Source organism: Mycobacterium sp. URHB0044 (assembly GCF_000620625.1).
In the GTDB taxonomy this organism is placed as follows: domain Bacteria; phylum Actinomycetota; class Actinomycetes; order Mycobacteriales; family Mycobacteriaceae; genus Mycobacterium.
This window is the reverse complement of record NZ_JIAW01000007.1, coordinates 1-115,343: the sequence shown is the minus strand read 5'-3', so window position 1 is coordinate 115,343 and position 115,343 is coordinate 1. Positions and strand designations below refer to the sequence as shown.

101 protein-coding genes, 3 tRNA genes and 1 pseudogene (1 of these 105 running past the window's edge) are annotated in these 115,343 nt (G+C 65.4%); 61 read left to right on the top strand and 44 right to left on the bottom strand.

Going from position 1 to position 115,343, the window contains the following annotated elements:
• The 7 genes from N536_RS40790 to N536_RS0116365 all read left to right on the top strand — a co-directional run.
• A protein-coding gene (locus N536_RS40790) for a DUF6153 family protein (RefSeq protein WP_051574550.1) crosses the window boundary here: on the top strand, window positions 1-281 show its 3' portion. The gene continues 127 nt to the left of window position 1, outside the view; the window shows 281 of its 408 coding nt (coding positions 128-408); the start codon falls outside the window, past its left edge; it ends in the stop codon at window positions 279-281.
• Window positions 282-374: 93 nt separating this feature from the next.
• Window positions 375-1,043, top strand: coding sequence for a DUF305 domain-containing protein (locus tag N536_RS0116390; RefSeq protein WP_029114587.1), 669 nt, complete (start codon window positions 375-377; stop codon window positions 1,041-1,043).
• Between the two features lie 197 nt (window positions 1,044-1,240).
• On the top strand, window positions 1,241-1,534 hold the full coding sequence (locus tag N536_RS0116385) for a metal-sensitive transcriptional regulator (protein ID WP_029114586.1): 294 nt from the start codon (window positions 1,241-1,243) through the stop codon (window positions 1,532-1,534).
• A gap of 51 nt (window positions 1,535-1,585) precedes the next feature.
• Window positions 1,586-1,930 (top strand): heavy-metal-associated domain-containing protein, encoded by a 345-nt coding sequence (locus N536_RS0116380; RefSeq protein ID WP_231514553.1) that lies wholly within the window; start codon window positions 1,586-1,588, stop codon window positions 1,928-1,930.
• Window positions 1,931-1,976: 46 nt separating this feature from the next.
• Window positions 1,977-4,310: a cation-translocating P-type ATPase gene (locus tag N536_RS38660; RefSeq protein WP_081809241.1), complete on the top strand. Its 2,334-nt coding sequence runs from the start codon at window positions 1,977-1,979 to the stop codon at window positions 4,308-4,310.
• Window positions 4,311-4,326: 16 nt separating this feature from the next.
• Window positions 4,327-5,070 carry a helix-turn-helix transcriptional regulator gene (locus N536_RS0116370; protein ID WP_036436629.1) on the top strand — a complete coding sequence of 248 codons (744 nt, stop codon included), beginning with the start codon at window positions 4,327-4,329 and terminating at the stop codon, window positions 5,068-5,070.
• A gap of 47 nt (window positions 5,071-5,117) precedes the next feature.
• Complete coding sequence (locus N536_RS0116365) at window positions 5,118-6,059, top strand: sterol desaturase family protein (RefSeq protein ID WP_029114583.1); 942 nt, start codon at window positions 5,118-5,120, stop codon at window positions 6,057-6,059.
• On the opposite strand, the gene N536_RS0116360 is transcribed toward N536_RS0116365, so the two are convergent.
• Window positions 6,056-7,042 (bottom strand): zinc-dependent alcohol dehydrogenase family protein, encoded by a 987-nt coding sequence (locus N536_RS0116360; RefSeq protein ID WP_029114582.1) that lies wholly within the window; start codon window positions 7,040-7,042, stop codon window positions 6,056-6,058. The two genes, N536_RS0116365 and N536_RS0116360, sit on opposite strands and share 4 nt — an antisense overlap.
• A 69-nt stretch (window positions 7,043-7,111) precedes the next feature.
• Window positions 7,112-8,080: an NADP-dependent oxidoreductase gene (locus N536_RS0116350; RefSeq protein WP_029114581.1), complete on the bottom strand. Its 969-nt coding sequence runs from the start codon at window positions 8,078-8,080 to the stop codon at window positions 7,112-7,114.
• Window positions 8,081-8,177: 97 nt separating this feature from the next.
• On the opposite strand from N536_RS0116350, the gene N536_RS0116345 reads away from it, so the two are divergent.
• Window positions 8,178-8,786 carry a TetR/AcrR family transcriptional regulator gene (locus N536_RS0116345; RefSeq protein ID WP_051574549.1) on the top strand — a complete coding sequence of 203 codons (609 nt, stop codon included), beginning with the start codon at window positions 8,178-8,180 and terminating at the stop codon, window positions 8,784-8,786.
• A gap of 7 nt (window positions 8,787-8,793) precedes the next feature.
• Here N536_RS0116345 and N536_RS0116340 read toward each other — a convergent pair whose 3' ends face one another.
• Entirely contained in the window at window positions 8,794-10,002 is a 1,209-nt protein-coding gene (locus N536_RS0116340) for an enhanced intracellular survival protein Eis (RefSeq protein ID WP_081809239.1), read from the bottom strand.
• Between the two features lie 100 nt (window positions 10,003-10,102).
• Between N536_RS0116340 and N536_RS38655 the strand changes: the two genes are divergently transcribed.
• From N536_RS38655 to N536_RS0116320, 4 genes are all read left to right on the top strand, one after another.
• A complete protein-coding gene (locus N536_RS38655; RefSeq protein WP_051574548.1) occupies window positions 10,103-10,891 on the top strand; it encodes a class I SAM-dependent methyltransferase in 789 nt (262 codons plus the stop codon).
• Window positions 10,892-11,075: 184 nt separating this feature from the next.
• Entirely contained in the window at window positions 11,076-11,765 is a 690-nt protein-coding gene (locus tag N536_RS38650) for an Rv3717 family N-acetylmuramoyl-L-alanine amidase (RefSeq protein ID WP_051574578.1), read from the top strand.
• Window positions 11,766-11,814: 49 nt separating this feature from the next.
• Window positions 11,815-12,282 carry a hypothetical protein gene (locus N536_RS0116325; protein WP_029114578.1) on the top strand — a complete coding sequence of 156 codons (468 nt, stop codon included), beginning with the start codon at window positions 11,815-11,817 and terminating at the stop codon, window positions 12,280-12,282.
• A 38-nt stretch (window positions 12,283-12,320) separates the two neighbouring features.
• The gene (locus N536_RS0116320) at window positions 12,321-12,932 is read left to right on the top strand and encodes a DUF305 domain-containing protein (protein WP_029114577.1); all 612 of its coding nucleotides are present in this window, start codon (window positions 12,321-12,323) and stop codon (window positions 12,930-12,932) included.
• 159 nt (window positions 12,933-13,091) lie between these two features.
• Here the strand turns inward: N536_RS0116320 and N536_RS0116315 are convergent, their stop codons facing one another.
• Complete coding sequence (locus N536_RS0116315; RefSeq protein ID WP_155948622.1) at window positions 13,092-13,406, bottom strand: hypothetical protein; 315 nt, start codon at window positions 13,404-13,406, stop codon at window positions 13,092-13,094.
• A gap of 194 nt (window positions 13,407-13,600) precedes the next feature.
• Here N536_RS0116315 and N536_RS0116310 point away from each other — a divergent pair, with 194 nt between their 5' ends.
• Window positions 13,601-14,341, top strand: a complete 741-nt coding sequence (locus N536_RS0116310; RefSeq protein ID WP_155948621.1) for a hypothetical protein — start codon at window positions 13,601-13,603, stop codon at window positions 14,339-14,341.
• A gap of 84 nt (window positions 14,342-14,425) precedes the next feature.
• Here the strand turns inward: N536_RS0116310 and N536_RS40785 are convergent, their stop codons facing one another.
• Window positions 14,426-15,904, bottom strand: coding sequence for an exonuclease domain-containing protein (locus N536_RS40785; protein WP_081809253.1), 1,479 nt, complete (start codon window positions 15,902-15,904; stop codon window positions 14,426-14,428).
• Window positions 15,905-16,343: 439 nt separating this feature from the next.
• Here N536_RS40785 and N536_RS41545 point away from each other — a divergent pair, with 439 nt between their 5' ends.
• Complete coding sequence (locus N536_RS41545; protein WP_369798433.1) at window positions 16,344-17,012, top strand: excalibur calcium-binding domain-containing protein; 669 nt, start codon at window positions 16,344-16,346, stop codon at window positions 17,010-17,012.
• A gap of 120 nt (window positions 17,013-17,132) precedes the next feature.
• Complete coding sequence (locus N536_RS0116290) at window positions 17,133-17,936, top strand: potassium channel family protein (protein ID WP_231514552.1); 804 nt, start codon at window positions 17,133-17,135, stop codon at window positions 17,934-17,936.
• Between the two features lie 108 nt (window positions 17,937-18,044).
• Here N536_RS0116290 and N536_RS0116285 read toward each other — a convergent pair.
• Window positions 18,045-18,117, bottom strand: a tRNA-Arg gene (locus N536_RS0116285).
• Between the two features lie 63 nt (window positions 18,118-18,180).
• On the opposite strand from N536_RS0116285, the gene N536_RS0116280 reads away from it, so the two are divergent.
• From N536_RS0116280 to N536_RS0116260, 5 genes are all read left to right on the top strand, one after another.
• Window positions 18,181-18,609 (top strand): group I intron-associated PD-(D/E)XK endonuclease, encoded by a 429-nt coding sequence (locus tag N536_RS0116280; RefSeq protein WP_051574546.1) that lies wholly within the window; start codon window positions 18,181-18,183, stop codon window positions 18,607-18,609.
• 171 nt (window positions 18,610-18,780) lie between these two features.
• Window positions 18,781-20,265 (top strand): wax ester/triacylglycerol synthase family O-acyltransferase, encoded by a 1,485-nt coding sequence (locus tag N536_RS0116275; protein ID WP_029114571.1) that lies wholly within the window; start codon window positions 18,781-18,783, stop codon window positions 20,263-20,265.
• A complete protein-coding gene (locus tag N536_RS43030; RefSeq protein ID WP_051574545.1) occupies window positions 20,262-21,998 on the top strand; it encodes an HAD-IB family hydrolase/lysophospholipid acyltransferase family protein in 1,737 nt (578 codons plus the stop codon). Before N536_RS0116275 ends, N536_RS43030 begins: the two co-directional genes overlap by 4 nt.
• A complete protein-coding gene (locus tag N536_RS0116265) occupies window positions 21,995-24,340 on the top strand; it encodes a glycerol-3-phosphate 1-O-acyltransferase (RefSeq protein ID WP_029114570.1) in 2,346 nt (781 codons plus the stop codon). The genes N536_RS43030 and N536_RS0116265 overlap by 4 nt, the downstream gene beginning before the upstream one ends.
• Window positions 24,341-24,397: 57 nt before the next feature.
• The gene (locus N536_RS0116260; RefSeq protein ID WP_029114569.1) at window positions 24,398-26,440 is read left to right on the top strand and encodes a cytochrome c oxidase assembly protein; all 2,043 of its coding nucleotides are present in this window, start codon (window positions 24,398-24,400) and stop codon (window positions 26,438-26,440) included.
• On the opposite strand, the gene atzF is transcribed toward N536_RS0116260, so the two are convergent.
• Complete coding sequence (atzF, locus tag N536_RS0116255) at window positions 26,437-28,059, bottom strand: allophanate hydrolase (protein WP_029114568.1); 1,623 nt, start codon at window positions 28,057-28,059, stop codon at window positions 26,437-26,439. The two genes, N536_RS0116260 and atzF, sit on opposite strands and share 4 nt — an antisense overlap.
• Before the next feature lie 168 nt (window positions 28,060-28,227).
• Between atzF and ssb the strand changes: the two genes are divergently transcribed.
• The 5 genes from ssb (at window position 28,228) to N536_RS0116230 (ending at window position 36,532) form a co-directional block, all read left to right on the top strand.
• Window positions 28,228-28,707 (top strand): single-stranded DNA-binding protein, encoded by a 480-nt coding sequence (ssb, locus tag N536_RS0116250; RefSeq protein ID WP_029114567.1) that lies wholly within the window; start codon window positions 28,228-28,230, stop codon window positions 28,705-28,707.
• 65 nt (window positions 28,708-28,772) lie between these two features.
• The gene (gene ettA / locus N536_RS0116245) at window positions 28,773-30,449 is read left to right on the top strand and encodes an energy-dependent translational throttle protein EttA (RefSeq protein ID WP_029114566.1); all 1,677 of its coding nucleotides are present in this window, start codon (window positions 28,773-28,775) and stop codon (window positions 30,447-30,449) included.
• Window positions 30,450-30,558: 109 nt separating this feature from the next.
• Window positions 30,559-35,442 (top strand): NAD-glutamate dehydrogenase, encoded by a 4,884-nt coding sequence (locus N536_RS0116240; RefSeq protein ID WP_029114565.1) that lies wholly within the window; start codon window positions 30,559-30,561, stop codon window positions 35,440-35,442.
• Window positions 35,439-35,852 (top strand): thioesterase family protein, encoded by a 414-nt coding sequence (locus N536_RS0116235; RefSeq protein WP_029114564.1) that lies wholly within the window; start codon window positions 35,439-35,441, stop codon window positions 35,850-35,852. The genes N536_RS0116240 and N536_RS0116235 overlap by 4 nt, the downstream gene beginning before the upstream one ends.
• Complete coding sequence (locus N536_RS0116230) at window positions 35,849-36,532, top strand: hypothetical protein (protein ID WP_029114563.1); 684 nt, start codon at window positions 35,849-35,851, stop codon at window positions 36,530-36,532. Before N536_RS0116235 ends, N536_RS0116230 begins: the two co-directional genes overlap by 4 nt.
• 4 nt (window positions 36,533-36,536) lie before the next feature.
• Here N536_RS0116230 and N536_RS0116225 read toward each other — a convergent pair whose 3' ends face one another.
• Both N536_RS0116225 and N536_RS0116220 read right to left on the bottom strand, forming a co-directional pair.
• Entirely contained in the window at window positions 36,537-37,424 is an 888-nt protein-coding gene (locus tag N536_RS0116225) for an SDR family oxidoreductase (protein WP_029114562.1), read from the bottom strand.
• A 3-nt stretch (window positions 37,425-37,427) separates the two neighbouring features.
• Entirely contained in the window at window positions 37,428-38,363 is a 936-nt protein-coding gene (locus N536_RS0116220) for an EamA family transporter (protein WP_029114561.1), read from the bottom strand.
• A gap of 91 nt (window positions 38,364-38,454) precedes the next feature.
• Between N536_RS0116220 and N536_RS0116215 the strand changes: the two genes are divergently transcribed.
• The gene (locus N536_RS0116215; protein WP_029114560.1) at window positions 38,455-38,991 is read left to right on the top strand and encodes a MarR family winged helix-turn-helix transcriptional regulator; all 537 of its coding nucleotides are present in this window, start codon (window positions 38,455-38,457) and stop codon (window positions 38,989-38,991) included.
• A gap of 25 nt (window positions 38,992-39,016) precedes the next feature.
• Here the strand turns inward: N536_RS0116215 and N536_RS0116210 are convergent, their stop codons facing one another.
• Window positions 39,017-39,400 carry a VOC family protein gene (locus tag N536_RS0116210; RefSeq protein WP_029114559.1) on the bottom strand — a complete coding sequence of 128 codons (384 nt, stop codon included), beginning with the start codon at window positions 39,398-39,400 and terminating at the stop codon, window positions 39,017-39,019.
• Between the two features lie 74 nt (window positions 39,401-39,474).
• Here N536_RS0116210 and N536_RS0116205 point away from each other — a divergent pair, with 74 nt between their 5' ends.
• The gene (locus N536_RS0116205) at window positions 39,475-39,960 is read left to right on the top strand and encodes a MarR family winged helix-turn-helix transcriptional regulator (RefSeq protein ID WP_051574577.1); all 486 of its coding nucleotides are present in this window, start codon (window positions 39,475-39,477) and stop codon (window positions 39,958-39,960) included.
• A gap of 4 nt (window positions 39,961-39,964) precedes the next feature.
• On the opposite strand, the gene N536_RS0116200 is transcribed toward N536_RS0116205, so the two are convergent.
• Both N536_RS0116200 and N536_RS0116195 read right to left on the bottom strand, forming a co-directional pair.
• Window positions 39,965-41,533 (bottom strand): glycoside hydrolase family 13 protein, encoded by a 1,569-nt coding sequence (locus N536_RS0116200; RefSeq protein ID WP_029114557.1) that lies wholly within the window; start codon window positions 41,531-41,533, stop codon window positions 39,965-39,967.
• A 21-nt stretch (window positions 41,534-41,554) separates the two neighbouring features.
• Entirely contained in the window at window positions 41,555-41,959 is a 405-nt protein-coding gene (locus tag N536_RS0116195; protein WP_197040151.1) for a globin, read from the bottom strand.
• A gap of 168 nt (window positions 41,960-42,127) precedes the next feature.
• Between N536_RS0116195 and N536_RS0116190 the strand changes: the two genes are divergently transcribed.
• Genes N536_RS0116190 through N536_RS0116180 form a run of 3 tightly spaced genes read left to right on the top strand, consistent with a single transcriptional unit; the run spans window position 42,128 to window position 43,483 of the window.
• The gene (locus tag N536_RS0116190) at window positions 42,128-42,769 is read left to right on the top strand and encodes an HNH endonuclease (RefSeq protein WP_029114555.1); all 642 of its coding nucleotides are present in this window, start codon (window positions 42,128-42,130) and stop codon (window positions 42,767-42,769) included.
• 53 nt (window positions 42,770-42,822) lie between these two features.
• Window positions 42,823-43,026: a hypothetical protein gene (locus tag N536_RS0116185; RefSeq protein WP_036436618.1), complete on the top strand. Its 204-nt coding sequence runs from the start codon at window positions 42,823-42,825 to the stop codon at window positions 43,024-43,026.
• On the top strand, window positions 43,013-43,483 hold the full coding sequence (locus tag N536_RS0116180; protein ID WP_029114553.1) for a DUF5130 domain-containing protein: 471 nt from the start codon (window positions 43,013-43,015) through the stop codon (window positions 43,481-43,483). The genes N536_RS0116185 and N536_RS0116180 overlap by 14 nt, the downstream gene beginning before the upstream one ends.
• 66 nt (window positions 43,484-43,549) lie before the next feature.
• On the opposite strand, the gene N536_RS42620 is transcribed toward N536_RS0116180, so the two are convergent.
• Complete coding sequence (locus N536_RS42620; RefSeq protein ID WP_197040150.1) at window positions 43,550-43,690, bottom strand: hypothetical protein; 141 nt, start codon at window positions 43,688-43,690, stop codon at window positions 43,550-43,552.
• A 267-nt stretch (window positions 43,691-43,957) separates the two neighbouring features.
• On the opposite strand from N536_RS42620, the gene N536_RS0116170 reads away from it, so the two are divergent.
• Window positions 43,958-44,614, top strand: a complete 657-nt coding sequence (locus N536_RS0116170) for a maleylpyruvate isomerase family mycothiol-dependent enzyme (RefSeq protein WP_029114552.1) — start codon at window positions 43,958-43,960, stop codon at window positions 44,612-44,614.
• Here the strand turns inward: N536_RS0116170 and pepN are convergent.
• From pepN to N536_RS43440, 5 genes are all read right to left on the bottom strand, one after another.
• On the bottom strand, window positions 44,611-47,181 hold the full coding sequence (gene pepN, locus N536_RS0116165) for an aminopeptidase N (RefSeq protein ID WP_029114551.1): 2,571 nt from the start codon (window positions 47,179-47,181) through the stop codon (window positions 44,611-44,613). The two genes, N536_RS0116170 and pepN, sit on opposite strands and share 4 nt — an antisense overlap.
• A 38-nt stretch (window positions 47,182-47,219) precedes the next feature.
• A complete protein-coding gene (locus N536_RS43555; protein ID WP_369798429.1) occupies window positions 47,220-47,780 on the bottom strand; it encodes a DUF732 domain-containing protein in 561 nt (186 codons plus the stop codon).
• A gap of 1,392 nt (window positions 47,781-49,172) precedes the next feature.
• The gene (locus tag N536_RS0116155) at window positions 49,173-50,270 is read right to left on the bottom strand and encodes a hypothetical protein (RefSeq protein WP_029114550.1); all 1,098 of its coding nucleotides are present in this window, start codon (window positions 50,268-50,270) and stop codon (window positions 49,173-49,175) included.
• A gap of 1,222 nt (window positions 50,271-51,492) precedes the next feature.
• Window positions 51,493-51,747 (bottom strand): hypothetical protein, encoded by a 255-nt coding sequence (locus tag N536_RS0116150; protein WP_029114549.1) that lies wholly within the window; start codon window positions 51,745-51,747, stop codon window positions 51,493-51,495.
• A 174-nt stretch (window positions 51,748-51,921) separates the two neighbouring features.
• Window positions 51,922-52,581, bottom strand: a complete 660-nt coding sequence (locus tag N536_RS43440; protein ID WP_304413325.1) for a DivIVA domain-containing protein — start codon at window positions 52,579-52,581, stop codon at window positions 51,922-51,924.
• A gap of 331 nt (window positions 52,582-52,912) precedes the next feature.
• Between N536_RS43440 and N536_RS41535 the strand changes: the two genes are divergently transcribed.
• From N536_RS41535 to N536_RS40775, 9 genes are all read left to right on the top strand, one after another.
• Window positions 52,913-53,101 (top strand): LuxR C-terminal-related transcriptional regulator, encoded by a 189-nt coding sequence (locus N536_RS41535; protein ID WP_081809234.1) that lies wholly within the window; start codon window positions 52,913-52,915, stop codon window positions 53,099-53,101.
• A 234-nt stretch (window positions 53,102-53,335) separates the two neighbouring features.
• Window positions 53,336-53,680, top strand: coding sequence for a hypothetical protein (locus N536_RS38630; RefSeq protein ID WP_369798428.1), 345 nt, complete (start codon window positions 53,336-53,338; stop codon window positions 53,678-53,680).
• Window positions 53,681-53,765: 85 nt separating this feature from the next.
• Window positions 53,766-54,182 carry a hypothetical protein gene (locus N536_RS40780; protein WP_064751555.1) on the top strand — a complete coding sequence of 139 codons (417 nt, stop codon included), beginning with the start codon at window positions 53,766-53,768 and terminating at the stop codon, window positions 54,180-54,182.
• Window positions 54,183-54,462: 280 nt separating this feature from the next.
• A complete protein-coding gene (locus tag N536_RS0116125) occupies window positions 54,463-55,101 on the top strand; it encodes a hypothetical protein (RefSeq protein WP_029114545.1) in 639 nt (212 codons plus the stop codon).
• A complete protein-coding gene (locus tag N536_RS0116120; protein ID WP_029114544.1) occupies window positions 55,098-55,376 on the top strand; it encodes a hypothetical protein in 279 nt (92 codons plus the stop codon). The genes N536_RS0116125 and N536_RS0116120 overlap by 4 nt, the downstream gene beginning before the upstream one ends.
• On the top strand, window positions 55,373-56,053 hold the full coding sequence (locus tag N536_RS38620; protein ID WP_231514551.1) for a VC0807 family protein: 681 nt from the start codon (window positions 55,373-55,375) through the stop codon (window positions 56,051-56,053). Before N536_RS0116120 ends, N536_RS38620 begins: the two co-directional genes overlap by 4 nt.
• Window positions 56,054-56,343: 290 nt before the next feature.
• Window positions 56,344-58,986, top strand: a complete 2,643-nt coding sequence (locus tag N536_RS0116110) for a LuxR family transcriptional regulator (RefSeq protein WP_051574542.1) — start codon at window positions 56,344-56,346, stop codon at window positions 58,984-58,986.
• Between the two features lie 168 nt (window positions 58,987-59,154).
• Complete coding sequence (locus N536_RS0116105) at window positions 59,155-59,442, top strand: hypothetical protein (RefSeq protein ID WP_029114542.1); 288 nt, start codon at window positions 59,155-59,157, stop codon at window positions 59,440-59,442.
• Between the two features lie 270 nt (window positions 59,443-59,712).
• Window positions 59,713-61,956 carry an NHL repeat-containing protein gene (locus N536_RS40775; RefSeq protein ID WP_051574541.1) on the top strand — a complete coding sequence of 748 codons (2,244 nt, stop codon included), beginning with the start codon at window positions 59,713-59,715 and terminating at the stop codon, window positions 61,954-61,956.
• 410 nt (window positions 61,957-62,366) lie between these two features.
• Here the strand turns inward: N536_RS40775 and N536_RS0116095 are convergent, their stop codons facing one another.
• The 4 genes and pseudogenes from N536_RS0116095 to N536_RS43550 all read right to left on the bottom strand — a co-directional run.
• Window positions 62,367-63,665, bottom strand: a complete 1,299-nt coding sequence (locus tag N536_RS0116095; protein ID WP_029114541.1) for a hypothetical protein — start codon at window positions 63,663-63,665, stop codon at window positions 62,367-62,369.
• 91 nt (window positions 63,666-63,756) lie between these two features.
• Window positions 63,757-63,942, bottom strand: coding sequence for a hypothetical protein (locus N536_RS42230; RefSeq protein ID WP_155948620.1), 186 nt, complete (start codon window positions 63,940-63,942; stop codon window positions 63,757-63,759).
• A 158-nt stretch (window positions 63,943-64,100) separates the two neighbouring features.
• Complete coding sequence (locus tag N536_RS0116090) at window positions 64,101-65,021, bottom strand: hypothetical protein (protein WP_029114540.1); 921 nt, start codon at window positions 65,019-65,021, stop codon at window positions 64,101-64,103.
• Window positions 65,021-65,146 (bottom strand): annotated as a pseudogene (locus tag N536_RS43550) (hypothetical protein); the annotation flags it as partial. The pseudogene N536_RS43550 and the gene N536_RS0116090, both read right to left, overlap by 1 nt.
• 1,881 nt (window positions 65,147-67,027) lie before the next feature.
• Here N536_RS43550 and N536_RS0116080 point away from each other — a divergent pair.
• Window positions 67,028-68,209, top strand: coding sequence for a hypothetical protein (locus N536_RS0116080; protein WP_155948618.1), 1,182 nt, complete (start codon window positions 67,028-67,030; stop codon window positions 68,207-68,209).
• A 59-nt stretch (window positions 68,210-68,268) separates the two neighbouring features.
• Window positions 68,269-69,393, top strand: a complete 1,125-nt coding sequence (locus N536_RS0116075; RefSeq protein WP_155948617.1) for a hypothetical protein — start codon at window positions 68,269-68,271, stop codon at window positions 69,391-69,393.
• A 65-nt stretch (window positions 69,394-69,458) separates the two neighbouring features.
• Here the strand turns inward: N536_RS0116075 and N536_RS0116070 are convergent, their stop codons facing one another.
• The 5 genes from N536_RS0116070 to N536_RS42225 form a co-directional block, all read right to left on the bottom strand.
• Complete coding sequence (locus N536_RS0116070; protein ID WP_155948616.1) at window positions 69,459-70,922, bottom strand: hypothetical protein; 1,464 nt, start codon at window positions 70,920-70,922, stop codon at window positions 69,459-69,461.
• Entirely contained in the window at window positions 70,919-71,305 is a 387-nt protein-coding gene (locus N536_RS41530) for a hypothetical protein (RefSeq protein WP_081809233.1), read from the bottom strand. Before N536_RS41530 ends, N536_RS0116070 begins: the two co-directional genes overlap by 4 nt.
• A 244-nt stretch (window positions 71,306-71,549) precedes the next feature.
• Window positions 71,550-71,978: an SHOCT domain-containing protein gene (locus N536_RS0116065; protein ID WP_155948615.1), complete on the bottom strand. Its 429-nt coding sequence runs from the start codon at window positions 71,976-71,978 to the stop codon at window positions 71,550-71,552.
• A 165-nt stretch (window positions 71,979-72,143) separates the two neighbouring features.
• On the bottom strand, window positions 72,144-73,109 hold the full coding sequence (locus N536_RS0116060; protein ID WP_064751560.1) for an alpha/beta hydrolase family protein: 966 nt from the start codon (window positions 73,107-73,109) through the stop codon (window positions 72,144-72,146).
• A gap of 162 nt (window positions 73,110-73,271) precedes the next feature.
• Window positions 73,272-74,039, bottom strand: a complete 768-nt coding sequence (locus N536_RS42225) for a hypothetical protein (protein WP_155948614.1) — start codon at window positions 74,037-74,039, stop codon at window positions 73,272-73,274.
• 335 nt (window positions 74,040-74,374) lie between these two features.
• Between N536_RS42225 and N536_RS0116045 the strand changes: the two genes are divergently transcribed.
• The 4 genes from N536_RS0116045 (at window position 74,375) to N536_RS0116030 (ending at window position 80,240) form a co-directional block, all read left to right on the top strand.
• Window positions 74,375-77,074 carry an AAA family ATPase gene (locus N536_RS0116045; RefSeq protein ID WP_231514550.1) on the top strand — a complete coding sequence of 900 codons (2,700 nt, stop codon included), beginning with the start codon at window positions 74,375-74,377 and terminating at the stop codon, window positions 77,072-77,074.
• A 708-nt stretch (window positions 77,075-77,782) separates the two neighbouring features.
• Window positions 77,783-78,040, top strand: a complete 258-nt coding sequence (locus tag N536_RS0116040; protein ID WP_029114533.1) for a hypothetical protein — start codon at window positions 77,783-77,785, stop codon at window positions 78,038-78,040.
• A 330-nt stretch (window positions 78,041-78,370) separates the two neighbouring features.
• Window positions 78,371-79,492, top strand: coding sequence for a DUF3060 domain-containing protein (locus tag N536_RS40765; protein WP_051574538.1), 1,122 nt, complete (start codon window positions 78,371-78,373; stop codon window positions 79,490-79,492).
• Window positions 79,493-79,631: 139 nt separating this feature from the next.
• The gene (locus tag N536_RS0116030; protein ID WP_029114532.1) at window positions 79,632-80,240 is read left to right on the top strand and encodes a DsbA family protein; all 609 of its coding nucleotides are present in this window, start codon (window positions 79,632-79,634) and stop codon (window positions 80,238-80,240) included.
• Window positions 80,241-80,402: 162 nt separating this feature from the next.
• Here N536_RS0116030 and N536_RS0116025 read toward each other — a convergent pair whose 3' ends face one another.
• Window positions 80,403-81,044, bottom strand: a complete 642-nt coding sequence (locus tag N536_RS0116025; protein ID WP_029114531.1) for a flavodoxin family protein — start codon at window positions 81,042-81,044, stop codon at window positions 80,403-80,405.
• A 135-nt stretch (window positions 81,045-81,179) separates the two neighbouring features.
• Between N536_RS0116025 and N536_RS0116020 the strand changes: the two genes are divergently transcribed.
• From N536_RS0116020 to N536_RS0116000, 5 genes are read left to right on the top strand one after another with little or no spacing between them, the layout of a single operon-like run.
• The gene (locus tag N536_RS0116020; protein ID WP_029114530.1) at window positions 81,180-82,574 is read left to right on the top strand and encodes a cytosine permease; all 1,395 of its coding nucleotides are present in this window, start codon (window positions 81,180-81,182) and stop codon (window positions 82,572-82,574) included.
• A gap of 14 nt (window positions 82,575-82,588) precedes the next feature.
• Complete coding sequence (locus N536_RS0116015; protein ID WP_036436690.1) at window positions 82,589-83,014, top strand: nucleoside deaminase; 426 nt, start codon at window positions 82,589-82,591, stop codon at window positions 83,012-83,014.
• A gap of 9 nt (window positions 83,015-83,023) precedes the next feature.
• On the top strand, window positions 83,024-83,983 hold the full coding sequence (locus N536_RS0116010; protein WP_029114528.1) for an isopenicillin N synthase family oxygenase: 960 nt from the start codon (window positions 83,024-83,026) through the stop codon (window positions 83,981-83,983).
• Between the two features lie 24 nt (window positions 83,984-84,007).
• The gene (locus tag N536_RS0116005; protein ID WP_029114527.1) at window positions 84,008-84,502 is read left to right on the top strand and encodes a ribose-5-phosphate isomerase; all 495 of its coding nucleotides are present in this window, start codon (window positions 84,008-84,010) and stop codon (window positions 84,500-84,502) included.
• Window positions 84,502-85,296 (top strand): Fpg/Nei family DNA glycosylase, encoded by a 795-nt coding sequence (locus N536_RS0116000; RefSeq protein WP_029114526.1) that lies wholly within the window; start codon window positions 84,502-84,504, stop codon window positions 85,294-85,296. Before N536_RS0116005 ends, N536_RS0116000 begins: the two co-directional genes overlap by 1 nt.
• Window positions 85,297-85,361: 65 nt before the next feature.
• Here N536_RS0116000 and N536_RS0115995 read toward each other — a convergent pair whose 3' ends face one another.
• Entirely contained in the window at window positions 85,362-85,637 is a 276-nt protein-coding gene (locus N536_RS0115995; RefSeq protein ID WP_029114525.1) for a hypothetical protein, read from the bottom strand.
• Window positions 85,638-85,786: 149 nt separating this feature from the next.
• Between N536_RS0115995 and N536_RS0115990 the strand changes: the two genes are divergently transcribed.
• The gene (locus N536_RS0115990) at window positions 85,787-87,472 is read left to right on the top strand and encodes a sodium:proton antiporter (RefSeq protein WP_029114524.1); all 1,686 of its coding nucleotides are present in this window, start codon (window positions 85,787-85,789) and stop codon (window positions 87,470-87,472) included.
• A gap of 10 nt (window positions 87,473-87,482) precedes the next feature.
• On the opposite strand, the gene N536_RS0115985 is transcribed toward N536_RS0115990, so the two are convergent.
• The 5 genes from N536_RS0115985 to N536_RS38600 all read right to left on the bottom strand — a co-directional run bounded on the left by N536_RS0115985 (window position 87,483) and on the right by N536_RS38600 (window position 93,178).
• Entirely contained in the window at window positions 87,483-88,148 is a 666-nt protein-coding gene (locus N536_RS0115985) for a hypothetical protein (protein WP_155948613.1), read from the bottom strand.
• 123 nt (window positions 88,149-88,271) lie between these two features.
• On the bottom strand, window positions 88,272-88,562 hold the full coding sequence (locus N536_RS0115980) for a DUF1330 domain-containing protein (protein WP_029114522.1): 291 nt from the start codon (window positions 88,560-88,562) through the stop codon (window positions 88,272-88,274).
• 11 nt (window positions 88,563-88,573) lie between these two features.
• Entirely contained in the window at window positions 88,574-89,422 is an 849-nt protein-coding gene (locus N536_RS0115975) for a hypothetical protein (RefSeq protein WP_029114521.1), read from the bottom strand.
• A 39-nt stretch (window positions 89,423-89,461) separates the two neighbouring features.
• The gene (locus N536_RS0115970) at window positions 89,462-91,036 is read right to left on the bottom strand and encodes a hypothetical protein (RefSeq protein ID WP_231514549.1); all 1,575 of its coding nucleotides are present in this window, start codon (window positions 91,034-91,036) and stop codon (window positions 89,462-89,464) included.
• A 111-nt stretch (window positions 91,037-91,147) separates the two neighbouring features.
• Window positions 91,148-93,178 (bottom strand): hypothetical protein, encoded by a 2,031-nt coding sequence (locus N536_RS38600; RefSeq protein ID WP_051574537.1) that lies wholly within the window; start codon window positions 93,176-93,178, stop codon window positions 91,148-91,150.
• Window positions 93,179-93,956: 778 nt separating this feature from the next.
• Between N536_RS38600 and N536_RS0115960 the strand changes: the two genes are divergently transcribed.
• Complete coding sequence (locus tag N536_RS0115960; protein WP_155948612.1) at window positions 93,957-96,293, top strand: hypothetical protein; 2,337 nt, start codon at window positions 93,957-93,959, stop codon at window positions 96,291-96,293.
• A 727-nt stretch (window positions 96,294-97,020) separates the two neighbouring features.
• Here the strand turns inward: N536_RS0115960 and N536_RS0115950 are convergent.
• From N536_RS0115950 to N536_RS0115940, 3 genes are all read right to left on the bottom strand, one after another.
• A complete protein-coding gene (locus N536_RS0115950; protein WP_029114518.1) occupies window positions 97,021-97,794 on the bottom strand; it encodes a hypothetical protein in 774 nt (257 codons plus the stop codon).
• A complete protein-coding gene (locus N536_RS0115945) occupies window positions 97,791-98,162 on the bottom strand; it encodes a hypothetical protein (RefSeq protein ID WP_029114517.1) in 372 nt (123 codons plus the stop codon). The genes N536_RS0115950 and N536_RS0115945 overlap by 4 nt, the downstream gene beginning before the upstream one ends.
• A gap of 191 nt (window positions 98,163-98,353) precedes the next feature.
• Window positions 98,354-98,427 (bottom strand) — tRNA-Gly (locus tag N536_RS0115940).
• A 95-nt stretch (window positions 98,428-98,522) separates the two neighbouring features.
• On the opposite strand from N536_RS0115940, the gene N536_RS0115935 reads away from it, so the two are divergent.
• The 5 genes from N536_RS0115935 (at window position 98,523) to clpX (ending at window position 102,928) form a co-directional block, all read left to right on the top strand.
• Window positions 98,523-98,596 (top strand) — tRNA-Pro (locus N536_RS0115935).
• Window positions 98,597-98,635: 39 nt separating this feature from the next.
• Window positions 98,636-100,027, top strand: a complete 1,392-nt coding sequence (tig, locus tag N536_RS0115930; protein ID WP_029114516.1) for a trigger factor — start codon at window positions 98,636-98,638, stop codon at window positions 100,025-100,027.
• 117 nt (window positions 100,028-100,144) lie between these two features.
• Complete coding sequence (locus tag N536_RS0115925; RefSeq protein ID WP_197040161.1) at window positions 100,145-100,729, top strand: ATP-dependent Clp protease proteolytic subunit; 585 nt, start codon at window positions 100,145-100,147, stop codon at window positions 100,727-100,729.
• A complete protein-coding gene (clpP2, locus tag N536_RS0115920; RefSeq protein ID WP_029114514.1) occupies window positions 100,726-101,373 on the top strand; it encodes an ATP-dependent CLP protease proteolytic subunit ClpP2 in 648 nt (215 codons plus the stop codon). The genes N536_RS0115925 and clpP2 overlap by 4 nt, the downstream gene beginning before the upstream one ends.
• Before the next feature lie 274 nt (window positions 101,374-101,647).
• Entirely contained in the window at window positions 101,648-102,928 is a 1,281-nt protein-coding gene (clpX, locus tag N536_RS0115915; protein WP_029114513.1) for an ATP-dependent Clp protease ATP-binding subunit ClpX, read from the top strand.
• A gap of 81 nt (window positions 102,929-103,009) precedes the next feature.
• Here clpX and N536_RS0115910 read toward each other — a convergent pair whose 3' ends face one another.
• The 4 genes from N536_RS0115910 to N536_RS0115895 all read right to left on the bottom strand — a co-directional run bounded on the left by N536_RS0115910 (window position 103,010) and on the right by N536_RS0115895 (window position 108,911).
• Window positions 103,010-104,311 (bottom strand): nucleotide disphospho-sugar-binding domain-containing protein, encoded by a 1,302-nt coding sequence (locus N536_RS0115910; RefSeq protein ID WP_029114512.1) that lies wholly within the window; start codon window positions 104,309-104,311, stop codon window positions 103,010-103,012.
• 5 nt (window positions 104,312-104,316) lie between these two features.
• Window positions 104,317-105,624 (bottom strand): glycosyltransferase, encoded by a 1,308-nt coding sequence (locus N536_RS0115905; RefSeq protein ID WP_029114511.1) that lies wholly within the window; start codon window positions 105,622-105,624, stop codon window positions 104,317-104,319.
• A gap of 118 nt (window positions 105,625-105,742) precedes the next feature.
• Window positions 105,743-106,573 carry a formate dehydrogenase accessory sulfurtransferase FdhD gene (gene fdhD / locus N536_RS0115900; RefSeq protein WP_029114510.1) on the bottom strand — a complete coding sequence of 277 codons (831 nt, stop codon included), beginning with the start codon at window positions 106,571-106,573 and terminating at the stop codon, window positions 105,743-105,745.
• Window positions 106,566-108,911, bottom strand: a complete 2,346-nt coding sequence (locus tag N536_RS0115895) for an FdhF/YdeP family oxidoreductase (RefSeq protein WP_036436608.1) — start codon at window positions 108,909-108,911, stop codon at window positions 106,566-106,568. Before N536_RS0115895 ends, fdhD begins: the two co-directional genes overlap by 8 nt.
• A 250-nt stretch (window positions 108,912-109,161) precedes the next feature.
• Between N536_RS0115895 and N536_RS0115890 the strand changes: the two genes are divergently transcribed.
• On the top strand, window positions 109,162-111,336 hold the full coding sequence (locus tag N536_RS0115890) for a glutamine synthetase III (RefSeq protein WP_029114508.1): 2,175 nt from the start codon (window positions 109,162-109,164) through the stop codon (window positions 111,334-111,336).
• Between the two features lie 127 nt (window positions 111,337-111,463).
• On the opposite strand, the gene N536_RS0115885 is transcribed toward N536_RS0115890, so the two are convergent.
• Both N536_RS0115885 and N536_RS0115880 read right to left on the bottom strand, forming a co-directional pair.
• On the bottom strand, window positions 111,464-111,733 hold the full coding sequence (locus tag N536_RS0115885; RefSeq protein WP_029114507.1) for a metal-sensitive transcriptional regulator: 270 nt from the start codon (window positions 111,731-111,733) through the stop codon (window positions 111,464-111,466).
• An 86-nt stretch (window positions 111,734-111,819) separates the two neighbouring features.
• A complete protein-coding gene (locus N536_RS0115880) occupies window positions 111,820-112,398 on the bottom strand; it encodes a rhodanese-like domain-containing protein (RefSeq protein WP_081809231.1) in 579 nt (192 codons plus the stop codon).
• A gap of 218 nt (window positions 112,399-112,616) precedes the next feature.
• On the opposite strand from N536_RS0115880, the gene N536_RS0115875 reads away from it, so the two are divergent.
• Entirely contained in the window at window positions 112,617-113,996 is a 1,380-nt protein-coding gene (locus N536_RS0115875) for a rhodanese-like domain-containing protein (RefSeq protein WP_029114505.1), read from the top strand.
• Between the two features lie 71 nt (window positions 113,997-114,067).
• Complete coding sequence (locus N536_RS0115870; RefSeq protein ID WP_029114504.1) at window positions 114,068-114,841, top strand: sulfite exporter TauE/SafE family protein; 774 nt, start codon at window positions 114,068-114,070, stop codon at window positions 114,839-114,841.
• 2 nt (window positions 114,842-114,843) lie between these two features.
• On the opposite strand, the gene N536_RS38595 is transcribed toward N536_RS0115870, so the two are convergent.
• Window positions 114,844-115,343 (bottom strand): aldehyde dehydrogenase family protein (locus N536_RS38595; RefSeq protein ID WP_036436604.1); only part of this gene is annotated, 500 nt, incomplete at its 5' end.

The following is a 115,343-nucleotide window of genomic DNA, read 5'->3' as shown; positions in this document are numbered from 1 at the left end:
TGCACGCCATGGCCGGGCACCAGCAGATGGGCGGGCACGAGAAGCCTGCCGACACGCCATGCGACACCGATGACTGCGCTCCGCAGCACGCCGGAATGCACGGCTGCGTGTTCGTCATGACCGCCGTGTCGGTCCTCGGGGGCCTGGCTTTGTTGTACTGGATCGGCGTCGCGCGTACGACGCTGATCGTCTCGCAACTCCGCCACCGGTGCCGGCGTCGCGAACGTGCGCCGCCCTGGGCCGTCCTCTCACTTTCCGAACTGTCGATCCTGCGGGTCTGACAGGCCTCCTCCCGTGGGCGGCGCAATGCGCTCGCTCCTGGGTAGACGCCGTCCGACTCCATTTCATTCGACACTTCGCAAAGGAAGACAACCATGTTCAGTTCCACCACGATCAAGACCATCGCCATCGCCGCCGCCACGGCGGCGGCCCTGACCGTCGCCGGCTGTAGCAACGGCAGCGACACGTCCACCCCCTCGAGTTCGCCAGGGATGAGCGGCTCGATGCCGGGGATGGACCACGGTGGTTCATCGATGTCGACGTCCGCGTCGGCCACGGCCGCCCCGAGCGGCACGCGCAGTGACTTCAACGACGCGGACGTGATGTTCCTGCAGATGATGTATCCCCATCACGCCCAAGCGGTCGACATGTCCAAGCTGGTCGAGGGCCGCACGCAGAATCAGCAGGTCGTCACGCTGGCGCAGAACATCGAGAAGGCGCAGGGTCCGGAAATGACCCAAATGACCGAGCTGCTGGCGAGTTTCGGCAAGCCGGCCCCGACTGCGGGCTCCGGCCACTCGGGTATGGACATGCCGGGAATGATGTCGGCCGAGCAGATGACGTCGCTGGAAGGGTTGTCGGGCCCGGCGTTCGACCGCATGTGGCTGCAGATGATGATCGATCACCACACCGGCGCCATCGACATGTCGAACACCGAGCTGCGTGACGGGTCGAACCCCGACGTCAAGAAGATGGCACAGGCCATCATCGCCAATCAGGAGGCGGAGATCACGCAGATGCGCGGCATGCTCGGCCAGGGCTGACCGCATCGTCTGAGACGGGTGCTCGGCGGGCGTCGGCCCGTCGGGCACCCGTTCGGCTTTGATGGGTGCGCCGGCCAGTGCCCTGCAGCGGCAGCTTTCCCAACTCGGAGTTTTCGAACCCCTTGACGTAATACCCCCGTGGGGTATGGTGGAGTTTACGGATACCCCCTATGGGTATCAGCTCGGTAGGAGGAACGATGGAAACGACTGCACCGGGGTACCTGGATTCCAAGGACGCGCACTTGAGACGCCTGGGCCGCATCGAGGGACAAGTCCGGGGTGTGGCACGGATGGTGGAGAACGACTCCTACTGCATCGACGTGCTCACCCAGATATCGGCCGCGACCAAGGCGCTGGAGTCGGTCGCGTTGAGCCTCCTCGACGAACACCTGACCCACTGCGTCAGCGATGCCGTCCAGCAGGGCGGCGACGTCGCCGATCAGAAGATCAGCGAAGCCTCCGCGGCCATCGCACGCCTCGTCCGCTCCTGAACCCCCGCTCCTGAACCCCCGCTCCTGAACCCCCACGAAAGGACGTCCACGATGAGTCTCGACCTGACGGCCTCGCTGCCACTGGTGCAATCCTCCGGCTCGGGGTGCGGATGTCGAGCACCCCGAACGGCCACCACTTCCAGCCACGACCACGAAACGGAGCAGGACTTGAGCACTGCCCTCACGACCACGTTCGCCGTCACCGGAATGACCTGCGGTCACTGCGCTGCCGCGGTCACCGAGGAACTGAACGCCGTCCCTGGCGTCACCGAGGTCTCCGTAGATCTGGTTCCCGGCGGTATCTCGACGGTGTCCGTCACCAGCGACCGCCCGGTCAGTCGTCACGACGTGGCCGCCGCCCTCGACGAGGCAGGCGACTACCACCTCGCCGACTGACGACCTCCGTCGCACCAACCGGCCACCACGCACGAAAGGACACGACATGAGCGCCACCGAACACGTTGCCGACGTTGAGAATTCACGCGACATCGAGTTGTCGATCGGCGGGATGACGTGCGCCTCGTGTGCGGCCCGGATCGAGAAGAAGCTGAACAAGCTCGACGGGGTCCACGCCACCGTCAACTACGCCACCGAGAAGGCGAAGGTGACGTATCCGGACTCAGTCGAGCCTGCCACCCTGATCGCCACCGTCGAGGCGACGGGCTACACCGCCACCGCGCCAGAGCCGCCGAAAGCCGACGACGACGCCGACGATGCACCGCACTCCACCGAAGCCGACGCGTTGCGAACCCGTCTGTTGGTCTCGCTGGTACTAACCGTGCCGGTGATCGCGCTGTCGATGATCCCGGCACTGCAATTCACCAACTGGCAGTGGCTCGCCTTGACGTTGGCTTCACCGGTCGTGGTGTGGGGCGCGTTGCCGTTCCACCGGGCCGCCTGGTCCAACGCCCGCCACGGCGCTGCGACGATGGACACCCTGATCTCGCTGGGTGTCGGGGCGGCGTATCTGTGGTCGCTGTGGGCGCTGTTCTTCGGGCACGCGGGGATGCCGGGCATGCGGATGGCGTTCAGCTTGCTGCCCGACGGATCGTCCGGCGCCGAGCACATCTACCTCGAGGTCGCCGCCGCCGTGACGGTGTTCATCCTCGCCGGGCGGTACTTCGAGGCACGGGCGAAGACGCGCTCCGGTGCCGCATTGCGCGCCCTGCTCGACATGGGCGCCAAGGACGTCGCCGTGCTCCGTGACGGTACCGAAACCCGGATTCCCACGGCGCAATTGGCGGTGGGGGACCTGTTCGTCGTGCGCCCTGGCGAAAAGATCGCGACGGACGGGATCGTGACCGATGGCACCTCGGCGGTCGATGCGTCGATGCTGACCGGGGAATCGGTGCCCGTCGAGGTGCGCCCGGGCGATCAGGTCACCGGCGCGACGGTCAACGCCGGCGGCCGACTGGTCGTGCGCGCCAACCGGATCGGCGCCGACACCCAGCTGGCGCAGATGGCCCGGCTCGTCGAGGACGCCCAGAACGGCAAGGCGGACGTGCAACGCCTCGCCGACCGGGTGTCGGGTGTCTTCGTGCCGATCGTCATCGCCCTGTCGCTCATGACGCTGGCTGCTTGGCTGCTGACCGGACACTCGGTGACCGTCGCCTTCACTGCCGCGGTCGCCGTGCTGATCATCGCGTGCCCTTGTGCGCTCGGGCTGGCCACACCGACGGCGCTGTTGGTGGGCACCGGGCGCGGCGCCCAGCTCGGCATCCTCATCAAGGGTCCGCAGGTGCTCGAGTCCACCCGCCGGGTCGACACCATCGTCCTCGACAAGACCGGAACCGTCACCACCGGACGGATGAGCCTCGTCGGCGTCCACCCGGCGGCCGACGAAGCCGCCGCCGAAGTCCTCGAACTGGCAGGGGCTTTGGAGGCGGCGTCGCAACACCCGATCGCCGACGCGATTGCCGCCGCCGCCGCGAACGGCACCACGCTGAGCCCCGTGGAGGACTTCGCCAACCACAACGGTCAGGGCGTGAGCGGCGTCGTCGACGGCCGCGCAGTCTTGGTCGGTCGGCGCACATGGCTGACCGAGGACTGGTCGCTGAGGGCTCCCGACGATCTCGTGTCCACCGCGGAGGCCGCCGAAGCCAAGGGCCAAACCCCGGTCTGGGTGGCCTGGGACGGCGCGGTGCGCGGTGTGATCGTCGTCGCCGACACCATCAAGGACTCTTCGGCCGCTGCCATCGCGCAGTTCCGCGAGCTCGGTCTGCGGCCCTACCTGTTGACCGGCGACAACCGGCGCGCCGCCCACGCGGTCGCTGCGCAGGTCGGCATCGGGCCCGACGACGTCATTGCCGAAGTGCTACCCGCCGACAAGGTGAACGCCGTCAAAGAGCTTCAGGCGCAGGGGCGGACGGTCGCCATGGTCGGGGATGGGGTCAACGACGCCGCCGCGCTCGTGCAGGCCGATCTGGGCCTGGCCATGGGAACGGGTACCGACGTCGCGATCGAGGCGTCGGACCTGACGCTGGTGCGCGGCGATCTGCGCGCGGCCGCCGACGCCATCCGGCTGTCCCGCTCGACGCTGAAGACCATCAAGGGAAACCTGTTCTGGGCGTTCGCCTACAACGTCGCCGCACTGCCGCTGGCAGCGCTCGGGCTGCTCAACCCGCTCATCGCCGGCGCGGCGATGGCGTTCAGCTCCGTGTTCGTCGTCAGCAACAGCCTGCGGCTGCGCCGATTCACCAGCACGGCTTCCGACCCGGTTCCGTCGGCGGTGCACCGCAATCCGGTGCCGAAGCCATTGGTGAAGAACGGCAATTGACCGTCGCGGGCGGACGATGACCGAGCACCGGTGGCAGGGATCGGCACTGCTGCGCTCGGGTGTGCTGGCGTTCACCGGATCCATCGGCGCGACCGATCGACACGCGCATCACGCGATTCAGATCATCACTGCCGCAACGCCGGTGACCGTGGTCGACGAGGACGGGCATCGGAACCGCGGCACCGAGGTGACCGTGCCCGCGGACGCGTCACATTGGATCGAGACGGGCGCGGCGCGGGGGAGCACCGCGTTCTTGGATCCCGAATCCGCTGCCGGCCGCGTTGCCCAACACCGGGCTCTCGCCGTCGGGTGGACCGCGGGCGCCGTGCTCGCCCCGGCCGGCGATCGACCGTTGGCCGCCGTGGTCGACGGTCTGATCAACCAGTTGACGCCTACCCCGGCAGGCGAGCCGCCCGACCGGCACGCCGCAGTCCGCGCAGCGATGGAGTTGCTGCCGGGCCTCGTCGGCACCGGCCCGGTGCGCGGCACCGACGTGGCCGCCCACGTTCACGTCTCGACCAGTCGCTTGACCCACCTATTCACCGATCAGGTGGGAATCCCGTTGCGTCGCTATGTGTTGTGGCTGCGGCTGCGGATCGCGATCACTCGGGTGCAGGCCGGCGACGATCTGACCGACGCCGCTCACGCCGCGGGATTCGCCGACAGCGCCCATCTGACCCGCACCTGTCGGGACATGTTCGGGCTGCCGCCATCGCTGTTGAGCCGGCACGTGTCCTGGGACATCGCCACCACCGGTTAGCCGAAACGTTCAAGCCCCCACCGAGGCGCACCGCCGATCATTGGGGCATGAGCAACCTGGCATACACCGCTGTCCGCGCCACTGCCCGCTACGGCTACGTACCCTTCATGCTGGTCGGCCTCTGCGGCGCGGGAATTGCGGTGGCGGCCATGGGCGCACCGAAGTACTGGTTCCTCGCGATTCTGGCCATCGCGATCGCCATGTCCTCCATGGTGGAGCACATCATTCCGTACGATCGCAGCTGGAACGACGACCGCAGCGACAGCACCCGTGACTGTGTCCACGTCGTGGTCAACGAAACGCTGATCCTGGCCAGCGTCGCGGCCATCCCGCTACTCGCCGCGACCGTCCCCGAGCCCGACATCTGGCCCACCAGTCGGCCATTCATCCTGCAGGTCCTCGGTGCGATCCTGATCGCCGATCTCGGCATCACCCTGGTGCACCGCGCCAGCCACGAGGTCGCGGTGTTGTGGCGGTTCCACGCGGTGCACCACAGCATCACGCGGTTCTACGGTCTCAACGGGCTGATGAAGCATCCGCTGCACCAAACGGTCGAGATGGCCGCCGGCGTCGCCCCGCTCATCTTCATCGGACTGCCGGTCGACGTCGCCTCCGCACTCGCTCTCGCGGTCGCCATTCAGCTTCTGCTGCAGCATTCCAACGCCGACTACCGCGTGGGTCCCGCCAAATACGTTCTCGCACTGAACGAAGGTCACCGGTTTCATCACCTCAAATGGGCCGGCGTCGGTGACGTGAACTTCGGGCTCTTCACGTTGACGTGGGATCACCTGATGCGGACGTTCTCCTACGACCCCAACCGCCGGTTCGATTCCACGCAACTCGGCATGGCGGCCAAACCGGACTACCCGACGAGCTATCTACGGCAGGTGGTCTACCCGTTCACCCGTGCGGGGGGATGCGCGTTCTCGGTGGCCGCGGTTGACGTGGATTCGAAGGGCGTCGTGAAGACGGTCACTGAATTCTCCTAGCCATTCGGTCTCACCACCACTTTGCCCGCGGCGGAACCGCTTTCGACGATCGCGTACGCGTCGTTGACCTCGTCCAGCTCGAAAGTCTTGGAGTGCAAGCGGGGAACCAACCGGCCACCGTCGGCCAGGGCCGCCGCCTGCGCGACGATGTGCCCGTGGTGTTCGCGACCGCGGCCGGTCAACAGCGGCATCAAGGTGAACACGCCCGAATAGGTGGCCCCACGGAACGACAACGGCGCCAAACTGTGCGTGCCCCACCCCAATGCGCTGACGACGTGGCCGCTGTAGCGCTTGACGGCGGTGAACGAGGCATCGAGGGTGGCGCCACCGACGTTGTCGACCACGATGTCGAAGCCCTCCCCACCGGTGTGCGCGTTCACGTAATCGTCGACGGTGCTTGCCGTGTAGTCGATGGGCGTCGCCCCGACCTGGCGGATCACCTCCTGGCTCGACGGACCACCGGTGGCGAACACCTGCGCGCCGCGGGCGATCGCGAGTTGTACCGCGAGCAAGCCGACCCCGCCCGCCCCACCGTGGACCAGCACCTGTTGGCCCGCCGAGACGCCGGCGCGGTCCACGAGCCCCTCCCAGGACGTGATGAAGCCCAACGGAAGGGCCGCGACCTGCTCCATCGACAGCGCCTTCGGCTTGACGGCGATCAACCGCGCATCGACCGCGGCGAGCTCGGCCAGCGAGCCTTGCAGGCCGCCGACTCCGCCGGTCATGCCGAATACTTCGTCGCCGACGCGGAATCCGTCGACGCGTGCCCCCACTGCTTCCACCACTCCGGCCATGTCGATGCCCAGAACGGCTGGCGGCGCCATCTTCGCGTGCGCGGCCTCGCCCCGGCGGATCTTCGTGTCGAGCGGATTCACGCCGCTCGCCATGACGCGCACCAAGACATCGTCGGGGCCGGGGGTTGGGTCGGGGATTTCGCTGATCTGCAGCGGGACGTTGAAGGCGGTCAGGACTGCAGCGCGCATGAGTTCTCCTCCGTGTTGGGCTTCATCTTCGCCTCCGCGATGGTGACACCGCTGGACTTCCTCTCCATCTCAGTCGAAGACGAGAACGAGACGGCCACGGACGCCGCCTGTTTCGAGTGCCCGGTGCGCCGCGGCGGCATCTGCGGCGGGGTAGGTCCGTGCGACGCGCAGGGTGAGCTTGCCCTGCTCGGCCAACACGCGTAGACCGTCGAGCTTGTCGGTCGCGTGGGTGTAGTCAGGCACCCAGACGTCGCGGATCGTGATCCCGCGTTCGGGATGCAGTGTCGAGGTGCCGCGCTCGCCGGGACGGCGCACGACGGCGATCTGACCGCCGTCGCGCAGCGCGGGCAAAACCTCGTCGCCCTGCAGTGCGGCGTCGACGACCGCCGCGACACCCTCGGGGTGCGCTTGCCGAATCCGTTCGCCCACACCGGTTCCGCGCGCGACGATCACGTCGGCGCCGAGCGCCGTGACGAGCTGCTCGTCGGTGGGGGCGGCGTCGGCGATCACCCGCAACCCGTCGGCCTTGGCGAGCTGGACGACGTAGCCGCCCACCGCACCTGCTGCGCCGGTGACCGCGAGCGTCTCACCCGCCGCCAAGTTGAGCACGTCGAGCGCCCGTCGGGCCGTCAGCCCGTTCATCGGCAAGGTGGCCGCCTCGGCATGACTGGTGCCCGCGGGCGCGGCGGTGACCTGATCGGCGTCGACCACCACGTATTCGGCGTAGGCACCGCCGGAGTCGTCGATCGGCATCACGATCGCCATGACGCGGTCACCGACGCGCAGGCCGGTGGGGGTGTCCGGGCCGACTTCGTCGAGGATTCCGGCGACCTCCATGCCCGGGCGGTACGGCGCCGACAACGTGCTGGCGCGCAGCGCGTCGTCGATGTCGCCCACCCGGAGCAGCACGTCGGCGGGGTTGACCGTCGCGGCATGCACCCTGATGCGGACCTGACCGGCGCCCGCACGAGGTTCGTCGGCTTCGACTTGCCGCAGCACGTCGGGGCCGCCATATTCGCTGACCACTACCGCTCTCATGACAGAACCTCCTATTTGGGGATGCGTCCCCACTTATCTCGACGTACGATCAAACGGGGAACCTTCCCCGGATATTCCACCGATCGAGGAGGCCGAGGTGCGAGCCGATGCTCAGCGCAACCGGGACGCCCTGCTGGTGGCGGCCGAGGCGGTGTACGCCGAGCAGGGCGTCGAGGTGTCGCTGAACGAGATCGCCCGGCGAGCCGGTATCGGCAACGCGACGTTGTACCGGCATTTCCCGACGCGCGAGGCGTTGCTGTCCGAGGTCTACGCGGGGCATCTGGAGCGCTACTGCGCCATCGCCGAAGACGCCGCACGCGACGACGATCCGGTGGCCGGGTTGCGGGAGTGCGTCACGGCGACGTGTGAATTGCAGGCGACGAACCGAGGTCTCGCAGATCTGCTGGCGTCGCTGCGACCGTTGTCGTCACACGTCGAAGAGCTGCGGCTACGTCATCACCGCGCCATCGCCACGGTCTTCCGGCGTGCGGTACGTAGCGGCAAGGTGCGCGCCGACGCGTCACCCGTGGACCTGGCCCTGCTGCTGATCGCCAACGCCGGCCTGATCCATCGGACCGTCGATACGGCTCCGCGGTCGAGTGCCCGGTTGGTCGGGCTGTGGCTGGCCGGTGTGATCTTTCAGGATCAGGTCGAGGTGCCACGGCCGCCCACCGAGGCGCAGGCACGTCGAGCGCTGCACAGCTGACGAGTCATCAGAAGCCGTAGCCCATTTCCGCGGGAACGTCCCAGGCGAAAATCAAGTCGAGTTGCCGCAGGAGCTCGGAGTCCTTGCAGTGCAAGCGATTCGCAAACGCATAGGCGGACGCGCGATGGGCGCCCATGTACAGACTGCCGAGCACCTCGAGGTCCATGTGAACGTCGGCGTCCGCGTCGCTGGGTGAGCACCGAGCCTTGCCGTCCTGCACGTCGAGGCTGAATCGCCCGCCATTCCCGAGGAAGCCGTCGCCGATCTCGAGCACCGCGGAGAAGTCTCCGTGGTAGCTGCGCGCCTCGAGAACGGCCGGGATGTCCATCATCCGCAACCAGAGCGCGTCCTCACTTTCGGTGATGGACACCAGCCGTGGGTCGGTGAGCAGGTACGGCAACGGGTCGGCGGGATGCGTGGTGACTTCGACCTTCTCCATCAGGTCGAGGCCCAGCAGTGTCCGCCACAACGCCACATACGCATCGTCGGTGACTGCTGTGAACTTGGTGACCCGGACGGTCTTAGGGTCGTAGCCGTGTATCCGATACAACGCAAAACCGTCGTCATGCAGCAACCCGAACAGTGGGGTGCCGCCGTGGCGGGCGGTCTCGCGGTCGGCGAGCACTTCATCCCACATCTCTGCGGGACTATGAAGCCCGCCGGGGGTGCGAAGTCGCCACCGTTCGTAAATGGCGGCCAACTGGTCGCGGTAGCGCGCCGGCTCGACCAGCCTGACCCCGCCCGGGTCGGCAACGCCGGCATGGAATTTCGCCCGCCGCCGCTCGATGCTGAGGGTCTGCTCGACGGTGGCTGGGCCGTAGCCGAACCGGCCGTAGATGGTGGCTTCGCTGGCAGTCAACGCGGCGATCGGATAACCGGCGTCGGCGATGCGGCGGTGTAGCTCGGTGTACATGCGACGCAACACCCCGCGGCGGCGGTGCGTCGGTGCCACCGCCACCCACGTCAGGCCGGCAGTGGGCAGAACCGCCCCACCTGGCACGGTCAGCTGCATGTCGAGGTAGATGGCCATGCCGACGACGTCGGGTCCGTCACACGCGATCAAGGCACCGCCATCGGGCGTCATGCTGCGCCACATGGCGAGCACCTCCGGCTGGCGGAACGACCCGAAACAGGTAGCGGCCAACCGTGACATGGCAGGCCAGTCGCCGTCCGACGCGCTGCGCACCGTCAGATCCGTTGCCATGGAGGACGACATACGATCACGGTGTCACATCAGGCCGTCGGGCCGCATCCGAATTCTTCGTGGCGGAGTAGACACACCACACTGCGCTCCACGGCGCGGTTAGTGTTTCCAAATGTCTAGCGAGACCGGTCCCACTCTCACCGAGCACGAGGCCCGCAATCGGGCAATGTGGGACGACTACAGCGACGAGTATCAGGCCAAGCACGGTGACCATCTGGCGGCTAGCGGCGGGTACGCCTGGGGCACGACGCAGATTCCTGAATCCGAGCTGCGCGTGCTCGGCGACGTGGCCGGTCGCGACATTCTCGAATTGGGTTGTGGTGCAGCGCAGTGGTCGATCGCGCTGGCGAGGTTCGGCGCCCGTCCGGTCGGTTTGGATCTGTCGGAGCGCCAGCTCGAGCACGCTCGCCGGCTGATGGCGGAAGCTGGCGCCGACTTCCCGCTCGTCCATGCCAGCGCCGAGGCCGTGCCGCTTCCGCACGCCAGCTTCGACGTGGTGTTCTGCGATCACGGGGCGATGACGTTCGCCGACCCGTTCCGGACCGTGCCCGAGGTGGCCCGCCTACTCCGAAACGGCGGGCTGTTCGCGTTCAGCCACCACTCGCCGATCGAGACCATCTGCTGGCCGCTCGACGCAGAAGAGGTCGGCGAGCAACTGGCGTTGGACTACTTCGGGATGCACCGCATCGACGTCGACGACGAGGTGTACTTCCAGCTGCCGTACGGCGAGTGGATCCGGCTGTTTCGCTCGAACGGCTTCGTGGTCGAGGACTTGATCGAGCTGCAGCCCAGGCCGGATGCCTCCAGCTCGTATCGATCGGCCGCATCGCTGGCCTGGGCACGACGGTGGCCCGCCGAGGAGATCTGGGTCCTGCGCCGAGTATTCGCACACCAGCCGTGATCCGGGCCAGTGCGGGTGTCGTGGATTCGGCCGCAACGACACCGCATGTCGTCTGAGCGCTCCAAGGTTGGATCGCTACGGTGACGCGGTGCAGGACGACCAAGCTCGCCGATGTGGATCCGCCGGCAGCCCGACGCGCCGGGACGTGCTCCGGTATGGCGCGCCGGTGCTGCTCGGTCTCTCGATGGTGCCGGTACTGAACCTGCCTCGGGCGCAAGGTGCGTCGGGCATCGCGGGCAAGATCGTGTTCCTCGACCCCGGCCACAATGGCGCCAACGATGCATCGATCAACCGGCAGGTACCCAACGGACGTGGCGGCACCAAGGACTGCCAAACCAGCGGCACGGCCACCGACGGCGGCTATCCGGAGCATTCGTTCAATTGGGACACGGTGCTCCGGATCCGTGCGGAGTTGAGTCAGCTCGGGGTGCGCACCGCCCTGTCTCGAGGCGACGACGACGCGTTGGGTCCCTGCGTGGACCAGCGTGCCGCCATGGCCAACGCCCTGCACCCCGATGCGATCGTCAGCATTCACGCCGACGGCGGGCCGGCAGACGGGCACGGGTTTCACGTCAACTATTCGAATCCTCCGATCAACGAGGCGCAGGCGGGTCCCGCCGTGCGCTTCACGGAAGTCATGCGGGACCAACTGGTCGCTGCGGGCCTGCAACCGTCCACGTACCGCGGCACGAACGGTCTCTACGGCCGTGCCGACTTGGCGGGGCTCAACCTTGCGCAGTACCCGTCGATCCTGATCGAGATGGGCAACATGAAGAACGCCGGCGACGCCGCCGCGCTGACCAGCGTGGATGGCCGGACGCGCTATGCGGCGGCGGTGACGCGCGGCATCGCGGCGTACCTGGGCTCTGGCTGACGGTTCCGCCCCGTCGGCAGTGGCTAATGAAAACGATTACCATTAAGTCATGCCGTCGAAGTCCGACCAGAGCTGCCTGCGACGCGGGTTCCGCTTCTTCTGCGACGACCTCGACGAAATGTACTGCGGAACCGTCTATCTCACCGTTCCCATCGTCGACGACATCATCCAGGTCGGCATCGGAGGGGACTTCGCGACGGCCGTCCTGCGCGTGTCGATCGACCCGTCCGTCGTGACGGTTCGGCGGCTCGACGGCAAGGCCATGCAGGTACACATCCTCCGCGAATCGACGGATCGCGCCGCGCAGCGTCGGCTCACAGGCGCCTATGTCTTCACCGACCCCGTCACTCGCGTGCGGCTGACGCGAGCCGCGGTCAGCGAGGGTGGACAACTGTGGGAGGCCTCCGGAACCGCGTGCGTCGACCGGCATCAGGATTTCCGGCAGTTCGTCTACACCATCGCGAGGTTCGGACTTGCAAAGCAACGCAGGTTGGCCTGCCAGCCGGCGTCGGCTTGACGTCCGTCTCCCGTGACATCGGCGCCTACTGTGGTGGCATGCGACCTCGCGCTGGGCTGCGGGCTGCCGGGTTCGTTGCCCTTGCCGTGACGATCATGGCGAGCGGTTGCACGTCGAGTTCCGACGCACCGAGCGGCACGGTGCCGACATCCGTGGCAAGCGTGTCCCCGGGTCCGCACAACGCCGACGATGTCGCCTTCGCGCAGAACATGATTCCGCACCATAGACAGGCGGTCGAGATGGCCGCGATGGTGCCGACTCACACCACCAATCACGAGCTCGTCGTCGTCGCGGAGCACATCGGCATCGATCAAAGGGCAGAGATCGAGATCTTGACCGCAATGCTGACGGAGTGGCACGAGCCCGTCGAAATGCCCATGCATAGCGGGATGGACATGGCTGGCGGAATGCACGTCGACGGGATGGTCGACGCGGCCACCATGAAGCGGCTCCCGTCGTTGTCGGGCGAGAAGTTCGACCAGCTCTGGATGACATCGATGATCGCCCATCACGACGGAGCCATTGCGATGGCGCAAACCGAGATCAACCACGGCCAGAACCCGCACGCGATCAGCGTGGCGACCAACATCATCCCGGCCCAGCAGTACGAGATCGCCCGGATGAACCGGATGCTGAACACGACGAGCTGATCGACGCGGCCGCCGCCTCGCGCTCTGTCGCCTGATGACATTCCAACTAGGACTGACCGACTGCAAAGTCCGACTTGAGCTACCTAACTCGGATTAGTGACCTCGTTAGTCCGAGTTAGGAGGCAGCTGCCTACCAGCCGCATGCCACGCCGGGTCAGTTCAGTCGATGGAGATGACGTACGTGCCGTCTTCGTCACGCGCTATCTCATGCGTCTCGCTGTTGACCCAAACGTCAGGGTTGCCCTGGCTGCCGAGGTAGGCGTTCTGCACCCCGCCGCCCGGCTGCATGTACACCGCCCATTGTTGTCCCGACCCCAGCGTGGAGACGGTGACGATCTCGGTGCCATCCGCGCGGCGGATCGACAACGTGTGACCGTTGGCGTCCTGCTCGGACATCTCGGCGTCCTCGTCAAGCTCTTGGTCTGCAAGTAGCTCGTCCAGTTCGTCGTCGGGGTCCATCACGTCGTCGTTCACGCGCAGCACCTTACCGGCGGCGGATACACCGACTTCGGCCCGGCGGCGGTGTGCACGATGACCCGCGTAGCAGTCGAAGAGATTGTTTGCAGTCGCGCCACAACTCGCTGGGCGAGTTGCCAGTCGTTCCGTGATTGCTAATCCCGGGCCGGCCACAAAGGGGGTCGATGGCGCGCCGAAGAATGAGAGCCGAAGTGGTGCGCTTCGACGACGTTAGTGTCAGCAGCGTGGAACCGGGAATCCTCTTCGCTGCCGCCAGAGCCTTCGCTGGAGGCGCACAATTCGTTCACCGGGCTGCAGTGGCCGATCATGCGGTGGCGCTGACCGTGCGCGAGTCGGCGCCCACATTCTCAGTTTTCGTTCCGAACGTGGATGAGCTAAAACAATGCTCGCCGCCACGCCCGAGTGAGATCGTTGAGAACACGCGGACGGCCGAACGTTGGATCAAGCGTAGGCGTGCCCTACCGATCGGCGTCGGTGAGTTCGGATTGATAGTTCAAGCCAAGGGCAACGCGTCGGTGGTCATCGACGGTATCGACGTGTGTGCGACCGAACTCGAGACGATTCCAGGCATCGCGCTCAGGCAGGCGCTGGGCGGACCGATCGTGGCGTTATCGCTCGAAGTCAACCTCGACACCGAGGAGGTGTGGTGCATCGACTCTCGAGAGTTTCCGAAAGAGTCAAGGATCGAGCCACTCTTTAGTGTGTCCTTCGACCAACCGCTCGTTTTCCGAGTGGCCGGCCGAGCCTCCACCAAGGCAAGGGGCTGGCAGCTTGAACTGTCGATGATCGTCGACGGTCGCGCGGTCAAGCCCCGCGTCCCTGAGTTCGAATGGATCACCATTCCCGACGACTACGAAGGCCTTCGCGCGGAATATATTTCATCGTCTGATTGGTGGGCACCGACGACCTACCTATCGGATCCAAGCGGCTGACGTTAAGTAGTCGACCGGCGACTTACGCGGCACATCGCGGCTGTGCAGTGGACAACAGAGTGACGATTTGTTCGTCGCGATCTGCTATGCGGTCACACGTTTGCCCGGTTTGGCATCGAGAAGCGAGGCGCTTGAGCATGCGGCACACAGAGGTTGACTCACCCGACGTGCGGCCAGCCATGAATCGCCGCAGTCGACGCAAACTAATGCGAGACCGGATGACGACAAGAGTGCGACTGTCAACGATTCACCTGTGCGAAGCGCGTCGACAAACGCCGAGAATGTAGCAACTGGGATCCCGTTCTCGCGCGCCTTGCGCGCCTTCTCAGACCTCGAGTCGCCGTCAGCGGCCACGACCAAATCAGGACTCTTCTTGGTGACCGATTTGGTCACGACTAGGCCGTGCTGTTCGGCGAGGCTTGTCTGTTGCGCCCGATCGACTTGGCGGCCGTGCGGATCCTGTGCCGCGCCGGTGAAGCAGACGCTGAGACCGGCCATCAGTTCGATGACTTTCGTGGTCGCACGGAAAGAATCGGTGCGGCGGGCGACGTGTTCGAGATCGATGTCAAGCAGCGCTGCAGCGCGGCACAGCTGATCGTGTTCATCGTCGGTGACGATGGAGTCCTCGACCGCCGCGTCGATCAGCCCATTGAGGAACTCGCGATGGGCACGGGCGATTGCACGGTCGTCCAACCCGAGATCGCCAGCGAGGCAGTGTAGTTCACCGCGCTCGGCCGCGGTGAGTCGCAGATCGGCGACCGCGAGATCGAGGAGTCCGACGTAGGGCGCAACGTCGATGCTGCTATGGATGCCTCGCGCGAGCGCTGTGAGGTAAGGCGTTGGAGGGTCGGCGTGTACGTAACCGTCCCGCCGGCATACACGCATCGAGGTCACCGACAGTGGTCGCGCCACTACGGGCAGTCGGTCGGCGGGAAGTGAATTCGCCAAAGTCAACATCAGCTGGGCAGTCGCGCGGGCGTCGACCAGCGCGCGGTGCTGCCCGTTCAGCGATATTCCGTAATCGGCGCACGCCTGGCCCAGCTTGCAGCTCGTGACCGACAAGGTATCGAGGCCGGCGCCCCAGTCGACGTCGATACCTGCGCGCTCGAACTCACGGGTGAGGATGCGGGTATCGAACCGCACGTTGTGGCCTGCGACGACCGCTCCGTCCACACGACATGCGACGTGTTGTGCCACGTCTGCGAACGTTGGCGCGTGACGAACCATGGTTGCGTCGATGCCGTGGATCCAGGTGGGCCCGACGTCGCGTAGCGGATTGACCAGCGTCTCGAACTCGTCCACGATCGTGCCGTCGCGATCGACGGTGACTACGGCGACTTCGACCACGCGGTCAACGTTGTAGAGGCCTGTCGTCTCGACATCGACAACCGCAATGCACTCGCCGTCACTGAGCAGATGCGCAAGTCGCTGAACTGGATTAGATTGCGCAGCAGGGACTTCTGTCGCAGCATGGTGAACTGACTTGGTCCATGCAAACCCGTCCCACCATCGCAACAGGGCTTCGCCCGATGGGTCCGGATACCACCCAGCCGTTACCGTCATGCTTCCCCCTGAATCGAACTCCCCGCGGTCCGGTTCATATCGGCTAGTCCTATCAGTCCGAGCCGATATGTTTCGACGATTCGCGTTGTCTACATCGATCCACTGCCAGATGTCGGTTCGTCCTTACCGACGATTGCCGCGACATTGAGGAGTTGTCCGTGACGCCGGACGCGGAATTGGTCGGGTGATCACTTCGCAAAGACGATCGCGGCAGTCGGGCATGGCGACTTCGCGCCTTCAAACCCCGTTGGTGCCGCCCCTGTGCGGCGTTTGGGTCGCCAACGACGTGGAAGTGTTGCAGAAGGTCTTTCGGCCATCTGTGGTCACGATGAACTACCGGTCCGCCCCATCTCTGAGTTGACGATCAGTGTGTTAGCTGGCGCCAGATTCGCAATCTGCCGTGATTTTGCTGCCTTGGTGCAACCATTGCTGCCATGAGATGCGATCGCCGTTGCTGGCGTTCATTCGGGGGCCGGTAGCCCGGAGCGTTGAAACGGACGCGGCTGAAGCCCGCCACGACGTCCAAAAAATGTCCGGATGGTCGAGCGGGCTCACGGACGGGGAAGGAAGTTTGACGACACAGCAATCACCCATGCCTGGCTGGTACCCAGACCCGGCGGGAACTGGCGGGCAGGCGTACTGGAACGGCCGTGAATGGCAACCCTCCTCCAAGCCGCCGACTAACAAGCGGAGATTGGTCGTCGTCGGCAGCGTTGTCGGCGGAGTACTCCTATTGGCCTTGCTCAGCAATATCGACTCCGGCGGTGATAGCGGAAAGACAACGGCGTCAACGGTGACAAAGACGGTGACCGTGACAGCCCAGCCATCAACGGTGGCAGCACCGCCGACAATTTCGACAGTGACAGTCACACCACCGGCCCCCTTTTTCGAACCGCCGGCTCCTGCGCCCGAACCGCCAGTCGATCTACCGCCATCCGAACCCGAGCTGGTGCCACCAATCGCACCGCTAGTACCTCAGCTTCCGTCGACCGCCTACTACGGGAGTTGCGCGGAGGCGCGCGCCGCCGGCGCTGCCCCCTTACGCGTCGGCGAGCCCGGTTATCGCTCGGGTCTTGATAGAGACGGTGATGGCGTCGCTTGCGAGTAATGAGACCGATCGAAGTGCCGAACGTGATCCGACGCCTAGTCGTGACCATTGCTGCGCCCAATCGCACCAAGACGTCGTGCGATGACATCGTTGCTCACCGACCCACGGAGTGGTCGCCACGTGGATGACGGAGAAGTGCTTGAACCCGGCGGCGCCGCCGACGAGAAGCCGAGGTTAGAACGATGGCAATCTCATACTGAGTGGCCGCTGGCGACCGTTGCGCTCATATTTCTTGGTGCGTACTCAGTCCGCGTCTTGGCCGAACCCCAAGGTCGGTCGGAGACCGCACTACAACTGCTCATCTGGATCACCTGGGCTGTGTTCCTGGTCGACTACATAGCCCGCTTGTGTCTCGCCGAAAACCGCGGGCGATGGTTCGTCCGCCACTTACTGGACTTGGCCGTCGTTGCTCTTCCACTGCTGCGGCCCTTGAGGTTGCTACGACTAGTGGTATTGGTCGCCGCCTTGCAGAAGGCAATCGGCGGAGCCATTCGGGGACGGGTGGTTGTTTACACCGTGTGCGGCGTCGTGCTACTCGTTTACGTTGCGTCACTGGGGATCTTAGATGTCGAACGGTATGCGCCCGATTCCAAAATTACGACCTTTGGTGACGCGGTGTGGTGGTCGATCACCACCATCACCACTGTTGGATACGGCGACCTGTCTCCGGTCACGGGTGTCGGGCGGATAATCGCGGTCGCGCTGATGATCGGAGGGATCAGCCTCGTCGGTGTCGTCACCGCGACGCTTGCGTCCTGGATCGTTCAACGTGTCGCTGAGGAAGACACGGCGAAGCAAGCAGCGACGGCCGCTCAGATGGATGCGCTGCGCACCGACCTCGAGTATCAGGTGCGATCGCTCAGCACGGAGATCCAGCGACTTACAGACGCCGTCGCAGAGCGACGCGCACCGGAAGTCACCTAGACGCATGCACAACGACCTCCGGGGAATGTCAAGCATCGGCCGAAAGACTGTCGCCCATCAACCGGAGACGAAATGTCAGCCATCACCCGACGCAATACACCCACGAAGCGCCCCCGGCAGGGATCGAACCTGCGACCGACCGCTTAGAAGGCGGTTGCTCTATCCGCTGAGCTACGGGGGCAGCGCACTCACCCTAGCGAATTGCCGCGAACCGATGGATAGGTCGCCTCTTACTCTGGAATCGATGGTGGCGCATCACACGAAGGACAAGGGCGATCTGGCCGTCGCCAAAGCCCATGCCGACTTGGTTGGCAAAGGGTTCACGGTCCTATTTCCGGCGACAGAGCACGCGCCTTTTGATCTAGTCGCCTATGCGGCCGGAGAGTTCCACCGCCTTCAGGTGAAGTATCGATCGGTGCGCGCCGGTGCTGTCAAAGTTCAGTTCCGATCCATGTGGGCCGATCGCAACGGGACGCACATGGCACCGATGGATAAGGACGCGATCGACGCCGTGTGCGTCTACTGCCCGGAGACCGACGAGTGCTATTACGTACGGCCAGACGAACACGGCACATCGGTCACGCTCCGGATTGCACCCAGCAGGAACGGCCAGCACGCAGGAGTGCTGGTAGCAGCCGCATTTCGCGAGCTCCCGTGCGCAGTTCGCCGCTGATCTCAGCTGAAGTGCACTCATGCCGAACTACGGCGTGAGAGGCGGCGTCCCGAGGACGCGCCACGAAGCAACGGTCAGCCGGAGTCACGTGTATATAAAGCCGCGTGCCGCATCGAGCGGCGGACTAGCGTGGAGCCAGCATTCAGAGAGCGGGAAGGGGAGCGAAACGCCATGAGCGACGTGCCGGAGTTGGATGCGGCCGGACTACCCGAGGAACTGAGTGCCTTCGACCAGCTGCTGCATCGCGGCGAGGCCAATCCACGCACCCGCTCGGGGATCATGGGCGTCGAGCTACTCGACTGCACACCCGACTGGGACCGCTTCCGTGCCCGATTCGACAACGCCTCCCGCAAGGCGCTTCGGCTACGGCAGAAGGTCGTCATGCCGACGCTGCCCACGGCGGCACCGCGCTGGATCGTCGACCCGGACTTCAACCTCGACTACCACGTGCGCCGCGTGCGGGTACCCGCGCCGGGCACGCTACGCGAGGTGCTGGACCTCGCCGAGATCGCGCTGCAATCCCCGATGGACATCTCCCGCCCGCTGTGGACGGCCACGCTCGTCGAGGGCCTCGCCGACGGCCGCGCCGCCACGATGCTGCACCTGAGCCACGCGGTCACCGACGGTGTCGGCAGCGTCGAGATGTTCGCCAACATCTACGACCTCGAGCGTGATCCCGCGCCGCCGGCGCAGGCGCCACTGCCGATTCCGCAGGACCTTTCGCCCAACGACCTCATGCGCCAGGGCCTCAACCGGCTGCCGGGCTCCATCGCCGGCGGCATCCTCGGGGTGCTCGGGGGTGCGGCGCAGGTGGTTGGCCGGGCGGTCCGGGACCCCGTCTCCGCCGTCAGCGGCGTCGTCGACTACGCGCGGTCCAGCCAACGGGTGATGGCGCCGGTGGCCGAATCGTCGCCGTTGCTGCGCCGACGCAGTCTGACGACCCGCACTGAGGCGATCGACATCAAGTTGAGCGACCTGCACAAGGCGTCGAAGGCGGCCGGTGGCTCGATCAACGATGCTTACCTCGCCGGCCTGTGCGGGGCGCTTCGGCGCTACCACGAAGCCAAGGGCATCCCCATCGAAACCTTGCCGATGGCCGTGCCGGTCAACATGCGGTCGGACTCCGATCCGGCGGGCGGGAACCGATTCGTCGGCGTGAACATCGCGGCGCCGGTCGGCGTCGTCGACCCCACCACGCGCATCCAGAAGGTCCGCGCGCAGATGACGAGCAGGCGCGAGGAGCGCGCGATGGACGTGGTCGGTGTCATGGCGCCGGTGATCAGCCTGCTGCCCGACGCCATTCTCGAGAGCGTCGCCGGATCGATCGTCAACACCGACGTGCAAGCCAGCAACGTCGCCCTCTACCCCGGTGAGACCTTCGTGGCCGGTGCGAAGATCTTGCGGCACTACGGGGTTGGGCCGCTGCCGGGTGTCGCGATGATGGCAGTGCTGATTTCGCGCACGGGCTATTGCACCATCACCACCCGGTATGACAGGGCAGCCATCACCGATCCCGCACTGTTCGCCGACTGCCTGCTGCAGGGCTTCGACGAGGTGCTCGCGCTCGGCGGCGACGGCAAGGCCGCCCCGGCGTCGTGGTCGCCTCCCGTCAGCGAATCGTCGTCCGCCTCATCCAATGGGAGTGCCGCGCAATGAGTTCCCCGAACAGACAATCTTCACGTCGGGGCGGCAATCCCATCGTCCGCTTGCCCGGCTCCGTCGCCGAGATCGAAGCGAGCCCGGAGGGGCCGCAGGTGGGTGCGTTCTTCGACCTGGACGGGACCCTCGTCGCGGGGTTCACCGGCGTGCTCATGACGCGGGATCGGTTACGCCGCGGGCAGATGAGCGTCGGAGAGTTCATCGGCATGGTGCAGGCCGGGCTCAACCATCAGCTGGGCCGCTCCGAGTTCGAGGACCTGATCGGCAAGGGCGCCCGGATGCTGCACGGCAACTCGCTGAGCGATCTGGACGAACTCGGTGAGCGACTCTTCGTCCAGCACGTCCAGAGTCGCATCTACCCCGAAATGCGAGCCCTGGTGCGCGCCCACATGGCGCGCGGTCACACGGTCGTCCTCAGTTCGTCGGCCCTGACGGTTCAGGTCGAACCCGTGGCCCGGTTCCTCGGCATCGACAACGTGCTGTCCAACAAGTTCGCCACCGATGACGACGGCCTGATCACCGGAGAGGTGGTCAGGCCGATCCTCTGGGGGCCCGGAAAGGCAAGGGCCGTCCAGGAATTCGCCGCCAAGAACGGCGTCGATCTCGGGGAGAGCTACTTCTACGCCGACGGCGACGAGGACGTCGCGTTGATGTACCTGGTCGGCAATCCACGACCCACCAACCCCGCAGGCAAGCTCGCCGCGGTGGCTGCCAAGCGTGGCTGGCCGGTGCTGCGGTTCACCAGCCGCAGCGGCAGCAGCCCGGTGTCACAAATTCGCACCATCGCGGGCATCGCGTCGATGGTGCCGGTCGCAGCAGGCGCCATCGGCCTCGGCCTGCTTACCCGAAACCGTCGCACCGGCGTCAACTTCTTCACGTCCAACTGGAGTCGGCTGTTGATGACGTCGATCGGCATCGACCTCAACGTCCTCGGGGAGGAGAACCTCACCGCGCAACGTCCGGCGGTCTTCATCTTCAACCACCGCAATCAGGCCGACCCGCTGATCGCGGGCAGGCTGGTCAGCGACAACTTCACCTCGGTCGGCAAGAAGGAGCTCGAGAAGGACCCCATCATGGGGACGATCGGAAAGATGATGGACGCCGCGTTCATCGATCGCGACGATCCGAAGGCGGCCGTGGAGAGTCTGCGCAAGATGGAAGAGCTTGCGCGGAAGGGGCTTTCGGTGCTCATCGCGCCGGAGGGTACGCGGCTGGACACCACCGAGGTGGGCCCGTTCAAGAAGGGGCCGTTCCGCATCGCGATGGCGAGCGGCATTCCCATCGTGCCGATCGTGATCCGCAACGCCGAGGTGATCGCCGAGCGCAACTCCAGCACCTTCAACCCGGGCGCGGTCGACGTCGCCGTGTTTCCGCCGATCCCGGTCGACGACTGGACGACGGACAACCTGGAGGAGCGCATCGCCGAGGTGCGCCAGCTCTACCTCGACACGTTGAAGGCGTGGCCGCACGACGGCCTACCCGACGCACCGCTCTACGCGCGAGCCAGGACGACGGCCGACAAGCCGGCCAAGAAGGCGCCGGCCAAGAAGGCTCCCGCCAAGAAGGCTGCGGCGAAGAAGGCGCCCGCCAAGAAGATGGCCACCAAGGCGACGCCCAAGACCGCCGCGAAGGAGTCCGCCGCAGCCAAGAAGGCTGCCGCCCAGAAGGATACGGCCCAGAAGGATCCGGCCACGGGTCAGCAACCCGGCGGCGCGAAGGGCCGGCGGTGAAAGGACCCGGCGACGACCTGGCGAGCTTCAGCCCGACCGAGGACACGCTGGTCCTGGCGTCGGTCTCCTCGCCCGCAGAACTCGCACTGCTCAACGACTGGCTCGAGCGGCAGCGCCGACAACATCCCGACGCCCGCGTCGAGGTGCTGCAACTGCCGGGCGACGACGACCCACCGCCCACCGCGCTGGCGCAACTCGTCGAACTCCTCGAGGCCGACGACGACCGGTCGGTGGTGCCAGTGCGGGTGTTCTGGGTACCCGGCGGTCTGCCCACGCGATCCAAGGTGGTGGCGCTGCTCTCGGGCCGCGACATCTACCGGCCGCCGGACCTGATCCAGGGGCGCATACTCCGCAAGGATCCGACGCGGGCACGCGTGGTGGCCGGCGATCCCGCGAAGGTGTCCGAACTGCGTCAGCAGTGGAGCGACATCACCGTCGCGGAGAATCCTCGCGACTTCGCGCGCTTCGTCATCCGCCGCGCCATCCTGGCCATCGAACGCGTCGAGCTGCGCCTCCTGGGGCCGGAGTACAAGTCCCCGCGCCTGGTCAAGCCAGAGATGTTGGCGTCCACCCGGTTTCGCGCCGGACTCGAGGACATTCCGGGTGCCACCGTCGAGGAAGCCGGGAAGATGCTCGACGAGCTCGCGACTGGCTGGAGTCGGTTCTCGGTCGACCTCATCCCCTCGTTGGGGCGCGCCATCTTCAGCCGCGGATTCGACCCCAACATCGACTACGACCGCCTCGAGGTCGAGTCGATGCGGCGCGCACTCGAAGACCATCCCGCGGTGCTGCTGTTCTCGCACAGGTCCTACCTCGACGGCGTGATCGTCCCCGTCGCGATGCAGGAGAACCGGCTGCCCCCGGTCCACACGTTCGCCGGCATCAACCTGTCGTTCGGCTTCATGGGGCCGCTGATGCGTCGCTCGGGCGCCATCTTCATCCGCCGCAAGCTCGACGACCCGCTGTACAAGTACGTGCTCAGGCAGTTCGTCGGCTACATCGTCGAGAAGCGGTTCAACCTCAGCTGGTCCATCGAGGGCACCAGGTCGCGTACCGGAAAGATGTTGCCGCCCAAGCTGGGTCTGCTCGCCTACGTCGCCGACGCCTACCTCGACGGTCGCAGCGACGACATTCTGCTGCAACCCGTGTCGATCAGCTTCGATCAGCTACACGAGACCGCCGAGTACGCCGCGTACGCCCGCGGCGGCGAGAAGACGCCCGAGGGGCTGTCCTGGCTGTACAACTTCATCAAGGCTCAGGGCGAGCGCAACTACGGCAAGATCTACGTCCGGTTCCCCGAGGCCGTGTCGATGCGCGAGTACCTCGGCGAGCCGCACGGCCAGATGACGGAAGACCAAGCCGCCAAACGCCTGGCGATGCAGAAGATGGCCTTCGAGGTCGCATGGCGGATCCTGCGGGCCACCCCGGTCAACGCGACCGGCTTGGTGTCGGCCCTGTTGCTGGCCGCCCGCGGCGTCGCGCTCACCCTCGACCAGCTGCACCACACGTTGCAGGACTCCCTGGATTACTTGGAGCGCAAGCAGACGCCGATGACCAACAGCGCCTTGCGGTTACGTACGCCCGACGGCGTGCGCGCGGCCGTCGACGCGCTGTCCAACGGTCACCCGATCACCAGGGTGGACGGCGGTCGGGAGACGGTGTGGCGCATCGCTCCGGAGGACGAGCACGAAGCCGCCTTCTACCGGAACACCTCCATCCACGCGTTCCTCGAAACGTCCATCGTCGACCTCGCACTCGCGCATGCCTGGCGGGCCGACGGCGACCGGCTCGAGGCGTTCTGGACGCAGGCGATGCGGCTGCGCGACCTGTTGAAGTTCGACTTCTACTTCGCCGATTCGGCGGCGTTTCGCGAGCATCTCGCCGAGGAGATGTCGTGGCTCGACGATTGGGAGGCCAACATCGCGGCCGGAGAAGACCGCATCGCCGCGATGCTGCGCGCCAAGCGGCCCCTCACCTCCGGCGCCATGCTGCGACCGTTCTTCGAGGCGTACGCGCTGATCGCCGACGTGCTGCTCGACGCCCCCGCCGAGATCGACGAGAAGGCCCTTACGACGAAGGCGCTCGGAGTCGGCCGCCAGTACGTCGCGCAGGACCGGGTACGCAGCAACGAAGCGGTGTCGGCGCTGCTGTTCGCGACCGCCCGCCAGGTGGCCGCCGATCAGCATCTGCTGGAACCCGCGGCGGACCTCGCCGAGCGCCGCCAGGCCTTCGCCACCGAACTGCAAAACGTCCTTCGCGACATGGACCGAGTCGAGCACATTTCGCGCGAGCAGTTCATAGCCCGCGAACTTGAGCGCCGTCGCACGGTCGCCGACGCCTGACCGCGTGCTGACGCGGGGTCACCGGGAGCACGCAGTCGGAGGAAATACGCTGGTGCCATGACGACGGTCGCGCTGAAGGTGCGCAGCAGTCCGGTGTGGCCGGTGCTCGTCGGCGTCGGCCTGCTGGCAGGCGTGACCGCCGCTGGCCTCGCTGCGCTGTCGTTGGCCGACGCGCTGACCGCCACCGGCTTGCCCAACCCCGGACCGGTCACCAGCTACGGGCTGCCGTTCGTGCGGGCCGCCGGCGAGATCGCGGCCGTCGTGGCGGTCGGGTCGTTCCTCCTGGCCGCCTTCCTGGTGCCGCCGCAGGCCAACGGCGTCCTCGACGCGTCGGGCTACCGCGCGCTGCGAGTGGGCACGTTCGCGTCGGGCGCATGGGCCGTCTGCGCGGCGTTGCTGGTGCCGCTGACGGTCTCCGACGTCACCGGGCAGCCGCTGGCCAGCCGGCTGAGCCCGTCGGCCATCTGGTCGGTGGCCGGCCTGATCGACACCGCCGGGACGTGGCGGTGGACGGCACTGCTCGCCGCCATCGTGATGGTGATCAGCCTCCCGGTGCTGCGCTGGTCGTGGACGCCGCTGCTGTTCGCCGGCGCACTGGTCACCCTGCTGCCCCTCGCGATGACCGGCCACTCGTCGGCGGGCGGATCACACGACGTGGGGACGAACAGTCTGCTGATCCACCTGATCGCCGGGGCGGTCTGGGCGGGCGGCCTGCTGGCGCTGTTGGTGCATGCCCTGCGAGGAGGCTCCGGCGGGCAGGAGCGCAGCGACCGGGGAATGGCTCTGCACGCTGGTCTCGCAGCGCGCCGGTTCTCGGCCGTCGCGCTGTGGTGCTTCGTGGCGATGGCGCTGTCCGGCGTCGTCAACGCCCTGGTGCGGATCCGGCTCGGCGACCTGGTGCACAGCCAGTACGGCTGGCTGGTCGTCGGCAAGGTCGTGGCCCTGTGCACGCTCGGCGTCATCGGCTGGCAGCAGCGGCGCCGCGGGGTCGCCGCGTTGGCGGCCGACCCCGAGGCTCGCGGACCGCTGATCCGGCTGGCGCTGGTCGAGGCGGCGGTCTTCGGCCTGACGTTCGGCATCGCGGTCGCGCTCGGGCGCACGCCGCCGCCACCGCCGCTGGTGTACAACCCGTCGATCCCGGTGATCGAGATCGGCTATGACTTCGACGGGCCACCGACGCTGGCGCGCGTGCTCTTCGACTGGCGCTTCGACTTGATCTTCGGCACCGCCGCGATCGTCTTCGCGGTGCTGTACCTGTTCGGGGTGCGCCGCCTGCGTCGCCGCGGGGACGCGTGGCCGACCGGACGCATCGTGGCCTGGCTGTGCGGGTGCGCGGTGCTGCTGTTCGCGACGTCCTCGGGCGTGGGCCGCTACATGCCGGCGATGTTCAGCATGCACATGGCCGCGCACATGCTGCTGTCGATGCTGGTGCCCGTGCTGTTGGTACTGGGAGCCCCCGTGACGCTGGCCCTGCGGGCACTGCCCGCCGCCGGACGCGCGGATCCGCCCGGTCCGCGCGAGTGGCTGCTGGCCGCACTGCACAGCCGGGTTTCGCAGTTCCTGACCAACCCGATCATCGCCACGGTGGTATTCGTCGCGGGCTTCTACGGGCTGTACTTCGGCGGCATCTTCGACGCGGCCGCGGGTAGCCATCCCGCCCACGTCGCGATGAACCTGCACTTCCTGCTGAGCGGCTACCTGTTCTATTGGGTCGTCATCGGGGTCGACCCGACGCCGCGGCCCATCCCGCCGCTGGGCAAGCTGGCGATGGTGTTCGCGTCGCTGCCGCTGCACGCGTTCTTCGGCGTGGTGTTGATGAGCACACAGACCGTGCTGGCGGGCAGCTTCTATGAATCGCTGAAGCTGTACTGGCACACCGACCTCATCGGCGACCAGCGCCTCGGCGGCGGAATTGCCTGGGCGGCAGGCGAAGTCCCGTTGGTGGTGGTCCTGATCGCGCTGCTGATCCAGTGGCGGCGCAGTGATCAACGCGATGCCACGCGCCTCGATCGTGCCGCCGACCGCGACGACGACGCCGACCTGGCGGCCTACAACCGGATGCTCGCCGAGATGGCCCGGCGCGACGCGGAATCGCGCTAGCTCACCGCGCCGGCAGCCACCGCTGCCGCCCAGCCGCCGTACCGGCTGATGTCGACGCCCGCGTCGGCCGCGGCGCCGTCACACCCGAACGACGTTCGCCAGGTGCCGTCGTCGAACTCCACCTTGCCAAGTTGCATCGGCGCGGGCAGGCCGACCAGGAAGCGACCCAGCGCGGCGGGGGAGAGCAGCCACCGATGCGCCTTCAGCGCGGCGCCGCCGGAGGGCATCCGGGTGATCGCGGGTTTGGGCGGCGTCGACGCCAGCAGCGTCATCCGGTAGCGCGCCGACGTGGTGAGCTCGCCCGCCCAGCGCGCACCGAGGTCCGTGAGCTGATGCACCAACGGCCCCCCGCGCAGGTGCGCGCCGAACACGACGACGTCGGTGACCTCCGCCGCGGCGACCGGCCACGCCTCCTGCGGCGCCTCTACTCCGGACACCAGCGCCGCGATGTCGAGCGCGACGGCGTCGTCGAATGCCCGGGCCAGCACGGTGACCCCGAACTGGGCGTCACCCGCCATACCCGCGGGCACCGACACCGCGCACATGTCGAACAGATTGCAGAAGTTCGTGTACGTCCCCATCCGGGAGTTCACTCCGATGGGGTCAGCGGCGACGTCGGCGAGGCTCGGGTGCATCGGCGCGGTCGGCACCAGGAGTGCGTCGACGCCGTCGAGGGACGCCATCGCCACGTCGCGAAGCCGCTGCACCTCGCGGCGGTCGCGGACCAGTCGGTGGGCGGGCACGTCCCGCGCCCCGGTGATGATCTTCCCGACCGTGGGGTCGAGTGTGGCGTCGGGGTGTGCGTCGATGAATTCGCCCACCGCCGCGTACCTTTCGCTGACCAGGGCGCCGTCGTACAGCAGCTTGGCTGCGGCCAGGAACGGTGCGACGTCGACGGTGACGACGCGGGCGCCGGCGTCGGTCAGTGTGCGGACCGCGGTGTCGAAGGCCGCACGCCAGACCTCGTCGAGTTCGGGTAGCTCGGCTGGCACGGCGACGACGGGGTTGGGCGGCGCCGCCAGCTTCGCGTCGGCCGGCCACGGCCGCTGCGGCGCGCCCGCGGCCAGCACGCCCATCGCGCGGTTGGCGAGCTGCAGGTCGCGGGCGAAGATCGTGACGCAGTCGTAGGACTCGCATGCGGGCACGACGCCGTCGGTGCTGACGACGCCGAACGTGGGCTTGATGCCCACGATGCCCTGCAGGCCGGCGGGCACCCGGCCCGAACCGGCGGTGTCGGTGCCGATGGCGATGTCGGCCTCACCGCTGGCCACCGCCACCGCCGAACCCGAGCTGGAGCCGCCGCTGATGTAGTCGGGCCTGCGGCTGTCGGGCACTGCGCCGTGCGGCGACCGGGTGCCGACGAGTCCGGTGGCGAACTGGTCGAGATTCGTCTTGCCGACCACGACCGCTCCCGCAGCGCGCAGGGCCGCGACCGATGCCGCGTCGCGGTCCGGGGCATAGGCGAACTCGGGGCAGGCCGCGGTCGTCGGCAGTCCCGCGACGTCGACGTTGTCCTTGACTGCCAGCCGGATCCCGGCAAGGGCGCCATCGCTGCGCGTGCTCGTGTCCAGGTCGGCCTGGGTTTCGGCGCCGTCGCGGCGGCTGATCCACACCGTCATGCCGACAAACCTAGCGGGCGACAGGTATCACCGCTCGTCCACAGAGCCGATTTCATCCACAGCCCTCGTGCCGTCGACGTCGGTGCCGCCGCCCGGCGTCGGCGCCGCGCGGTCCAGTGGTCGCACCGGCCGATGCGCACCGCGTCGCCGCATACGAAAGGAATCGCAATGTTCGAGACACCGTTCACCGTGGTTGGCAACATCGTCAACGACCCGATCCACCGCCGCGTCGGCGATCAGGATGTCGTCAAGTTCCGCGTCGCGAGCAACTCGCGCCGCCGCACGGCCGACGGAACATGGGAGGCCGGGAACACGTTGTTCGTCTCGGTGAGCTGCTGGGGCCGCCTGGTCACCGGCGCGAGCGCGTCACTCACCAAGGGGGACCCGGTGATCGTGGTGGGTCACGTCTACACCAGCGAGTACGACGACCGCGAGGGCATCCGGCGCTCGTCGGTCGAGGTGCGGGCCACCGCGGTGGGGCCGGATCTGGCGCGAAGCATCGCGCGGATCGAGCATCCGAAGCGGACCGTCGACGAAGAGCCCATAGAGCCCACCACCGTCATCGACGCAGATGCGGACGACGACGGCGAAGACGAAGAAGACGACGAACACGAGGACGCTGCCCTGGGGCTGCCACTGTCGGCTTGACCCCGATCGGTCACGCCTAGGATGGGGCCGAGCAGTTCTCGCGAAGCGAAAGGCAACATCACGGCATGGCCGAATTCATCTACACGATGCGGAAGGTCCGCAAGGCGCACGGCGACAAGGTCATCCTTGACGACGTCACGCTGAACTTCCTTCCGGGCGCGAAGATCGGCGTCGTCGGTCCCAACGGGGCGGGCAAGTCGAGCGTCTTGCGGATCATGGCCGGTCTGGACCACGCCAACAATGGCGACGCGTTTCTGCAGCCCGGCGCCACGGTGGGCATCCTGCAGCAGGAGCCGCCGCTGAACGAAGAGAAGACCGTCCGCGGCAACGTCGAGGAGGGCCTTGGCGAGATCAAGGTCAAGCTCGATCGGTTCAACGAGGTCGCCGAGTTGATGGCGACCGACTACTCCGACGAGCTGATGGAGGAGATGGGCCGGCTGCAGGAGGACCTCGACCACGCCGACGCGTGGGACATGGACTCGCAGCTCGAGCAGGCGATGGACGCCTTGCGGTGTCCACCGCCCGACGAGCCGGTCACCCACCTCTCCGGTGGTGAGCGGCGCCGCGTCGCGCTCTGCAAGCTGCTGCTGTCCAAGCCGGATCTGCTGCTGCTCGACGAGCCGACCAACCACCTCGACGCCGAGAGCGTGCAGTGGCTCGAGCAGCACCTGGCCGACTACAAGGGCGCCATCCTTGCCGTCACCCACGACCGGTACTTCCTGGACAACGTCGCCGAGTGGATTCTCGAACTCGACCGTGGCCGCGCCTACCCGTACGAGGGCAACTACTCCACGTACCTGGAGAAGAAGGCCGACCGCATCGCGGTGCAGGGCCGCAAGGACGTCAAGCTGCAGAAGCGGCTGAGGGACGAGCTGGAGTGGGTGCGCTCCGGCGCCAAGGCTCGCCAGGCCAAGAACAAGGCACGGCTGGGCCGCTACGAGGAGATGGCCGCCGAAGCGGAGAAGACCCGCAAGCTCGACTTCGAGGAAATCCAGATCCCCACGGGGCCGCGGCTCGGCAACATCGTGGTCGAGGTCGAGCACCTCGACAAGGGCTTCGAGGGCCGCCAGCTCATCAAGGACCTGTCGTTCACGTTGCCCCGAAACGGCATCGTCGGCGTCATCGGGCCCAACGGTGTCGGCAAGACCACGCTGTTCAAGACCATCATCGGCCTCGAACAGCCCGACAGCGGCACGGTCAAGATCGGCGAGACGGTCAAGCTCAGTTACGTCGACCAGAGCCGTGGCGGCATCGATCCGAAGAAGAACGTCTGGCAGGTCGTGTCCGACGGGCTGGACTACATCGAGGTCGGCCAGAACGAGATCCCGTCGCGCGCGTACGTCTCCGCGTTCGGGTTCAAGGGTGCCGACCAGCAGAAACCGGCCGGCGTGCTGTCGGGCGGTGAACGCAACCGGCTCAACCTGGCGCTGACTCTCAAGGAGGGCGGCAACCTGATCCTGCTCGACGAGCCGACCAACGACCTCGACGTCGAAACCCTGTCCTCGCTGGAGAACGCGCTCGAGAGCTTCCCCGGCTGCGCCGTGGTGATCTCCCACGATCGCTGGTTCCTGGACCGGACGTGCACGCACATCCTGGCGTGGGAGGGCGACGAGGACAACGAGGCCAAGTGGTTCTGGTTCGAGGGCAACTTCGGCGGCTACGAGGAGAACAAGGTCGAGCGTCTCGGTGTCGATGCCGCGCGTCCGCACCGGGTGACCCACCGCAGGCTGACGCGCGACTGATCCGGCGGGGCTGATCCGGCGGGGTAGGGGTAGAGCGACTCCCGACACGGCTAGTCTCGCATCTGCGTGCCAATGTCGGTGCGGGGGTTGTGAGTCAGGAGCGATCGGTATGACGGTGAATCCGCGGAGCGGCCAGAACTTCGACGGATCCGCCAATACGACGGTCCTGAGTCAGGACGGCACGGCTCGCCTCGCCAGGGCGTACCTCGAGACCTATCAAGGCCCGCACGGTGATTCGCCCGCCGCCGACTCGGCGGTGACCGCACCGATGGGACAGTCGATCATCGGCAGGCTGGTGACGCCGGCGATGCTGGCCGCCCATGGTCGCGTGGGTGGGCAGCGGTCGATCGGACAGACCAACGTCGCGGTGTACGGCACGGATGACGCCGCCGGGTTCGGGCCCGCGCTTCAGCTGGTCACCGATCAGAGTGCGATGCTGATGGACTCCGTCACGGTGCTGCTGCACCGGCTCGGCGTGGCCTACGTGGCGATCATGAACCCCGTGTTCCGGGTGCGTCGCGACCCGGCGGGTGAGGTCGTCGAGATGCGGCCCGTGGCCGACCCCGACGCTCCCCGCGACGGTATCGACGAGACGTGGATCCACGTCGCGCTGTCACCGTCGGCCAATGCCGCTTCGGTCAGTGAGGCCGCGGACCTGCTGCCCAAAGTGCTCGCCGACGCGCGGCAGGTGGCGCTCGACGGAGCCTCGCTGAACGCCACCCTCGTCGGTCTGGCCAACGCGTTGGACGCCGACCACGGCAGCCACTTTCCCAGTTATGACCGCCGCGACGTCGCCGCGCTGCTGCGCTGGCTGGCCGACGGCCACTTCGTGCTGCTGGGCTATCAGCGCTGCGTCGTGCGCGATGGGTCCGCGTCCGTGGAACCGTCCAGCCGCCTCGGGGTGCTCCGGTTGCGCACCGACGTGCTGCCGCAGCTGACGGGACCCGACGACCTGCTGGTGCTCGCGCAGGCGACGATGCCGAGCTTCCTGCGCTACGGCGCGTACCCGTACATCGTGGTGGTCCGGGAATCTGCCGGCGGGCAGCAGAGAGGTGACTCGGGCGGGCAGGTCGTCGAGCACCGATTCGTCGGGCTGTTCACCGTGGCCGCGTCGAACGCCAACGTGCTCGAGATCCCGCTGATCTCCCGGCGGGTGACGGAAGCCCTGGCGTTGGCGCAGGGCGAGCCAGGCCATCCCGGCCAACTGCTGCTCGACATCATCCAGACCATTCCGCGTTCGGAGCTGTTCGCGCTCGGCGCGCAGGATCTGCTGGAGATGGCCAAGGCGGTCGTCGACCTGGGCTCGCGGAGGCGCGCACTGCTGTTCCTGCGGGCCGATCAGCTCGCCCACTTCGTGTCCTGTCTGGTGTATCTGCCGCGCGACCGCTACACCACCGCCGTGAGGCTGCAGATGCAGGACATCCTGGTCCGCGAGCTCGGCGGCGTGAGCATCGAGTACACCGCCCGGGTTAGCGAATCGCCCTGGGCGGTCGTGCATTTCACCGTCCGGCTACCGGAGGGGTCGCGTCCCGCCGATGTCGACACGTCGATGGAGAACGAGACCAGGATCCAGGGTCTGCTGACCGAAGCGTCACGCACATGGGGCGACCGGTTGATCGGTGCGGTGAAGTCGGGATCGATCGGTCAGGTCGAGGCCGAGCACTACGCCGCGGCGTTCCCCGAGGTCTACAAGCAGGCCTTCAGTCCACTGGACGCCATCGCTGACATCGCGATCATCGAAGAGCTGCAAGACAATTCGGTCAAGCTGATGTTCTCCGAGGGCGAGGAGGGCCAGACCGCCCAGCTCACCTGGTATCTGGGTGGACGATCCGCATCCCTGAGCGAGCTGCTGCCGATGTTGCAGTCGATGGGCGTCGTGGTGCTCGAGGAGCGGCCCTTCACCGTGGCCCGGCGCGATGGCCTGCCGGTGTGGATCTATCAGTTCAAGATCTCCGCGCAGCAGGTCATTCGGGAGGAACACGACGCCGCGGCGCGCCAAGCCACCGCGGCCCTCTTCGCCGACGCCGTCACCGCGATTTGGCAGGGTCGCGTCGAGATCGACCGGTTCAACGAGCTGGTGCTGCGGGCGGGGTTGACCTGGCAGCAGGTGACCGTGCTGCGCAGCTACGCAAAGTACTTGCGGCAGGCTGGTTTTCCGTACAGTCAGTCGTACATCGAGACGGTGGTCAACGCCAACCCCGCCACGGCGCGCTCGCTGGTCGAGTTGTTCGAGGCGCTGTTCGACCCGTCGGAGGATGCGGAGCACGACGCCTCCGCCGCCGCAGCCGCCGTCGCCGCAGGCATCGACGCGTTGGTCGGCCTTGACACCGACCGCGTGCTCCGCGCCTTCGCCTCGATGATCCAGGCGACATTGCGCACCAACTACTTCGTCACCCGTTCCGGTTCGGCGCGCGAGCAGAACGTACTGTCGGTCAAGCTCAATCCGGGCCTCATCGACGAATTGCCGCTGCCCCGACCGAAATACGAGATCTTCGTCTACTCGCCGCGGGTCGAGGGCGTGCACCTGCGGTTCGGCAACGTCGCGCGGGGTGGACTGCGCTGGTCGGACCGTCGCGAGGACTTCCGCACCGAAATCCTCGGCCTCGTCAAGGCGCAGGCCGTGAAGAACGCCGTCATCGTGCCCGTCGGCGCCAAGGGCGGCTTCGTCCTGAAGTCGCCGCCCGCGCCGACCGGCGATGCCGCGGTCGACCGCGACGCGCAACGCAACGAGGGCGTGGCGTGCTACCGCTTGTTCATCAGCGGGCTGCTCGACATCACCGACAACGTCGACACCGCCAGCGGTGCCGTCGTGGCGCCGGGCGGGGTCGTCCGTCGAGACGGCGACGACGCCTACCTCGTCGTCGCCGCGGACAAGGGCACCGCCACGTTCTCCGACATCGCCAACGACGTCGCGAAGTCCTACGGGTTCTGGCTGGGCGACGCGTTCGCCTCCGGCGGTTCAGTGGGCTACGACCACAAGGCGATGGGCATCACCGCCAAGGGTGCCTGGGAATCGGTCAAGCGGCACTTCCGCGAGATGGGCATCGACACCCAGTCGCAGGACTTCACCGTCGTTGGGGTCGGCGACATGAGCGGTGACGTGTTCGGCAACGGCATGTTGCTGTCCAAGCACATTCGGCTCGTCGCGGCCTTCGACCACCGGCACATCTTCCTCGACCCGAATCCCGATGCCGCCCGCTCCTGGGACGAGCGCAAGCGGATGTTCGAGCTGCCGCGGTCCAGTTGGGACGACTACGACCGGGCCCTCATCAGCGAGGGCGGCGGCGTGTTCGGCAGGCAGCAGAAGTCGATTGCGATCAGCAAGCAGGTACGCGAGGCCCTCGGCCTGCCAGCCGACACCACCGAGATGACGCCGCCCGCGTTGATGAAGGCCATCATGCTGGCGCCGGTGGACCTGTTCTTCAACGGTGGCATCGGCACGTACATCAAGGCCGAGACGGAGTCGGACGCCGACGTCGGGGATCGCGCCAACGACACCGTGCGCGTGAACGGAAACCAGCTGCGCGCCAAGGTGATCGGCGAAGGCGGCAACCTGGGTGTGACGCAGCGTGGGCGCATCGAGTTCGACCTCGCCGGTGGACACGTCAACACCGACGCGCTGGACAACTCGGCGGGCGTCGACTGCTCCGACCACGAGGTCAACATCAAGATCCTCGTTGACTCGTTGGTCACTGCGGGCAAGGTGAGCGCCGACGAACGCACCGAGTTGCTGATGTCGATGACCGACGAGGTTGGACGTCTGGTGCTCGACGACAACGCCGCCCAGAACGATCTGCTCGGCACCAGCCGGGCCAACGCGGCCGGGCTGCTCCCCGTGCACGCCCGCCAGATGAAGGATCTGATCGCGGACCGTGGCCTCAACCGCGAGTTGGAGGCGCTGCCGCCGGATAAGGAGATCCGCAGGCGCGGCGAAGCGGGTCTCGGCCTGACGTCGCCCGAACTCGCGACGTTGATGGCGCACGTCAAGCTGGCGTTGAAGGACGAACTGCTCGCCAGCGAGCTGCCCGACCAGGAAGTCTTCGCCGCCCGGTTGCCCGAGTACTTCCCGCGCCAGCTGCGCGACCGGTTCGGGCCGGAGATACGCACCCATCAGCTGCGCCGGGAAATCGTCACCACCATGCTCGTCAACGATCTGGTCGACACTAGCGGCATCAGCTACGCCTACCGGATCACCGAGGACGTCGGGGTCGGGCCGTTGGACGCGGTACGCAGCTACGTCGCCACCGACGCGATCTTCCGCGTCGGCGAGGTGTGGCATCAGATCAGGGCGGCGAGCGCTGCGGGGGTTGCGGTCTCGGTGACCGACCGCATGACGCTGGATCTGCGCCGCCTCATCGACCGTGCCGGCCGCTGGCTGCTCAACTACCGTCCTCAGCCGCTGGCCGTCGGCGCCGAGGTGAACCGCTTCGCCGCGACGGTGGCGGCCCTGACGCCGCGGATGTCGGAGTGGTTGCGCGGCGACGACCGCGACATCGTCGCCAAGCAGACGGAGGAGCTCACCGACAAGGGAGTGTCCGAGGATCTGGCCTACATGGTGGCCAGTGGGCTCTACCAGTACAGCCTGCTCGACATCATCGACGTCGCGGACATCGTGGAGCGCGACCCGGCCGAGGTCGCCGACACGTACTTCGCGTTGATGGACCACCTCGGTACCGACGGATTGCTCACTGCCGTGTCCGCGCTGGCCCGCGATGACCGGTGGCATTCGTTGGCGCGCTTGGCGATTCGCGACGACATCTACGGATCGTTGCGGGCGCTGTGCTTCGACGTGCTCGGTGTTGGCGAGCCCGACGAGACTGGTGAACAGAAGATCGAGGAATGGGAGCTGACGAACAGCTCGCGGGTGGCGCGGGCGCGCCGCACCCTCACCGAGATCTACACGGAAGGTCAACACGACCTCGCGACCCTGTCGGTGGCGGCACGCCAGATCCGCAGCATGACGCGGTCGAGCGGAACGGGGACGTCTTCTTGACCGAGAGATTCACCACGCCGGTGCCGGTGCGCTGGTCGGACATCGACATGTACCAGCACGTCAACCACGCGACGATGGTGACCATCCTGGAGGAGGCCAGAGTCCCGTTCCTGGTCGAGCCGTTCGCCGACGACTTCGCCACGACGGGGCTCCTGATCGCAGAGGTGAAGGTGACCTACAAGGGCCAGCTGCGACTGGCGGATTCGCCGCTGCAGGTGACCATTTGGGTGAACCGGCTGCGTGCGGTCGACTTCACCCTCGGTTACGAGGTGCGCTCGGCGCTCGCCGATCCGGATTCGAAGCCGGCCGTGATCGGTGAGAGCCAGTTGGCGGCGTTCGACATCGAGGCGCAGAAGTTGGTGCGGCTGGCGCCGCATCACCGGGAGTATCTGCAGCGTTACCAACGGTGAACACGCATGAGCGCGGGCTGTGGCTCGACGACGTCGCGCACCGGGAAGACCTCACCACGTTCGTCGAAAGTGCCTTGCGCCTGGACGATTCGAGTGTGATCCGGTTGCGGGAGCGCCCAGGCGGGCAGGTGGTGGCCTGGGTGGCCACCGGGTTCGACGTCCTCGCCAGCCGGGTCGTGGGCGGTTCGGTGCGTCCCGCCGACCTGTCGGTGGCAGCCGACGCGCTGGCCCGTGCGCTGCCCGAGATGGATCGCTCGGGTTATGTGGACCCCGGCTTCGCCATGGACTCGGCGTGGCGCAGCGCGCTACCACCGGATAGCGGGTTCGTCCATCTCGACGACGTGCCCGCCCGTGCGGTTCTCGACCTCGCGCAAAGCGGCGTCGCGCTGGCCAAGGAGCACGGTAGCGCGCATGGCCCGCCGGCATCGTTGCTGGATCAGGAGGTCGTCGCCGTCAGTTCCGGCGACACGCAGGTCGGCATCCCGATGCGCTGCGTATTCGCTTTGACCGCAATGAGATTCCTGCCGCAGGGCAGAACGGGCGGCGACGAGTTCGCTCCCGAGTCGGTGGCCGCCGACGAGGTGGTGCGGGTCCGCGTGCTGCCGGCGTGGCTGCGCATCGACGCACGGTTCGGCACGGTGTACCGCCGCCGCGGCAATCCGGCCGTGGTGTTGCGCTAGCGGGTCAGCGGCTTGCGACAGCTGAGGTCAACGCTGTGGCGTGGTCGCGGGCGAAGTCGGCGATGCCGCGAGGCGGGCGGCCGAGAAGTTGGGCGACCGTGTCGGTGGTGAAGTCGCCCCAGCCGCCGATGTAGGCCTGCGCGTACTCCTCGAGCATGTCGATGATCCAGGTCGGGACGCCGTAGCCCTGCAACGTGATTCGTTTGGCGTCGTCGCTGACCGGCACGTAGCTGATGGACCTGCCGAGGGCGAGGCTCGTGTGGTCGGCGACCTCGTCGAAGGTCAGCGACTGGGGGCCGGTGAGCGTGTACGTCTGGCCGTGGTGGCGGTCCGGGTCGTCGAGAAGCACGAGCGCCGCGCACTCGGCGATGTCCCGTACGTCGATCATGCCGATCCGTGCCGAGGCCATGTTCAACGAGAACGTGCCGGTGGCGGCGATGTCGGCCGCCTCGTTCAGCAGGTTCTGCATGAACCAGTGTGGACGCAGGATCGTCCACCGCATCCCACACTCTTGAATCTCCCTGTCGGACAATGCGTGCAACCTGCCACTGCGGTTCGGTGCGGTGTGGGCCGCGCCGACGACGGACAATCGCACGATGCGCTCCACGCCGGCTTGTCGTGCGGCCCAGACGGCGTTCATGTTGTTCTCCGGAGCGCGCGGCCCGTTCGGGGTGAGCAGCCACACGTCCTGCACGCCGTCGAAGGCGGGCGGCAGCGACCGTGGGTCGTCGAGATCACCGACGACGAGCTCGGCGTTCCGCTCGCGCACCCCGTCCGCCGTCGACTCGTCTCGGACGAGAGCGCGGAGGTCTAACTTGGCTCCCTCCAACGCATTCAGCAGTGCGGTGGACACCGTCCCGGTTGCTCCCGTGATCAACACTGTGCGCGGCACTGTTCATCCTCCTGTGGTGTCAGCGGGGGTGCGAACTAGGTTGCGGATGACGTCGGGGGTCAGCTGCGCGGCGGCGATGGCGGTGAGCGTGAGCACGAATCCGACGCCTTGCCACGGTGTTAGCGCTTGATGCAGGAACAACCAGCCCAGGATCGTGGCAACCGTCGGCGAGAGTAGCGGGAGAAACGAAACGGCGACCACGGACAGTCTGCCGATCCCGTGGAACCAGATCGGGTATGTGAGCAGGGCCCCGACGACACACAGCCACGCGTAGCCGCCGATCGCGCGAAGATCCATTGCCGGCGGCAACCCCTCGAACGCGAGCGCGAGGGGGACGAGCACGAGACCGCCTGCGGTGAGTTGCCAGCCGGCGATGGTCACTGCGCCTGCGCCTTCCGGACGTCCCCAACGCTTGGTGAGGACGACACCGCCGGCCATCGAACCGGCACCTGCGATGGCGGCCAGAATGCCGAGCAGGTCGAAGGAAACCTGGCCGCGCAGGACGATCAACCCGACACCGGCGACGCCCACCAGTGCCCAGCCGAGCCGCCAGCGGGTGGGCTTCTCGCCGAGCAACACAAATGCGAGGCCGGTGACGAGTATCGGCTGCACCGAGGTCAGGGTCGCCGCGACCCCGCCGGGCAGGCGATAGGCCGCGACGAACAGCAGCGCATTGAACGCGCCGATGTTGAGGGTTCCCAGGAGCAACGCGCGCCAGAGCCACGGCCCGTGCGGCAGCTTGCGCGTGACGGCGAGCAGGATCAGCCCCGCTGGCAGCGCACGAATCACGGTGGACGTCAACGGATACCCCGGGGGGAGGAACTCGGTGGTGACCAGGTACGTGGTGCCCCAACTCGCCGGAGCGAGTGCGGTCAGCGCGGTCACTCCCGCTACGCCGCTGCCACGGTTTCGGGTCGTCGATCCGGCGCGTGACGACATCGGACAACCTTTCAACGTTGAAATATTCAATGTTGAAGAGCGTATGCCCGTGATACCTTCACGTCAAACAATTCAGCGTTGAGAGGTTGTCGTGACCCGTGATGCCGTCGACCGCATCGTGGAGCAATGGGCCCACGCCCGGCCCGACCTCGACCCGTCGCCCATGGGTGTCCTTGGCCGTCTGTCCCGGGTGACACGGATCGCCGAGCGCGAACTCAAAGCGCTCTTCAGCGAGTTCGGGCTGGAACGGGGCGAGTTCGACGTCCTCGCAACCCTTCGGCGCGCCGGCTCACCCGACGGCATGACCGCAGGCGCGTTGGCTCGCGCCTCGATGGTGACCTCGGGGGCCGTCACCAACCGGCTCGACCGTCTCGTCGCCAAGGGCTACGTCACGCGCGACATCGATCCCACCAACCGGCGCACCGTCGTCGTGGCGCTCACCCCCGCAGGGCGGGAGCTCATCGACCGCGCGGTCGTCGCCCACGTGGACAACGAACGGCGCATCCTCGCCGCGCTCGACAAGGATCAGCAGAACGATCTCGCCGCGATGCTCCGCACCCTCTTGCTCGGCCTCGGTGACAGCACCGGTGAGGCCGAGCCGTCGGCCGAACTCGAAGAGTTGCAATGAGAATCAAGCCAACTGACAGCCAAGGCTACGGCGTGGCGGGGCGCACGGTGAACAGCTCGTAGGTGTGACCGTTGTCGGGATCGCGGACGTAGACTCCGCGACCGCCGCCGATCGCGCTTGTCTGCCTGTCCCATCCGTGCTCTGGTCCAGAGCCGAATTCGATGGCTGGCAATGTGGCCAGCCGATCCAACATGGCCTGAAACGTATCATCGTCGACCAGGAACCCGAAGTGGGCAGGGGCGATCTGGCCTCGCTCATCGAAATCGAACGTAAGCGATTCGTTGATCGAAACAGGCAGGAAGGGGCCGCTCGGAGGCGACACCTCCAGCCCCATCAACTCCGCGAAAAACGTTGCCGCTGAACGACTGTTCGTAGCAGGCGCGATCGTGTGATCGAGAACGATCGGCATTTGCGTTCCCTTCCTCAAGATTTTGCATGCGATTCGCATACGACAATAGCATGCGGTACGCATACAATCCTGGAGTGGCCTCGAGAAGCGAGAAGACGGCAGCAGATCGTCGACCCAACGGTGGACCCGCACTGTTCAAGCTGGTGCGGTTCTGGTCGCGGCGGTGGACGAACCGAGCGCTGCTTGGCGTGCCGGCAAGCCCCGACGCCGAAACCCGCAACATTCAACACATCCAGGTCGTCGAAGCCGTGGCCGCCGTCCTCGAAGGCGACGACGAAGTGACCGTCAACGGGGTGGCGGCGCAATTGGCCCTAGACCAATCCGGCGCGAGCCGGATGATCCGCGATGCCGTCGCGGCAGGCTACTTGGCGCGCAAGAACTCCCGGCACGACCGCCGGCGGGCCGTCGTCGAACTCACCGCCCAGGGGCGGCGGCTACGCGGTCAGGCACTTCGATGGCAGCAACAGTGCTTCGACGACCTGACCGCCGCCTGGAGTGAGCACGATCGACGCCTCTTCGCGGGATATCTCCAACGACTTGCCGACGAGACCACGACGTAACTACCTAGCCGATCCAGGCAGCGGCGTCCGGCCCCAACTCGCCGTCGACCAATGGCTGGCTGGAGAGCAGCACCTCGCCGACGGGCAACGCCACGGGATGTGCGCCCGCGTTCAGTACGCACACCACGCCGTCGGCGCAGCGGAACGCCAGCGCTCCATCCGGCGCGTCGATCCATTCCACGCCGTCACCGAGATGTCCACGGCCATGGCGTATCTCGATGGCGCGGCGGAACATCGTCAGCGTCGAACCTTCGACGCCGTCCTGCCTTTCGACAGTCAAGCCCGACCAGTCCGGCGGCATCGGCAGCCAGGTGTCCGGATTGTCCGAGAAGCCGTACGGGGGAGTGTCACCCGACCACGGCATCGGCACCCGGCAGCCGTCGCGGCCCCGTTCGTGGTGTCCGGACCGTTCCCAGGTGGGGTCCTGCAGCACCTCATCGGGCAGGTCGACGTTCGGCAGGCCCAACTCCTCGCCGTTGTAGACGAATACGGTGCCCGGTAGCGCCAGCATCACCAGCGCCATCGCCTCGGCTCGCGCCAAGCCCACCGCGCCACCCCCGTAGCGGCTGACTTCACGTTCGACATCGTGATTGGACAGACACCACGTGGGTGGCGAACCGGCGAGTTCGGCTGCTGCCAAGGAGTTCTCGATCGCCTCCCGAACTCCGGCCGCATCGAACTTCGCCCGTACCAGCCGAAAGTTGAAGCCGAGGTGAAGCTCGTCGGGGCGCAGATACTTGGCGAAGTCGCCGTTGTTGAATACCCAAATCTCGCCGACGGTGACGGCGTCGGGGTGATCGTTGAGAACAGTGCGGATGCTGCGGTGGATCTCGTGTACCCCGTCGTGGTTGAACCGAGGATCGTCGTCATCCAGGGTGAGCATCGGCAGGTCGGGGTTCTTCATGTCCGGCAGGCCCGGCGGCTTGGCCATGCCGTGGGCGACGTCGATGCGGAACCCGTCCACCCCGCGCTCGAGCCAGAACCGCAGCGTCTTCTCGAGGTCGTCGAACACCTCGGGGTTCTCCCAGTTGAGGTCGGGCTGCTCGGCGTCGAACAGGTGTAGATACCACTGGCCCGGGTTGCCGTCGGGCTCCTCGACCCGCGTCCACGCCGGGCCGCCGAACACCGACACCCAGTTGTTCGGCGGGTGCAGGCCGCCCGGGCCGGCGCCGTCGCGAAAGATGTAGCGCTCGCGCTGCGCACTGCCGCGGCCGGCCGCAAGCGCAGCCTGGAACCACGGGTGCGCCGAGCTGGTGTGGTTGGGCACCAGGTCCATCGTGACCTTGATGCTGCGGGCGTGCGCCGCGTCGATCAGGCGGTCCAGCGCGCCCATGCCGCCGAACAGGGGATCGACGTCGCGTGGGTCGGCGACGTCGTAGCCGTGATCGGCCATGGGCGACACCATCACCGGGTTCAACCACAACGCGTCGATGCCGAGTCGGCTCAGATAGTCGAGGCCGGCGGTCACGCCGTCGAGGTCGCCGACGCCATCACCATTGCTGTCGCGGAAGGATCGCGGATAGACCTGATAGAACACGGCGCGGGACCACCACGCCTCGCGGGAATTGGTCACGTCCACCAATCATGCCGGAACTCAGAACGGCGAGTTGACCATCGATTGCGCGGCCATCTCCAGGTAGTCCAACAACGCCTTGCGGTGCGCGTCGTCCAGTGTTTCGGCGTCGATGTCGGCCACCGCGATGTGCATGCACCGCAGCCACGCGTCGCGTTCGATGAAGCCGATCTTGAACGGTGCGTGGCGCATCCGCAGTCGAGGGTGACCGCGCTGTTCCGAGTACGTCCGCGGCCCACCCCAGTACTGCTCGAGGAACATCCGCAGCCGCTCCTCGGCCGCGTCGAGCTCGTCCTCGGGATACAAGGGCCGCAGAATCTCGTCCTCGCGCACCAGCTGGTAGAACTTCGAGACGAGCGACCGAAAGGTCTCGGCGCCGCCGACCTCGTCGTAGAACGAGCGCTGAACGTTGGTCACCGTCCCCATTGTCCTCGTGGCGGGCGGCGTCGCACCGATCGGGGGACCGGCTCGTGCCGTGCGATCACGGCAAAGACGGCCGTGTCATCGAAAGTTCACCAGACTGACCTGCGAACACGTCAAGAATTGTCGTGCGGTCTGCCCCGATCCGTGATGAACTGTCTCCTCGGAGGGCGTATGTCGCAGCGAAAGAGCCGCGGCCCCCGGCATCACGGGACCGCGTTGGGCCTAGTCGGCCACTCGACCGCTCCTGCCCAGACATTGCCGCTGCTCGACGCCCGTCCACCCACCCAGAGCTCCATCTGGGGCCGGCGCCGGGTCCTGCTGCTGAACTCCACCTACGAACCCCTGACGGCGCTGCCCATGCGCCGCGCCGTGATCATGCTGATGTGCGGCAAGGCCGACGTCGTGCACGACGACCCGTCCGGTCCGGTTATTCACTCGGCCACCCGCACCATCGTGGTGCCGTCGGTGATCCGGCTGCGGACCTACGTGCGGGTGCCCTACCGTGCCCGCATTCCCATGACGCGCGCGGCGCTGATGCACCGCGATCGTTTCCGCTGCGCGTACTGCGGAGCGAAGGCCGACACCGTCGATCACGTGGTGCCGCGCAGCCGCGGCGGCGCCCACTCCTGGGAGAACTGCGTGGCGGCGTGCGCATCGTGCAACCACCGCAAGGCAGACCACATGCTCGCCGAACTGGGTTGGTCGCTGCGGTCGGTGCCCCTGCCGCCGAAGGGGCAGCACTGGCGGCTGCTGTCGTCGGTCAAGGACCTCGATCCCGCCTGGGTGCGATACCTGGGTGAGGGCGCGGCCTGAGTGGCCCTTGAGATAACGTTTGCGTCGTGAGCACAGCCTTGGCACATTCGCTGATGGGCGGCGTCCCGCTGCTTCTCCTGTTGGTGTTGATCGCCCTGATCTGGTCCCGCAAGGGCCCACATCCGGCGACCTACGACATGTCCGAACCGTGGACGCACGCCCCGATCCTCTGGGCGTCTGACGAACCTGCGGACCATGGCCACGGCGGCCACGGTTCGCACCTGACGGTGGGAGGCGGCGCAAGTGGCAAGTGGTGAGGTCGCGAAGCTCGTCGATCCGGCGAACCTGCCGGCGGGCTACGCCGTCACGAACAGCGGGCGGATCTCCGGCGTCACCGAGCCCGGTGAGCTGTCGGTGCACTACCCGTTCCCGACCAAGGACCTCGTCGTCCTCGACGATGCGCTGAAGTACGGGTCGCGGGGTTCGAAGGCCCGCTTCGCGGTGTATCTGGGCGACCTCGGTGACGACCCGGCGGCCACTGCCCGCGACATCCTCGCGAAGGTCCCGACTCCGGACAACGCGGTGCTGCTCGCGGTCTCGCCGAACCAGAAGGCCATCGAGGTGGTCTACGGCGCGGACGTCAAGGGGCGCGGCATCGAAGAGGCCGCTCCACTGGGCGTCTCGGCGGCCGCGGCGTCGTTCAAGGAAGGCAACCTGATCGACGGCCTGATCAGCGCCGTGCGCGTGCTGTCCGCCGGCGTCTCACCCCGCTAGTTCCGGCCCAGAAACGACGAAGCCGGTGATCCCCGTGGGATCACCGGCTCTGGGAAATTCCCCGCGTCACTGGTTCGAGTCGTGCCGCTGGGCAATCGCCAGCAGCTCTTCACGAACGGTCGAATGGGGAAGGGCGTTGATCCGCGCATAGAGGCGGCGCCGGTTGATGGTGCGCGTCAGGTCTGCGCGAAACTGCGCGAGGGACATCTTCTCACTCCTACGTTGTGCTCCGGATCACAGAGCGTTGGTTGCTGTGTTCCCGCTTACATGGGGATCGCCCATCTGGAACACCTCTTGATTGTTCGTGTTAACGGCGTGTAAATCAAGCTCTGACATGTGATTTTGCGCTCACCTGTGCTCGACGGCGCCCCTCGTTGAGGCACTGCGCCGCCGATGCGGAAAGCCGCATCTGCACCTCGATTGTTTGCTGGCTCCGACGCTTGCGCGCGTATGCGTTACTTGATTGGGGGAGCAATGAACGACGACGACATCTGGGCCGCAATCGACGATCAGCGCCGGCGCACGACCGACCTGCTCGAGGAGTTGTCGGACGACGAGTGGCGACGCCCGTCTCTGTGTGATGGGTGGACGGTGCGCGACGTCGCCGGGCATCTCACGCTGCAGCAGCTCACCGCGCTCGCGGCGATGCGCTTGGTGATCACCAACCCGCGGGTTCTGGGTGGCACCAACCGGTTCGTCCGCGAATCCGCCCGCAGCCGCGCCGGTCTCCCGACTGAGCAACTGATCGCCGAGATTCGCGCGATGATCGGGTCGCGGCGCCACAACGTCGGCGTCACCAACCTCGAGACACTGATCGACATCTTGGTGCACGGGCAGGACATCGCGCTCCCGCTCGGGCGCGATCTGTCGATGTCGGCCGACGCGGCTGCCGTGGCCGCGAGTCGGGTGTGGTCGACCCGCGGAACCCGATTGGCTCGCGTGTTCGGCCACGTCCCCTTCGACGGGATGCGCCTCACCGCCGACGACGTCACCTGGTCGGTGGGCGATGGCCGCGAGGTGCGCGGATCGATCTCCGCGATTCTGCTGCTGCTCACCGGGCGGCTGGCCGCCCTACCCCGACTGTCTGGAGACGGGCTCGTCGAACTACGCAGCCGCCTACGCGTGAACTAGGCGATGTCGAACGCGCGCGCCCGCAGCGCCCGCTCCACACCGGCACGCCCCTCGATCACCAGCCGGCGCAGAGCCGGCGGCACGTCGCCCGCCAGGAACTCGTCAGCCGCCTCGAGACCGGCCTGGCTGACGTCCCACGAGGGGTACAGCCCGATCACGACGGTCTGCGCGACCTCGCTGGACCGTCGCTCCCACACGCCGGAGATGGCGTCGAAGTACTTGGCGGTGAACGGCGCCAACAGTGCCGACTGGCCGGGCTGCACGAACCCGTTGACGACCGCCCTGGTGGTGATGTTGGCCATCGCGTCGTCCTCGATGACCTGCTGCCAGGCGGCATCCTTGACGACGGCCTGCGGACGGGCCACCGCCGCCGCGGCGGCATTGCGCTTGCCTGCCGCAGTCGGGTCGTTTGCGGCTTCCGCGTCGATGAACGGCGTCTCCGGTCCGTCGGCGTCCAGGTCGCCACTGGCGGCCAGGGCGGTCACGATGCGCCAGCGCAGGTCGGTGTCGACCACCAGGCCGGACAGGTTCACCGCGGCGGGCTCGTTGTCCAGCAGGGTTGCCAGGACGGCGACGTGATTGCGCGAAAGTACCGACGTGCACAGCGCGTTCACGAATGCCAGCTGATGGTCCGACCCCGGCGCCGATTCGCGCGCCAGGTCCAGCAGTGCATCCCCGAACGCCGGCCAGCCGTTCTCGCGTGCCCAGTCCTGGTCGGCGTACGCGTTCAGCGCCGTCTGGGCCTGCAGCAGCAACCGTTGCGCCACACCGACTTCCGTCTCGGCATGCACGCCGCTGATGACCAGTGCGACGAAGTCGCGGGCCTTCATCTCGGCTTCGCGGGTCATCTCCCATGCCGCCGACCACGCCAGCGTGCGCGGCAGGGGGTCGGCGATGTCGGCGATGCGGGTCAGGACAGTCTGCAGCGACTGGGGATCCAGGCGCAGCGAGCAGTAGGTCAGGTCGTCGTCGTTGACCATGATCAGCTTGCCGCGCGAAACACCAAGTAGTGCAGGAACTTCGGTGACCGGTCCGTCGATGTCGAGTTCCTCGCGGTGTACGCGGACCAGCTTGCCGGAGGCATCGTCGTCGTACACGCCGACCGCCAGGCGGTGCACGCGCGTCTCGCCTGCGCCGGGTACCGCGCCGCTCTGGGTGATCGCGAAGCGGGTGAACTTCCCGTCCGCGTCGACGTCGAAGTCGGCGCGCAACGTGTTCAGACCGGTCGTCTTGAGCCACTGCCTGCCCCAGTGCGACAGGTCGCGACCCGACGACTTCTCAAGTGCGCCAAGCAAATCGCCAAATGTGGCGTTGGCGTAGGCGTGGTCGCGGAAGTAGTCGCGCAGGCCGGCGAGGAACGGCTCCTTCCCGACGTAGGCCACCAGCTGCTTGAGCACGCTGGCGCCCTTGGCGTAGGTGATGCCGTCGAAGTTGACCTCGACGGCGTGCAGGTCGGGGATGTCGGCGGCGACGGGGTGGGTCGACGGCAGCTGATCCTGGCGGTACGCCCACGACTTCTCGACGTTGGCGAAGGTCGTCCAGGCCTGCTTGTACTCGGTGGCCTCGGCCTGGCACAGCACCGAGGCGAACGTCGCGAACGACTCGTTGAGCCACAGGTCGTCCCACCACTGCATCGTGACGAGGTCGCCGAACCACATGTGCGCCATCTCGTGCAGCACGGTCTCGGCGCGCCGCTCGTAGCTGTAGCGCGTCACCTTGCTGCGGAAGACGTAGTCCTCCAGGAACGTCACCGCACCGGCGTTCTCCATCGCGCCCGCGTTGAACTCCGGCACGAACAACTGGTCGTACTTGCCGAACGCGTACGGCACCCCGAAGTTGGCGTGGTAGAACGCAAATCCCTGTTTGGTTTCGGTGAACAGCCGCTCGGCATCCATGTACTCGGCCAGCGAGGAGCGGCAGTAGATGCCGAGCGGGATCGTGCCGTGCTCGTCGGCGTACTCGTCGAGCCAGCGGGTGTACGGCCCGGCGATGAGCGCCACCAGATAGGTGCTCATCCGCGGTGTGGTGGCGAACGTGTGCACGCCGTCCTCGGTGGAGGCCGTGGCGCCGTTGGAGATCACCTGCCAATGCGCGGGCGCGGTGACGGTGACGTCGAACGTGGCCTTCAGGTCGGGCTGGTCGAAGCACGCGAACATCCGCTTGGCGTCGGCGGTTTCGAACTGCGAGTAGAGGTACACCTCGCCGTCGACGGGGTCGACGAAGCGATGCAGACCCTCGCCGGTGTTGGAGTAGCGGCAGTCGGCGTCGACGACCACCACGTTGTGCTCGGCCAGTCCGGCGAGCGGAATCCCGGTGGATTCGTCATAGCCGGACACGTCGATCGCGACGCCGTTGAGCGTGGCGCTGTGGATCGTCTCGGCGGCGATGTCGATGACGGTGTCGGCGCCCGCGAGCGCATCGAACTCGACGGTCGTCGTCGATCGGAAGGTGCGTTCGCCAGGCGAACCGGATCCATCGGTGAGGTCGAGAACGATGCGGTAACCGTCGACGGTTACCAGCGCCGCTCGTTCGACGGCCTGATCGCGAGTCAGATTGGGAAGTGCCACGTCGACAAACATAGCGGCCGGTGCTCCCAGGCGGCCCGTTAGAGCCCAGGTATGCCGAACCCGTTGAGCCCACTCAGTTGGTTCAGGAACGTGCCGTTGCCGATCGAGGACATCGCTGACGAGCAGTACATCGAGATGGCGACGCCGGTGAAGAACGCCGCCATCTGAGGGTTGATGCCATTGTTGGTGACGGTGGAGTACACCGACGCCATGGACTTACCGGGTTCGACCAGCATCGGACAGATCGACCGCCCGAGCTGCTCCGTGGAGGCCGCATCGTTGTAGCCAATGCCGGCGTTCGTCAGCGCACCGAGGAAGTTATTGTCGGTAACCGGGTTGGCGTATGCCGGCGCCGCGAGCCCCATTGCCGTCGCGGTCCCGAAGAGAATTGCGGTCAGTGTGCGTTTCGCTTTAATCACAGAAGAAACACTGATTGACAATAGCGACATCGGCAACACGGTTCCGCCGACGCCCCCGGCGCCGCCGTGACCGGCTGTGTCCCCGCTGCCCTCGGAGCCGCCTGCGGGCATCGCGCTCCGGGAATGCAGCACATCACCCGAGTGGTGGGATGCGCTGTGCGCACAGAGCTGTCCGGCCAACGCGCAGCGTTCCTCTGCCCGCAATTTGGGTGCATCTATGGGGTGAATGCCTCATGTGTCGGGGGTGTCCGATCCGGCACACTTTGTGCTGTCCGCACTGCGGTCTGCAGATCTGTCGGTCCGCCGGTGATTCTGAATCCGCGGCCGAGCGTAGTGAAAGGGTTCGTCGATGGCGGTGTGGATTGGCCCTGTCGTCTTGGTCCTGTTCTTCGGATTGGCGTTCTATATGAATGTGCGGATGATCCGGTGGCGTAGGGGCAGCCAGCCGGTGCTGCGACCGCGAGCGCGGTCGTTGGAGTGGCCCGACCCCACGAGCGGAGGTGTGGATTACGCAGCGCACCGTACGCGGAAAGCCGCATCGCAAAGTGCGCTCGGTCGGCCGCCGACCGCAAGGTTGTCCTTCGGTGTGTATTGCGGCACAACGCTTGCCGCGGCCTTCGCACTCGCGCTGCTTGGGTTCTGGATTGGCGCGACGGACCTTCAGAGATATTCCGTGGGCACACCGACGAGGGCGACAGTCACCTACTGCGGGGTCGGCTCGCGTAGTAACTGTGAGGCCACATGGACCATCGGCGGAGTGTCGCAGACCGGCGTGATCAACGGAGGGTTTTGGGACGGTGCAGATCGCGTCGGATCATCGCTCGATGTTCGGGTGTCGAACGGCGAGGCTTTTACGCCGAGATCGGTGCCCGTCGGTTTCGCTTTGGGCGGTGGCTCCCTCCTCGTCGCGCTTTGTGCACTCATAGTGTTGATCAGGAGGCGTTCTCGGACTCGCCGTGAGAGCCGCTCTGCAGCGGGGGAGGGCTTTCCTGGTACAGGCTGAATCCGCGACCCCGGAAACGGTTCGGATTGATTCTCTCTGCGGAGGCACGAGTACTGCTCTGTCGGCGATCGCGTCGGCGTGCCACGAGGAGTCTCAGATCGTTCGAGAGGCCGCCGAAGATGCGGTGCGCCTTGTATCCTCGCTGAGGCTGCCGACCTCGTGGTGGCCGGCCCGGAGCTCACCACCACGTTGATTACGCGCCGGTTCCCGATCGAGGACGCCGTGAAGGCCTTCTGGACGGTCCATGACAATAGGGCGTATTCAGCCTCATGGTCGAGCCCTAGCGGAAAGAGCAACTGCGCACCTAGGGCAACTCCTACCTGTTCAACACGCACCACCACTAACTCAGGCCGATTACGTTGTGCCGCAATGCAGACGGCCAGCAACGGTGTCCGTCGGTGCGGGCGCGAACACTGGAGGTCTGTGCTCAATCCCTAAGAGGTGCTTGAGCCGTGGTCACATCTGCTCAAACGCCTGCAAGCCAGTCCCGCCCCTTGACGCGCGGCCCGACAACGACGCTGCCGCTGGCTCGGAGGAAGCGCGCACCATGAGCGCGAGCGAGTGCGGCCTCATCGCCTAGCTCTGTCTTCGAGTTTCGGGGTCAAGCCGAAAGTCTCAACGAGAGTTAGCCAATCTGTGGCCGAGACCCAATATGCGGGTGGTTCCTGCCAATCCAGCGTGTTGACGCGCCACGCAAACCGATCCGAACTCTCGCGCGGGACCCGCCCCCAGCCGAGACCGCGGGCAACGGGACATCCGATGCTAAGCGTCTCCATATCAGGAATGCGCAGCACCAGCGCAACCCTCGGAAAGCGGCTACCCTTTTCACCTTCTCGAAAGATCCAGTGTGCCGGTTGCGCCCTCACGCGGTTGAGCGGAGCCGACACGGCGGGAGCACTGTTGTTCAGGTGAATCACCGAAATCGCATCTTCGCCGACATCGACGGCGATGCTCGGGTTCGGTAGCGAGGAATCGAACCCCCACGCTGATTTTGGAATCAGCAGACAGCGCGTGGGTACCTCCGGTTCAGGCCCGCGCGCATCCGGCCAGTACCGCGGGCCGATCATCGCGAGAAGCGCGTCGAAGTCTGCAGCCCACATCCACGCCTGGACCGTACTCGTAGGCGGCGCTTCCCGCCGTGTGCGCGCGGCTATCCGATGATCTCGTCCCCCGAGAACAAAGCTCTGAGCGTCCCGCCGAAGGTGAAGCGCGGTTCCCGCCGTCATGCCGCCCGGGAAATCCCATGCGCCCAGCCGTGCATCGTCGAATGAAAGAACTTTTCCGCGCGTGGGATTGACGGTCATTTCGTTGCCGGTCACTAAAATGACAACGTTCCGGCGACGCGCTCGCCCGACGAGGTCGGGGAAGCCGAAAAAGAGCACACACCCGCCGATCACCCAGATGCTGATGGCGATTGGGGCGCTGGCGTCCGAGTAGGCGTCGGGGACCACGGCGTGCACAGCCACGAACAAGAACATCGACGCCGCCCACATCCCGAGAACGAAAGACACCAGACGCGCGGAGCTGCCCGTCGCAGCGAATGCCAGAAACCGGCCCGACGTAGGCGCGACGTCCGGGATTGCGGGTGGCAGATCTGCACGGCGCTGCCGCTCAGCAAGCTGATACTCGAGGTCGGCGATGCGCTTCTCGGAGTCGCCTGCGTCCATCAACAAATAGTCCTAACAACGGTGAAGTTAGGCGGAAGCGCGACCGGGACCAGCTCAACGTGGATCGGTTGCCCCGACGCAGTATCCGATTGATCGCTGACGTATGCCCGGTCCACTGGCGAAGCCCTCAGCTCGCCGCCGCGCTTGGCGGCATCCCGGTGGTTCATCGCTGGAAAGTGTTCCATCCTTAGTTCCATTCGCTTGACGGCCTCAAAGGCTCGCCATTGAGGCCGAGCGCTCCGCCCGCCGTGAAACCGATCGGGCTGACTCGTTGTGGGAGAGGCTGGTTCAGGTCGATACGAATCCTTGTGGGTTTGGGGCGTCGATCTCTACGGCAACCGTCCTGCCGGGTTCGACGGCGCCGAGGCCCACGGGTCGATATCGCGCCAAACTATCGCGTTGTAGGGTGCACGGCCACGGACCTGCACGCTCAGTCGGATCCCGGCAAAGCTTCCGCGGGACTGCGGTGTTCGCTGACACGGGACCCCGGAAGACCGGGAATGCTTGCCCCGGGCGGGTTTACGGGCACATGAATGCAATAGGTGGACACACCCGGTGCACCCGCGGTGGGGGGTTTTCCCCTTCCCAGATGTTGCTAGGTGACCCGAAACGGTCAATAGTGTTGCCCATGCCGTAGTCGACCGCGTACCAGGTGTGGCACACATTCATGTCCCAAATGGCTCGGTTCCACGGGCCGGTCGGCCACTCCATGGATTGCCCCGGGCACCAAACATGGCGGCCTTCGTCGGCCTGCGCAGTTCCCGTGGCGAAGCCCATCACCGTAGCCCCAAGCGTGGCCGCCACTGCCCCTGCCATGAGTGTTCTCTTCACGTCTTCATCCTTTCCATTGAACTGGCACTTGTGCGGTGATCACAATCCATCGGGACTGTGATCGTTGAAAGTGTGGCGAGCTGGAGGCCCTCAGCGCATGAGGCGTTCACCCCATAAAAGCCTCGAACTACAGCGACAGACAGATCGCTGCGACTTCGATGACCCTCTTCGCCGCTCTTCGACTGCTCTAGTGAGGGCTTGCGCTTGGGTAGACGGTGCGGAACTGTCTTGCCTCGCAGGGATTCAGCACCGAGGCGGGTCCACGCCTGTGGTCGCTGCTATGCCGGTAAGGGTTGCAGCGACCAGCGTGCGGAGCCGTTGGACGGGGGTGTTGTTGGGTGACATAGGCAGCTGCGACTTGGATGCGCTGTTGCGGACACTAGCGCGGCGACTATGGCTGGCCGTGTTTGTTCGCCGTCCTGGCCCAAGACAAGTTTGCAATCGGGCGTGCGCTGAGACAGGTCGGATCCGTGAAGTCGAGTTCAGCATGTAATGGCTCTGCCGCCAACTGCGGCTCACGCCCGTACAAACTCATGGCGAACTGCACGTAGGTCGACGTTGCATCAACGGATTTCGCGTCGTAGTCACGTTCCTCGTAGAAGATGGCGGTGGCCCGCTCTCGATCACCTGGATACTTGCTCAGCACAGCGCACGCCCCATAGCCGTATTTGATGACTGGGCACCGAGTGTCGAAGCAGAAGCGTTACCAATGCACGAACCGTGGCTGCCGGGGGATCGTGCGGTAGGAACGATGATTCGGCCCATTGAGCGGTGGCCGTGGAGGGGGTCGTTCCCAAGCGGGTGTGTCGAGGAAACTATGTCAACCAGACTGGGAGCGCCAAGCAGCAAAGGCCCAAAGGAATAGCAAAGCGGCGAGGGCGAAGCAAGTAGGGTGGGTGGCGAAGCCGAGCAGGACGGACGCCGATCCCAGCACCAGAGGTGATCGCCAGGTGACCACAGAGTGACTCGAGCCCAACTCCACCCAACAGCGGTAAATTTCACGCAGGATTCTGCGTGCGGTGGATTCGTCTGAATGGGTGAGGTGGCGGAGTCCCACACCAGTTGTGGCGCTGAAGTTGGGCGGGTCTTTCTGCGTGCGATCGACTGCTGACGGTTGCCCGCTCCGGCGTTCCATTTGGCGTGCGACGAGGTCCAGAAATGCGTCAACCTCATCCTCGTGGTAGCCCGGCCGTCCGAGCGGCGGCTTGGAGAACGCTACGTTGCGCATATCGGCCGCAGTGATGCCACCACTTGCCGCGGGATACCGCAAGGTTGCTTCAACACGGTCGAGGAAAGCGTCAACCTCCTCTTGGTGGTAGCCGCGACGTCCCGTTGTCGCAGTCGAGAAGGCTAGGTCGTGGACATCGTCTGGCTTGACTTCGGGGCGTTCCTCTCGTTCCGGCCGCGCAGGGTGGTGTCCCTGGGCCAACTGGCGTTCCAGATCGGCGATGTGCTTCTCCGGATCATGGTCTGCGTTCACCGTTGGCCTCCTTCGCTCGTGGGCACGCGCATGGATAGTGTGCTGGACCGGATCGCTGAGGTGCATGGGGCGTTCGCCCCATATTTGCCCGCAATGGCTCGACAGGCAGGTGCCTAGTGTGGGACCGGATGTGTTTGCAGGCGAAGCGTGTCGAGTGCGCGGTGCCATTGCGCGCCACCGACTCTGGATCGATCGGTCTGAGCCCGCACACGATTCCGCTCGCCGTCGCGCACGGATATGCCCAGCCGCGTCAACACTCGCCGTCGCACCCCTCCACGGTCGTGCGAGTGATCACCTTCAGTTATGACGACCGACACGAACACTTGTCGGAATTGAAGATCGAAGTCGAGACATAAGCGGTCAGAGCGAAGTCCAGATCGCGGCCGCCCTGTTCGTCGGCCGCAAGACGGCGAACAAACATGTCGGAGCCATCTTGGTCAAGCTGGGCGTTCGCAACCGCGCCCAAGCCGCCGCTGCCTACGCCGCCCAACGAGACTCGTCCAGGGACAACGCTCCTTAGTCCCCTCAACGCCTGCCGGCATCGCAGGATCACACGTGTACCTACGGCGGTGGTGCGAACGCATACGGCGCAAGGGCAGTCAGATAGCGCGCGATGTAATGAGCCTGACATTCGTATGCCTGCGATCGCACGCATATATGGGGTGAATGCCCCATGTGTTGGGGCTGTCGGGCGCGGCACACTTCTGTTGACCCCAACGTGCTCTGCAGATTCGTTGGATCGACAGTGATTCCGATGCGTCTGCATATCGCACCGACAAGCGCACAACGCGCGCAACGAAGGGAGTACTCGGAAATGAATATCGTACCGGCCGGCGCTCAGCGACTCATCAATCGTGTTGACCGCCAACCCAGTCTGGTGATCGCGATCGGCTGCGGCCTGCTCGCGTTCTGGTCGGTTTACCGGATGATCTGGTCGCTGTACCTCTCGATCACCTACAACTTCTTGTTCGGCTCATTCGTGTTCTCAATTGTCTTTTGGGGTGTGATAGGCGCCGTCGCGGCGATGACGGCCACCGGATTTCTCACCCGCTACAAGGCTCCAGAGGCGGCTGACACCAACAAAAGCCACCAACCATGAACTCGATCGCTAGCGCGGTGATCTGTACCGAGCACACACAGGCGACGCATAGCGGATCAACATAATCGATCGAAAGGAAACGACCATGAATCGAATTTCACGGCTTGCGACAACAGTCCTTATGGCCGGCGCCGTCGCGGTGGCAAGTCAGGCGCTGGGAGCAGATATCGCTCAGGCCGATCCGTTCCCTGCCCAGCCACACGACTGGTGCCCTGGTGAAGCGTTGCCATTCAACAACATTCAATGGGACATGGGTGTGTGCCACACCTGGTACACCGTCCCGTTTGGCCAAGGCAACGTGCGCATGGTGGATCTCAAGGGAGATCCCCTTGATAGCTTCATTTCGGCGGACATCCCGGCCCCCCTGCTAACGCCGCCACCGCCGCCACCGCCGCTGCCACCGGGCACGCCGTTCTGCAGCCCGCGCGGAGCCCTGATCATTATCCCGCCGATATGCGATGAGATCGGCGTCGACCTACCGCGCGGATCTGTGAATCACTAGATCACCCGTCAGCGCGACTCACGAATCATGACGCGACCGGTCGGTGGTTTAAGCAGGTCAGCGATTCTTCGTGTAACGACGAACGTGGAGGGTGAATTCGGGCCTGCAACAGTGTGCCTTCCGCGCCGTAAGGCCCGAAATTTGGGGTAAATGCCGCATATGCCGGGACGCGGTAAGACGCGCACACTACCTATTGAGCCGAGACGGCCCGTGTGACCGTCATATGTAAAGGATGCACATTGAGGGAAGTAATTGTCGCCGGCGTCGGGGCCGTGCTCCGATGAACGATATGATATTTGTCGCGTCGAGCGGCGCGATTCAGGAGCGGATCTTTGAGATCGCTGGCCCGGTGTTGTCGTTCGGTCCTGTTGTGCTCTTGGCGTATTTGTTCCTCCGCTACAGGCAGACCAAGGTCCGCGGTCCTTCGGTCAGCGGGACTGCGGAAATATTGTCGCTCAAGGTCGCTCGTTGGGTCATCGGCAATCCGGGTCGTGGAGAGCGTCCCTGTGTGCTGGGGCTACGGGTGCAAGTTCCTGGTCGCGAAGCCTACGAGGTGAGCATCCGGCAGCACATCGAACAATTCGCTTTGGCCCTAAGGGTTCAGCCTGGCCGCATCGTGCCAGTGGAGGTGGGAGAGGCCAATCCCCAGCATGTTCGGATCGATTTGAGCCAGCCAGTGGGATCCGGCGGCCCGCACCGCGTCGTTGTCAACGCGCCGCCCACTGTGCGCTTCACTCAGTCGAGCAGCCCTGAGGTCGTAACGTCTTCCGCGCCAGTAAGTCCGGAAGACTTCGGGGATATCCTTAAGACGTTCGGCGCGTCGCCGAATCCCGGCGTGAGCGCCGATGCAGACCCGGCTGCCCCCGCTCGCCGGTTCGTCGTGGACTGGGCACACGCCGAACTGGGGTCGCTCCGATGAACGTCGACGACCCCGAGACCCGCATCGCCGAACTCGAGCGTCAGCTCACCAAGGCACGGACCGCTGGCCATGAACAACCGGTGCTGCAGCCGGTCCAATTCTGGGCCGAGCACGCATTGGATAAACCGTACAATCGTGACGAGCAGGCGCCCGCCCGGCCCGTCGGGCTAACGAATGTCGAGATTCACAGGCTGCGAGAAGCCTTCGCAGTCGCCGTTGCCCGGGCGGGCATGTCACCTGAACAACTCAACGACGCCCTACCGTCGATCCGGTGACCGAGCAGCCCGCGCGACCACAATCGTTGCGTCCGTTCCTTCGCATGATGCTGGTCGACATCGCGCCGCCGCTGATCGTCTACTACGGGCTGCGGGAACTGGGCATATCCGAGTACCTCGCGCTGCTCAACGCGACGGTGTTAGCCGGCCTCAAGGTCGCCTATGACGCCGTCAAGGCGCGTCGGCTTGATCCGTTCGCCGCCTACCTCATGCTCAATTTCGGTCTCAGCCTGGCAGTGGGGTTGGCGACCTCCGATGCGCGGATGCTGATGGTGGGCGAGACCTTCGTGGGGGGTATCGGTGCGCTGATCTTCCTGGGCAGCTGCGTCATCGGCACACCGCTGACCCAGGTCGTCGCCGCACGTGTCCACCCCGACGACGAGCAGACTCAGGAGGTCGGAGAGGACGCGTTCAAACACCGGGTGCACGTTCTGTTATCGGCGATATGGGGCGTGGGACTGCTGGTGGGCATGTTGGCCAGTCTGGCGATCATCTTGTCGCTGTCCGTCGATGTCGGGAAGGGTGTGAACACCGTCGTGTCGCTTGCCGTCACCGGTGTGCTGCTGCTGGCGACGGTGGTGGTTGCCAAGGCCGCTAAATCGCGGTGGGAACAACGAAAGGATGGCCACGCAGCGTTGAGCCCCACTCATCGTCGACTATCAAGCGGTATGGGGTAGTGCCCAGCATGAATACAGTTGCCGCGCCCATCGGTGACTTATGCCTAGCCCAGACCACATCCGATTCGAGACAAGATCCGATCTACCTCCTTTATTGGACGCAAAACGGGAGGTCATATTTCGACGGTGGGCGCGGGGTAGACGGGCTAAGCTTTTGACTGCGTCCTGACCGACGAAGGTTGCTGACGCCCGTGGCATGTCGACGGCGCACCTCATTGGGAACTCTGCCTGGTCGACTGGCCTCGGCACTTGAGAACTTCACCTCTTGAGAGATCCGAGGCGGGAGGACTGTGGCCCCAAGAGACCGGCTACTCGAGCGTGAGACGGTGCTGAGGGAGCTGGGAGGAGCCCAGCGTGCAGCGGCCAATGGCGACGGCCGTGTGGTGTTGCTGCGAGGTGAGGCCGGCGCCGGCAAGACGGCAGTGATCGCCCGCTTTCTCGCCCGGGTCGGGGACCACGTCCGGGTGCTGCAGGGCTGGTGTGACCCGCTGGCAGCGCCGCGCCCGCTGGGTCCGCTGTTGGACATGCTCTCTGGCTGGTCCGGCGAAGCGGCCGCGGCGATGCGACTGGCCATCGACGCCGGAGAGACCGAGACGATCTATGCGCGGCTGCTAGCGATGTTCGGTCGCGGTGGACCATGGGTCTGCATCATTGAAGACGCACACTGGGCCGACGGCGCCACCTTGGATCTGCTGCGGTTCCTGTCGCGGCGCATCGCATCGCTGCCATTACTGCTGATCGTGTCCTACCGCGAAGACGAAATCGGCGACGATCACCCGCTGGCCGCGCTGCTGGGCGATCTGGCGACTTCGCCCGTGGTCAGCCGGATAGCGCTTGACCCGCTGAGCCCGGACGCGGTGGCTGAGCTGGCCGCCGGCAGCAGCGTGAACGTGGCCGCGCTGCATGAACTCACCGGCGGTAACGCGTTTTATGTCACCGAGGTGTTGGCGACTGGGGCGGATGTGTTCACACTCGACAGCCTGCCGCGCAGCGTTTCGGAAGCGGTGTGGGGCAGGCTGTCGCGGTTGTCGAGCGCGGCGCGGGAGACTGCACATGCCGCTGCGGTGTGCGGGCCGCGAACGGGTATGGATTTGGTGTACAAGGTGTGCCCGGAGGCTGCGGCGGGTCTGGGCGAATGTCTCGACGCTGGAGTTTTGGCAGCCGACGCCGAGACTGTCGGCTTTCGCCACGAACTTGCCCGCCGCGCGGTGCTGGAAATCATCCCTGACTACCAGCGCCGGGAATTGCACGAACGCGTGCTGACAGTTCTGGCGGAACCGCCGGCGAAGCCGGAAGCGTTGAGCCTGCTGGCTTTTCATGCCGATCAGGCCGGTTACGACACGGCTGTCATTGCGTATGGACCTGCTGCCGCGGAGCGGGCGTCGGCACTGGGCGCGCATCGAGAGGCGGCTGAGTTGTATGCGTTGACCTTGCGTCACGCCGGGGTCGCCCCCGACGAGCAGAGGGTGCATTGGCTTGAGAAGCATGCAATCTCGAGCTATATGACAGGGCTCACCGATGCGGCCGCGGAGTCTTTCCGAGATGCGATCGAGGTGCGCCGCACGCTGGGTGATGGCCTGGGCGAGGGAGACGATCTTCAGTGGTTGTCCTTCATGTTGTGGCCGCTGGGACGTCGGACAGAAGCCATCGAGGCCGGACGCGAGTCGTTGCGGCTGCTCGAGAAGGTCGGGCCTTGCCCGCAGTTGGTTTGGTCGCTGGTCAACATGGCTCAGCTGTCCGCTGTCTGCTATGACCCCGAATGCGCCGAATTCGCCTCCCGTGCAATCGCTTTGGGCGAACAGTTGGCTGATCCGGCCGCGGTGGTGCGGGCCCGGGTGTTTGCGACGTTGGCCACGGTGATGGGCAGCGACACCGGCTGGGAGCAGCTCGAAGCCGTGTGGCGCGAGGCCATGGCCATAGAGGGATTCGCGGAACATGCGGGCCTGGCCGGGGCGCTGCTGTGCTGGACCGCCGCGGTACACCACGACCTCGAACGCGCCGAGTCTTACATCGGCGAAGCGTCCGCGTTCTGCGCAGCTCACGACGTGCACGTGTACCACCCGTTCCCAGTCGGCGCCGCTGCCGTCGTCAAGATGCACCGGGGGGAGTGGGACGGTGCATTGAGCTGTGCCGAGGATGTGTTGAGTTGGCCCGGGCTCAACCCGACGGCCCGGATCCTTCCGTTGGTCACGGTCGCGTTGGTCCGCGCGCGTCGAGGCGAGCAGTCACTAGCCCGTCCACTGGACGACGCCCTCGGCGTCGCCGATCCCGACGACCTGTTTCGGCTCGGCGCGGTATGGGCCGCACGCGCCGAAGTCGCCTGGCTTGCCGGTGACGACGACGCTGCGCGCGCCGAAGCGCTTACAGGTCTTGCCGCGGCGCGCAGTGGCCGGCCAGACCCCTGGTTGGTGGGTCGCCTGCGGAGATGGGCGCATTTGGCTGGTGGACTGGATGGGGACGCGCCAGTGGTCGACACGGTTACGCCGTATGGGCTTGAAGTCAGTGGTGATTGGCAAGCCGCAGCTGTCGAATGGACCCGACGGGGGTGCCCTTATGACGCCGCGGTGGCCCAACTCGGCGGCGACATTCCTGCCGTGGAAACCGCATCCGAAACCTTCCGACGCCTGGGTGCGCGCGCCGCCGCCCGCCGCGCCCAGCGACTGCTCACCGAACTGCGCGGCCGCAATCCCGAGACGCGGCGCAAAGCCACCATCGCGGATCCGCACGGGCTCACGCCACGTGAACTCGACGTACTCGAACTCATCGCCGAAGGCCAGAGCGACGCCCAGATTGCGGCCGCTCTGTTCATCAGCCCCAAGACCGCGAATAGACATGTGGGGGCGATCTTGGCCAAGCTAGGTGTTCGCAACCGTGCGCACGCCGCCGCTGCGTACGCGTCCAAGCAACACCCGGAGCAAGACACGGCTCGCTGACGGCGCAACACTGCTGCAACGTCTATGCGATGCCGCATTTGGTCCCATTTATGGGGTGAACGCCTCATGTGCCGAAGCTGCCCGGCGCAGCACACTATCTACTGATCGCGCCGCGGTCTGCGCATCGCATCGACGCCAGCGCACAACGCACATCGAAGGAGTAGTTGAATGAATATCGTACCGGCAAGCATCCAGCAGCACATCAATCGTGTTGATCGTCAACCGAGTCTAGCGATCGGGATCGTCTGCGGCCTGGTCGCATTGGGGTCGGCTTACCGCGTGTTCTGGTCGCTCTACCTCGCGCTGACCTACGACTTCTTGTTCGGGACTTTGGTCTTCCAGATTGTCTTGTGGGGTGTGATCGGCGCCGCCGCTGCGATCGCGGCCGTCGGCTTCCTCACGCGCTACAGCAAGAGTCCAGAAGCCGCTGATTCCAACGAAAGCCAGCAACTGTGAATTGAGCGACCGGACACGACACTGCCCGCGATCAACACCTCTTCCCTGCTGAACGTTGCGAACAAACGAGAGCCGCCCCGCGGTCGAGTGGGGCGGCTATCGCAACGGGTAGAAGGCTGGCAGCCAGTGCTTTTCAGCCTAATCGACCGGTCAAGCTCATGGAAGATGATGAAAGTGACTGAGCGGCAGCTTGGTTGGGATGAGGTCAAGTGGCAGGTATCGGAAGCAACGCTCCGGAGTTGAAACAGTCCAGGAAAGAATTGACTCTCTATGAGTAACCGGCTAATAGACCAGGATGACCCCGAAAAGCGCGCCGCCGATCTGGAACATCAGTTTTCCGAGTCCAAGCGCGGGGTAGATCTGTCGCAGGCGGCTCCGCCCGGCGAGGCAACGGCGCGCCGCTTCGTGGCATTCGCCGCCCCGCCCACCGCCAAGCAGATGATGAAGTATGTCTATCTGCTGACGGCATTGGCCACCGCTTCGCTCGCGGCTATCAACATGGCGCTCTTGTTGGGCGGCTCCATCCTGGGGTCTGAAAGGGTTTGGCAGGACGGTGGCGCGGTGGTGTTGGTCGCGGTCATGCTGCTTGCCCGTCCGGCCTACTCCGCGTTCCAACGGCGGATGTATCGCGGAAAGAAGATCCTGGTCGACGTCGGCAGCGATGACCTGACCATGCATACAAGGCCGGGTGAGGTCTTTTCGTTCGTTGATGCGCAGGTGGGCCGATGGGTTCTCCCGGGGTATGGCGGTGCGACGAGAGGCACGGCGCTGCACCTGCGTTGCGGCGAGCATCGCTTTGTTCTCGGCGGACGAGATCATCGCGCTGCCAACGGAACGCCATTGGAAGCCGCACCCGTGGACACCGTCGACGCGTGGATGTGGGCTCCAGATTTCGATGAGCTTCTTGCAATCGTGTGCGCTCCGGGTCGGTCCGATGCCCACGGCTCCACACCCGGTCAACCGACTCGCTGCCTGCTGCTCCCGAACCCCATGACAATGTTCTCGTTCTCGTTTGTGGGGATGTTCAAAAACACGGCAACGGCATTGAGGATGAGTGCCAATCCACCGCTACCGAGCATGGCCATCGAGGTTGGCAATCAGGCGATCTCGGTAATCGACCTGAAGAGCAATGCAATTATCACCTCGGCATCGCCGTCGCAGGTGACCGCGACGCCGGCCGAAAGCTCGCGCTGGATGCCCAAGATGGGTAAGCAGACGACACCCGTGCTGGTTGTAGAGATTCCCGACATGGAACCACTGACCATCGGATGTGCTGAGTTCACCGAGCCGCCTCAGGCTACGTGGAGCCGCAAAACCAAGCTTTGGAACCGGTTTACGTGGCGCGGCAAGGTGCACGCGGTGCCGGAACCGGCGTTTGTGGTCTCGGACGTGGATTGGCTGACGCTAGTCGAGAAATTCGGGTTGATGCCGTATTTGGAAGACAGCGCTAAGTCGACTGCCGTAGCGGAGGGCACCGCCGTCACCAAGCCCACACGGCTGTCATTGGCTCGGCCGAAACGCAAGCTCTGGATCTACGTCGTCATTCTTGCCGTGATCATGTTCGTCGGGAGCCAGGCGATGCTATCGGTAGCCGAAAGGATCACGTACAACCGTCAGCTGAAAGTCAATCAACTGACGGCGGATCGTCTGCGGCAGTTCGCATTGCCGTTCACCGACCTGCGCCTTCCTCACGGTGTGGCGGTGGACGGCGACGGCAACGTCTACGTCACCGAAACCCGCACCAATCGGGTGTTGAAGCTGGCGACTGGGTCGAGCACCCAAACTGTATTGCCGTTTACCGGCCTCGATCTTTCCGACGGCAGCGTCGTCGACTCTGACACCGCCGGCATCGCGGTGGACCCCGCCGGCGACGTCTATGTCACCGACACCGGCCACGATCGGGTGGTGAAGCTGGCCAACGGGTCGAGCACCCAAACAGTGCTGCCTTTCAGGAACCTGAATGTTCCCAAGGGCGTGGCGGTTGACGCCGCGGGCGCAGTATATGTCGTCGACTACTTTTACGGTCGGATAGTCAAGTTGCCGGCGGGGTCGAGTACGCAAACCTCGCTGCCGAAGACCGGCGGGGGCAGCCTTGGTGATGTGGCGGTGGATACCACCGGCACCGTCTACGCCAACGCCTTTCGATGCTCCGGAAAGTCTTCCTGTAGTAGTCGTCTGCTGAAACTTGCGGCAGGGTCGAATACGTGGACCACGTTGCCGTCCGCCGCCCCCTCGCAGACTTCCGTGACGGTGGACATCACCGGCAACTTGTACGTCCTCGCATTGGGCGACACGGGCGGCGTGATGAAGTTGACGCCTGGGTCGGACAACTGGACCGAGTTACCGGGCGCGCACCGCTTCGTAGACCCGATGGGCTTGGCAGTCGACACCCGCGGCAACGTGTACGTCACCGATCACGCGGGGAGCCGGGCACCAGGAGGCGGATCGTTCTTCGGCTTATGGCAGCCGAAAGATGACGCGGAGGGTTACGTGGTCAAACTGCCGGCGGGCTGAGACGTCCCATTCGGCACGTGTGACGGCTTGACGTTCTCCGCCACTACTTTTGAGACATCGCAGCGCAGACTTCCTGCTAGTTGGACAGCACCGAAGCACGCCGGCTCATTAGAGCGCTGAGTTGTCGACGACACGTAGACCAGCCCATCGGCGATTGACTAACCGGTCGCCATTCTCAGCCCGTCGGGTGTACCTCCAGTTCACATGTGTCGATTTCGACCGGGACGGTGAAGGTTTCGGTGGCGTCGGGCGGAGTTACCAACAGTTCCGTGTGGGTCGTACAGAGGTGTTAGACCGCGTCCTGTCCCGTCCTACACAGCGCGGACTTCCGTGGCAGCTGCGTCGAGGACATAAGTGAAAGTCGTTGCGGTCAACGCAAGTAGGACCAATTTGTGATCATCATCGGCGGACTACTTCTCGTCCGGATATAGACGACTGCCGGTGATACCGCCGCCGGTGATCGGCGGGCCGAGCATTGTGACGGAGGAATTCGCGACGGGATCATAGGCCACCATGGACTTCCCGCCGCCGCAGCCGACATTGGCCACGACCACCAGCTTGTCTCCGCTGACACCGGCGAGTTCGACGCTGTCGCTGATGCCCGGAATGTCGACGCGCGTGGTGTGCCCATCCGAGGTCAATCGAGATACGAACGACGTGCCGCAAGCCGCCGCTGTCGGAAGAAACACCCCACCCGGCGTCTGATAAGCGTTCCAATTGCCGAGGTTGCCCTCAAACCCCGGGTCGTGCCCTTGTGCTGAGTTGAACGCCGTCAATGCAGTTGGCGTGCCGCCATCGAGTGGCACCTCCCAGAGCTGCTCACCCGAGCCTCTCTGGGCGGAGCAATGGGCCAGGAACACCCCCGGCTTCCACCACTTCATCGGTGCGCAGTAGGCATTTTGCATCGGCACGGGCAGGGTGCGGATAATTGACCCGTTGTTGTCCATCACCACAAGGCTGTTGTCTGATCGGGGCACGATCTCGTTTCCGAGGTTTGCCGTGCCGAGAACCACTTGAGTCCCGTCGGGTGACTCGAGGTAGTCGCCGCTGAACTGTCCTGCACCGCCCAAATCATCGGTGGGATACGCGAATTCCTCATGGCCCGACATGTCGATGCGTTTCAGCGTTCCTGGCTCGTTGCCGTTGAAGTCCGTTGACACCAGCAGGGCCTTGCCGTCCGGACGTGTGTACTCAGTGGTTCCGTCGACCGGGGTGGTGGTGCGCTCAGCGGTGTGCAGATCGACCGCGAGCGCGTATTTCTTGCGCTCCTTGATGATTGAGAACAGCGCGTGGCTGCCGTCACCCGACCAGTCGATCAGGTAGGGCTCGCCGTCTTCGGGTGTGAACGTCGTGATGCTGTAGCGGTTACCCGTTGCCGGCTCGAGCAGGTACAGCACTGTCGTGGCTTCCTCGGGAGCCACCTCGCCGGGTGCGGGCTGCTTGCCCGGCATGTGCGGTGTGACCGGAGTCCACATGGCAAGTGCCCATCTCGGGCCAACTTGGGCCCACGGCACGTCGCCGATGCCACGCTCGACGCCCTGAGCGGCGGCGGGCGTGGCATCCGGCGTCGCAACGGCGGTTAAGCCGGGCGCGGCTGTGGGTGCCGAACTATGCTGTGCTGCAGTCGAACCGGTCGGTGATGTGCAGCCGGTGGTCAGCGTTATGGCCGCAACGGCGATGAGCGCTGGTCGGTGTGCCATCCTGGTCATTGCGGGTCCTTTCGTTGGAGACGAATGCTGCGGCCTGGTACTTGGCGGATTCTTGGGAGTCGGTGTGGCGCTCAGCCGACGAGCGGAACGATCATGTTCGCGCGTCTGTTTTCAGATCGATCACCCGAATATCCTCTGCGCAAACGTCAATGGCCAGGCTAGGTTTGAAGTCGCCACTCTTGGCCTCAGAATATGTGGCGCACGCAAGGGTCGACCATTCCACGAGCCAGCGGCGTGTCCACTTGGTCTGGTCGGCCGGTTCGTCGTTGGCGCTCATGCGTCGGAGTATGTTGCGCCCGGACCGCCTACCGGTCCCAATTTTGGGCACCCTCGGATGGCCCTGCTGCACACGCGTCACCGCGGGATCGAGACGGCAAGGTCCTCACACTTTCCTTTCAGTTTCGTGTCGGCACTCGTGAACGCACTCAACAGAAGTCAGACTCCTTTGAGTTCGACTACGCGGTGGTTGCCGCTGTCGACTACGTATACGTCCCCCGCATCTTTGACCGCCACGCTGACCGGATGGTTCAGTCCTTCGAACGGCAGCACGGTTGCTTTGTCCGCGCCTGCCGGCAGCATCAGGGCTTGATTGCGTTGTGTATTCACCACATACACGGCTGCAGCGCCGTCGACTGCGATATCGGAGATGCTCTGCAGGTCTGTGAACGGCAGTTCGGTCGGACTGGTCGCGCCTGGCGCCAACGCCAGCACGCGATTGCGGCGGTAGTCGCCGACGTACAGAACGCCGGCGGCGTCGGTCGCCATGCCTCCGAGACCGTCCACGTACTCGAAAGGCAGCACCTCAGGGGTTTTCCATCCCGGCGCCTGCTTCTCCACGTGAATAGGAAGACAGCAGCCGCCGCCGGCGACCTGGCCACCGCCGGTGACCCCATAGACATTCCCCGCGTTGTCCAGCGTCAGGATCTGGCCGCGAACACCGATATCGGGCAACGGCAGCGTGGTCTGCTGGTCTGACACGGGTGCCACCTTCACCAAATGGCTGTTGTGCTGTCCACGTTCGATGACCCACAAGTCGCCGGAGGGCGTAGCGAGCAGAGTGCTACGCGTAAATGGCAGTGTCTTCTGCGTTTTGAACCCTGCAGCCAACTCGATGACCCGGTTGCTTGTGGACCCTTCACCCGGGGTGATGTCGGTGATGTACACATTGCCCGCCGAGTCGACCTCGACGTCATCGGGCCGTTCAAGGCCGGAGAAAGGGACCATGGTTTGTTTGGGCGCGGGGGCGGGTTGGTTCGCTATCGGAGACGGCTGGGGCGCGGACGTCGGTTGGGTGCACGCAGTCGCGCCGAGTGCCCCGACGGCGAATACCGCGAACATGGCGATCACGCGGCGCATCAGCCTGCCGCCAACTTCACGACGCGGCCGAATCCGCTGTTGTCGATGACGTATACGTTGCCTGCTTCATCCACCGACACGGCGTGGGGTCCGTTGAGACCGGTAAACGGCAGTATTGTCGAATCATCGTTTCTAGCAGTTCTTCTCAAGACCTGCCGATCGCGGATGTCGGCCACGAACACATCACCTGCAGGATCCACCGCGAATGCGCCGCTGTCTAATCCGCAGATCGACAAGGCGGTCTGGTCATTGGTTCCCGCCGCCAATTTCAGCAATTGACTCTTGTTTGAGTCTGAGACGTAGACGTTGCCTGCGCCGTCCACCGCCAGCCCGTCGGGATATCTGATGTCCCCACTTAATGGCAGCACCGTCTGTTCGTTCGAGCTGGCGTCCAGCTTCACCACCCGCGGCTCACGGTCCGTCACATAGACGTTTCCGTCGCTGTCGACCGCCAGGTGGGATGGGTTGGTCAGCCCTGTGAACGGAAGGGTCGTCGGCTGACTCGAACCGACCGCCAGTTTCAGTACGCGGTCGCCTTGCTGATCTGTGGCGTAAACGTTGCCTGTGCCGTCCACGGTGATGTCGCGAATTGTGTGCGCGCCGGCGAACGGCAGCACGGTCTGGTCATTCGATCCGGCGCTCAGTTTCATCACACGGTCCTGATCGGTCACGTACACGTTGCCGGCGTTGTCTGCAGCTACGGCGCCGGGATGAGTCAACCCCGTGAAGGGCAGGACCGATTGCCGGAGCGACGACGCGGGTGGATTCGGCGGCGTCGGTTCCGACGAGTCCTTCAGTACCGTGAAGGGCAGATCGGCCTTCCCGACCTGGACGAGCGGACGGGGGACTACCACCGTCGTCTCGATGCTGCCTTTGCCTGCGGTCATCGAGCGATCGAGGGAGATCCGGTATCGCACTGTCACCGCCTTGCCCTTGGGCAGTGGTTGGACGTCGGTAAATCCGCCGAGGTAGTCCATGCCGGTGGTGATAACCGGATGCTCTATGCGAACCCACCTGTTGCTGCTCGGCTCGAAGCGTTCGACACTGCCTTCGGGCAGCCCCAAGAATGACGTCGCACAACTACACCGCGTCAGCACCGTGGTGACGCCGACGCTCGGGTAGTCGACCGGTGAGTTGTTGCACAAAGTGACGTCGACCTCGGCCGGTGGATCGCCGGGTTTGACGGTGCCCGAGGGAACGCCGCTCATGGTGACCGAGATTCGGGCATCGGCGGGCACGGGCTCGTATTCCTCGGCTGCGGGCATGGGCTGAGTGTTCGGATTGACCTGGCAGTCACCGCCCTGCGCAGCTGGAGATGTCGTCGGGTTTGTTGGCGCCGGCTGCTGTTGATTCGTCGAGCATCCGGTGAGCGCGATGGTCGCCGCCATCGTCGCGCTCAGAGCTAGACCCAAAATGGCGCTATTCATGATCGTGACCTGGCAGCGTCTGCCGTGCAGTCGAACGCTTGCCGTCCGCGTCAAGCATGTCAGTCCAGATGTGCACGACGCCTCCTAACGTATTCGTGTTTTGTCAGTGCGTGCGGTGGTAGGCCGCTGGTCTTGCAGGCCGTCCGCGCACGCTCACTGGATACTGTGTCTGAGCAACCACGCTGCGGCATATGGGGCGTTTGCCTCATATTTGTGGTGGATTGCGCCGCCTGGGACTGCCTGGCCGAGAAGATGATCCAATCGGCAGCCACCCGCACGGTAGGCGAGCCGACCATGAAAAGTTGCGGGTGCTAATTACTCTGCGGTCCGAAATGAATGTGTCGGCCGAACTATGGCTTTCTGACACTTCGGCGCGCTACCTGTCGTCAAATCGATCTCTTCGCAGAGTCCAGCGATCGCTTCGGGGCATTTATGCGGTGAACGCCTCATGTGCTGAGGTGTCCGGCCGGGCACAGTACACAGTGAACGCATGCTGGCGGGTTCCACGGGCATCGCACACCGCCACAGGAGGCAATGCGCTCAGTGAGCAGTGCCTGCGCCACCAGATAGGGGTGAACCATGAACAACAACACTTCTCGCCAGACTGACGACTCTGCGCGGGCTGATATGAACGTCGACGCGGCGCCGGCCGATTCTCGCCAGTTCGTGGCACAACATTCTCCGTTCTGGGGCGCCAAAGTGGCTTCGATAACGGGACCCGCGTGGCAGAAGCATCCTGGTAAGTCTTATCTCGTTTATGTGGCGCTGATTTTCGCGTTTTGTGCTGTGCTGTGTGGCCTGTGGTTCGGTCTGCAGTCATATATGCAGGGTCGTGCCGAATGGTTACAGAGCCTCGCAGGTCACGGGTTCCAGCTCGCCGGCCTTCTAGTTCTTTTCGGGAGTGTGTCCGCCTGGACGGCGTGGTCTCAAAGGCGAAAGATCCTCATCTCGGTCACCAGCGACGGCCTGACTGTCAATCGGCGGCCGGGCGATGTCTATTCGTTCAGCGACGCGAAGCTGGGCACATGGCGAGTGACTGGCGGAATGACGATGGGTACAGCGCTGCACCTGTATTGCGGCCCAAGGCGATTCGTGCTCGGTGGACGAGACCACCGCCTTGCTTCCGGAGTCCGACTCGATGCGCAGGACGTGGGCTACGGCCTTCCGGCGGATATCGACGCCTGGCTGTCGGCCCCAGAGTTCGAGGAGATACTCGCCATGGTCGGCCGCCGCAGCGCTCTCGACCTCCGACCGCCTACATACGGGGGACCGACCATTTGTCTACTGTTTCCCAATCCCCTACTGATCCAAGACATGGGGTCGTTTGCATTCCGTAAACGGAAGGAATTCCTCCAGTCCCTCGACCGGCCTCGGTTGGCGATTGAGGTGAGCCCAGATGCGATCCGGGTGGTTGACCCGAATCGCGGTGCTCTCATGGCTTCTGTATCGCCTGCGCAGGTGACTGCTACACCGGTGATATACCGGCCCTCGTCTGGGCATTGGATTCCGACGTTGGAGCAACTCGTGAGCGATTTGACGACCAGGTACTGGTCAACCACGCCCGGTATGCATATAGCTATCCCTGGCATGCCACCGCTGACCATCGGATGTCGCGACACCGTGACGGGACTAGACCGCTGGTTTTCGTGGCCCGACGAAGTACCTACCGAGAACGCCATCGCTGAGTACGTGGTCTCCGGCGCGGATTGGCTGACACTCACTGAGAAATTCGTCCTGCGAGCGAGCGCGAACGCGCCATAAACGCTGTGCAGCAGCATGGTTCGTACGGCACCGCGATATCAGGAAAGGACCGTGACGATATGAGTCTCAACGACCGATCGGCTACGTCGCGACAATTCGTGGCAACCTCAGCGGCCTACTCACCCGTATGGGAGCGAAGCACCAAATACTGGCAGGCCGGCTTCGGCGTGATCGCCATGCTCGCCTTCTTGGTGACGATGGGCCCCTCGTGGGGTCTCAAATCGCCGCCCTTGCCGCATATTGACCTGACGGTGGGTCTCTCCGTGCTGGCAGGGCTGGTACTGGCTGTCAGCGTGGGTGTAGGTGCGTACCTCCTTTGGCGGTCGCGCCGCAAGTACCTCATTACCGCCACCAACGAAGGGCTCATCATCGATAGGCGACCCGGTGATGTCTATTCACTCAATGACGCGGAGGTGGGCCCCTGGTCCGACACGGGGGTGGCGCTTCATCTCCAATGTGGCTGTCACCGCTTCCTTCTCGGCGCACGAGAACGTCGCGTTGATCCGGCGGCACCGAGCAACGCACCACACGTGCAGCTCGTCGACGCGTGGATGTCCGCGTCCGAGTTCGATGATCTTCTCTCCCTGCGAAGCGGTGGCAGCCGAGCTGCGCCACTCGGAGCCGCACCCGCAAAACCCGGCGAGCCGACCCGTTATGAACTTGTTGGACTTCCGCAACGCTATTCAGGGCACTTCTGGAATAAGCAGCCGGTGACACCACCAGACCTGATCCTCGAAATTGGGCTCGACGATGCGGTTCGCATTATCGACGCGCACACGAAGGCGCTCATCGCCTCGTCTTCGCTTGCCCGGGTGACGGCTACACCGGCAAGATACGTCAGCTGGGAAGAGGGCAAGGAGATAGAACAGCTTTTGATCCTCGATCTGCCCGGCCTGGAACCCGTGCGAATTCGAGCTCGCCCCATGCCGTCGAGCACCGATTACCGGTATGCGTGGAGCGATAGCGTCGGTCATGCGGATCAACCCACGTATGTTGTCACAGAAGGGGAGTGGCTTGCGCTGGTTGAGAAATTCGGCTTGGGCAGCCTCATCGCTGACGAGTATGCGTCCGGGGAGATAGCGCGACGAAACCGACGCGCCATGATCTCCGCTGTTGTGGGGTTTGCGTTGGTTCTCGTTGGCTATGCGCTGTCGGCATACCAAAGGTATTCGGGGCAAGGCTAAACCCGCAAAGCCTCCTCGCATGGCGGCGGCCAGGTAGAAAGTTGCCGGACGGCTTACGCTGGCCGCTAGCCCTGTTGGGTGTCCTCCAGATATTGGGTCAGGCCGAACTTCTCGACGAGAATCAGCCAGTCCTCGTCCGTCACACCGTAGGCGGGCCCGCCCTTCATCCTCACCGCAGTTGGAGCCGCGGCAGGAGGCAGCTTGCCCTGCCATGAAAACCGCGTATGCCGGAGTCCCGAAAGCCGGTCCGCCTTCCGAATCGTTACCGGTCTAATCGTCAGTGGTTGCAAGCCGGGCACATGCAGGATGAGGACCGGCGACGTCCAACCGCGCTCGTCCTCAGAACCATTGTCGCGGTGCTTCTTAGGTATCGCAGCGACCTGTTCATACCAAGCTGAGGCAATCATCGCGTTCGTGTACGGGTCGATAACCCCCATCTGGGTCTTGCCCAAGTCGAGGGCCCAGTGCGGGGCGCGTTTCCGGACGGTATCAAGCGGAATCAGATGACAGCGGGCCGGCCCCCCGGGTGCAGGCGGGTGGACGTCCAACCCGCTGCGGGGACCGATGATCGTGAGAAGCTCATCGAAGTCTTGGGCACACAACCAAGCGTCGACGTTGCGTTTGAGCTCTGCTCGGAGCGGTGTTCTACTGCCAACGCGATGATCCTGCCCACCGAGAACAAAACTGTGGCGGTCGCCCTCGAACAAGGCACTCACGCGTGCCGTGAAGGACCGATTCGAATCTTGTATCGGGCTTTCACATCTCAGGTGCAGCGCCGTGCCAATCCTTGTGCCGCCAGAGAACTCAGGCGACCACAGTCCCAGCATCGCGCCAGTGAATGAAAAAACGTCGCCAGGCCTCTTATCGATAGTGAGACCGTCACTCGTCACGCAAACGCGGATCTGTTTGTCCGTGCTCCGATCGACGGCGACAAACTCGCGCGGCGCGAGGGGTTCGTCAGCGACGCTCACCGCAAGGCTATTCGGCCTGGAACTCCGGGCGATGCCGGTATTGCACGCAACTTTCGTGCTCGGTTCGTCCTCGACCAGTCGCCGATTGAAATCGATCCATACGTTTCTAGGGTTGGTGGAATCAATCTGCACTGGGACAACGATGTTCGGGCGAAAAGCGGCGCGGCTGTACAGGACCGTGAGTGGGAGGCGCTGCCTAACGGTCGCCTCGTAGGGTTGTCGGCCGACCGCTTCCACCCTGAGCGCCAGTTCGTAGCTGAGGTAGCGGGCGTCCCTCCACGCCAGAATCCGTGCCGTCCCCGCTAGCGCAGGCCCTCGAAACTTAGGCGTTTTCTTCGTCTTGGGCGATGCCAGCTTTCGCTGCCAGGTCTCCATGATCTGATAGATGAACCAACTGGCACAAACGATTATGATGCCGACGGCAGCCGGTACCTGAGCCCACGCGGGAAGGTGAGTCAATACGTAGTGCAGCCCTGGGACGTCATAATCAGAGTCGGCGACCACTATCCGCACTGGTGCCGACAGCGGTGCAGAGATCGCCTCCGCGCCGCTGCTCATGCGTGAAAATTGGGGTCCGGGTGCGGCGGAACGGGGCACCAGAACGGGCTGCAATTGATACCCGACGGGTTGGGACCTGGGGGATTGGCGCCGTCCCAGGCGCTAGATCCCCGCACATCTGTCGTCCCGTCGTCATGGCGTGCCGGCACATTTCCGTAGCCATACGCGACCTGATACCAGGTGTGGCAGACATTCATGTCCCATGAATAATTGTCGGCCCATCTGTTGGGTCCCGACGGCCAATCCATGGATTGCCCTGGACACCAAGTGAATGGCCCCTCGGTGGCGTTGGCGATCGCTGGGGCCACGCTCATGCCGGCGATGGCCACGCCGCCCGACAGCACCGCTCCGGCAACAATTTTGGTGATCTTGTAGGTGTTCATGTGCCTTCCTTTCATTTTGGGCGATGCCCCTACCTTCGGATGGGCGGGCGTAGTAGCAAAAACGGTGCTGTCGAACCCGACTCGCTACATAGTGTGCTGGAGCGACCAGGTTTGGCACATGAGGTATTCGCCTCATAATTGGCTCCAAATGGTGGGTGCCTTCGGACTGCCGCGGTCGAAGTCGTCACGCAGCACCGACGAGAAACGTTGGTGACGACACGGATTGACGCGCAGACGGAGCTGGCTATTGTCCGAGCAGCTTCTGCTTGCGTGCGTCATATTCGGCGTCGGTCAGCACGCCGCTTGCACGCAGTTCCATGAGCTCGGTGAGTCGGTCCAGCGGATTCCTGGCTTGCTCTTGCAACCACTGGTCACGCATCCTGTAGGTCGCCTGCCTCGCCGCGTTTAGAGCCCCAAAGGAACGATCAAGGGCGATCTTTCGGTGATCGCGCGGGTCGTAGAGGACGGGTATCACGGTATTCATCCAGGGCCGCTCTGTGTCCCAGAGCCACGCATCAATTTTGGCCTCAAATGCGTGCGCCTCATCGGGCTCAATCCGCACTCGCATCGTCCACAGGGACCGAGTCGCTTGGACGGGCGCGCTCTGATAGAACTGATCATCATTTTGGTATAGGCCACCAATGATCCGTGTCGTGGACAATACGACAGCCATCGCCGCACTGCCATGCTGGCGTAGCCTCTGCTCGAGGCGCCGCTTCCCTAGACCTAACACTCGCCACCCCGCCCGCTAATACAGTGTCTAACAATGGCTTCGCCGTTGGCCGAGGTCGCCAAACCCAAACTCGTCGCCCTTCAAATGGAATCTTGTGGCCGTTGATTACACCCCGAGTGCTGGTGCGATGGTGGTGTTCCAGGATTCCTGCATCTCCGATTCGAACAATCCCCAGGTGTGGGAACCCTCGGGTCGAACGACGTAATTGATCGGTACACCAGCGGCTGCCGCGGCGTCGGCGAACGCCTTAGTGCTGTCGGCGACGATGCGCTCAATCAATCCGCCGGTGATATTTGGTCCGAAGCCCTCAGGAAGCCGGTCGACTGCGCCGACCCCACCGCTTACCGACGCGGCGGCGTAGACGGCCACGCCTTTCAGCTTGGCGACGTTCTTTGAGGGATCATGGGCCACCCACAGCGGGCCACCGGCTGGGCCCCACATCGCATCGGCGCTCTGGCCGCCACCCATCAGCGTCATCGCCACCTGTTGGGGATTATCGGCGGGGTTGAGAAGACCGCTGTAGGAGCCGACAGCGCGAAATAGTCCCGGAGCTTGGACAGCGTAATCGATCGCGGTGCCACCGGTGCTCGACAGACCGCCGACAGCGTTCTTGCCGTTTGTGTTGTACTGCTTATTGATCAGCGGCGGCAGCTCCTGCGTCATGTATGTCTGGTACTGCTTGCTGGCGTCGCTCACCCAGTTGGTCCACCAGCTGAATGGCCCGCCGAGTGGGGAGACGACGTTGACGTTCTTGGTGGCGAAGAACCCCTGAATATCGGTCATTCCGAACCAGCTCTTGCCGCCGGGCGGAATGGCGCCTCCCGGGTCGAGGTCGTCGCCGCCGTCGATGCCGGGCAGCAAATAGAAGGTGGGCGCACCCGCTTTGGGTGCCTTGAAGACGTCGTTGACGATGACGATGTTCATCGACGGGGAGTACACCGAGACCTTGTCCCACCGATCGTTGACGTGCTGGATATCGGTGATGTGCGCGGCCTCGGCGGCAGCCACTGGAACGGACAGAAAGGACGCAACTGTGATGACTGCAATGGCCACCACGCGAAGACGGTTCATGATCACCGTCAGATCATGTACTGCAACCGGCGGTCAGAGCATGAGGCGTTCACCCCATATTTCGATCCGCGGCGTGGGCTCGATGAGGCCGTGGGCCTATCGGGGCCACATGCTGGCCTTCACGACGGCGGAGGGTCGCGGGGCAGGCGTCGCATGGGAAATTCAATGGGTGATGTCGCGCCAATCCACGACGAAATCATGCGAAGGATCGGCTTGATTTACAACGCAGTCCAATTCGAGACCGATCGCGAGGCTGGGCGCCTGGGTGCGGGGTACCAGCAGGCTGGTTCGACCCTCTAGAGGGGGCATATTCGGGAACCGAAGCTCGACGATGAAGTCGTACAGAGGATCATCTAGGAATTCTGGTCTACTAGTAGGAATGCCGAGGGTGCGCGACGTCTCCCCAGTGTCTGCGAACGACTTGAGGACACCGGCTACCCGCTGACCCGTTTCGAGCAAATCTCCAACCGAGGCGTCGTATCGTGCGGCTTGGCTGCGCGCGCAAGTCCCTGCTAGTTCGAGGTCGGTCTGCGGCTTATTAGTCCGTCCCAAAGTCCTATGCACGATTGGACGGTCGAAATCGAACTGGACATTTTGCGGGTTCTCGGAATCAACGAGTACTGCAACTGTGGCACCGGGTTGCACGTGAGCCAAATGCCACGGCGGTACTGGCCGCCGCAGTATCACATCATACGGTTCGCGTCCAGGGACCTCGGCTGTCAGCCCGACGTTGACCACACGGCAGTCCACTCCGTTGGCATTGATCAGCGAGGTGGTCTGCTGCACCCACAGAACCTCCGACGTACCTGTCAGTGCAGTACCAGTAAACCTGGGCCCCTTGATGGTTCGGTCCCAGCGCACCGCGCCAGCAACAACGCCGACGGCAAGCATCACTCCAACGACTATCAGAAGAATTGCGCGCCAGTCCACCGGGATTCCTCTAGATGAGTGCTTGTCTTCGGAGTATGAGTGGTGCCCATGACGCCTTCGGGCCTGAAGCCACAGCGTGGCGACCCGGTTGCGCCTTTGGTCTCAGCCAGTCTGACGGTCGAGGTCGGCGATGCGATCCTCGGAGGCATCGTGTCATCGGGCAACTCCCTGGCGTTCGTGTTTTGTGGGCGCGCGCAGGGCTAGCTGGGCTAAGCTTTTGACCGCATCCTGACCCGATGACGGTTTTGCTGATGCCCGTGGCAGGCCGCCGCGCACGCTTACTGCGTACTGTGCCCGACCGACCCGCCCCGGCACATGAGGCGTTTACCGCATAAATGCCTCGCACAAGGCCGGACACCCTGGCCGACGTGATGTTCGAGGCGGGAGGACTGTTGGCCCCGAAGGACCGGTTACTCGAGCGTGACACGGCGCTGGCCCAACTGGATCGTTACCGAAGGGCAAGCGCAGACGGTCGCGGACGGTTGATATTGCTGCGCGGCGAAGCCGGCGTCGGCAAGTCGACGGTGATAGCCCGGTTTGCGTCCGGCCTCGGTCGGCAGGTGCATGTGTTGCGGGGGTGGTGCGATCCATTGACGACGCCGCGACCGTTGGGGCCGCTGCTCGACATGCTCGCCGAGTTCCCGGGTGAGCAGGCCGGCCGGCTGCGAACGGCCATCGAAGCCGGCGACACGGCGGCGATCTATACGCATCTAGTGGATACGTTCGGCCGCGGTGGAACGTGGGTTTGCGTGATCGAGGACGTGCACTGGGCCGATGGCGCCACGCTGGATCTGCTGCGCTACTTGGCACGCCGGATCGATTCACTGCCGCTGCTGTTAGTGGTGTCGTACCGCGATGACGAGATCGGCGACCAACACCCGCTGGCGGTATTGCTGGGCGATCTGGCGACGTCGGCGGCGGTGAGTCGCGTCGCGTTGGATCCACTGAGCCCCGCGGGGGTGGCCAAGCTGGCCGCTGGCAGCGGAGTCAACGCCGATGCCTTGCATCGGCTCACCGGGGGCAACCCGTTTTATGTCACTGAGGTCTTGGCCGCCGGCCGCGGCTTGCTGACGCGGGAAGCCCTGCCGCGCAGTGTCTCTGAGGCGGTGTCGGGCCGGTTGGCGCGGTTGTCGAACGGTGGACGCGAGATTGCGTACGCCACGGCGGTGTGTGGCCCACGGGCCAGCCTCGCACTGGTGCAGAAGGTGTGCCCCGGCGAAGTGGTTGGGCTGGGAGAGTGCCTAGAAGCTGGCGTACTTGTCGCCGACGCGGATACCGTGGGATTTCGCCATGAGCTGGCCCGGCGTGCAACGGCAGACAGGATCCCCGAGTATCAGCGCCGAGAGTTGCACAAGCGGGCGTTGATGGCGCTAGCGGAACCACCGGTTGATCCAGATATCTTTGGCGCCCTGGCGTTTCACGCCGATCAAGCCGGCGATACCGAGGCCGTTATCGGCTACGGGCCAGCCGCCGCCGAGCGAGCGTTCCGACTGGCCGCGCACCGCGAGGCTGCCGAACTGTACGACTTGACGCTGCGCCACGCCGACACCGTCCCCACCGAACAGAAGGTGACGTGGCTGGAACAACATGCGTTCAGCAGCTATTTGAGCGGGCTCCCAGAGGCTTCCGTGCGCTCCTTCGGCGAGGCAGCGGGGCTGCGCCGCGAATTGGGTGATCGGCTCGGCGAGGGAGACAATCTGCGGTGGCTGTCTCACGTGTTGTTGCCGCACGGCCGTCGGACCGAGGCGGTCGAGGCCGCCGAGGCCTCGGTGCGCGTGCTCGAAGAGGTCGGACCCTGCCCACAGCTGGCCTGGTCGCTGGTCAACATGGCGGAGGTAGCTGATCTCAGTTTCGACCCACGTGCCAGTGAGTACGCGGATCGTGCCATCACACTGGGCACCGAACTCGGTGATGCCGCTGTCGTGATCAGGGCTCGTTGCTTCGCTGCGTTGGCCACTGTGCTGCGTAGCGACACCGGTTGGGAAGACGTCGAATTGGCTTGGCGGGACGCCATGGCGACCGAGGGATTGACGGCGCAGGCAGGTGTGACTGGGGCGCTACTGTGCTGGACCGCCGCTTTGCACCACGACCTTGAGCGCGCCGAGGCGTACATCGGCGAAACCCATGCCTTCTGCGCCACCCATGACCTCGCAATGTTCCTGCCATTGGCGACTGGCTCGGCCGCCTTGGTCGCGTTGCATCGCGGCGATTGGGCCAGCGCCGGCGATCTCGCCGACGAGGTGCTGACTCGGCCGGCATTGCCCACACTGCTCCGCATCTTGCCGCTCACCAGTGTGGCGCTGATCCGCGCGCGCCGAGGCGAGCGACCCGTCACCGAGCTGCTGGATGAAGCGCTGTCCGGCGCCGAACCGGATGATCTGTATCGTCTCGGGATCGTCTGGGCCGCACGGGCGGAAGCCGCATGGCTCGCGGGCGACGACGATACTGCCCGCGCCGAAGCGCACACCGGTTTGTCGACGGCAACCAGCACCCACGCCGACCCCTGGTTGGTAGGTCACTTGCGCCGCTGGGCGCACCTGTCTGGTGGACTCGTTGAGGATGCGCCTGCCGCTGACACTGTCACGCCCTATCGGCTCGAAATCAGTGGCGATTGGCAAGCCGCCGCCGCCGAATGGACACGCCGCGGGTGCCTCTACGACGCCGCCGTGGCGCAGCTCGGCGGCGACATCGCGGCCGTGGAAGCCGCATCCGAAACCTTCCGCCGATTGGGTGCGCGTGCGGCCGCCCGTCGCGCCCGCCAACGCATCGCCGAACTGCGGGGGCGCAGCCCTGACACACGCCATAAGGCAACCGTCGCGGATCCGCACGGGCTCACAGCACGCGAACGTGATGTGCTCGAACTCATCGCCGGCGGCCACAGCGATGCCCAAATCGCCGCGGCGCTGTTTATCAGCCCCAAAACGGCGAATCGCCACGTGGGAGCGATCCTGGCCAAGCTAGGCGTTCGCAACCGCGCCCAAGCCGCCGCGGCCTACGCCTCCCGAAAACCTCGCTCGGACGACTCCACGGGCTGAACCTCGCACCGTCATTGTCGTGCATTTATGCGGTGAACACCTCATGTGGCAGCGCCGGTCGCTCGCGCACACTACGTATTGAGCTCGCGCGCGAACCCTTTTCAGTCGGGGAGTTGGGCGACGCGACGAAGGGAGCATGCGCAAATGACCTTGTTTACGACCGTCAATGTCGTGGCAGCGTGTCTGGTGCTCGCATCATTTCTCAGCCCGCTGATCGTGCGACGGTTGACGAGACCGGACGGTGCTGTCGAGCAAGGAACGGCGGAGGTCTTGTCGCTTCGCCAGTGGCGCCCCGTGTCGGTGAACACCGCCGTGCCTCGGATCGTCTGCCGGATCCGCCTGCGAGTAGACCTCCCGGGTCGCACATCTTACGACGCCACCGTGTGGCGCAACCTCGACCCGTGGGACATCGGCGCGGTCGAGCCAGGCCGCACGGTCGCAGTCGAAGTCGGCGCCTCGAAACCAAAACGAGTGCGGATCGACCTGAGCCAGCCGCACCCACGCCCGGCTAGGCCAGCCAGTTCGTCGAGCACCGTGTCCAGGGCGCCGCAGGCTGTGTCTTCTCAGAACCCACGTAAGCCTGAGCCCTGCGGATCGCTCTCTGTCCCAGCAAGTTTCGTGACCCTCGGTACCGGTCCAGTCTTGTCGGCAGCCGCCCTACTCGCCTCAGGTCAGCGTGTAGCCGGAGTTCTCAAATCGTTCTCGGCAATGGGCACGACACCACGCGGCCTCGGCAGAACTCCCAGCCGACCGGAATTGCTCGATGCTCCGCACTACCAGGTCGAGGTCGAACTGCGGTTCCCCAACGGCGACCAGGTGACGGCCCGAGCGATTCAGGCCGTGCCGCTCTCGCATGTGCCCAACCTCGCTGTGGGCCTGAACCTGCCGTGCGCGGTGGACGCCGCCGACCCGGCTCGCCGTTTCGTCGTGGACTGGGACAACGCCGTCACGGATTTCAGCCAATGAAGCAGAACGCCCGTGAGATCGGACACCCGCTCGTTTTCGCAAAAGGAGTAGCCATTAGGCTCAGGCACTTATCTGACCGCGATCTGCCGCAGACGAATGAGCAAGCTGCTGCGGTCGCCGAGGCGGTGCTCGGCCAATACCCACCAGGCCACACACGTTCGTGGTCTCGAAACATCCTGCCGCTCAGCGTGTCATAGACGCGCTGCAAGCGGAGCCGGTGGACAGGCACTGACATGAGTACGGTGCGTAATCGATTGCAGGCCAGTTGGTTTGGCTGAAAGCATGACCGTCAGTGGAATCAAGATTTACGCGAAAACATAAGGGACACTGATGAACTACGACGACCCCGAGAAGCGCATCGCCGAACTGGAACGTCAGCTCCGCGAGGCCCGGGCGCACGCCGGTGATGGCCATGCGCGCCGATTCGCCGAAGCGTTACAAAACGGTTTTCGCACCGATGTGCCTAACGGGAGTGAAGGACCGTCAGGACCCGACATGGCGCAGATTCGAGAGGGATTGGCGCGTGCCGCGGCCCAGGCAGGCATGTCGCAGGCACAGCTCGACAACGCATTGCAACACGCGACCGTGACGTTCAGGACGGGCCATTCGGTCGTCTACACGGGCCAAGACCGTCCGCAGGACGGCGGCGGCTACGTGGGAATGGCGTCGGCGCACGTTTACACATCCGTCGCCCCAGTCGAGCAAACCTGGTTCGGCCTTCGAAAGCGGAATGGCAAGTTCGTCAAGGCCGATCTCTTCGGTGGGATCGTCGGGTTGGTCGGCAGCGTCCTTGGTGCCGGCGCGTCGCTGCCCGCAATGCTGCCGTCAAGCGCGCTGTGGACCAGTGCACTTGTGTGCGGCGGTCCCAACCAGCTGATCGTGAACACGTCGCAGTACAGCTCCCGACCGAGCCATTCCGGGACGAGCATCAACTTCCAGTGCATGAGCCCTTCGGGTGCCCATGACGCCAGCTGGGAGACGATCAGCGCATGGCAGAGTTTGGCAATTGCGCTGGTGGTGGCCGGCGCGTTCGCTGTCGGTCTGCTCGTCCGCCGCCGATCCCGGCACGACGTGGTGTCAAAGTCGAATGCCGTCATCGCCGGCTCGCTTGGTGCTTTGGCGCTTGTCATCGTGCTTGCCGTTTCGTGGTTCGCGTTCGCGGGCTCGTTTGGAGCCACGCAAATGCCTCATGGCGGCAACCTGACGATCAAAGGCAACGGCGAGACGAAGACGATCGCCTGCAACGACGGGCACTTGACGGTCGAGGGCCGCGAGATGACGGTTGAGGTCGTTGGGCATTGCAGCAGGATCTCGGTTGACGGGGTGATCCACCACGTCACCGTCGATTCTGCGGATGCAATCGACGTCAACGGACTTCGCAACACCGTTATCTACCATTCCGGCTCGCCTCAGATCTCCGGCAGTGCCCAGAACAGCGTCCAGCAAGGCTGAACGTCAGGTCAGCAGGTTCTCGCACCGGCTAAACGGACACGCGAAACTGAGATTCCATACCGTGGCAGCGGGAACACCTTCGACAGGTGCACAGTTGTGTTCGAACGAGTTGTGACTTCTACGAGAGGACCAAGCAGTAATGGCTGAAAACTCGGTTGCGGATTTCTGGTTCGACCCGCTGTGCCCGTGGTGTTGGATCACGTCGCGCTGGATTCTCGAGGTGGAGAAGGTCCGCGACATCGAGGTGAACTTTCACGTCATGAGCCTCGCCGTGCTCAACGAGGGCCGCGACCTGCCCGAGGAGTACGCCGAGATGATGAAGAAGGCGTGGGGTCCGGTGCGCGTCGCCATTGCCGCGGAGCAGGCCAAGGGCCCCGAGATCCTGGGGCCGCTGTACACCGCGATGGGCACCAAGATCCACAACGAGCAGAACAAGGACTTCGACGACGTCATCAAGAAGTCGCTCGAGGAGGTCGGGTTGCCGAACGAGCTGGCCGAGGCAGCCACCAGCGACAAGTTCGACGACGCCCTGCGCAAGAGCCACCACGAAGGCATGGACGCGGTCGGTGACGACGTCGGTACCCCCACGATTCACGTCAACGGTGTCGCGTTCTTCGGGCCGGTGTTGTCGCGGATCCCGCGCGGCGAAGAAGCAGGCAAGCTGTGGGACGCGTCGGTGATCTTCGCGGCGTATCCGCACTTCTGGGAGCTCAAGCGCAGCCGCACCGAAGCGCCCGAGTTCGACTAGGGGCGGCCGCCCGTCTGTTCACTCCAGCCGCACAGGCCACGACTGTCGGCTGACTGGATGCGGATATTTTTGCCCAGCTCTCAGCGACTTCGTCAAAGTCGCTGATAGCTGGGCAAATCCAGTTATGGGCACGCGTCGCGCGTCGTCCGAAGCCAACCGCGCTCAGGCCGGGACGTCCCACACCTTGCCCGACCGGACGGTGTCGAGCCGGTAGTCGGTGACGCGGGTGTCGTAGAGGCGCGCGGCGAGGTCGTGCGCGTGCCGGAGCGGATCGCGGGGGTCCCGGACGATTTCGCCGCGGCTGTTGGCATTGCCGACGACGACGCCCACGAGCTCCTGGCCCAGGTACCGGGTGAGCTCCTGAAACTGCGAGATCACGCCGCTGGTGGCGCCCAGGTAACTCTCCTCGCACGAGATCAACACGCCCACCCGCTTGCCCATGATGCCGTCGACGACCTGTTCCTGTTGAGGTGCGCTGTTGGCCGTGTAGCAGAACAGCCGGTCGAACACCGTCTTCAGCCGGCCCGGCATGCCGTAGAAGTACAGCGGCATCGCGAAGATGATGCCGTCGGCGGGCAACATGTGGTCGATCAGCAGCGATTCGTAGCGGTCGTCGAGCGAGCAGGTGCCGTCCTCGACGCGGCGACACGTGCGGCAGTTGCCCAGCAGCCGTTCGACGTACTCATGCAGGAACACGTGCTCGACGTCGTGGCCCGCCGACTTGGCGCCGTCGATCGCCGCCCGGGCCAGCACGTGTGAGTTGCCGTCTTCGCGCGGGCTGGCGCTGACGATCAGGGTCTTCATTGAGGCTCCGTTCCAGCGGCGCGACTTCGCCGACGAGGTTTGATCAAGACGAACCATGCGAAGACGGCGATTGTTTCCAGCACACTCTTTCCCATTCCGGTTGCGAGCGCGCGCGGCGCAGACCACGGTGTACCAATGACAGCGACCGAGCCCACCACCGACGGCACCTACCGCGACCGAATCGTTGCCGTCGAGCCCGGCGGCAACGAGTTCATCGCCGAGGCCGACCGGCACGGCAAGCCGCACCAGTTGTTCTGGACGTGGACGTCGCCCAACCTCGAATTCGCCACCATCTTCGTCGGCATGCTGGCCGTGCTGGCCTTCGGCATGACGTTCTGGCAGGCGGTCGCGGGCATCGTCATCGGCACCGGACTCGGCGCGTTGGCCCACTACTTCCTGTCCGCACGCGGACCGCTGCACGGCGTGCCGCAGATGGTGCTCGGCCGGATGGCGTTCGGGTTCAAGGGCAACGCCGTGCCCGCGGTGCTGATGTCGATCACCGCCGGCGTCGGCTGGTTCGCCACGAACAGCGTCAGCGGCGCGTTCGCACTCTCGACGCTGTTCGGGATCGGCCCGCTCGTCGCCCTGATCATCATCGTGGTCCTGCAGACCGGGTTCGCGTTCTTCGGCCACAACCTGGTGCAGGCCTTCGAACGGTGGTCGTTCCCGGTGCTGGCCTTGATTTTCGTGATCGCGTCGGTGGCGATCTTCATGCACGCCAACTTCGCCTCCCCGGTCGCCGCGGAGGGCGTCGGCGGCCTCGGCGGATTCCTGCTCACCGTCGGCACCGCCTTCGGGTACGCCGCGGGGTGGACGCCGTACGCCGCCGACTACACCCGCTATCTGCCGTCGACCGTGTCGACGTCGCGCACCGGGCTGTTCGCATCCGCGGGCCTGTTCCTGTCGTGCGCGGTGCTCGAGATCGTCGGCGCCGCATCCGTCACGACCGGTGAGGCGTCGCTCGCCGATCCGACCGGGTCGTTTACCTCCGAACTCGCCTCTCCGTTGGCGAAGGCGACGCTGCTGGCCATCGCGATCGGCGCCATTGCGGCGAACTCGATCAACATCTATTCCGGCGCAATGGCTTTCGTGACGATCGGGATCAAGCTGCCGGTGCACGTCGCCCGGGCACTCGTCACCGTGTTCTTCGGTGTCCTCGGATTCCTGATCGCGTGGTGGGCGCTACCCGACGCGGCACACAACTACGAGGCGTTCCTGTTGATCATCGCCTACTGGATCGGACCGTGGCTGGGCGTGGTGTTCGCCGATCAGTACCTGCGCCGCGGTCAGACGATCAGCGGCTTCCTCTACGACCGGGCCTACGCGAACTGGAACGGGCTGCTGTCCTTCGCCATCGGGCTGGTGGTGTCGGTGTTGTTGCTTTGCAACCAGGAGATCTTCCAGGGCTACCTGGTCAGGGCCGTCCCGCAACTCGGGGACATCACCTTCTTCGTCGGCTTCCTGCTTGCCGGCGGCAGTTACCTGCTGCTGTGCCGGTCGAAGATCGCCGCCGAGCGCGTCGCGGCGTGACCAGCCCGGAGCAGATGCTTGACGTCGCCGTCGACGAGGCGCGAAAGGGGCTGGCGGAGGGCGGCATTCCGATTGGGGCCGCGTTGTTCTCCGCCGATGGAACCCTGCTCGGTAGCGGGCACAACCGCCGCGTGCAACAGGACGACCCTTCGGTGCACGCCGAAACCGACGCATTCCGCGCGGCGGGCAGGCAGCGGAACTACCGCTCGACGGTGATGGTCACCACGCTGTCCCCGTGCTGGTACTGCAGTGGGCTGGTGCGGCAGTTCAACATCGGCGCCGTGGTGATCGGGGAGGCCACGACGTTCCACGGCGGTCACGACTGGCTGGCCGAACATGGAGTGACCGTGACGGTTCTCGACGACCAACGATGTGTGACGATGATGACGGAGTTCATCGCGGCCAATCCGGAGCTCTGGGCGGAGGACATTGGTGAATAGGACTGCGGAATGAGCATCATTGCGACGGTTGACCTTTCGCGTTGGGCGGCCGGCGGTGCCGCCGCCGACGCGGTGGCCGCCGAGGTCGACGAGGGTCTGCAGCGTGCGGGGTTCATCTTGGTCACCGGCCACGGCGTCGACCCCGGCTTGGCCGCGGCGGTGCGCGCGGCGAGCCGGGAATTCTTCGCTCAGCCCGACGACGTCAAGCAGGGCTACAGCGTGCCCGTCGGTGGGCACGGCTGGATCGGGCCCGGCGCAGAGGCCAACGCCTACGCCGAGGGCACCGAGACGCCGCCCGACCTCAAGGAGAGCTACAGCCTGGGCGCCGAGACGGCGACGGGTGACCCGGACGTCGACCGGATCTGGTTCGCACCGAACGTCTGGCCTGCGGAGGTGCCGGAACTAGAGCAGCTGGTTGCCGAGTACACCGCCGCGATGCGGCGGGTGTCGGACGACCTGCTGGCCCTCTTCTCGCACGCGCTCGGGTTGCCGGTCAACCCGTGGGCGGCCTTGGCGGACCGGCCGACGTGGACCATGAACATCAACCACTATCCGCCGGTGAGCGTCGTCGGGGAGCCGGAGCCGGGCCAGTTCCGGATCGGCCCGCATACCGACTTCGGCACCGTGACCGTGCTCGACCGCGAGCCGGGAGCCGGTGGGCTGCAGGTGTATTCGGAGGCCGAGGGCTGGGCCGACGCCCCGTACGATCCGGACGCGCTCACGGTGAACATCGGCGACCTGCTCGAGTACTGGAGTGGCAGGCGCTGGCCGTCGGGCAGGCATCGCGTGCTGCCGCCGCAGCCGCACGCGCCGGAGGAAGATCTGGTGTCGTTGATCTACTTCTACGAGGCCAACCACGATGCATTGGTCACGCCGCTGGAGCCTCCGGTCGGCCGGGTGTCCGGCCTGGAGCCGGTGACGACGTCGGCGTTCATCAAGGAACGCCTCGACGCCATCACCGTGGGTTGACCTGCATCTGCCAGAATGACCGCCATGCGCGTCTACCTCGGCTCCGACCACGCCGGATTCGAACTCAAGCAGGCGGTCATCGAGCACCTCCGCTCCGAAGGCCACGAGCCGATCGATTGCGGTGCCTACACCTACGACGCGGAGGACGACTACCCGGCGTTCTGCATTGCGGCGGCCGAGCGGACCGTCGCGGACGCTGGCAGCCTCGGCGTCGTGATCGGCGGCTCCGGCAATGGTGAGCAGATGGCGGCCAACAAGGTGCCCGGCGTCCGGTGCGCGTTGGCGTGGAGCACCGAGACCGCGTCGCTGGCCCGCCAGCACAACAACGCGCAAGTCGTGGGCATCGGCGGCCGCATGCACACCGTCGAGGAAGCGCTCGCGATCATCGACGCGTTCCTGAGCGCCGCATGGTCCGAGGCGCCGCGCCACCAGCGCCGCATCGACATCATGGCCGTGTACGAGAAGACGCACGTCGCGCCGACGGTCCCGGGCGCGCCGGAGGTCGGCACGCCCACCTGATGCCCGAGGGACACACGCTGCACCGGTTGGCGCGGCTGCATCAGAAGCGATTCGGTGGCGCCCCCGTGATCGTCACCAGCCCGCAGGGGCGCTTCGAGGAAGCCGCCTCCGCGGTCAGTGGGCGGGTGATGCGCCGGGCCAGCGCGTGGGGCAAGCACCTGTTCCACACCTACGAGGGCGGTGCCATCGTGCACGTCCACCTCGGTCTGTACGGCACGTTCACCGAGTTCCCCATGCCGCTGCCGTTGCCCGTCGGCCAGGTGCGGATGCGCATGACCGGCGCGGAGTATGGCACCGACCTTCGCGGGCCGACGGTGTGCGAGGTGATCAACCAGGCGGAGGTCGACGAGATCGTCGCGAAGCTGGGGCCCGATCCCCTCCGTCGGGCCCCAGATCCATCCCGTGCCTGGACGCGAATCAGCAAGTCCCGCAGACCGATCGGCGCGCTTCTGATGGACCAGACGGTGATCGCCGGCGTGGGCAACGTCTATCGCAACGAACTGCTGTATCGCCACCTCATCGACCCGCACCGACCCGGTACCCATGTCAGCGACGCCGAGTTCGACGCCGCCTGGACCGATCTCGTCGCGCTGATGAAGGTCGGTGTGCGGACCGGCAAGATCGTCACCGTCCGACGCGCCGACGACAAGGGCGCACCCTCGTACCGCGAGGGCCGTCCGCGGACCTACGTGTACCGACGCGCAGGCGAGCCGTGCCGGGTGTGCGGCACGCCGATCCGCACCGAGGTGATGGAGGCGCGCAACCTGTTCTGGTGTCCCACGTGCCAATCGTGATCGTTGACAATGCGCTGACGGCGGAATTTCTCGAGTGGCCGACGCCGCCAGCGCAGAGTCAAACGTCAGGCGTCCTTCGAGTCGCTCTTGGCGTAATGGGTCAGCAGGCCGAACGCCGCGACACCGGAGACGACGCCGATCACGCCCCACAGCACCAGCGGGAAGACGAGTGACACCGGCGACCAGCCGACGGTGGAGAACGCCACGGCCGTGTAGAACAGCCAGACCAGGCGGTAGGCGCACCACAGCGCGGTGAGACCGCTGCCGATCCCGATCGCCAGGGCCTGCGTGCGGTCGAGGCGGTTGATCTGTTCCTCCATGCGGGTGGGCACGATCTTCATTTCTGTCTTCCCTTCGTTTGTGCGCCGCCACCGTGGCGTCGTCATCGAGGTAAGTACAAGCGCCGCGAGCCGCTACCGATCCCAACAACCGCGGTGGGCGCCGGGCGTCGACCACAGCGCGGCGACGCGTTTGACGGGACAATCGGCGGGTGGAACTGATCCTGGTCGTCGTTGGGGCCATCGTCGTCACGGCCATCGCGCACCACCGCGGCCTCGAACCGGCGCTGATCATCGTCGTCATCGGCATTGCGGCGTCGTTTCTGCCGGGGTTCGAAGCGCCCGAATTGGATTCGCACATCCTGCTGACGGTGGTGTTGCCGCCGCTGCTCTACTCGGCGGCGCTGGACTTCTCCTTCCCGACGTTCCTACGCAACATCAGACCCATCCTTGGTTTGGGTGTCGGGCTCGTCGTCGTCACGGCGGTCACGGTCGCCGCGGTCTCGTCGTGGATCGTGGTGGTGCCGTTGACGTTCGGCACGGCGCTCGTCCTCGGCGCGATCGTCGCTCCACCCGATGCCGTCACGGCCGTCGCGGTGGGGCGCAAGCTGGGCTTGCCCAAGAAGGTGATGGCGATCCTCACCGGCGAGAGCCTCATCAACGACGCCGCCGCTCTGACGCTCTTCTCGATCGCCGTGGCTCAGGTGGCAGGCACGCACACGTTCATCGAGAATCCGTTCCTGCTGTTCGGCTACAGCGCGGTGCTCGGCCCAGTCCTCGGCGCCGCACTCGGATTCGTCACGCTGTGGATCCGAAAGCGGCTGAACAATCCGGGACTCGAGACTGTGCAGGGGTTGCTGGTGCCGTTCGCGGCGTTCATCGCCGCCGAGGAACTGCACGCGTCCGGTGTGCTGGCGGTCGTGGTCGCGGGTTTCGTGGTCGGCAGCGGCACGCTGGGCGCGGGATATCAGACCCGGCTGCAGGAGCGCTACGTCTGGAATTCGGTCGACGTGCTGCTCGAGGCGTTCGTGTTCGCCTACATCGGACTGCACCTGAGGTTCGTGCTGGAGGATCTGCGTGACGCCCACGAGTCCCTGGCGGAAGTCGCCGTCGCCGCGTTGATCGTGTTGGCGATCGTCATGCTCATCCGGCCGCTCTCGGTGCTGGCGATGTTCGGCCGCAGCGAGCTGTCGCGGCATGTCGAGAACCGGTTCAGCGTGCCTGCGCCCGACCGTGGTGGCCGCGGCGCGCTGGGCACCCGCCGCCGCGGCAAGCCGCCGGCGAAGTGGCGTTCACTCATCGATCGACGGTCGTTGTCGTGGCAGGAGAACGTCGTGGTGTCGTGGACCGGCATGCGGGGGGTGGTCACGCTGGCGGCCGCGGCCGCGATCCCCGTGACGACGGTCGACGGCGATCCGTTCCCCGAGCGGGCGACGATTCAGGCCATTGCGTTCGTCGTCAGTGTGGGGACCCTGTTGATCCAGGGGTGGACGCTGCCGCTGCTCATCCGCCGGCTGCGCCTGTCGACCGAGGAGAGCGCCGCCGAACGCGAGGAGACGCTGAAGGCCGAGCGCGTCGTGCACGAAGCCGCCGACGAGGTGTTGACCGAATTCCGGGCGAATCCACCCGAGGGGCTCGACCCGCGCGTGCTTGCCGAGATCCGCAACACCATCGCCCGGCACTCCCAGGACGCCGACGAGATGCCCGACCCCGAGGCGCACACCCTGCGCTCGGAGGTGTTCTCGGCGCTCTACCGGGAGGTGCTGGCCACCCAGCGCGCCGCGCTCATCGCCGAACGCGACGACGGCCGCATCGAGGACGAGGCCGCGCGCGCCATGCTCGAGCGACTCGACCTCCAGGAGGCCGGAGTGTCGGCGCGCCTGGAAAGCCGGTTGTAGGCACCAGGGATCAGGGGTGGCTGCCCGGGCCCGTGCACGCCACCAGGTCGCCGCACTTCGGGATGCTCGGCGCCGGGGGAGTCGGGGGCGTCGGGTCGCAGGCGACGAGGTCGCCGCACTTCGGGATGCCCGGAGCGGGTGTCGTCGTGTCGCAGTTCACCAGATCGCAGGTGCCGATGCCCAGCGGCGGCTTCGGCTGGGAGACCGGTGCCGGCGGCGTCACGACGGGCGCGGGTGGGGTGACGACGGGGTCCTGCTTGGGCGCGGGCGCGGCGGCCGGGGCGGGGATCACGATGACCCGCGGCGCACCGACGATGGAGGGGGCCGACTCGGGGAGTCGCGGAGTGACGGCGATCGCGGGCGCGGGTTGGAGCGGAAGGGGTGCGGTGACGGCGCTGTCGCCGTGCGATGCGGCGGGCAGCACCACCGACGTGGGCTCCGGTGAGGGGGACAGAGCCAGCGCGTCGATCGCGACCCAGCCCACTACGCCGAGGGCAGCGACCGATACGGCCGCCGCGAGACCGCTGACGAGCCAGCCGGACTTCCACGTCGGCGCCTGTGCGAAGACCGGCTCCGGCACGACCTGCGGAACGAACGTCATCGACGGGCGACGGGCGGCGGTCGGGGCGCCGTGGTCGATGCTGGGGTGGCTGTGTGGGGCGTAGCTGGTGGTCATCGGGGTTCTCCCTAGGTGTGGTCGCGGCCCCCGTGGACCGCGTTCACAAGCTAGGAGCGTCGAGCCACCAGAATCCCGACACTTTTTTCGCAGCGAGTTTCGTCGCCGCGCCAGGGATGGTCGCTACACGCCCTCGACGAACAGCAGGCGCCGGGTCAGCGCCTGGTCGCGATGGGCCAGTGCCCGGGCATACGACTCCGAGGCGTACCACCGCCGGGCAACGTCCATATCGGGGAACTCGACCACGACCAGGCGTCGTCCCGGTGACGCCTCACCTTCGACCGCATCGGGCGTGGCACCACGGACCAGGTACTGGCCGCCGTACTCCTCGATCGACGCGGCGGCCAACGTGCGATACCGGTCGGCTGCACTCTCGTCGAGGATCTCCACCTCGGAGATGACGTAGGCGGACATGTCAGCGAGTTCTAGAACCCGCCGAAGTCACCGTCGCCGAAGTCGCCGCCACCGCCGAAGTCCCAGCCGCCGCCTCCGCTGTCGCCGCCGCCACCCCAGCTGTCGCCGCCCCAGCCGCTGCCATCACCGCCGCCGCTGTCGCCCCAGCCGCCGCCGTCCTGGCCGGCACCTTCCAGCTGCCCCTGGTCGAAGCCGTCCTGGAAGCCGTCGCCGTAACCGTTCTCGAAGCCCTGCGCGTCATAGCCGACGCCACCCATGCCGGAGAACAACGAGCTGAACAGCAGCGCCGAGCCCACGCCCCACGCACCGGCCACCAGGGCGGGCTTCCACCAGGGTTCGGAGTACCAGCCGGCGGGCACCGGACGGCCGGCGACGCGGCCACCGGGGTAGTAGTTCGGCGTGCGCTCCGACGGGGCGGGCGACGCCTCGATCTCACGGCCGTCGAACTGCACGCGCCGGTCTTCGGTCACGGTGCCCGCGGACCGTTGCCCCGCAAGGGATTCCAGCTCCGGGCCCGGATCCATGCCCATCGCAACGCGGGCGGCGCGCACGTAGTACAGGCCCTCGATCGCGCTCTCCTTGGCCAGCAGTGCCTGCTTGGCCGTGGTCGCCTGATCGATCTGCGACGACGCCGCGGTGTAGCGCTCCGACGCGTCGGCAAGAGCCTGCTTGGAGGCATCGTCATTGCCGGAAAGGTTGAGCACCTGACCGCCGAGCCGCTCGATTAGTCGGCGCGCGTCGGCCTTCGCGTCGGCCAGCGACGCGGCGTTGCGGTTGCCCGACGCCTTGGACGAGCCGTAGACCGCCAAGCCGATCGCGGCGACGACGAGAATGATGAGCACGAGCAGGAAGCCGTTCATGCACTCAGCGTACCGACAGGAAACCGGGGCTGATCGGAGTCAAGCTGGACGCTGAACGGGTCGCTCGGCGGTGCTCGGGTCGGGTGTCGGCGCCGTCAGGAGACGCGCGAGGACTTCGTGGGTCTGCAGCGCCATTGCCTTGCGGATGTGCCCGGCCGCGTCGTCGGCGCCGCCCTTGTCGGGGTGTGCGAAGTATTGGGTGTGCGCCATTCCGCGTTTGAACCGCTCGGGCTGGTTGCCCTGCACCTCGATGTCGCGGATTCCGCGGCCGAACAACGGCCGCAGCGGGCCACCGAACCAGTCGCCCTTTAGACCACCACGATTCACCGGGAACCACAGGTTCGTCCACCGCGTGACGGCGAACGGCGACTGCGATCCCAGTACCTGCCGGATGCCGTCACCCTTGTATGCGTAGTTCGCCTTCGGTTGTTCGTTGCCCTCGACCGGCAAGGTCTCGGTCCGCGGCGGGCACTTGACCAGCGCGCCGCGACGGACCAACCCGTCGAACAGGTCGTGTCGGCGCGTGCGGTCCGACTTCGTCAATCCGCTGAACAACTTGGGCCGGGTGACCAGTATGTCGGCCAGCGCCATCGGTGTGCCGGCTGAGATGAAATCCGTGATGCGCCAGGGGTTTCCTTGGGCCCGGAGGTCCTGCCAGAGGGCGAACTGCAGCTCCTGGAAGTCGTCGATTTGTTCGGTCGTCGCGTCGACGGTGAGTTCATCGGCGGCCTTCTGGAGTTCGGCCAGGTGTGGGAGCTTGATCGGAAGCGGGGTCTGATCGTCGGGCGGCGGCGCGTGTAGTTGATGAACCTGGGCCCAGAACGACGTGAGCGCGTCGTAGGCGATGTAGGCGCCGAGGCTGTGCGCCACGACGATGACGCGTGAGTACCGGCCCTCGTCGTGCAGCGCATGCAAGAGGTCGACGAGACCTCCTCGAATGGCGCGCCGTGCCGCGTAGGAGTGTGGCGCCGTGTCGAGGTAGCGGGCGACGTCGACGAACGAGGCCGTCACGCTCTTGATTACGGCCCTCACCAGGAATCGGAGCACGCCGAGCCAGAAGAGCAGTACGACGACGCTGGTGATCGCGCCGAGGATCCACCAGGGAACGTCCTTGTTGAGCAGGTGCCCGCCGACCAACAGCGCGGCCATCGCCACCGGGATCGCCAGCAGCGCAAGCCACACCACGCGCCAGATCCCGAATAGCGGATCGGGGACGTTGCTCGGCCGTCGAAGGAACAGTCGCAGCGTCGTCGGGCCAAGGTCGGCAAACCGGTTGCCGGTCATCAGATATGACCAGTGGTACTCGTAGATTTCGGCCTGACCCTGTTTGACGTCGCTCTTGGTCCGCAAGGGTCGGGCGATGTAACGGCGGGCTTCGTAGGAGCCGGTGATCTCGGCCGGTCGCGAGTAGTAGTACTCCCACTTCTTGTCGGTCGGTGGAAACAGGTCGCTCAACGGATGCAGCGCCGTCTTCACGAAGCCGTCGAGCGTGTCCATCGGTCGTTGTTCACCCATGCCGTGAACGACGACGACGGCGGTCCGGACCGTGCCCACCGGCCGGTCGTCGGCCCATGGAGCAGCGTCGGATTCGACGTTGCGTGGTTCCGCTGCCATGCGCCCCCCGAGACTTGCGTAGCGTGTCGCCTCTGAGTTTGAGGGTTCACGTCCCGGAGCGTAGGGGTTCGCGGTGATTGGCGAACGCGGGCGGCCTTCTGCCGTGCGGTATTACGGCGTGGCGCCGGCCGTCGAGTCCGCCGTGGAGCTGGCGGCCGGACCCGGGGAGCCGAGGCTGCCGACAGCGCCGACGACCGATTTGACCACGTTCGTGACCGCGCCGGTAATCTGAGTCTGCGCGTTGCCGACCGCCGTCTCGACCTGGCTCTGCGCGTTCGTGACCGCTGAGCTGAGTTGATTGCGCCCGTTCTCGAGAGCGCTCCCAACGGGATTCGGCGTGCCGGTTACGACATTGAGCCGCGGCCTGGTCGTCGGTTCGGGTTCCTCCTCGGTGTCCGGTATCACGGCCGCCGCGGTCACCGTCGGGGTCGACGACGGCGTTGGTTGCGGGTTCGTCGTCGGCACGCTCGCCACGTTGATCGTCTTCTGCGACGGGTCCGGCACCGACGTCACCGACGGTGGCGTGGACGCCGCGAGCATGGTCGTCGGGGCCACCGGCGCTGTGACGGCCGCCGAAGCCTGTGCCAACAGGGCGGTCAACTGGGCCATCAGGCTTGCGAGCCCGTTGGCCAGCGGGCCGGCATTGGTGTTCAGGGCGTTGGTGAGTTGCGCTCCGAAGGGCGCGATCAACAGGTTGAACGCGGGATTCAGGAGCGGTGTCACCAATCCTCCCGGGTCGGGAAGGCCCAGCATCGTCGCGAGATTCGTCGTCTGCGTTGGCAATCCGAGACCGAGGTTCAGCACGCTCGCGGGGATGAGCCCGTCGGGGGATTGCTGTGTCGGCGCGGTGCCGACCTGGAATGACGGCAGCAGCCCGATGGTGAACAGCGACGGCAGCGTGAATCCGAATCCGGTGGCGCCCAGGTTGTACGCGCCGAGTGAGTAGACGATCGGGAACGCACCGAACGGAGTGGTCAGCGTCAACAGGCTGGTACCGCTGTTGTAGTTGATCCCGTTCGTCCCGACGTAGGTCGCCGACAGTAGGTTCAAGTTCGTCACGCCGAGACCGAGGAGGGGAACGGACAGCGAGGTCAGCGTCGTACCGCCGAGCGTGGAAACCCCTGTCGCGGTGGGGAAGACGACACCCGGTGTGCCCACAATCCCGAACGATGCGAGGCCGAGCGGGAGGACCGCCCCTGCGGCGACGAGCGGGATGGCAATGACGGTGTCGGTGTCGGAGAGCACGACGGGGCCGACGGAGACGGGACCGACGTCGAGGGTTGGCATCGTCGCCAGCCACCCGACCGAGCCGCCCAACGGAAGGCCGTAGTTGCCGGACCCGGCCGGAATCCAGGCCGTCACCGATGGCGTGTTGATCGCGTTGAGGGGCGCGAGCAGACGGCCGACCGTCGCGGCCAGCGCCGGGGGCAGTGGAGCCCCATTGAGGGTGAGCCCGCTGAGAATGCTGGTGACCAGCGCGGAGCCCGTGAGGCTGGGTATCTGGGCGAACGTGTTGGAGATATTGGTCGACCCGTTGAGACCCAGGATGGCGCCCAGACCCAGCAGCGGCCAGTCATAGGCGGTGTTGAACTCGGTCTGTGTCACGGTCAGCCCGGGAATCAGGTCTCCGAGTGTCGGGATGCCGGCGATAAGCGGGAGGTTCAACAGCGCTCGGACCGTGTTGAGCGCATTGAGCGCGGTGAGCACGCCGCTGACCTTCCCCAGCGCGACCAGTGCTTGCCCGGTGACCGGTCCGAGGACGGCCAGGGCCGGCAGTAGCCCGGGAAGCAGACCCGCGGTGAGGATCGTCGTCGCGTTCGGCGGGAGCCCTGGCACGCCGCTCAAGTCCGGGACTGTGATCTGGCTCAACGCGGCGATGAGGCCGGCAAGGGACGTGAGGTCATCCTGGGTCGTGCCCGCCGTGAAGGTGGGGAGCAGGCCGCCAGGCACCGCGGCTGCCAGCGGGTCCCAGAGGCCTGCCGCCGCGCCCCCGAGGTTGCCGGCCGCGAACAGGACGTTGTTCAGGCTGTTCGACCAGTCGGTGATCAGCTGGGTGTAGTTGGGCCCGGTGGCCGCAGCCAGCGCCACGGAGCGGCTTACGGCGGACTCGGTGGTGGGTGCTGGAGCCATGCCGACGGTCATGGTGGCCGCAGTAATGGTAGCGACGCTAAGTGTCGCAAACTTCTTGGAGCGACGACTGAGCCTCCGGTGCTTTGCGGTCATGTCACCAGCCCTTTCGTGGCCATCTGCGGTTCGCTGTACGGGCACCGTAACACCGCCGTAACGCGTGGACGTCAATTTGCCAAAATATCTATGTAGGCGTCAAAAGTCGGTTGTAGCAACACAGTCAGTAAGAGTGGTGGAGGGTGATTAGTCCAGTGTGCTGCCATTGATGAGTGTCACAGTCGTCGTCAATGGCAACGGCTAGTCACTCAACGTCGATACGTTGCTAAAACTGATCCAGGTTGGACGGGTCGAGACGTTGCCACGCCCGTGGTGCCATGAAACGGACGCGGATTTCGTCGTCGACCGCTCAGCGTTGCGACGAGGGATTGCGCCGACAATTGCCGACTCCCCCGTGGCTGACCCACCGAGGGACGGTGCAAATCGTCGTTAGCTGGCAAACAAGATCGGAATTGCCGGGTCCGGCCACGGCAGCACAAAGCGACCGACAAGGCGGTCGTTGGGAGAGTCGTCGGCCCCCGGGGCGCGCTCGCGGTACGGGACCAGTGAGGTGGTCGAGTGCGTGTGTGAGCGCGACACGAACTGCGACGCGCCGAGGACTGTCGGAGGGCGTCAATACCGTGAGGGCATAAGCGCTGCCGCGGAGCCAAACGCACACATACGTGCGCGCTGCGGCGGGCATTACCTGGCGATAAGCCATGCTGTCCGAGCACACGTGTATGAGAGGTCTGACGGCATGTCGAAACGATCAAAGAACCGGCGGCGTAAGCACCGAACGAAAGCTTCAAGTCGCTCAAGCAACACTCGAGATGCGGGGAAATTCCTGAGCGACGTGCTCAACGAACTCAGGCTGTTCCGGGACTGTGAGACAAGCCAGGACGTCAGAGCGGTTCTTTATGAGCAGACTAAACAAGCGGTTTCGGCGATCGCAGATCTTGTCGCCGATGCTGATGCGTTCGACGTAATAGAACTCATGCGAATGCGGGAGTTCCCACCGGTTCCCGACCCAAGAGTGGTTATGCCTGACGGGTCTGCTCTTGTTGTCGAGATCATTGCGGCAGTGTTGCTATCACGAGCGGGCCGTAAACCGGGCCCTCGACCACGCCTCGAGACGCGTCCCCACGAAGCAGTCGCAGAACTGCATCGGCATGGCGCCCGGCTGAGTCGCATCGCGCTGTACAGGTTGCAGTTTGAGTCGCGCCTACGGGACGACCCACTCGCTGCTCTCGCTGCGGAGTACCAAGGCGCGGTGTTGAATATCCGCAATTTGCAATACGACCAGATCCGCCTCGACCATGAGAGGCGTCTGTTCGCTAATGCCACCGTTGAAGAGCTTATGCAGCGGCATCTCCGCTACAGCTACGCCGACGTGCTAGCTGTTCGTTCAGCCATGACAGAGCTGTCGTCTCAACGGATGACTGCATTGCGAGACGGCACTGCCGATATTGTCGAGAAGTACTCGGACGTTCCCCCGGGTGAAATTCCGGCCGAAGACGCAGATGCGTTCATGCACATGATGATTCCGTTCATGTTCCTCCCGGCAGACCGAGCTGTGATCACTGGTGCGAATGTTGCGGGAGCGGCGGGGATTGATGTCGAGACAGCGACAACGGTGCTGAATTCCTACGCCCAGACCTTCGACAGCACTGTGGACGCGGTTGATCGTGTGTACAACATGCTGGCCGGGACTAATCCGTTCCTCCTCACACCTCTCGTCACAGATGGCGAAGGCAATTTCGTCGCCACGACCAACGACGTTGGGCTGGACTCATTGCGGCGCATCTTCGAGAAGGCGCTGCCTCCCAACTCGCCGGAGTTCGTGCGTTACGACAAGGGTGCTCGCCAAAAAACAAGCGAAAGCATCGCTCTGGAACAGCTTGAGAAGATTCTTGGTGTTGCACCGAAGTTCGCCGGCTTCGAGTACATCGCGCCCAAGACCCCCGAGACCGAACACCTATTGAATCGCACCTGCGACGACTTAAATGGTGTTGGAAAGCAGGTCGAAGGAGACGGGCTGTTTGTGTTCGACGACGTAGCGATCATCCTCGAGGTCAAGGGCAAGTCCATAGCCGTTCAAGCACGTCGCGGAGATATCCGGAGGCTCGGTACTGACTTGAAGGCCACGGTCGGTGATGCCTGCACGCAGGCCGGGCGTCTGAAACGTCTCATTCTTATGAACGGTGGCGTTTGGCTCGGAGACCGCACTTGGCTCGACCTCACGCATGTGCGGGAGGTCCGGTCCATCGTTGCGCTGCTTGACGATATCGGACCCCTTGGCACTGCGATAGGTGACCTCCAGAGAGCCGGCATCATTGCTCAAAACGACGACGCTTCTTGGATTACCTCTTTACACGACCTCACTACGATCGCGCAGATTTGCGATCGGCCGTCTGAGTTTCTCCTCTACATTCGACGGCGGACAGATAGCGGAGTGGCAGCACAATTCCGCGCGTTCGATGAACTCGACCTCTACATGCTCTTCCTGCAAGGCGGATTGTATGTGGATCCGGACTCGGAGGTCGACGAGACGGAGCCGCCGTGCACACTGGTTGCAGATCATTGCCAGCCTCTGAATCTGTGGATGCAGCGGGATTCATTGGGAGAGTGCGAAACTCCCCCTGTTAAGCCGAGTTTCAACGCCGTACCCGAAATACTTCGTCTGATCGACTGCGTCACCGGCTTCGGGGCGACCGGCCGATTGCGTTTCGGCGCCGATCTGCTCGCTTTAGCCGGGGAGACGCAAAAGCAGATCACCGACACCGTCGCTGAGTTGGCTCGGCGCGCAACCAGTGACGGCAATTACCACGATGCTGTCCTAGGATTTAGCGGCGTGTGGGGATACCCGACCATATTCCTTGCGGTGGCTAATCATGACTCCGACCTAGACGCGGCTCGACGGCGCCTGCAGATATACCTGACTGCTAAGGGCTACCAGGTCAATTCGGACCGGTCGTACGGTCTGCTTTTCGACGAGACCTCTCGCTTGGACTCGTTTCTCTACGCAAACACTATTCCCCAAGACGATCTTGAGCTGAATGCGCTTGTGCAGCGAATGGGCTTGGGTAACGACTAAGTATGAGATGACAGCTTCATCAGAACCTTGGCGCTCAACCGCTTTCACGATGCCGCATAGCAGGCTCGAGATCTCTTAGATGCACCGTCCATGAAGCTACGGCACATGGCGTCGCTGATGATCTACTTTGGCCAACGTCGGGACGGTGCAGTCTCGGCTAGGCCACATGACGGCGACCGCGACGCTTGATCAGTACGGGCATCTCTTCCCCAATGACGTTGACGAAGTAGCTGACAAGATGGACGACCTTGTTTCAGGGTGTGTTCGAGAGGGCCAGGTCTGAGCGATAGGACGTGCTCTGATCTCGCGCTCATCTGGTAGAGCTGCTGGGGACCGAACCCGGCAGCCCGCAATGCCGTCAAAGCCAGGCGACGGCCTTGGCCGAACGGAGTGACGGAGGCGTCGGAGCGGGCGGTGCTCAACTTCGCCACGCGACACTCGACAAGTCGGTGTTCCGGCCTACCGTACTCCGGGCCAACGGCGCTGCCGAGGCTTCGGGCGACGAGCGACCCTCCACACGCGCTCCGATACATGTACGCAAGCCTTTGCGCGCGGCGGGACTCGACTACATGGCGGCGTGCCTGTTCACGGGCCACTTCGAAACCGACGACCCTTGCGAGCCACACGAACCTCTTCAACTTTGACGACCAAACGGGCCCAACGGGCGCGCTGGGAGCGCCATGGAGGAGGGGCGGAACTATGGGCCGAACGTAGTTGCTTTGAGTGGTTAGTCGGTGGAGTCGAACGCCGTATCAACGCGGGCCAATCGCGTGATCAACCTGCGCAGGTCGGCATATGCTGACATGATCACCTCTTCGCTGGGCCGATCCTCTTCGCGGCCGTGGGCGAGGGTGTTCCTCAAACCGTAGGTGTCGGCTATTAATCCAACCTCTTTATCGGTCAGTACATGTGCTCTCAAGAGCATTTCGACTTTGTCGGGCAAGGTTTTTTCAGCTGCCGATTCGCCGAAGCGACGCGCGACGAAGGCGTCGAGGCTTCGGGTGAAATCGCCCCACTCGGCGAGCAGTTCGCCTATTGAACGTTGCTGTACCCGCAGGCTGCTCTTCTCTGCTTCGTGAAGCCGCTTGCGGTTTCCGAGGAAATAGTAGGCACTGACTGCCGCGACAAAAAGCGTCACGCCCGCGCTAATCATCGCTGCGACCAGACTCGTTGAGGGGGACCCGGCGGCCTGAGCCGCGCGGATACTCAACACGACCACGGCGGTTCCGATCAGGGCGCCGCCAATAGTGCCTGCCGATGCCGCAAGAAAGCGGAGTCGATCGGCCTTCAACTCGCCCGCGCGCACCCGATCTCGCTCGCGTTTCCCTTGTTGGCTCCGGATGGCTGCGAGGACCTCGGAAACGCCAATCTCTGGATAGTCCGAGATACTTGCCGCGATTGCCTTCGCTTCATCCAGTATCTCAAGCCGTAGGTCACCAATGTATGAGTCAAGCGCAGCTTGGGCCGATGGTGTGAGGCTCCGCTCGGTGCGGTCAGTCATTTGCGCTCCTTCGTCACCGCTACCGCTGCGCATATGACACCGACTACAAGCATCCCTACGAAGAGCAAAAGCCCCCAGGTTTCTTTGATGTTGTTAGTTGCGAGGCCGCCGACGTAGCTGCACGCATACACAACGATCGCCAGAATGTAGACGGAAGCGGCTGTCTTGGCCTTCGGCGCGAGGTAGTACTTGCGCAACCGGAGGTTCGCATCGTGTACATGGGACGGCGTGACTTGCTTGTTCGCCCCTCCAGGATTTTGAAGCGATTCGATACCGCGCGCCTCAGCAATGAGACTCTCGCGGTACTCAGCGACGCACTCGGCCAACTTAGCTTCGGCCTGGTTCGTGAAGTCTGGCGTAGCTGTCACCGTGCTGACGCTGCCGCGAGGACCACTATCGCCATCAGACAACCCCCACCGTGTTCACCACCCGATTCGGTGGCTGGGAAGCTACCAGAACCATGCCCTGGATTCGCTCGACCGCGCCGCACCGGCGCGTACGCGCCTCAGAGGCCGAATAGCCGTTCGACCTGCGAAAACTCCTCTACCAGGTACTTCCTTGGAGCGGGCGACGGGAATCGAACCCGCGTAGCTAGTTTGGAAGACTAGGGCTCTACCATTGAGCTACGCCCGCGTGCACTGCAACGGAGACTGTACCGGCGCCGACGTAACCAAATCCAATTGAATGCGTCGTGCGCGCAGCCCGTAGTATTCCGACCGCAGTAGTCACGGGGTGTAGCGCAGCTTGGTAGCGCATCCGCTTTGGGAGCGGAAGGCCGCAGGTTCAAATCCTGTCACCCCGACACGGACCGACATCGAACAGACATGCAAGGAGTAATGCCGTGAAGAGCACCGTCGAGAAGTTGAGCCCGACCCGGGTTCGCATCAACGTGGAGGTGCCGTTCACGGAACTCCAACCCGACTTCGACCAGGCGTTCAAGGAACTGGCCAAGACGATCCGCATGCCCGGCTTCCGGCCCGGCAAGGTGCCCGTGAAGCTGCTCGAGTCGCGCATCGACAAGCAGGCCATGCTCGACCAGGTGGTCGGCGAGGCCGTGCCCGGTCGCTACAGCGAAGCGGTCGCCAGCGCCGAGGTGCAGCCCCTCGGGCAGCCCGAGATCGAGGTCACCAGCAAGGAGTACGGCGAGGACCTGGTCTTCACCGCGGAGGTCGACGTCCGGCCCGAGATCGAGCTGCCCGATCTCGAGGCACTGACCATCACCGTCGACCCGATCAAGGTCGAGGACGACGAGGTCGACAAGGAACTGGAGTCGCTGCGGGCGCGGTTCGGCACCCTCACCGGTGTCGAGCGCGGCGCGCAGGAGGGCGACTTCGTCTCGATCGACCTGTCGGCCACCGTCGACGGCGAGGACGTGCCGGAGGCCAAGACCGAGGGGCTGTCGCACGAGGTCGGCTCCGGCCAACTCATCGAGGGTCTCGACGACGCGATCAAGGGCCTCAAGGCCGGCGAGAGCAAGGTGTTCACCACCACGCTGGTCGCCGGTGAGCACGCCGATCAGGAAGCTCAGGTCACCGTCACCGTCAACTCGGTGAAGGAGCGCGAGCTGCCCGAGCCCGACGACGAATTCGCCCAACTGGCAAGTGAATTCGACACCATCGAGGAGCTCAAGGCGAGCCTCGTCGAGCAGGTCGAGCGGGTGAAGCGGATCAACCAGGCCGAGCAGATCCGCGACAAGGCGCTGGAGACGCTGCTCGAGCAGGTCGACGTGCCGCTGCCCGAGGCCATCGTGCAGGCGCAGGTCGACGACACCCTGCACAACGCCATCCACGCTCTCGACCACGACGAGGCCAAGTTCGCCGAGGCGCTGGAGAAGGAAGGCAGCACGCGCGAGGAGTTCGACGCCGACAGCCGCAGCAATGCCGAGAAGGCCGTCAAGACGCAGCTGCTCATGGACGCGGTCGCCGACAAGCTCGACATCCAGGTCGGACAGAACGACCTCACCGAGCGCCTGGTGCTGATGTCGCGTCAGTACGGCATCGAGCCGCAGCAGCTGCTGCAGGTGCTGCAGCAGAACAACCAGCTGCCCGCGATGTTCGCCGACGTGCGCCGCGGCCTGACCATCGCCGCCGTCGTGCACGGCGCGACGGTCAAGGACACCGACGGCAACGAGGTCAACACGGACGAGTTCTTCGGCCCGTCCACCTCCACCGACGGTGCCGAGACGCCCGCCGAGGACGATCAAGCCGAGTCGGAAGACGACGACGACAAGTGACGCTGTGAGCGAACGCGCGCCGTTTGAGGAAGTGCGCGGTGGCTCCGAGTGGTTACTGTCGGTGAACATGATGGCGAGTACGAATACTCGAGAAAGCAGGTACGAGTCGTGACTGACATGCGTTCTAGCTCGGCGGGGCTCAACCTCGTCGACTCGGTTTATGAGCGGTTGCTCTCCGAGCGCATCATCTTCCTGGGCTCACAGGTCGACGACGACATCGCCAATCGGCTGTGCGCGCAGATCCTGCTGCTGTCGGCGGAAGACCCCACCAAGGACATCCACCTCTACATCAACTCGCCGGGCGGCTCGATCAGCGCAGGCATGGCGATCTACGACACGATGGTGCTCGCACCGTGCGACGTCGCCACCTACGCCATGGGCATGGCCGCGTCGATGGGCGAGTTCCTCCTCGCCGCGGGCACCAAGGGCAAGCGCTACGCCCTGCCGCACGCCCGCATCCTGATGCACCAGCCTCTCGGCGGCATCACCGGCGGCGCCGCCGACATCGCGATCCAGGCCGAGCAGTTCGCCTTGATCAAGAAGGAGATGTTCCGGCTGAACGCCGAGTTCACCGGCCAGTCGCTCGAGCGCATCGAGCAGGACTCCGACCGTGACCGTTGGTTCACGGCCCAGGAGGCGCTGGAGTACGGCTTCGTCGACCACATCATCACCAACGCCAGCTTCAACGGAGTCAAGCCATGATCGACCACACCGACCCCCGGCTACAGCCGCAGGCGCGCTACATCCTGCCGTCGTTCATCGAGCACTCGAGCTTCGGTGTCAAGGAGTCCAACCCGTACAACAAGCTGTTCGAGGAGCGCATCATCTTCCTCGGCGTGCAGGTGGACGACGCCTCGGCGAACGACATCATGGCGCAGCTGCTGGTCCTCGAGTCCCTGGACCCCGACCGCGACATCACCATGTACATCAACTCGCCGGGTGGCTCGTTCACCTCGCTGATGGCGATCTACGACACGATGCAGTACGTGCGGGCCGACATTCAGACGGTCTGCCTGGGTCAGGCCGCGTCGGCTGCAGCGGTGCTGCTGGCGGCGGGTACGCCGGGCAAGCGCCTCGCGCTGCCCAATGCGCGCATCCTGATCCACCAGCCATCGCTGGGTGGCGTCATCCAGGGTCAGTTCTCGGACCTGGAGATCCAGGCTGCCGAGATCGAGCGCATGCGCACCCTGATGGAGACCACGCTGGCACGGCACACCGGCAAGGACGCAGAGCAGATCCGCAAGGACACCGACCGCGACAAGATCCTGACGGCCGAGCAGGCCAAGGAGTACGGGATCATCGACACGGTCCTGGAGTACCGCAAGCTCTCCGCGCAGAACGCCTGATCGCTCGTCGGTACGACCGGTACGTTGGTGGGTACCGCTCTCGGAGCGGTAACGGCGGCGACACGCCAACGACACGGTGGCGCGTTACGACGGGCTGCGGGGGAGCGCAGGAGATATGTTCTCCTCCAACGCAGGTAAATATCACCGACGCGATTCGGCTTTATCGGTCGCATGGCGCCGGATCAAGCGGGTAGCGTCGGGAAATACACCCCGAGGCCACCACAACCGGCTCGACCCATACAACCGGCGAACAGGAAAGTAGGACCGCAGGGAAATGGCACGCATTGGAGATGGCGGCGACCTGCTGAAGTGCTCGTTCTGTGGCAAGAGCCAAAAGCAGGTCAAGAAGCTCATTGCCGGACCCGGCGTGTACATCTGCGACGAGTGCATAGACCTGTGCAACGAGATCATCGAGGAAGAGCTCGCCGACGCCGATGACGTCAAACTCGACGAGCTGCCCAAGCCGATGGAGATCCGGGACTTCCTCGAGGGCTACGTCATCGGCCAGGACACCGCCAAGCGGACACTGGCCGTCGCGGTCTACAACCACTACAAGCGCATCCAGGCGCAGGAGAAGACGCGCGACTCGCGTGCCGAGCCCGTCGAGTTGGCCAAGTCCAACATCCTGATGCTCGGCCCCACCGGCTGCGGCAAGACCTACCTGGCGCAGACGCTGGCCAAGATGCTCAACGTGCCGTTCGCCATCGCCGACGCCACCGCGCTGACCGAAGCCGGCTACGTCGGTGAGGACGTCGAGAACATCCTGCTCAAGCTGATCCAGGCCGCCGATTACGACGTCAAGCGCGCCGAGACCGGCATCATCTACATCGACGAGGTCGACAAGATCGCCCGCAAGAGCGAGAACCCGTCGATCACCCGCGACGTCTCGGGCGAGGGCGTCCAGCAGGCGCTGCTGAAGATCCTGGAAGGCACGCAGGCGTCGGTGCCCCCGCAGGGCGGGCGCAAGCATCCGCACCAGGAGTTCATCCAGATCGACACCACGAACGTGCTGTTCATCGTGGCCGGCGCGTTCGCCGGGCTCGAGAAGATCGTGTCCGACCGTGTCGGCAAGCGCGGCCTCGGCTTCGGCGCCGAGGTGCGGTCCAAGGCCGAGATCGACACCCAGGACCACTTCGCCGAGGTCATGCCCGAGGATCTGATCAAGTTTGGCCTGATCCCCGAGTTCATCGGCCGGCTGCCCGTCGTCGCATCGGTGACCAACCTCGACAAGGAGTCGTTGGTCAAGATCCTGTCGGAGCCCAAGAACGCTCTGGTCAAGCAGTACACGCGGCTGTTCGAGATGGACGGCGTCGAGCTGGAGTTCACCGAGGACGCCCTCGAGTCCATCGCGGACCAGGCCATCCATCGTGGCACCGGCGCCCGCGGGCTGCGCGCCATCATGGAAGAAGTCCTGCTGCCGGTGATGTACGACATCCCCAGCCGTGACGACGTCGCCAAGGTAGTCGTGACGAAGGAGACCGTCGAGGACAACGTGCTGCCGACCATCGTGCCGCGCAAGCCCACACGTACCGAGCGCCGCGACAAGAGCGCTTAGCCGCTGCGGCTTCGGCCTTGATTCGTACTGCGTCGTCGTTGCGCCGCGGCACGGGCGGGCGACAGAACGGATCGGCGCAGCTCATCGGCTCGCCTTCGGACGTCGTTCCCGAATCACCTCGTCGACGAGCGCGGCGGTCTCGGCAATCCCGTCCCGCTGGGCGAAGGCCGCCTCCAACTCGCGGGCGTGCCGCAGGAAGCGTCCGTCGTCGAGGATTTCACGCACCGCGCCGCGGATCATCGTCGGCGTGGGCGTCCCGGTCTTCAGGTTGATCCCGGCACCCGACCACGCCACCCGCGCCGCGACCTCCGGCTTGTCCTCGGTGCTGCCTGCCACGATGAGCGGGACGCCCGTCGAGACCGCCCGTTGCACCGCGCCGTATCCGCCGTTGGTGACCATCACGTCGACCTTGGGCAGCAGCACGTCGTGCGGAATGTATTCGGCGACGCGGGTATTCGACGGCAACGGCACCGAGATGTCGCGCACATCCCGGCCTCCAGTGGTGACCACTACCGTCACGTCTTCGTCGGAAAGCGCCTCGATCGCCGGCTCGATCAGCCGCGACAGGTCGGCATTGTCGACGGTGCCCTGGGTGACGTGGACGACGGGCCGGTCGCCGTCCAAGTCGGCCCACCAGTGCGGCGGTACGTAGCAGCGCGACGACGGTGGATGCACGGCACCGACGAATCTGACGTTGGCCGCCAGGTCGCTGCAGGGGTATTCGAAGCTGGGCACCGTCGGCACGATGAAACGGTCGGCCAGCACGCCGACGTCGAGCAGGAACACCGGAAGTTCCCGTACGCCGAGGGTGGCCAACATCGCATTGGTCGTTCGGTGTGCCTCCCGCAGGATCACCTTCTGCGACAAGAGGTTCAACGCCCGGTTGCGGAGCCGGCCCACCGTGCCGGTACCGGGAGGAAGGCCCATGCCGGTGGGAGCGGTGTCGCGGCTGGACAACATGAGCGGCGTCGGCGTGAAGTACACCACCGGCGGGCGATCCGCGGGGTCGCCGAGCAACAGCGGCACGACGCCGAAGAAGCCGTAGTCGACGATGATCGCGTCGAAGTGGCCTCGGGCCGTCGCCATGCTCATTTCGGCGGCCTGATGGGGCATCGGGTTGAGGAACAGCCGGATGAGGGCGAGGTTGAGCGCCTTCAGGCGTGAGGTCCGACCGCGGGCCGACGAGTCGAACGGCGACGCGTCGAAGTCGGCGATCGCGGGGAGGGGATGCGGCCTGGCGCCCGTGGCTTGGATGGCTTCGGTGTGTGCCGCGCCCGTCATCACGGTGACGCGGTCGCCGCGGGCGACCAGGTCCTGCGCGATGGCGAGCAGTGGGTTGATGTGCCCGAGCGGGGAGAGCGATGCAATGAGGATCTCTGCCATGGCGTTTACTTCGCCCCCGCGACGGAGCGCTCGCTGATGACTTCATCGATGAGCGAGGCGATTTCGGCAACGCCGTCCCGCTTGGCGTAGGCGATCCGTAGCCGCGCGGCGGCCTGCCGGTAGCCATCGTCGTTGAGCACCGAGCGTACCGCCCGGCGGACCTCGCCCGCGGTCGGCACGCCGGTGCGCAGGTTCACGCCGGCACCGAAGTACTCGACCCGCGCGGCCACCTCCGGCTTGTCCTCGGTGTTGCCCGCGACCACCAGGGGCACGCCCGTAGCGAGCGCCCGTTGGACCGCGCCGTACCCGCCGTTGGTGACCATGACGTCCACCGAGGGCAGTAGCACGTCATGCGGGATGTACTCGGCGGCGAACGTGTTCGGCGGCAACGGGGTTCGCAGTTGCGACACGGGGCGCCCGCCGGTGGTCACCACCACGGTGACGTCCTCGTCGGCCAGCGCCTCGATGGTCGGTTCGATCAATCGGCCCAGGTCGGCGTTGTCGATGGTGCCCTGCGTGACGTGCACGACGGGGCGCGGGGCGGACAACTCCCTCCACCACCGCGGTGCGACGAAGCCGTCGGCCGGTTCGGGGAGGACCGCTCCGACGAACCGCACGTGCGCGGGCAGGTCGCTGCGGTGGTATTCGAATTCGGGGATGGTGGGGACGATCAAGCGGTCGGCGAGTACGGCCGAATCCAGCAGGAACACCGGCAGTTTCGGTAGGGAGAGTGCCGCCAGCATGGTCTCGGCGGCGCGATGTGCTGGGCGCAGCAGGGCCTGCTGCGCCGCCAGGTTCAGCACGCGGTTGCGCAGTCGGCCGAACATGCCTGCGCCGGGCAGGATCCCGGTGCCGCCCGGCGCGGTGTCGCGGCTCGTCAAGAACAGCGGTGTCGTGGTGTAGGTCAGCACGGGAGGCCGGGACGTCTGGTCACCGAGCAGCATCGGCAGGACGCCGAGGAAGAACGCGTCGGCGATGATCGCGTCGAAGCGGTGGGCGGCCATCAACTCATCCAGGGCGGCGGCCTGGTGCGGCAGCGGGCGCACGAAGACGTGCTTGACGTCGAAGTTCACCCGGGCAATGCCGGAGGTGTCGGCGCGCCCTGGCAGGTCGGCATCGAAGGAGGAGTCGTCGTAGTCGGCGCCGTAGGGCAACGCGTGTGGGGTCGCGCCCGTGGCACGAATCTTGGCGGCGTGCCGCGCCGACGTCAGGAACCTGACGTCGTCGCCACGGCTGACGAGGCCGCGTGCGACGTTCAGCAGCGGGCCGACGTGGCCGATGGGTGGGCATGCTGCAATCAGAATCTCCGCCACGACGATGGCTCCCTCACTGGTCTGGTGCGTGTATCGACAGGAGTCGATGCTGCGCGACCAGGGGGCAGTCGAGCTTGGAGGTTGTGTGGAGATTGGGTGGAGATTGCAGGTACAGCTGCTATCCGGCGTGCTTGACCCGATCCGGCCGGGTGTAGACGTTCATCGATTCGCCGCGCAGAAACGCCACCAGGGTCAGTCCGGCCTGGCTGGCCAGATCGACGGCGAGCGACGACGGAGCCGACACCGCGGCGAGCACCGGAATGCCCGCCATGACGGCCTTTTGCGTGAGCTCGAACGAGGCGCGTCCGCTGACCAGCAGCACGGTGCCGGTCAGGGGGATGCGCTCGTTTTCGACCGCCCAGCCGATGACCTTGTCGACGGCGTTGTGCCGCCCGATGTCCTCCCGCACGACGAGCACGGTGCCGTCGGCGTCGAACAACGCGGCGCCGTGCAGACCGCCGGTGCTGGCGAACACGCGTTGCGCACTGCGGAGGCGGTCGGGCATCGCCGACAGCGCTTCGGCGGCGACCACGGTCGGATCGTCGCCGGGCGAGTGCCGGCTGATGGTCCGGACGGCGTCGATGGAGCCCTTGCCGCAAATCCCGCACGACGACGTGGTGTAGAAGTTGCGCGTCACGTCCACGTCAGGCATTGCCACACCGGGTGCCAGGGTGACGTCGAGGACGTTGTAGGTGTTGGCGCCGTCCGGCCCCGCGCCGCGGCAGTATTCGACGCGGGCGATGTCATCGCGTCGGCCGATCACGCCCTCGGTGAGCAGAAAGCCTTGCACCAGTTCGACGTCGGAGCCCGGCGTGCGCATCGTGACGGTGATCGCGGCGCCGTTGACGCGCAACTCGAGGGGCTCTTCGACGGCCAGCGTCTCGGGGCGGGTGGTCACCGAGTCGGCCGTGAGGTGGTTGGCGCGCCGTCGCGCGGTGACCCTACCCATCGCCCGCCGCCTGATCGATGCCTGCCGGCTCCAGCCTGATCACGATCGCCTTGGACACCGGCGTGTTCGACTTCGCGGCCGTATGATCCAGCGGCACCAGCGGATTGGTCTCCGGGTAGTACGACGCGGCGTTGCCGACCGGCGTCGAATACGGCACGACGAGGAAGTCCTTGGCGCGACGCTCCTCGACGTGGCCTGCGGCGTCGGTGAACTCGGAGATCAGGTCGACGCGGGTGCCCTCGGCGAGGCCGAGCGAGGCGATGTCGGCCGGGTTGACGAACACCACCCTCCGCCCACCCTTGACCCCGCGGTAGCGGTCGTCGAGGCCGTAGATCGTGGTGTTGTACTGATCGTGGCTGCGCAGCGTCTGCAGCACCAACCGGCCCTTCGGAACCGGCACCCACTCCAGCGGGTACACCGCGAAATTGGCCTTGCCGGTCGTGGTCTGGAATTCGCGCGAGTCTCGGGGCGGGTGCGGGAGCTGAAAGCCGTCCGGCTGGCGCACCCGGGTGTTGTAGTCCTCGCACCCGGGAACGACGTCGGCGATGGCGTCGCGGACAAGGTCGTAATCCGCCGCGAACTCTTCCCACGGCACCGGATTTGCTTCGCCGAGAATCGCTCTGGCGAGCTCGCAGACGATCGCGACCTCGCTGCGCAGGTGCTCGCTCGGCGGCGTCAGGCTGCCGCGCGACAGGTGCACCATGGACATCGAGTCCTCGACCGACACCAGCTGCTTGTGGCCGTCGCGGAGGTCGCGGTCGGTGCGGCCCAGCGTCGGCAGGATGAGTGCCGTTGCGCCGTGCACGACGTGGCTGCGGTTCAGTTTGGTCGAGATCTGCACCGTCAGAGCGCAACTGCGCAACGCCGCCTCGGTGACGCCGGTGTCGGGGGTGGCCGAGACGAAGTTGCCACCCATGCCGATGAATACCCGGGCACGACCGTCGCGCATCGCCCGGATCGCGTCGACGACGTCGTGCCCATGATTGCGCGGACTGGTGATGCCGAACCGCGTGTCCAACGCCGCCAGGAAATCCTCGGGCATCTTCTCCCAGATGCCCATCGTCCGGTCGCCCTGGACGTTCGAGTGCCCGCGGACCGGGCACACGCCGGCGCCGGGCTTGCCGATCATGCCGCGCATCAGCAGCAGGTTGGTGGCTTCGCCGATGGTGGCGACCGCGTGCCGGTGCTGGGTCAGTCCCATCGCCCAGCAGAACACCGTCCGCTCCGAGGCGATCAGCATCCGGGCGACCCGCTCGAGCTGCTCGCGATCGATACCGCTCGCCTCGACCACGGTGTCCAGGTCGACTGCGCGGGCCTGCTTCTCGTAGTCGTCGAACCCGGCGCAGTGCTCGGCGATGAAGTCGCGGTCGAGCACGGAACCCGGGTCCTTGTCGTCGGCCTCGAGGAAGAGGCGGCCCAGACCGGCGAAGAACGCCATGTCGCCGCCGAGGCGAATCTGGACGAACTCGTCCGCGATCGGAACGCCGTGCCCCACCACGCCGTGCACCTTCTGCGGATCCTTGAACCGCATCAGGCCGGCCTCCGGCAGCGGGTTGACCGCGATGATCTTCGCGCCTGCCGCCTTGGCCTTCTCGAGCACCGACAGCATCCGCGGATGGTTCGTGCCGGGGTTCTGTCCGGCGATCAGGATGCAGTCGGCGTGTTCGACGTCGAGCACCGTCACCGATCCCTTGCCGATGCCGATGGAATCCACCAGCGCCGTCCCCGATGATTCGTGGCACATGTTGGAGCAGTCCGGCAGGTTGTTGGTGCCGAAGCTGCGCACCAGCAGCTGGTAGAGGAAGGCAGCCTCGTTGCTGGTGCGGCCCGAGGTGTAGAACTCCGCCTCGTCGGGACTGGACAGGGCCCGCAGCTCGTCGGCGATCAGCCGGTAGGCGTCGTCCCACTCGATCGGCCGGTAATGCGTATCGCCGGGGCGCAGCACCATGGGGTGGGTGAGGCGGCCCTGCTGGCCCAGCCAGTACTCGGGTTGGGCTTCGAGTTCCTTCACCGAGTGCCGCGCGAAGAACTCCGGAGTCACCCGGCGCTTGGTGGCTTCCTCGGCTACGGCCTTCGCGCCGTTCTCGCAGAACTCGGCCAGCTTGCGGCCACCGGGTTCCTCAGGCCATGCGCAGCCGGGGCAGTCGAACCCGTGTCGCTGGTTGAGCCGCGCCAACGTCGTCGCCGTCCGCACCGGACCCATCTGCTCCAGCCCGCGCTTCAGGGACACCATCACGGCCTTGACCCCGGCCGCCTCGTGCTCGCGCGGGGTGACCACCGCGGCTTGCTCGTCGTAGGTGGCGTCGATATCGCGGTCCGGTTTACGGCGGGTGGACATGACACCAATCTAGTCGTCGATCGTGGGCAGTTCAGACCCGGCAACCCACCGCTGCGCGCGCCGGAACGGCTGCTGGACGGGCCGCGCTCACGGCGCGCGGCGGCAAACATCCGGCACCCGCGGGTAGCAAACAGCGGCACCCGCCTTCTGTCGGTGACGTGCGCGTAACAGTCCCGGAACTCGGCGCTCCTAATGTGGGCCGGTCTAGTCCGCGAAACGGTTGCGGACGCATGCGGGGATAGGAACTCCATTGAGCGGAAACGCAGTACGTCTGCAGGCGATCAACAACGTCGAGGCGTACGTGCCTCCAGCGATCAGCTTCGACCCCACCGAGGCGCCCGGCGAGATCTTCGGTGCGAACGTCTTCACCCTGGCCGAGATGCGGCTGCGGCTGCCCAAGTCGGTGTACAAGTCCGTGGTCGGGACCATCGAGAAGGGCGCCAAGCTCGACCCGGCCATCGCCGACTCCGTCGCCTCGGTGATGAAGGACTGGGCGCTGTCGAAGGGCGCCACCCACTACGCGCACGTCTTCTACCCGATGACCGGGCTGACCGCGGAGAAGCACGACAGCTTCCTCGAGCCCGTCGGCGACGGACAGACGCTGGCCGAGTTTGCCGGCAAGACCCTGATCCAGGGCGAGCCGGACGCGTCCAGCTTCCCGTCGGGTGGGCTGCGCAGCACGTTCGAGGCACGCGGCTACACCGGCTGGGACGTCACCAGCCCGGCGTACATCCTGGAGAACCCGAACGGCAACACGCTGTGCATCCCGACGGTGTTCGTCTCGATGACCGGTGAGGCGCTGGACTACAAGACGCCGCTGCTGCGCAGCCAGCAGGCCATGGGCGCGCAGGCCGAGCGCATCCTGAAGTTGTTCGGGCACAAGGACTTCGACCACATCGTGTCGTTCTGCGGGCCCGAGCAGGAGTACTTCCTCGTGGATCGGCACTTCTTCCTGGCGCGTCCCGACCTGATCAACGCGGGCCGCACGCTGTTCGGCTCGAAGCCGCCCAAGGGCCAGGAATTCGACGACCACTACTTCGGCGCCATCCCCGAGCGGGTGCTCGGCTTCATGATGGACACCGAGCGCGAGCTGTTCAAGCTCGGCATCCCGGCGAAGACGCGGCACAACGAGGTGGCCCCCGGCCAGTTCGAGATCGCCCCGATGTTCGAGCGGGCCAACATCGCCGCGGACCATCAGCAACTCCTGATGACCACGTTCAAGACCATCGCCAAGAAGCACGGCATGGAGTGCCTGTTCCACGAGAAGCCGTTCGCAGGCGTCAACGGATCGGGCAAGCACGTCAACTTCTCGATGGGCAACGCGCAGTTCGGCAGCCTGCTGGTGCCCGGCGACACCCCGCACGAGAACGCCCAGTTCCTGGTGTTCTGCGCCGCGGTGATCCGTGCCGTGCACAAGTTCTCCGGCCTGCTGCGGGTCTCGGTGGCCTCGGCCACCAACGACCATCGCCTCGGCGCCAACGAGGCCCCGCCCGCGATCATCTCGATCTTCCTCGGCGACCAGCTGGCCGACGTGTTCGAGCAGATCGCCAAGGGTGCGGCCACGTCGTCGAAGGGCAAGGGCAGCATGATCATCGGCGTCGACACGCTGCCGGTGCTGCCGACCGATCCCGGCGACCGCAACCGCACCAGCCCGTTCGCGTTCACCGGCAACCGCTTCGAGTTCCGCGCGCCGGGCTCCGGGCAGACCATCAACGTCCCGATGATCATCCTCAACACGATCATGGCCGACTCGCTCGACTACATGGCCACCTGGCTGGAGAAGGCCGTCGGCGAGGGCGAGGACTTCGACATGGCCGTGCAGAAGCTGCTCACCGAGATCATCACCGAGCACGGCGCCATCGTGTTCAACGGTGACGGCTACTCCGACAACTGGCAGGTCGAGGCCGCCGAGCGTGGTCTGCCGAACCTCAAGACCACGCTGGACTCCATCCCGGAGCTGGTGAAGCCCGAGGCAATCGAGGTCTTCGAGAAGTACGGCGTCTTCAACGCGCGGGAACTAGAGAGCCGCGTCGAGGTCCGCTACGAGATGTACGCCCTCACGGTGGCCGTCGAAGCCAAGTTGACGCTCGAGGTCGGATCCACCGTGATTCTGCCCGCGGCGATCCGCTACCAGACCGAGCTGGCGCAGAACGTCGCGACGCTGAAGGCGGCAGGCATCGAGCCGGACATCACGCTGCTGCAGGCAGTTTCGACGCCGATCTCCGAGTTGACCGGTGCGTTGACGGCGCTCAAGGAGGCCATGGCCGCGCACGGTGGGGATACCGCGGCGGAAGAGGCCGCGCACGCGCAGAGTCTGCTGGCCCTGATGGACGGGGTGCGTGCCGCCGCCGACACGCTGGAAGGCGTTGTGGCCGACGACCTCTGGCCGCTGCCGACGTACCAGGAGATGCTCTACATCCTCTGATCGCCCGCTTGCCCGCCGAGGGTGCGGATTCGTACGCGACACGCCTTCGCGGTGTACGAATCCGCACTCTCGAGCGGGGTCAGGCGTTCTGCAAGAGTGGGAACCGGGCCGGGGCTCGATGGGCAAGTCAGGCCAAGGCGAGGAACAGCTTCTCCAGCTCTGCCTCGGTCATCGGCTCCTTGCCGTCAGCGGCTTCTCCAGTCAGGCATTCCCGCAATCCGGTCGCGACTATCTTGAATCCCGCCTTGTCCAGGGCACGCGATACCGCCGCCAACTGCGTTACGACGTCCTTGCACTCGCGCCCCTGCTCGATCATCGAGATCACCCCGGCGAGCTGGCCCTGTGCGCGGCGCAGTCGGTTGAGCACCGCAGCCATCGCCTCTTCGTCACCAACCATGATCAACGCTCCCTTCTAAACCCATAGCGATGGTACCCGTGGGGGTATTCCCGTGGTGGTCAGAGCGAGGTCCATTCGCCTTCCGATCAGCCGGGGCTGGAATCGACGAGCTGCGACACGATCGTCTGGGCGTCCCGGGCGGCCCCGCGGTTGTAGGGCAGCTTGGACAGCGCCATGCCCATTGCGCAGGTGTTGGTCAGCGACGCGAAGGTCAATCCGCCGCCGATCGCCGCGGCCATCCACTTGAGCTTGGGTGCCGCGAGGCTGCCCAGCACGCTGGTCAGCACGATCGAGCCGGCGACCAGTCGCACCTGGCGCTCGAGATCCCAGCGCTGGGCTCCGCGGTTGACCGCGAAACCCTTCGCCTTCCAGGCCGTGATCCCGCCGTCGAGGATGTGCACGTTGGCCAGCCCGGCGTTGCGGAGCGTTTCCTCGGCCTGGGCGGCGCGCTGACCGGAGCGACAGACCAGCACCACGTCTTCGTCGAGGTGCCTGACAATCTCGTCGCGGTGCTCGCGCAGGAGGTCGAGCGGAACGTTGTAGGCCCCCGCGATATGGGCGTTGTCGAACTCGCCGGGGGTTCGGACGTCGATGACGCGTGGCGGTGCCGTCGAGCCGAGGCGGTCGCTGAGGTCGTGCGAGTCGATGGTGGCGGGTGCCGTCATGGTGATCAGTCCTTCCGGAACGGCCGGTGGTGACGAAGACCTCTAGGTCCTTACATACCACCGGGGGTATTGTGCCGGCTTATGGTACACATACCCGGAGGGGTATTAGCAAGTAAAGGAATACAATACCCCCTGGGGTAACTTGACATACCTAGGGGGGTATAGGCACAGTTGAAGTATCAGCGCGATACCCACCGCTGAACGAAAGGACCGGCGAGATGAAGTTCACCCAGTACTACCTAGATTGTCTTTCTCACGCGTCGTATCTGATCGGCGACGAAACCACCGGCCGCGCAGTCGTTGTCGACCCGCAGCGTGACGTGGCCGAGTACGTAGCCGACGCCAAGGAGCTGGGTTACACGATCGAGTTGGTCATCGAGACGCACTTCCACGCGGACTTCTTGTCGGGCCACCTGGAGTTGGCGCAGGCTACCGGTGCGAAGATCGTGTACTCGACGGTCGCCGAGACAGAGTTCGATTCGATGGGTGTTGCCGACGGAGAGCGATACTCGCTCGGTGAGGTGACGCTGGAGTTCCGCCACACCCCGGGCCATACCCCGGAGTCGTTGAGCATCGTGGTGTATGAGGATGCCGGCGACGAGGTTCCCTACGGTGTGCTGACCGGCGATGCGCTGTTCATTGGCGACGTCGGCAGACCCGACCTGCTGGCCTCGATCGGTTTCACCCGCGAGGAATTGGCCGAGAAGCTGTATGACTCACTGCACGACAAGCTGATGACGCTGCCCGACGCGACCCGGGTATATCCGGCGCACGGCGCGGGCTCGGCGTGTGGCAAGAACCTGTCGACCGATCTGTGGTCGACGATGGGTGACCAGAAGGCGACGAACTATGCGCTGCGGGCGCCTGACAAGGCGACGTTCATGAAACTCGTCACCGAGGGGCAACCGCCTGCGCCCGGCTACTTCGGCTACGACGCGATGCTCAACCGCAAGGAACGCGGCCTGCTGGACGAGACGAAGATGCCGACGGCGATGACCTACGACCAGATGCGCGCCGCCATGGAAGGCGGCGCCGTCCTGGTCGACGGGCGCTCTCCCGAGGAGTTCGCCATGGGCCATCTGCGCCATGCGATCAATATCGGACTCGAGGGCCGCTACGCGGAGTTCGCCGGGTCGGTGCTGCCGTCCGACGTCGACATAGTGCTGTTCACCGAACCGGGTCAAGAGCTGGAAGGCAAGAACCGGCTCGCCCGAATCGGTTTCGACCGGGTGATCGGTCATCTGGCCGAGCCCTATCACGCGATGTTCACCCACCAGGACGACGTGCAGGTGGCATCGCGGTTGACGGCCAAGGCGTTCGACGAGCGGGCGTCGCGCATACGCGACTTGCAGATCGTCGACGTCCGCAACTCGGGTGAGGTCGCGGCCGGAACCGTCCCGAACGCGATCGCCATCCCGGTGGGCCAACTGCCCGCCCGGCTGGGTGAGCTCGACGCCATCAAACCAACCGTCGTGTATTGCGCAGGCGGCTACCGGTCATCGGTCGCGGCGAGCCTGCTGCGGCAGAACGGCTTCACCGACGTGAGCGACATCCTTGGCGGCTACGGCGCGTGGGACGAAGCCGTCCAGAAAGCATGAACGAACCGAGGCAGTCACCTCCCGCGGGCTGCGAACGCGCCTCGTAGAACTCCTATCCGAAAGACGAACCCGTGAACATCGGATTGGCTCTCGCCCTGGGCGCCGTCATCGGCATCCTGCTGGGCATGCTTGGCGGGGGCGGGTCCATCCTCGCCGTTCCGGCACTGGTGTACGTACTGGGTTTGGGTATAGAACAGGCCATCCCGATGTCGTTGATCGTGGTTGGGGTTGCTTCGGCGGTGGGTGCGTTGCCCAAAATCCTTGCCCGGCAGGTGCAGTGGCGGCTGGCGGCGGTGTTCGCGGTGGCCGGCATCCCGGCCACCTTTGTCGGAAGTGCCATTGGTAGACACCTACCGCAGCCAGTTCTTCTCACCGGCTTCGCCATGGTGATGGTGGTGGCGGGAATCCGGATGCTGCAAGACAACGGCGACACCGGCACCGCATGCAAGGTCGGCGATGCCGGAATCAACTGGCGCCGCTGCGCCCCGAGATCCATCCCTGCCGGGTTCCTCGTCGGTCTGCTCACGGGGCTGTTCGGCGTCGGCGGCGGCTTCCTGATCATCCCGGCGTTGGTGTTGATGCTGGGCGTGGAGATGTCGATCGCCATTGGCACGTCGCTTCTCACCATCGTCGCCAATTCGGCAGCAGGGGTCGTCTCACATCTGAGTGGTGGCAACATCGACTGGCCGATTACCGCCGCATTCGTCGGCACCGCCATCCTGGGCTCGTTGATCGCCGGCCACTACGGCACCAAGCTCCCCACGCGACGACTGCAGCACTGGTTCGCCTACCTGGTATTCGCCGTGGCTGCCTACGTACTCGTCGATACCGTGTTCATCCGCTAGGGTCAGGCGTTCTGGGGGAAGCCGAGTTCGATGCCGCCGTGGCTGGGGTCGAGCCAGCGGCTGGTGATGGCCTTTTGGTGGGTGAAGAACTGGACGCCGTCCATGCCGTGGGCATGGCTGTCGCCGAACAGGGACGCCTTCCAGCCGCCGAAGCTGTAGTACGCCATCGGGACGGGGATGGGCACGTTGATGCCGATCATGCCGACCTGGACTTCGTTCTGGAAGCGCCGGGCGGCGCCGCCGTCGTTGGTGAAGATCGCGGTGCCGTTGCCGTACGGGTTCGAGTTCACCAAATCCAGGGCCTCGTCGTAGGTCTCGACGCGGATGACCGACAGCACCGGCCCGAAGATTTCGTCGGTGTAGACGCTCATCTCGGGCGTCACGTGGTCGATCAGGGTGGGCCCTAACCAGAACCCTTCGGCGCCGCCGTTGGCTTGGACGTGGCGGCCGTCGACGACGATCTTGGCGCCGTCGGCTTCGCCGGCGTCGATGTAGGAGGCCA

What these genes read in the sequence shown, in the direction of transcription:
- N536_RS0116390 (WP_029114587.1), top strand. Translation starts at nt 375, where the DNA reads ATGTTCAGTTCCACCACGATCAAGACCATCGCCATCGCCGCCGCCACG.
- N536_RS0116385 (WP_029114586.1), top strand. Translation starts at nt 1,241, where the DNA reads ATGGAAACGACTGCACCGGGGTACCTGGATTCCAAGGACGCGCACTTG.
- N536_RS0116380 (WP_231514553.1), top strand. Translation starts at nt 1,586, where the DNA reads ATGAGTCTCGACCTGACGGCCTCGCTGCCACTGGTGCAATCCTCCGGC.
- N536_RS38660 (WP_081809241.1), top strand. Translation starts at nt 1,977, where the DNA reads ATGAGCGCCACCGAACACGTTGCCGACGTTGAGAATTCACGCGACATC.
- N536_RS0116370 (WP_036436629.1), top strand. Translation starts at nt 4,327, where the DNA reads ATGACCGAGCACCGGTGGCAGGGATCGGCACTGCTGCGCTCGGGTGTG.
- N536_RS0116365 (WP_029114583.1), top strand. Translation starts at nt 5,118, where the DNA reads ATGAGCAACCTGGCATACACCGCTGTCCGCGCCACTGCCCGCTACGGC.
- N536_RS0116360 (WP_029114582.1), bottom strand. Translation starts at nt 7,042, where the DNA reads ATGCGCGCTGCAGTCCTGACCGCCTTCAACGTCCCGCTGCAGATCAGC.
- N536_RS0116350 (WP_029114581.1), bottom strand. Translation starts at nt 8,080, where the DNA reads ATGAGAGCGGTAGTGGTCAGCGAATATGGCGGCCCCGACGTGCTGCGG.
- N536_RS0116340 (WP_081809239.1), bottom strand. Translation starts at nt 10,002, where the DNA reads ATGTCGTCCTCCATGGCAACGGATCTGACGGTGCGCAGCGCGTCGGAC.
- N536_RS38655 (WP_051574548.1), top strand. Translation starts at nt 10,103, where the DNA reads ATGTCTAGCGAGACCGGTCCCACTCTCACCGAGCACGAGGCCCGCAAT.
- N536_RS38650 (WP_051574578.1), top strand. Translation starts at nt 11,076, where the DNA reads ATGGTGCCGGTACTGAACCTGCCTCGGGCGCAAGGTGCGTCGGGCATC.
- N536_RS0116325 (WP_029114578.1), top strand. Translation starts at nt 11,815, where the DNA reads ATGCCGTCGAAGTCCGACCAGAGCTGCCTGCGACGCGGGTTCCGCTTC.
- N536_RS0116320 (WP_029114577.1), top strand. Translation starts at nt 12,321, where the DNA reads ATGCGACCTCGCGCTGGGCTGCGGGCTGCCGGGTTCGTTGCCCTTGCC.
- N536_RS40785 (WP_081809253.1), bottom strand. Translation starts at nt 15,904, where the DNA reads ATGACGGTAACGGCTGGGTGGTATCCGGACCCATCGGGCGAAGCCCTG.
- N536_RS41545 (WP_369798433.1), top strand. Translation starts at nt 16,344, where the DNA reads ATGCGATCGCCGTTGCTGGCGTTCATTCGGGGGCCGGTAGCCCGGAGC.
- N536_RS0116280 (WP_051574546.1), top strand. Translation starts at nt 18,181, where the DNA reads ATGGTGGCGCATCACACGAAGGACAAGGGCGATCTGGCCGTCGCCAAA.
- N536_RS0116275 (WP_029114571.1), top strand. Translation starts at nt 18,781, where the DNA reads ATGAGCGACGTGCCGGAGTTGGATGCGGCCGGACTACCCGAGGAACTG.
- N536_RS43030 (WP_051574545.1), top strand. Translation starts at nt 20,262, where the DNA reads ATGAGTTCCCCGAACAGACAATCTTCACGTCGGGGCGGCAATCCCATC.
- N536_RS0116260 (WP_029114569.1), top strand. Translation starts at nt 24,398, where the DNA reads ATGACGACGGTCGCGCTGAAGGTGCGCAGCAGTCCGGTGTGGCCGGTG.
- atzF (WP_029114568.1), bottom strand. Translation starts at nt 28,059, where the DNA reads ATGACGGTGTGGATCAGCCGCCGCGACGGCGCCGAAACCCAGGCCGAC.
- ssb (WP_029114567.1), top strand. Translation starts at nt 28,228, where the DNA reads ATGTTCGAGACACCGTTCACCGTGGTTGGCAACATCGTCAACGACCCG.
- ettA (WP_029114566.1), top strand. Translation starts at nt 28,773, where the DNA reads ATGGCCGAATTCATCTACACGATGCGGAAGGTCCGCAAGGCGCACGGC.
- N536_RS0116240 (WP_029114565.1), top strand. Translation starts at nt 30,559, where the DNA reads ATGACGGTGAATCCGCGGAGCGGCCAGAACTTCGACGGATCCGCCAAT.
- N536_RS0116220 (WP_029114561.1), bottom strand. Translation starts at nt 38,363, where the DNA reads ATGTCGTCACGCGCCGGATCGACGACCCGAAACCGTGGCAGCGGCGTA.
- N536_RS0116210 (WP_029114559.1), bottom strand. Translation starts at nt 39,400, where the DNA reads ATGCCGATCGTTCTCGATCACACGATCGCGCCTGCTACGAACAGTCGT.
- N536_RS0116195 (WP_197040151.1), bottom strand. Translation starts at nt 41,959, where the DNA reads ATGGGGACGGTGACCAACGTTCAGCGCTCGTTCTACGACGAGGTCGGC.
- N536_RS0116190 (WP_029114555.1), top strand. Translation starts at nt 42,128, where the DNA reads ATGTCGCAGCGAAAGAGCCGCGGCCCCCGGCATCACGGGACCGCGTTG.
- N536_RS0116185 (WP_036436618.1), top strand. Translation starts at nt 42,823, where the DNA reads ATGGGCGGCGTCCCGCTGCTTCTCCTGTTGGTGTTGATCGCCCTGATC.
- N536_RS42620 (WP_197040150.1), bottom strand. Translation starts at nt 43,690, where the DNA reads ATGTCCCTCGCGCAGTTTCGCGCAGACCTGACGCGCACCATCAACCGG.
- N536_RS0116170 (WP_029114552.1), top strand. Translation starts at nt 43,958, where the DNA reads ATGAACGACGACGACATCTGGGCCGCAATCGACGATCAGCGCCGGCGC.
- N536_RS0116155 (WP_029114550.1), bottom strand. Translation starts at nt 50,270, where the DNA reads ATGGACGCAGGCGACTCCGAGAAGCGCATCGCCGACCTCGAGTATCAG.
- N536_RS38630 (WP_369798428.1), top strand. Translation starts at nt 53,336, where the DNA reads ATGCGTCTGCATATCGCACCGACAAGCGCACAACGCGCGCAACGAAGG.
- N536_RS40780 (WP_064751555.1), top strand. Translation starts at nt 53,766, where the DNA reads ATGAATCGAATTTCACGGCTTGCGACAACAGTCCTTATGGCCGGCGCC.
- N536_RS0116125 (WP_029114545.1), top strand. Translation starts at nt 54,463, where the DNA reads ATGAACGATATGATATTTGTCGCGTCGAGCGGCGCGATTCAGGAGCGG.
- N536_RS0116120 (WP_029114544.1), top strand. Translation starts at nt 55,098, where the DNA reads ATGAACGTCGACGACCCCGAGACCCGCATCGCCGAACTCGAGCGTCAG.
- N536_RS0116105 (WP_029114542.1), top strand. Translation starts at nt 59,155, where the DNA reads ATGAATATCGTACCGGCAAGCATCCAGCAGCACATCAATCGTGTTGAT.
- N536_RS40775 (WP_051574541.1), top strand. Translation starts at nt 59,713, where the DNA reads ATGAGTAACCGGCTAATAGACCAGGATGACCCCGAAAAGCGCGCCGCC.
- N536_RS0116095 (WP_029114541.1), bottom strand. Translation starts at nt 63,665, where the DNA reads ATGACCAGGATGGCACACCGACCAGCGCTCATCGCCGTTGCGGCCATA.
- N536_RS42230 (WP_155948620.1), bottom strand. Translation starts at nt 63,942, where the DNA reads ATGAGCGCCAACGACGAACCGGCCGACCAGACCAAGTGGACACGCCGC.
- N536_RS0116090 (WP_029114540.1), bottom strand. Translation starts at nt 65,021, where the DNA reads ATGCGCCGCGTGATCGCCATGTTCGCGGTATTCGCCGTCGGGGCACTC.
- N536_RS0116080 (WP_155948618.1), top strand. Translation starts at nt 67,028, where the DNA reads ATGAACAACAACACTTCTCGCCAGACTGACGACTCTGCGCGGGCTGAT.
- N536_RS0116075 (WP_155948617.1), top strand. Translation starts at nt 68,269, where the DNA reads ATGAGTCTCAACGACCGATCGGCTACGTCGCGACAATTCGTGGCAACC.
- N536_RS0116070 (WP_155948616.1), bottom strand. Translation starts at nt 70,922, where the DNA reads ATGAGCAGCGGCGCGGAGGCGATCTCTGCACCGCTGTCGGCACCAGTG.
- N536_RS41530 (WP_081809233.1), bottom strand. Translation starts at nt 71,305, where the DNA reads ATGAACACCTACAAGATCACCAAAATTGTTGCCGGAGCGGTGCTGTCG.
- N536_RS0116065 (WP_155948615.1), bottom strand. Translation starts at nt 71,978, where the DNA reads ATGGCTGTCGTATTGTCCACGACACGGATCATTGGTGGCCTATACCAA.
- N536_RS0116060 (WP_064751560.1), bottom strand. Translation starts at nt 73,109, where the DNA reads ATGAACCGTCTTCGCGTGGTGGCCATTGCAGTCATCACAGTTGCGTCC.
- N536_RS0116045 (WP_231514550.1), top strand. Translation starts at nt 74,375, where the DNA reads ATGCCTCGCACAAGGCCGGACACCCTGGCCGACGTGATGTTCGAGGCG.
- N536_RS0116040 (WP_029114533.1), top strand. Translation starts at nt 77,783, where the DNA reads ATGGGCACGACACCACGCGGCCTCGGCAGAACTCCCAGCCGACCGGAA.
- N536_RS40765 (WP_051574538.1), top strand. Translation starts at nt 78,371, where the DNA reads ATGAACTACGACGACCCCGAGAAGCGCATCGCCGAACTGGAACGTCAG.
- N536_RS0116030 (WP_029114532.1), top strand. Translation starts at nt 79,632, where the DNA reads ATGGCTGAAAACTCGGTTGCGGATTTCTGGTTCGACCCGCTGTGCCCG.
- N536_RS0116025 (WP_029114531.1), bottom strand. Translation starts at nt 81,044, where the DNA reads ATGAAGACCCTGATCGTCAGCGCCAGCCCGCGCGAAGACGGCAACTCA.
- N536_RS0116020 (WP_029114530.1), top strand. Translation starts at nt 81,180, where the DNA reads ATGACAGCGACCGAGCCCACCACCGACGGCACCTACCGCGACCGAATC.
- N536_RS0116015 (WP_036436690.1), top strand. Translation starts at nt 82,589, where the DNA reads ATGCTTGACGTCGCCGTCGACGAGGCGCGAAAGGGGCTGGCGGAGGGC.
- N536_RS0116010 (WP_029114528.1), top strand. Translation starts at nt 83,024, where the DNA reads ATGAGCATCATTGCGACGGTTGACCTTTCGCGTTGGGCGGCCGGCGGT.
- N536_RS0116005 (WP_029114527.1), top strand. Translation starts at nt 84,008, where the DNA reads ATGCGCGTCTACCTCGGCTCCGACCACGCCGGATTCGAACTCAAGCAG.
- N536_RS0116000 (WP_029114526.1), top strand. Translation starts at nt 84,502, where the DNA reads ATGCCCGAGGGACACACGCTGCACCGGTTGGCGCGGCTGCATCAGAAG.
- N536_RS0115995 (WP_029114525.1), bottom strand. Translation starts at nt 85,637, where the DNA reads ATGAAGATCGTGCCCACCCGCATGGAGGAACAGATCAACCGCCTCGAC.
- N536_RS0115985 (WP_155948613.1), bottom strand. Translation starts at nt 88,148, where the DNA reads ATGACCACCAGCTACGCCCCACACAGCCACCCCAGCATCGACCACGGC.
- N536_RS0115980 (WP_029114522.1), bottom strand. Translation starts at nt 88,562, where the DNA reads ATGTCCGCCTACGTCATCTCCGAGGTGGAGATCCTCGACGAGAGTGCA.
- N536_RS0115975 (WP_029114521.1), bottom strand. Translation starts at nt 89,422, where the DNA reads ATGAACGGCTTCCTGCTCGTGCTCATCATTCTCGTCGTCGCCGCGATC.
- N536_RS0115970 (WP_231514549.1), bottom strand. Translation starts at nt 91,036, where the DNA reads ATGGCAGCGGAACCACGCAACGTCGAATCCGACGCTGCTCCATGGGCC.
- N536_RS38600 (WP_051574537.1), bottom strand. Translation starts at nt 93,178, where the DNA reads ATGACCGTCGGCATGGCTCCAGCACCCACCACCGAGTCCGCCGTAAGC.
- N536_RS0115960 (WP_155948612.1), top strand. Translation starts at nt 93,957, where the DNA reads ATGTCGAAACGATCAAAGAACCGGCGGCGTAAGCACCGAACGAAAGCT.
- N536_RS0115950 (WP_029114518.1), bottom strand. Translation starts at nt 97,794, where the DNA reads ATGACTGACCGCACCGAGCGGAGCCTCACACCATCGGCCCAAGCTGCG.
- N536_RS0115925 (WP_197040161.1), top strand. Translation starts at nt 100,145, where the DNA reads ATGCGTTCTAGCTCGGCGGGGCTCAACCTCGTCGACTCGGTTTATGAG.
- clpP2 (WP_029114514.1), top strand. Translation starts at nt 100,726, where the DNA reads ATGATCGACCACACCGACCCCCGGCTACAGCCGCAGGCGCGCTACATC.
- clpX (WP_029114513.1), top strand. Translation starts at nt 101,648, where the DNA reads ATGGCACGCATTGGAGATGGCGGCGACCTGCTGAAGTGCTCGTTCTGT.
- N536_RS0115910 (WP_029114512.1), bottom strand. Translation starts at nt 104,311, where the DNA reads ATGGCAGAGATCCTCATTGCATCGCTCTCCCCGCTCGGGCACATCAAC.
- fdhD (WP_029114510.1), bottom strand. Translation starts at nt 106,573, where the DNA reads ATGGGTAGGGTCACCGCGCGACGGCGCGCCAACCACCTCACGGCCGAC.
- N536_RS0115895 (WP_036436608.1), bottom strand. Translation starts at nt 108,911, where the DNA reads ATGTCCACCCGCCGTAAACCGGACCGCGATATCGACGCCACCTACGAC.
- N536_RS0115885 (WP_029114507.1), bottom strand. Translation starts at nt 111,733, where the DNA reads ATGGTTGGTGACGAAGAGGCGATGGCTGCGGTGCTCAACCGACTGCGC.
- N536_RS0115880 (WP_081809231.1), bottom strand. Translation starts at nt 112,398, where the DNA reads ATGACGGCACCCGCCACCATCGACTCGCACGACCTCAGCGACCGCCTC.
- N536_RS0115875 (WP_029114505.1), top strand. Translation starts at nt 112,617, where the DNA reads ATGAAGTTCACCCAGTACTACCTAGATTGTCTTTCTCACGCGTCGTAT.